Source organism: Pedobacter aquatilis (genome assembly GCF_032678425.1).
Lineage (GTDB): Bacteria > Bacteroidota > Bacteroidia > Sphingobacteriales > Sphingobacteriaceae > Pedobacter > Pedobacter aquatilis_B.
The window spans coordinates 173015-288357 of the sequence record NZ_JAVTSG010000006.1 but is presented as its reverse complement, the minus strand read 5'-3'; the positions used below and the strand labels follow the sequence as shown (position 1 = coordinate 288357).

Sequence of the window (115343 nt, the reverse complement as noted above, 5' to 3'; positions counted from 1 at the left end):
GATTATCTGTAGGCAGACCAAATTTCTTTTTGCGGTGAGGAGAATAAGCTCCGGTATATACGTAAGCATCATTGTAAGCTTTCGCTAAATCTTCCAGGCCATTAAAATCTGAATAATAACCTAAAGGCTGTTGTCCGGTAGCTATGCGAAGGGCATGATGAAATTCATCAACCCACTGCCCCTGCATGCCGTAACCCTTTTTTTCAAGTGAGTCAATGTAGCGTTTATCGTTCAGATCCAATTCTGCGAGCAGATAATGTTTTCTTCCGGAAAGCTGCGACAATTGGTTTACCTGTTCACTAATTGAGGTCAGGATATGCGTTGGACTAAAATCTTTAATGGCGTGAACCGCATCGAGGCGCAGGGCATCAATGTGAAAATCCCGAAACCACATCAAGGCGTTTTCAATGAAAAAATCCCGTACCCCATCACTCCATGCATCGTCAAAATTAACAGCTGGTCCCCAGGGGGTTTTATATTTATCGGTAAAATAAGGTCCAAAATTTGGTGCGACATTTCCTTCGGGTCCAAAATGATTGTACACCACATCGAGGATAACTGCCAATCCCCTGGCATGACAGGCATCCACCAGTTGCTTCAAGCTATCAGCGCCGCCGTAACTGTTTTGCACAGCAAAAGGAAAAACTCCGTCGTAACCCCAATTGCGTTTGCCGGGAAACTGTGCAACCGGCATCAGTTCAATAGCGGTAATGCCTAAATCTACTAAATGGTCGAGTTTTTCTTCGATACCTTTAAAATTACCCGCTTGGCTAAAGGTTCCAACATGAATTTCATAAATGATAAATTCTGCTAAGGCCATGCCTTTCCAACCTGAATCCTGCCATTGATATTTGCTTTGATCATATGACCTTGATGAGCCAAGAATTCCATCAGGCTGAAAAATGGAGGCGGGATCAGGGTATTCTTTGGATTTTTGTTCGCCATTATTTTCAGAAATAAGTTCAAAGTGATAATCTTCCTCTGGTGATATTTCAATATTTGAAAGCATCCAATAACCCATTTCTTTTTGCTCAAGGATAAGACTTAAGCTTCTTGATGGTATAATAAGTTTGACTGCCTTTGCTTCTGGCGCCCAAACCCAGAGCTCAGCTTGGCCGTTTTTAAAATTCAGGCCAATTGTTCTTTGATTAATGTTTATTTGCATGATATATCCATTGGCACAACAAATTTCCATGAATAAAGGTTTCTATAAAATGTTTAAAGAAGAATATGGCGTGCCCCGATTAGTTTTTAGAGCGTGCGCTTAGCCAAGAAACTGAGCTGTGCTTTGCGATGTGTAGCATTAATACCTCAACCTGCGTTTTTTAGATTTATAGTAAGTTGCTGCAGTATTCTTATTGAACAAGTGACAGAGATTTTAAAACTTCCTCTTTATCATTTATAAAGTTTATCCGAGCCAGGGTATCGGGCGCTGCGATTTGGAGAACGTAATTTTCTGTCAGTGCATATACCACATCTAAATCTTCAGGCTTAAAAAGCATCAAATTTAGTTCTATCTGGTTATATCGATAAAGATCTTTTACTTCGTCTCCAAGCAGGAGTTTCAAACCGTTTACAATTTCTTTCATCACTCAGGTTTTTTATAGATAACCTTTGCATAAGCTAATGGTTCACAAAAAACTTACTTCTGTAGAGAATAACAAGAGCCGATAAACAAATCGGGAATACAGCGTTATCACTGAAACCTTCTGGTGATGCTTGTGGTTTGTGTATTGAAAAATATGCAAATACGGTGATTTAGCCGGCATTATTTTTCTTGGTTTCGCTACCTTCCGCCTGCACATATAAAATTTCATCGGTACGAGATTCCACACTATCATCCTTTTCAAACTGGCAGAGGTAAAATTCCTGGTAATATGCTTTTATTATCGCTGCAAGAGGAGTAGCCAGCAAAGCACCCGTTAGACCGAATGCGGTACCCATTGCAAGTAATAAGAACAGGGAGGAAACCGGATGAATATTCATTGTTGAGGAACGCAGTTTTGGCATCAAAAAATCAGAGACCAGCTCATTGAGTAGAAGAAAAAACACAAGACACCAAAAGGCGGTTGCCGGACTAACAGAAAGTGCAACTAAAGTAGGAGGGATGGCCATAATGTAAAAGCCAATTTTTGGGATAAGTTCAGAGAAAAAGGCAAGTGCCGCCCAAACCAGCGCACCAGGAACTTCCATCAAGGTTAAAAAAGTATAAACCACTACGGCTTCTAATGCGCCACCAATCAAATTGGATTTCATCCAGCCAACGAGCATCACTGAAGTATGTTTTAAGGCTTTTTCTGCTTTATCTCGTTGTTGAGGCGGAAAAACCGTTAGGTATAGGCCTATAATTGGACGCGGATTGCCAACAAAAAAAACAACCATACAAAGAAAAACGATGAACACAAAAATGCCTCCCAATACGGTAAATGAAAAGTTTCCAATCCCTAGAACAGTACTGCCAATAGATGGCATCGCAGATGAAACAGAGAGTCCGCCTTCATTAACTTCTCGACTAAGCTCAGGGAATTTTTTGAGTAAAGATTGCAGATAACCCATCACACTTGAATAATATTTTGGAAGATTCCCAATCAAAACATCCAACTGGTCGCTCAAATGCGGAACAACCATCCATCCAAGCAATGCACAAATTCCGAAAATAATGAAAAATACAACTAAGCTTGCCAACCAGCGTTTCATTCCTTTTTTTTCGAGTTTGCTTACCGGTGCATTAATAATCAGCCCCAATACCAAGGCAAACAAACCCAGCAAGACAACACTTAGGATTTTAAAGAGGAACCAGAGTAAAATAATCAGTCCGGCAGTATAAAGTACAATTGAAGTAACGGTGCGATAAATATTTGTATTGGAGTTCAAATTCATACCATAGCTAACCCCATCAAGGAGTAAAAAGTTTCCATCGTTGATAAATACTTTTCTTTAGCAAGATGTTCCATAAAACGAAAAACATACAGAGCGAAAGGAGAATTGATTTAAGACCTTGCTTCTACATGGCCTATATTAAGAACTAAACCAACAAAAAAAAAAAACCGGCCATAAGCCGGGTTTTTTGTTCGAAATCTTGGTAAACTTATTTCATTGATTTTTTAATCATCTCGATTTTATCAAGGTGAGTTTTAACCACTGGTGCAGTTTTAGATGCAAAAGCTTTTAAGTCTGCATCCTCACCATCCTTTGCTTCTTTTTCCATTAAATCAAGCGTCGATTTATGGCCATCAACCATAGCATCTACATAAGCCTTATCGAAGTCTGCGCTTGTTTTTTTGCTCAAATCATCCATTTTTTTCTGGTGATCAGCATCAACGCTTGTTGGTAAGGTAATGTTTTTCATCGATGCGATTGACATCAGTTCCGTATTGGCTTTGCCATGGTCTTCCACCATCATAGTCGCAAAATCTTTAACCTGTGCATTTGTGCTTTTTTCAAGCGCTAGTTTGCCCATTTCAACTTCTGCCATACCACCAGCTGCCGCTGTTGTGGCAAATTTAGAATCTCCCTCAGCAACTGCTATGCCACCAGTTTCTGCTACGTTAGTTGTCGTATCTTTAGACATGTTTAAACTATCTGCAGTATCTTTCGCATCTTTGTTTCCGCTGCAAGCCTGCATACTAAAAGCAATTACAGGAATCGCCATTGCATAAATTAATTTTTTCATTGTATTTAATTTTGTTGTGGTTATATAACCGTTATTTTTCTGAATGGTTTTAAAAATCCCTCTGCTGAATTACTTGACTTATCCGCTTTGATAATAAACACCATGAAATCTATCTGAAAAAAGATAAACCTTTTTTTGCTTTTTGCATGTTATTTGTTAGTTGGCTATTGCCATAAAAACAATCATTTACAGAATATACAAAAGCGAACCTAAAAAATAATAGTTATGAAAATCGTGAAAAATATTATTGCCGGCCTGGCTGGTGCACTATCCTTAAATATATTACATGAAAGCTTGAAGCACTTAAATGCAGATATGCCACGCATTGATTTGGTGGGAGAAGAAGCACTAAATAAAGTACTGGGCAGCTTTGGTGCAGCTATAAGTAACGAAAATAAACTGTATAAAGCCACCCTTGCTTCGGATGTAATTTCCAATGCGATTTATTATAGCTTGATTGGAGCCGGTAGTGCTAAGTTTATTACTTCAAGAGCGATTGTTTCTGGGTTATCGGCAGGGTTGGGTGCAGTTAATCTACCCGATAAAATGGGGCTGAATGATCGCCCGGTTACCAAATCTGCAAAAACAAAAGTGCTTACAGTTGCTTATTACCTCACAGGCGCCCTTGTTACAGCGGCGGTTTTGAAAGCAATGAATAAAAGATAAATACAAATACAGTGCTAAAGGTTGTGAAAAAGTGGAAACTAAAACCGGTATAACGAGTTGTTATAAGTACGGGGTTAAGCGTCCTGAATGCAAAATTTGATTTTAACAGGCAGTTTAATTTATAGTTGCTGCCTGTTTAATTTTTTCAAGTATATACACTACATCTTAATGCTGCCTATCAAATGTAAAATGCGCCTCGTTGAAAATATCTTCTACGCTTGTCATGCATCTCAAGGTGCAGTTTCGAAATCCATTTTGTGAAAATAATTTTTAACAGATTAAAAGCAATCTGCCTTTCAAATGGTTAATGGTCTATGCAAAGTATTCCAGATATTGCTACAGCTATATTATCTACAGCTAAAATTCGCGGAGCAGATAAAAGCACTTGTCCGTCGGAAATCGCCAGGGATTTATTTCCTGATGACTGGCGGACACATATGGCGGCAGTTTTAGCCGTTGCGATAGATTTACAGAAACAGGGTAAAATCGTTATCACGCAAAAAGGAAATCCCGTAGACATTGATAATATAAAAGGCCCCGTACGCATCAAACTAACTTAACAGGCACATTGATTGCTTATCTGTAGAAGTTTGTTTTCAAAATTATCAAACAACTTCCATTGCTTTTCCACATTCACAAAACCTACTGTGGATAGATTAGTTTTAAATTTAGGTAGTCGTTACCTAACACTCATTAGCCATCTAACGGCATGCTAATTCAAGCTAACTAGTGTAAAGTATTGTTTACCTCTTGTCTTGACTAAAATATCGAGGTGTTCCTCAAAATCAACAAGATTTAATACTTCGTCTTTAAAAAAAGTTACAAACACTTCAACATCTGTCTTTTCTTCCAGTAAAATTTCCAAAGTTTCATCTCCACTCCATCTTGCACTTAATATTTCTGGATAGGCCCCTTGAAGGATTGAAGAAAAACCTTTCCGGGTAAAAATTTTATTTATCTGGTCAGCAATTCGTGAGGCCAGGGGAATAAGTGACTTGCTATTGGTATTCCATTGCAATCCCTGCGCATCCTGCCACATTTTACCCGACAATTTATCATTAAGGTATACCTTATAGTACTTTCCTTTCGGGACCACAGATACCTTAATGCTATCCGCATTTTTGATTAGATTGAATACATAACCAGTCGTTGCAACTCCTGTCCATTTACTTGATAATTTGCGACGCCTGCGCTTAAAATTATATATTAAAACCGTAGAGGATACGAATAGTGTTGCAATTATTGTAATTGCTAAAGTTTTCGGGATGTTGAGATTTTTATTAAGCATTGTGTTTATTTCAATTCGAGAACATTCATTCAGGACAATTAGTTTTGAAGCATATTTCGATTTAAACAAAGGAGATACGAGTTTGGATGAATTTTAAAATTATCGAAAACCATTTTTTGCGCATTGTGTTCTTGATGTAACATCCAAAAATTTTATAAATCCCATGAATACGACACCAATCCAGTATAGCAATTTAGAAGAGTTTTCTTCATCCGGTTATGTTTTAACAAATGGTGGCACTGATGTAAGCGACTGGAGCGTACAAAATGAAAGTGATCAAAAAATTGGACGTGTAAGAGATTTACTTTTTGATCCCTTAAATAATACCATTCGTTACCTGATTATCGAATTATTGCCGGGGCTTAACGCAGATGAAAAGGCTATCATTATTCCGATTGGCTTGGTTAATATCGCCAGCGACGAGGATTTAATTGTTTTACCTGATTTACATCAAGAACAGTTATCATTGATGCCGAGGTACATCAGCGGAGAAGTAACACATGAAATGGAGGATAGGATAAGATCTATTATCGGAAGCCCTGCTGCACTACGCTTGGAAGAAGATATTATAGAGCTTGACCGGGAAAACTTTTACAAACATCATCATTTTGACAAGGGGAATATTGGCCGTAACATTCAATCCAGTTCCAATACATCTCCAAGATTACCAATAGATCCATCAGAAGTTCCCTAAAGAGCATATCTACCGAAAGGAGATAAATTTCAAGATAACTTGCAAACTAACTTATTACGTTTGCGATTGTTAATTCCCGAAAAGTTGAAAGGCTATTTTAGATTTTTTAATTTACATTGCGAACCTTGTACGTTTGGAAAGCAATATGAATAGCTCACCACCTTCTATAAATTCTGGAGATACAAAAAAGATGCTTCCCGTGATCTTAGCTACTGCTATTTTTATGCAGATGCTGGACTCCACGATTTTAAATACATCGCTTACCGCTATTGCATCCGATTTAAATGAATCCCCATTAAATATGCAGAATGCCATTATTGGCTATGTATTAACGCTTGCGGTATTTATGCCCATCAGCGGATTTTTGGCAGATAAATTTGGAACCAAAAAAGTTTTTATTTTTTCACTGGTTGTATTTGGACTAGGTTCGTTATTTTGTTCGCTTTCTACAAACCTAACCCAGCTTGTGCTTTCCAGAATGATTCAGGGGCTTGGAGGAAGCTTGATGACACCCGTTGGCAAGCTTGCACTAATCAGAACCTTTGCTAAAAAAGATCTGTTAAATGCCATGAATTTCGCGATTATTCCTGCCTTAATAGGCCCTGTGCTTGGCCCTTTGGTTGGCGGATATATGGTCGACTATTTTACCTGGCACTGGATTTTTCTCATCAATATCCCAATGAGTATAATTGGTGTTGTGCTAAGTTTGAAATACATGCCCGATTATAAATCACCGGTGATTGATTTTGATCTGAGGGGTTTTCTAATATTTGCCGCTGCTTCTTTAACACTTTCTATCGCACTGGAACTGTTTGGAAGCGAAGTATATGTAACCCCGGCATTATTTATATTATCACTGGGCTTCATGTTCCTTTATTTTTACTACAGACATGCGAAAACAGATAATAATCCGATATTCCCTTTGAATTTGTTTAAGGTGCGAACCTTTAGGGTAGGGATTTTAGGAAATTTAGCAACCAGACTAGGTATTAGTTCTATACCACTGCTTTTACCTATGATGGTGCAAATCGCCTACAACCAATCCGCAGTGGTATCCGGCTGGATGGTTGCTCCAATGGCGCTCACCGCAATGCTAGGCAAATCTAAAGTGATAAAAATTCTTGGGAAATTTGGTTATCGTTCAACATTGATGGTCAATACTTTTATTATAGGTATATTAATTTGCTGCATGGGTTTACCTATTATTAACGAGTCCCTTTATTATTATTTACCCATTATTGCCCTACTTGGATTTTTCAATTCGATACAATTTACTGCAATGAATACCATCTCAATTGCCGATTTACGATTATACCATACCAGCAGCGGAAATTCGCTGGTATCAGTTAACCAGCAGCTTGCTATTGGTTTCGGCGTTGCCTTTGGATTGATAGTGCTGAAAATCTTTCAGGGTGATGCCACAATACTAAGCCACGGTGTGCATCAGGCATTTAGCTATACTTTTTTAATGATTGGCAGCCTCACCATCCTTTCCGGCTTTATTTTTAGAAGATTGCACATCAAGGACGGAAAGAATATGAGCTAGACTTAAAATCATCAGTCCACTAACAATGATGTGCTGTCAAATCTGATGCAAAAAGAACCACCAAAAATATGGTGGCTCCGGGTAATAATGATAGAAAAATTGTCTTGCAATGGTTAACTAATCCATGCATGTGAATAAACTGTTCTTGAACCGAAAAAGTTTTTGCTATAATATGCTATTTTATTTTTATTAAAATACTCTTTACTTAATTGTCGTCTTTTCTGCAAGTTATAGCTGACGATGCAAATGATTTCATTAAACGTTTAATTGTTTTTCAACTTAAGAGAATCTTTGGCTCTCTTCTTAAAAAAACCTCGGAGCAGGAAGTTACTCTGCAGTGCCTCTAAATCTTCATCCAGTTTCTTACTGCTTTTCTCCAGATTAACCATAATCGATTTAACCTGTCTGGCTGTTTCGGCATCATTAAGAAGTAATCCGGCTGTGTTATCATTGCTTTTAAGCTTAGATGAGGCGGTTTCCAGATTAGCAGCCATGCCGCTTGCAGATTGTGTGGCCTTTTGAAGTTGAGCAGCCGATTGTTCCAGCTTGCCAAAAATTGCAGTGTCCGTAAGCATTTTATTCATCAGTCCATCTTTAGTATTGATGGTTTTACTGAATTCACGCAGCTCTACAGCAGCTTTGGCAGTTATGGCTGATGTCTGGTTGAGGTTTGAAACCATGGCTTTAAAGTTTCTTGCTAATGTTTCATCACTGAGCAATGCGCCAGCTGCACCTTTTCCGTCAACCAGATTTTTTGAAAGCAATTTGAAATCTGATGTTACATCTACCAGGTTTTTATTGTTTACCTGAAGTGTTTTCATGATGTCGTCAGTCGAAAGTGAAGTATTTACTTTCAGCATGTCCCCATCTTCAACAAATGGAAACTTTGGTGTACCGCCTGTAAGTACGACAATCTTATTTCCAATCAATCCATCTGCACCAATACTGGCCCCGGCATCCTTATGGATATATTTATGTACATCTTCTTCAATGCTCAATAATACCTTTACTTGTGATGAACCATAAAAATCAATTTTTTTGATGGTTCCGATTTTAACACCAGAAAACCAAACGTTGTTGCCTTTCTTCAATCCCTGAATATCGTTGAAAACGACACTCAGATTGAAACTTTTTACGAAGGTTTTCTTTTGACTGCCCAAAGTAAATATTGCCACCACAAATATCAGTATCCCGATGGCAATGAAAATTCCTACTGTAATTTTTTTTCTATTATCATTCATGTCTTAACGGATAAAATTATAATCAAAAAATGGTCTGGCTTGTTGATCATCTGCATTGAATATTTCATCAAAACTTCCCTGTCGGTCAAAACGCCTGTCCACCAGCATTGCAACCCTATTACCCACTTCCTTTGCACAGGTTAAATCGTGCGTAATAATTATGGCGCTGGTATGGTATCGCTCCTGTACGTCATTAATGAGCTTATTGATTTCTTTTGAGGTAATCGGATCCAAGCCTGCAGTTGGCTCATCGTATAGCATGATTTCAGGTTTTAATATTAAAGTCCTGGCAATACCAATCCGTTTACGTTGCCCGCCAGACAATTCAGATGGCATTTGATTAATGGTTTGAAGCAAACCTACTGCATCAAGCATTTCCTCCACCAAGGCATCAACCTCCTGTTTTTTCATGCCCCGTCGGTTTCGTACTAATGGAAATTCTAAATTTTCCCTAACCGTCATACTATCATATAAAGCACTATTCTGGAAAGAGAAACCCACCCTTAACCTCAGTTTAAGCAAATCTTCGTAAGCGATGTCATCAATGCGTTGTCCAAGTACATTTACCATACCACTATCGGGGCTTAGTAGGCCAACAATTATCTTAATCAATACAGATTTGCCCGTGCCACTTTTGCCCAACACGACCAGGTTTTCCCCTTTATATAAATCGAGCGATGCACGTTCCAGTACAGTGTAAGAACCAAATGCCTTGGAGAGTTCTTTAATCTCGATAACCTTTTCAGTGCTCAGGTCGGTTTGTGGTTTTATGTTCATGCCTTAGGAATTAAATAAGCTGAAAATCTGTACACAAATCACCTCTTCAATAAATATCAGAAACATTGCGGTCACAACCGCAGAATTAGCGGCTTTACCGACCCCTTCTGTTCCTTTTGAGGAATTATATCCCTGGTAACAACCAACAATTGCTATGGTGAAGCCGAATAATATCGCTTTGATGGTTGATGCAATAATGTCTAGAAAAGTGATGCTTTCCAGCGCACTCTGAAAAAACGTTGTTGCACTTGTACCTTCATTTACCGAAACGTTCAGCAATGCACCAAGCATGCCAACCATTGCAGTGTAAAAGGTGAGTATTGGCATCGTTATGGTTGCGGCTAATACACGGCTAACGACCAGAAATTTGAATGGATTGGTTGCGCTGACTTCCATCGCATCGATTTGCTCACTCACCTTCATGGAGCCCAATTCGGCTCCAATGCTGGAGCCAACCTTACCTGCGGCAATTAAGCCGGTAAGCAGTGGTGCAAGCGTTCGCAACAATGCAATTCCAACCAAAGATGGCAGCCATGATGTTGCACCAAATTCAGACAGTGAGGGGCGGGATTGCTTTGTGAAAACAAGGCCCGTGATAAAGCCAGTGGTTGAGATTAACAATGCTGAACGATAACCTATTTCATAGCATTGGCGCATAAGTTCTTTGAATTCATATGGAGGTAGAAAAGCCTCCTTAAAAAAGCGGAAAATGAATCGGAAGACGTCAAACAATGCGATAAATGCATTTGCTAGCTTACCTGGCGGTTGTTGCACAGGTTGTATATCATTTGGCTTTATTCCCATTTTTGAGCATTAGTCTTTTTAGTGCGTTTTTGAAATTCTGCCTCACGTTCTAGTTTATATTGATAAATCGTTGACCTGTCGGCCGGTGACAAACCTTGATGAATACTTTCATAATGCAGTAGCAATGCTGAATGTTGTTTTGCGAAAGCTGAATCTGTAATTTTTCCACTTTCCAGCTTTTCCTGAAGCAAAAAAGACTGATCTATTATAGCCTTAGCTGAATCAACAATAGCATGAGTACCCAAGGTGGTATGGTCTTCGACATGATTACCACCTGAACCCCTGTTCGGACTGGTATTGTTACAAGCCACTGTGAATATCAGGGGTATGAGCATCATCTTAACTTTCATGATTAATATACAAGAATCTGGATTTTTTGTTTGACTAGAGAAGAAGATAATTATTCGGAAAATCAGGAAATATCGTCTTAGTCAAATAGAGATATACAGGCTGTTGTGATGGAGCTCAATGGAAGTTTTACAGTTTTTAAAAGGATCTCAATCCAGTGAGCAAACCTTACTCGAAGACATTGATACAAATGCTTAGGTAAATTTAAAAAGCATATCAAGCACTAGTTCATCCTGTGGTTAGACAAAAATGTTTGTCGACGTTTCCCCAATTTTACTAGTGAAGCTAATGGTTTCCGGCTTATGCAAAGATATCAGCGTTTCAAATTATATATCATTTCCTCACAATTGCGCAAAAACCTAACTGAAAATAACTCAATTTTTAAGCGGTTCGATGTTTTTTTAAAATTTTTTTTCCGAGGTCCGAAAATTCTGCCATTTCTTCCTTTAATGTGGCCATACGACGCAACTGAGCAATAAAACGGTTCGAAATTTGTAACATCGTTGACTTGCCTGTAAACGTTTTTTTTGCGATAAAAATAGCTTTTAGCCTAATTCTTTTTTTCTCAATACAGATTCAAAGCTTTGTTTTGATAATCTTAAGTAAGCATTTCGACTTCTTTCGAAATGTATCGATTATCTTTTTATCTGCAGAGAGGTGCAACATTTTCAAACTTTTTGTGTCATTTGGAAAACCTGAAGAATGAAAAATTTGGCTAAAATCTCCACTACCTTTTTTCTAATATTATGTTCTTTGGCTGTGTGGCCACAAAATAGCTATAAATCAGCTGGCCAAATTGCTGATTCCATACAAAAAATCAGAAGCGAAGCAGAAATGTTGTGGGAAAAGAAACTTCCAACTGAAGCTGAACTTAAAGGAAGCATAAATATGTTAGAAGAAACTTTACCATACCTCAATTCACCCCAGTTAAGAGCTTTAGCACAGGGAAATTATTACCTTAGTTATCGGAAGAGCGATGTAACCTTTGATCTAACTAATGCCTATGCACGTAACGGACAATATCAGCAGGCTCTTAACTCTTGGCGTGCAAGCTATGAGTATGGCAATTCTTTCTATGAATTTATAAATAAAGATGCTACACTAATTGGGTTTCGGCAGTTTCCAGGTTATTCAGAACTTTACCAGAAGTTTAAATTAAGGAATTCACTCTGGAAAAATCTGGCATTACAGACGCCATTTCAAAATGAACTTTCAGAAGATGAGAAAATAGCAGGACTCTCCCTGCTCTGGTCCCAGGCAAAATACAATTTTGTATATCTTGATCGGTTGACAGTAGATTGGAACCAGACCTATTTTGATTTCCTTCCCAAGGTAAGGGCTGCCAAAACTACAGTTGATTATTATAAGATTTTACAGAAGTTTTACGCACAGTTGCATGATGGTCATAGTAATGTATATCCGCCTAAAGAATTGGCGAAAGATTTTTACTCAAGACCATCCATTAGGACTGAACTGATTGAGGGCAGGGTTTTTATCACAGTGGTCAATAGTGATAGCCTACGAAGAGCAGGCATTATTCCAGGATTGGAAATCTTGAAAATTAATGGGGAGCCGGTAATAGCTTATGCTGAAAAGTATGTACAGCCTTATCAAAGTAGTTCCACTTCACAAGATCTTGAGTTAAGGACTTTTTCCTATAGCTTGTTGAGCGGTACTGAAAACATAGATATCCGATTAGAACTTATCAATCCCCAACAAAAAAAATGGGAGCAGTCTATAAAACGTAGTGGTTATAAGGACACCAAATCATCAACTTCCCTAGAGTTTAAATTGATAAATGACATCGGTTATCTGAAAATCAATAGTTTTGAAGATATAGATGTTGTCAAGCGTTTTGATTCATTGTATGTCGAGATCAGCAAAACAAAGGCACTAATCATCGACATTAGGAACAATGGTGGCGGAGATGGTTCAATAGGTTTTAATATCCTTGCAACATTGACAGATAAACCATTTAAAATAGCAGCCTCGCGGGTTAAGCGCTACAGTCCTAGGCATAATTTTACAGAGTGGGTCGAAAATGAAGCTGGAGTATGGCAGGCAGACAAAAATAATCGCCATTATACCAATCCGGTAACGGTTCTTATTGGTCCACGTACATTTTCTGCTGCAGAAGATTTCCTCATTGCTTTCGATTCGATGAAAAGGGGCAAGATGATAGGCCAGCCAACAGGTGGAAGTACGGGACAACCTTTCTCTTTTATTTTGCCAGGGGGAGGGACAGCCAGAGTATGTGCAAAAGAGGATTTATATCCCGATGGGAAACGGTTTGTTGGTATAGGTATCCAACCGGATATTTATGTAAGCCGAACTATCAAGGATGAACTTGCAGGGATTGATGCCTCATTAAATAAGTCAATTGACTACTTAAATAAAACACTCAAAGAATAGAAATTTTGCAACAAAGCTTATTCATTAAATGATTTCTTAATGGAGTTTGACTGCAAATTTTAAAAATTATTCCGTCAATCATACAATGCTATAAAGATATGTTATCTTAAATTGCCTGCAGTCTGGTCTTTTAACGTTTTCTCTATCCAAAAAACTGTGTTTTCCGCTAAACCTAAAGTACTGAATTTAATTAACCCATCTTTTCCGATCAAGACGTGAGTTGGATAGCCTTTTACTCCATATTTTGATGTGTAGTATTTGCCATCGTCAACAATATTGTAGTTAAAGGGTGTAGTCTTCAAAAACGCTTTAAGATCAGCACTATTGTCAAGTGCAATTGCAATAAAAACGACATCCTTATTGTCTGCATATTTTGAAACCAATTGATTTAATTCTGGGATTTCTTTTTTACAAGGAGGACAGTTGATAAACCAAAAATTAAGTACATAGATCTTATCCCCAATTTTCTTTAGGTCGAACTTATTGGCGTTAATATCAGTGATCCTTTCACCCTTGAACTTTTCGCCCTCTTTAAAAGCATCGCTTTGTTGTGGTTTGGCCAAAAACGCCACTTTTGATTTTTTTCTTTCATCACTCTTTAATTTCTCTTCGGTACTCATTTTGTAGATAAGATATTCTGTTGATCCCTTTTCAATTGGACGGATTGAATATTCTCCGGTTTGGATAATTTTTTGCCAACTAGCGTAAGGTATAACTGACCCAGATTCGTCTTTAACGATTGTATTTTGATCTAGTTTTGTAGTTGTAGATTTGGATTGAGAAAAAGCACTTAAATGCAGAAATAGGCAAATAATTAAGAAGTATTTTTTCATTTTATTTTGATATATGTGAATTTGACATGGAACGTTGCAATGTTATAAAAATAACTTAAAACGCACATTTAATTTAGAAAAAAATCGGCACGTTATGATTGGGTCACGGCTCACAAAAAAGTTTTTAATTCTTGATTTTTGGTTTTTGAGCTGTATTCCCTGTATAAGGGACCATAAAGAGGTATTGTCAAATTTGAGGATTTTAGATGAAAAAAATGCTGAAATGGTCAGCATTTCAACGGATAAGGATCTGGAAAAATGGCGTAACTATGTGCTGAAAAATAGATATGTTTGGCGTAATTATCAACAGCCAGGTGCGGCTACGCTAACGCGGGATTTGAGTATAAGTACATTTCCAAACTATATTATCCTGAATTCCGATAATGAGGTTTTAAGCATAATAAATTGATTTTCAGATGTAATCAAGTGGCTGGATGATCATCAAGACGATTCACAATAATTGATCATAGAGATATTGCTGGTTTAGGTATAATCGGTCCTTGATGAATTTTCTTTAAATTACCGGCATTGACCGTTACTAAAATTAATCCTTCGTAACGCCTGTTATATCCCACATTACGCCCGTTTAATATAATCTCGGCGTTTCTTCCAGAGGAAGGCTAAAATCACTTCTTAGTTATCAGAATGATGGTAAGTCAAACTGTAATGGCGCTTACATTTTTATTCTTTTTTATGCGGTTCGATGTTTTTTAGAAATCTCTTTCCAAGATCGGCAAATTCTGCCATTTCTTCTTGTAAAGTGGCCATACGGCGTAACTGAGCTATAAAACGGTTCGAAATTTGTAACACACTTGACCCCGAAATTTTGAAAGGTCTTAAATGTAAATTTAAGACCTTTTTTTATGCCTGATTTTTTTGCAGGGCGGTTGGTTGTTTTGAAATTACTCATCATTACCAAATGCTGATTTCTGTATAAGCAAGATTAAAAATCCTTGTTAATAGAATTATTCGACATGCGCTGCGCTAACATATCGAATAGCGGGTTTCATAATTTGATTTTTTAGCAATGATTATACAGCTTTAGATATTTGCCTAATGTTGGCAAGGTTACTATGTTGGAGCTTGGGAATTGCTATAGTAGAGATATATTATAAATTTTATCAATTAATGGCTGTTACCAAATAAATCTGGTTTTGCAGATTTATTTTCATTAGCTTTATCAAATGGTTATGTAAATTGTAATCATTAACGCTCAACCAGATAATGGAATTTAAGTTTATTGATAATGTAGTTCCGGAACTAACAATCAATCTCAATGCACTGAAAAGAACTTCAGAAACCTATTCAATGTTGCTCTATCAACACGAAGGTGTTTTAGCAGCCAATAATCAAAGAATAGGCAACCATGCGGATGTCAGCCAAAAGCTCACTTCCTTTTTTGATCTTTTGAAAGTGACCGATGCGGACCTAGGTTTGATACCAGAATATTGTTGTCCGTTTCAAATCCTTACCGAAATCGTTAATGATCCCGAAAAATGGCCATCATTAGGAAAGGTCTGGGTGATCGGAATGGAATCAATTCAGAAGGATCAGTTAGTAGCTTTCGTTGCCGCCCTAAACCCTGATATCATAAATCATTTCGATGGTCGAGTTATGACTGGTACAAAGAATTTTTTGGATCCGCTTATCTATCTTTTCCGCGGAACAAAAGAGGGACATGAAAAACTTATCCTGCTTATTCAGTTTAAGAATCATCATATGGGCGTATGGAGTGGCGGGGATGTAGAGCGTGACAACATGATCCCAGGTAAGGAGTTATATATCCTTCGCAACAACAATTCCTCCGTACACCTGATGTCGGTTATCTGTTCAGAGGCGATGAACCTACCTGCGGCAATGGATCAAAATGTGCAAAACAGTTTGTTGTGGGGGGATGTCCCATTTTTGATATTAAACCCACAGGTCAATCCTGGGCCAAACCACCAACATTTTCTTGCATTCAGAAATTTTGTACTAGCGGCCCAGAGAACTGAGGTGATAGGACTGAACTGGAACAATATGTCAAAAATTGGTACACATGATTTGTTGAGCTCAAAGTTTTCTAGGAGCGGTATCTATACAAGGACAACGGATATGGGTTTTAAAAATTTGGCTAGGGTCAGGGAAAACCACAAAAGAGGACTATACTATTTTTACTATGGTATGGACAGGCATGCATTTTTATTGAACAGTAAGGCACATGCTTTTCTTTTCAATAATACTTCAGTCAATATAAACGAAGGTGTGGCTGCTCAGCAAATGAGAAATGGACCACACTTGCTCTCGACCTACGTGTTCGATGAAAATGATCTTCTGCAGCCCGTTGTGGAAGTTTCCGATTGCCATATCAGCTACCTAAACTCTGTGGGATGCCATAATGCCTTTTTAAACGACCCTGAAAACTGCATCATAGAAAAAGAACTGCTGGCCTGTATCAGCACAGGAGAAATACCAGAAAAATCTTCAAAAAACTGGAGCGAGCTTAACAATATATGGTCGGTCAAAAGCTTGACGAATACTGAAATCAACAGAAGGATTACCGTAGCAGAGGACATTGATGCTGACAGTACATTGGTTAGGGACAAATATGCAGGGCTGATCGAAGTTCTAGATGCAGAGATACTAAATAATCCAGATTTTATTCCTCAATGTCTTTCAGATCTGAAATCCGAAACTCTGGTGTTGGGCTATTCGAAGCAACGCAACCAAGACAATGAAAGATTGGCTAGGCTACAATATTTTAGGTGTAATCTTACAACTCTGGTGGGTGAAATGGTACGGGCAACAGTCTGCTATCTTGGAACAGCTAGTGATGATAAGATTGGAAAGATTTTTGAAGTCTTGCAAGGATTGTTTGACCATGACAGTAGAGAACGGGATCGTGTCGTGGTATTTTATTACAGGAACGGAACCTATCGATCTAAATCTAGTGAATCAAGCAATGGCATAGGGGATATCATCAGTGGTGAAGAAAATTCATTTTTAAAATAGGCTATGAATACCGTAAAAATAATTGAGGCTGCTAGGACCGTCCTTACTGGCCTTGTCGAGATCAACAAAAATATTTACAGGGGGACGCTCAGCATAGAAGATAAGGTAGCTGGTGTCTGCTTCATCGATTTGGAGAACGATCGGAAAGAGAACTTTAGTGAATATCAGGAAAAATTGCTGTCAAAGGAATTTTACGGTAATCCCGGTGTGATTCAATGGAACTATTATCTGTTCCTCCTAAATGACCAATTGTCCGAGAGGGAAGTTGTAGATATAGAAAGTGATGACAAGTATGCACGAAAGTATGTACTGGGTGAGAAAGAATTTGTAGATTTTTTCAAAATCGAAGAAACAACAAAGACAACTCAGCCGAATATTGTGTCAGATTGGAAGAAAGCACTGCAGGAAGTAGACCTGCAGGAAGTGTATTCAGAAGAGACCTATGTAAGCGTATTTGAAAGGTTTGCCAATGACCAAACCGTTAAGGATAGCAAACCAAGTACTAGAAAGGCCAATGGCGATATTGTAAATATCAGCTTTATCAATAAATTGACCCTTAAGGACAACTACCGGGCTTACCCAAAGACTAATCGGGAGTTTACTTTTGGGAAGGTCAATCTTTTCAAAGGGATTAATGGTGTTGGCAAAACTTCCGTATTTGAGGGAATCGAACTTATGATTTGTGGCAAGTCATTCAGGAATGTTAGCCAGATGAATCCGAACGGCTGTCTTGAGGCAGTTTTCAATGGCTCGAACAAGCCGGAGCAGTATCAGGGCACCAATCAATCGATCTATCAGGCCCGGGATCTGAAATGGTATTCTAATACGCACAACAGGGGTAACAACCTTTTCAATTCCTTCAATAGGTTCAACTATTTCAATGCCGATGCTGCACACAGTTTTGCCAGTAGCAAAACGGAAGCAGATGTCATGGATGCGCTCTATAGCATAGTACTTGGGCCGGAGTTTGGATACATACAGGAAAGATGCTCAAAGATGATCGAAAGAATTAGGCCTGAATATAATCGTTTAAAGGACTCAATAGATAATGCAACTAGGGAGACGGATGCAGACAAAAAACTTATACAGTCCTACGTAGAACCTGAAAGTGTTAGTTACATCCGCGAAAAGATTAATGAGGATGTAAAATGGCTAACATTCAGAAAAACTGATCTTGACATCTCAACTGGATTGACAGAAGTAGAAGACCTTAACGGACAGATCGGATTAGCATTGCAGAACTTGGCGGCTCGTAACTTTATTTATGACTCTCAGAGCGAGTTCAATGCTGAAATCAGCAAGTTCAATAATAAGAAACAAAGATTCGATGCGCTTTTAGGTGATGTTAGGAATCTGGGACAGGAGAGTGTCGTTATCTTAAATGCTCAGAAGGAGTTGGAAAAAAACATTGCTCTGCTCAAAAGATCTTCAGATTACCTGACCGACGCTAGATATCTGGAACTTGATGGAATTTCTGCGAAAATCAAGGAGCAAGGTTTAATCAAAAATAAAATTGATTTCGTAGCCAATGTAGTTGGAAATGTTGATCTTCAAAAATTCAGGTCTTCGATGGATATCGACGAAGTGGAGCTGACCGAAAGACACTCGCTGGAAAGCTTCAAACGTGATTCGTTGCAACTCAAAGAGTCCATTGAAATGGAATTGCAAAAAATGGGGAGGGTGGAAGCTATCATTAAAGAACTGAAATCAAAAGGTGCCGAATATTTGAACCTAGCTCCATCGGCTACCGAATGCCCACTATGCAGCACAAGTTTTGAACGGGAATTGCTTGAACAAAGGATTGGACAGCTTTTGGGAGCTGAACAATTGGAAGTCGACAGGTTTAAGGAAGACAATATTAAGCTATCTAACTGGGCCGAGCACCAGATCGTAATCGAAAAAAAGCTGGTTGAGTTAGGCAAGATAAAAAATGCTTTCCAGAGTTATTTTGGAATGGGCGAGCCATTGGGAGAAACAACCCAAGTAGTAGCACGAATTGAAAATGTACTCATGGAGTCTGAACGTGTCAACGATGAATTGTCTATGCTTAAAGCGATAGAGGATTTCGGTAAGATAGCTGGTATGACCGAAAGCGAATTGGTAGATGTAAAAGTTAGGCTATTGCAGGTTTTAGAAGGAGAAATAGAGCTCAACATGCAAAATTCTGAATTGATCACGAGCCAACTTGAGAATTTCAGGAAAAAATTAGAGGATAAAAAAGGAGAGTCTGAGAAAAATTCCTCGCTGCGCTATAATAAAGGTCTTGAGATCAAGCTGCTACTTGGTATTCCTACTGAAGTTCAAATCGATGGCAAAGAAGCTGAGCGAAAAATAGAAAGCGATAAAAAGGAACTTGAACTCTATGCAGCATATATAGACAGGATCAAAATGCTTATCGAAATAGAACCAGATGCCAAGTTTTCCGAACTTAAGATCAAGTCAGATATTTTGAGACAGAATATACAGTCGCTAAAAGATTCTTTAAATGCAGAGTTCCTGGTAAATCAGGCAAGAGAAAGACTCGACAAAAATGATAAGGTCATTTTACAAAACACTCCGAAGAGAGAACGTTTTGAAAAAGCTTATAAAAGATTACAAGAACTTACATCTGGCGAGGCTACGAAGAGAGTCGAAGAATTTTTCAATTCCAACCTCAATGAAGTAATTGATATTTTCAAATCGATTCATGTACCACGAGAGTTCTCCAATATCAAGTTCGAGAATAAGCGTTTAACATTGATTGGGGATGCTGAGGACGATCAACGTTTTATTACCGAAATCAGTACAGGGCAAAGATCTGCACTTGCATTGTCCATATTCTTGTCGCTGAACAATAAGCTGGAAAATGGTCCCGATTTAATTATGTTTGATGATCCGGTGGCTTTTATAGATGATCTGAACGCCCTTTCATTTTTGGATTATCTTCGCCTGCACGTGCTGCATTCGGGTAAACAGATATTTTTTGCCACAGCTAACACTAGACTGGCCCATCTGTTCGAGAAGAAATTTTCATTCCTCGAAGACGATTTTAAGCAATGGCATCTGGAACGTAACTAAATAAAAAGATTTTTATAAAACGCCAAATATCTTTATTTTATTCTACCCCCTCTAGTTTAAGTCTTCCGCAGGGCGACTTAAATTTTTATATAAGAATAAGACTTAGTAAGTAATTAGCAGAAAAGAAAATATAGCAAGGCCCGGTAATTAAAAAAACCGGGCTTTTGATTTTTGTGTCTGGCCTAAAACGAAAGTGGCTGGTCTGCAGGAAAATGATACTAGCAAAATTTTGTTTGGGACGGATACTGAACTTTGGTTAAAGTTGTTGAATATAAAAGATACAGCACCACATAAAATTCGAGTTGATTTAAATTTTCCTTCCGGCTTTAATAAATTTCGGTTGGAACTTTGATAAACCAGAATGTTCGGCTTTAGATAGCCAATTTTTTGGTCATACCACTTGTTTGGAAATTAATTAAATACAGAAGTTCTTAGATTTTAATTCTGAGACCTTTTTTTATGCCTGATTTTTTTGCAGGGCGGTTGGTTGTTTTGAAATTACTCGTTATTACCAAATGCTGACTTCTGTATTAGAGGGATTAAAAATCCTTATTTATAGAATTATTCGACATGCGCTGCGCTAACATATCGAATAGCGGGATTAATTAAATACAGAAGTTCTTAGATATTAATTCTAAGACCTTTTTTTATGCCTGATTTTTTTGCAGGGCGGTTGGTTGTTTTGAAATTACTCGTTATTACCAAATGCTGACTTCTGTATTAGAAGGATTAAAAATCCTTATTTATAGAATTATTCGACATGCGCTGCGCTAACATATCGAATAGCGGGATTAATTAAATACAGAAGTTCTTAGATATTAATTCTAAGACCTTTTTTTATGCCTAATTTTTTCTGCAGGGCGGTTGGTTGTTTTTGAAATTACTCGCCATTACTAAATGCTGATTTCTGTATTAGAAGGATTAAAAATCCTTGTTTATAGAATTATTCGACATGCGCTGCGCTAACATATCGAATAGCGGGGACCTTTATTATATCTGATTTTTTTGCAGAGATGTTGATTGTTTTGAAATTACCCTCATTACCAAATGCTGATTTCTGTATCAAAAGGATTAAAAATCCTTGTTTATAGAATTATTCGACATGCGCTGTGCTAACATATCGAATAGCGGGTTTTTCTATTTAGAGATCAAGTTTTCTTTCACTAAGCCATTTCACCATTTTTGGATCGCGATGATCAAAGAACAAGCTTTCATTTGTATCTAAGGTTACTATTTCGGCCATGTCGCTTTCTGATAGTTCAAAGTCGAAGATGTTAAAATTTTCAGCCATTCTTTCTTTGCGAACCGACTTAGGTATAGCAATGACACTTCTTTGTATAAGCCAGCGAAGAATAACCTGAGCAACCGACTTGCTGTATTTCTCAGCGATGCCAGAAAGTAAGGGATTTACGAAAATTTCATTTTTTCCTTCTGCAAACGGGCCCCAAGATTGGATCTGAACGTTGTTTTCCTTCAAGAAAGCCTGGTTTTCAATTTGCTGGTGAAACGGATGTGTTTCAATTTGGTTTATTGCCGGGGCAAAACCGCTATTAATGGTGAGATCAGTTATTCTGTCCGGATGAAAATTTGCAACGCCAATGGCTTTGATTTTACCTTGTTCATACAGTTCATGCATGGCTTTCCAGGATCCAAAAATATCACCATAGGGTTGGTGTATGAGGTAGAGATCAAGATAGTCGAGCTGTAATTTGTCCAAAGACTTCTGAAAAGCAATTTTTGTTTTTTCATAACCGGTATCCTGTACCCACAATTTTGTCGTAATGAAAAGGTCTGCTCTATCGATACCACTATTTTTGATAGCGTTTCCAACGGCTTTTTCGTTCTGATAGGAAGCTGCTGTATCAATTAACCTGTAACCGGTTTCTATAGCATCAATAACGCTACGCTCGCATTCAGCAAGGTCTGGAATCTGAAATACCCCGTAGCCAAGAATTGGCATTTTAAGCCCGTTATTTAATTCGATATTTTCCATTTTTTGATTATTTATTTTACTTATACCATAAAAGGAGTGAGGCAAAGTTCAGTATATTAACAATCTTATTTGGATATGGATTACTTTATTTGATACCAAAATCAACGATTTCCGCGAAGCGGTAGCCCAATTGATTGTCGATATTGCTGAAGAATCCAGTGGTAAATTTCTAAAGACCAGTTTGGGTGTCAGCGAGCCGGATACCAATTGGGATAAACCATCATTCCACTAATCTGAACCGGAGTTAATGCTTTTGTCCCTTATTGATTTTAAATAAATGTAATATCTGTGGGAACAAAGCATCCATTGTTTCGAGGGCACCATTGGTTGATCCCGGTAGCGTCAGCACAAGCGTTTCGCCAATAAACCCGGCAACGCCCCGTGAAAGCATTGCGTATGGCATCCTTTCCTGTCCATACCTGCGTGCCGTTTCCATAATGCCTTCGATTGGCCGATCTAATAACGGGAGTATTGCATCAGGGGTTACATCCCTTGGTGAAAGTCCGGTGCCACCTGTAAAAATTAGAAGCTGGTGGGCAGCAGTGGATAATGTTTTTGCTGCCTGAGCGATTGCTTCTACTTCATCAGGAAGCGTTTCGTATTTTATGGTCTCAATACCGATTTGATCAAGTCTGGCTATAATAGCCTTGCCAGAATGATCTTCGCTTTTGCCGCCATGTACGGAGTCTGAGCAGACCACGACAGCCGCTTTAAGCTCAGGGAATTGTTTGTTTTTAAGGTCTGATTTGCCGCCGGTTTTTTCAAGCAGTTTGATATCCCTGATCTCAACACCCTTATCAATGGGCTTTAACATATCGTAAATCGTAAGTGCGGTAACCGAAGCACCGTGCATAGCTTCAACCTCGACGCCAGTTTTATATATGGTGTGTACCTCAACGGAGATTTCAATTTCCATCTCTTTTAATTCGAAGGTGATTGAAGTATATTCAACAGGCAACGGATGACAGTCCGGAATCATATCACTTGTCCGCTTCACGCCAAATAACCCGGCTGCCCTGGCAAATTCAAACACATCACCTTTGGGAACTTTGCGATGTACAATGGCCTGGATAGTTTCAGGTTTAGAAACTCTTACTGTTGCTTGGGCAACAGCCTTTCTTAGTGTGCTGGACTTTTGCGTAATATTGACCATGTTATTTGTTCTCTTTCCATTGATGTGTACCACTCGAAAATAGCTCTTTACCCCAAACCGGAAGCTCTGCTTTTATTCGTTCAACTAATTCATTGCAGGCGTCAATTGCCGGTTTACGATGTTTTGATGAGGTAAACACAAACAAACAAATCTCACCGGCCTTAATTTTGCCCAGACTATGGTGCACATGCATACAGCTTAAAGGGTATTTGGCAAAAATATCCTCCCTGATTTCATGCATTTTACTTAAGGCAAGTTCTTCATGTGCGGTATATTCGATCGACTCGACGATCTCGCCATCTAGATCATCTGCTCTTACCTGTCCAAGAAAAATGCTATGGCCACCTATGTTGGTCTTAGTCCCATGGCCGGCTATACTGGCCGCAATAAAATCTGCAGCTACCGGACCATTTACGAATATATTTTTGATTTTCTTTTCAGTCATGTTAACCCTTTAAAAAATGTTTTTTCCATTTGGCAATTCCCCCCTTTAGGTTATATATTTTTTTCATGCCTCCGTATTTATCAATAAGTTTCTCTGCCGCTGCGATGCTTCGCACGCCATGTTGGCAAAGCAGTATGATATTTTCTTCTTTGACATTTCCTGAGAGGAACTCATCAAACTGCGACATGGGCACCTGCCGGTAAATGGCTGAATTCAATTTTGGAAATTCATGTGCTTCACGTACGTCAATCACTAATGTTTCAGGCTTCTTGCTCAAATTCATCATGGTTTCGATATCAATTTCCTGATAACTTAGGTTTTGCTGACTACCGTAAACTTTTATGAATTCTGCCTCACTGCGAAGCTTTTTATAGTCAGACGATGGTGTGATGTTAATGATATAATGCTGTTGACTCAATAAATTATAGTGTAGCAGTTTATTCGCCAAAGGCTGTCCAATTCCAGCTGCCAATTTTAAAACTTCTCCTGCCGCTATCGTTCCAATAATACCCGGAGAAATGCCAAGTACGCCATTTTCAACACAATTAGGGATTTCTCCTGCTTGAGGTTTGGCTGGGAAAATATCCCGGTAATTTGTAGAAGTACCCGCTTCATCACTCACATTGAATATTGCTATCTGTCCCTCGAATCCTGATACCGCGGCAAAAACTAATGGCTTATTTAATAGAACACAGGCATCATTTATAATGTATCTGGATTCGAAATTATCCGTACCATCAAAAATGATATCATACGGTCTTAAGATTTCGAGGACATTTGTTTCGTTAATAAAATCAGCGTGGAGACTTAATGCTGTTTCAGGATTTAATTGCTTTAGACGCCTTGCAGCAACATCAACTTTTAGAGATCCAATATCCTCTACTGAATACAGGATTTGCCTGTGCAAATTTGATAGTTCTACGCTATCTCCATCGATTATTCCAATCTGACCAATTCCGGTAGCTGCCAGGTATTGCAAAGCGGGACACCCGAGTCCGCCTGCCCCAATAATGAGTACTTTGGTTTTTGCCAGCCTATCCTGCGCAGCCGCCCCAAAACCTTCTAATATAATTTGCCTTTGATAACGTTCACTACTCATCTATCCTCCTGAAAATGGTGGCATAATGGCCAGGCTGTCTCCGTCTTTTAATTGAACAGTACCCTGCAAGAAGCTTTGGTTTAAAGCTAACTTATATTTTATACCTGCTAATTGGGGAAATAATTTCTCTAGTTCTTCTTTTAATGCATCAGTTGTTTGTGCACCTTTAAACTCAATTTGCTGATTAGTAATGAAATCAGAAATTTTCCCGAAACTGATTAACTCGATTTTCATTTTCAATTTTACCTTTAGTTGCCAATGAACAAGACCCTCACATGGTCGCCGACTTTAAAATTTTCCAGCTCCTCATCTAGTTCAATCAGGCAATTTGCCTGCGCAAATGAACTTAATCGGTAGGACTCCTGCGCACCTAGTGGTGTTGCTTTCCCATTTTCGTAGTTGCCTTTTAAAAAGTGTTTTAATCCTTTAGGCTTCGAGTAATCATGGGTAAGTGTAGCACTAAACAAATTAGTTTTGGCAGATTTGCCTGACAACTTTTTTAATGCCGGAATTACATAATTATAATAACAATTTAGCACCGATGAAGGATTTCCAGGGAGTCCAAAGATAACTTTATCTGCCTTCATTCCAAAAAACAAGGGTTTACCTGGTTTTTGCCTGACTTTATGGAAGATCTGTTCAACTCCATTGGCTGTAGAAGCCTGTAAGACAAAATCATAATCACCAACACTAACGCCACCTGTTAACAGAATCACATCATTTTCTTTAAGCGCCGTGTTCAATACTTCAGTAAGTTTGTCCAGCTTATCTTCGGCAGTTAACAGCTCAATTTCATAGATACCTTCCAGGTGCAAAGCAGCGGATAGGGAATAGGAGTTTGCTTCATAAACCTTTCCAAAATCCAGTGGTTGTCCCGGAGCCTGTAACTCATTTCCGGTAAGTATCACGGCAATTCTTGGCATCGGGTAAACCTCTACTTCGTTGATGCCAATACCTGCCAGAAAAGCCATTGCTGCAGGCCCCAATTGATCGCCCTTGTGCATCGCTACCGCACCGGCTCTGATTTCTGAACCTACCTGGCGAACGTTGTCGCCAAATTTTAACCGGTCATCCTGAAGCTGGATTAGCTCACCGATTTTACTAATCTTCTCCTGCATGATAACGGTATCTGCATTTTCGGGTAGAGGGGCCCCAGTAAATATCCTGCTGGTTTCCCCAGGTCCGATGTTTATTTTTTGGTTAGTACCGGCAGCCATTTCACCTACTAAAACAAGTTCTTGATTTGGTTCGCCAAATTTTAAGGCATACCCATCCATTGAAGATTGAGCGAATGCAGGAATATCGACAGGCGCAACAATATCTTTTGCCAGTATATGTCCGGATGAATCCTTTAAATATTTTCTGACAGGCTTGAGTGATTGAATGTTTTCATCAATCAGGTCTTTTGCTTGCTCAACACTGATCATATTTATCCTCCAATAGTAATCATACTTCGGTTTTTGATTGCTTCTGCGTCGAGGCTTTCGAAGTGATTAATGAGTTGTCCGCCTAATTCCTTTTTCTTACTCCAGATGGAAGCTTTTATCAATGGAAGTACATCCTCGCCTTGTCTTAACGCTGAGAGGAGATCAGTTTCATCCGCCGAAAACAAGCAATTTTTAAGCTTGCCATCGGCAGTAAGCCGCATTCTGTTACAGGTACTGCAAAAGGGTGCCGTCATGGTACTGATGATGGAAAAGGAACCTTGGTGACCAGGGATCATGTAGCCTTTAGCAGTATCGTTGGGTGCAGCTTCCACAGGCAATACCACAAAATCCTTTTCTATAACCGAAAGTATTTCCTGAAGGGAGAACATTTTGTTGCTTGTCCATTTATTGCCGGTAAATGGCATAAATTCGATAAATCTGATTTGGATTGGATTATGCATTGTCCAATCTATAAAATCTTTAATTTCATTGTCATTGAGCCCTTTCATCACCACCATATTAATCTTGACGGCTATTTTGTGATGCAACAATAGTTCGATATTACTGCGTACCTGATGAAAAACATCACGCCGGGTAATCATAAAGAACTTTTCTGCCTGTAGGGTATCGAGACTGATATTGATGGTTTTGATTCCTGCTTTAATGAGCGTGGGCAGCATCTCTGCAATGCGGGTACCGTTTGTCGTAATGACCAGTTCTACGGGCAGTTTTCCTAGTCCGGTTATGATTTCTGCGGCATCTTTTCTCACTAAAGGCTCTCCACCGGTCAGGCGGATTTTTTTTACACCCTGCCTGACAAAACTTTCAGCCAGAGAAAGAATTTCATGGGGTTGCATTAACCTGGAAGCCGGTGTGAAATCATAATCTTCTTCAGGCATACAATAAAAGCAGCGGAAATTGCAATTATCGGTTAACGATATTCGCAAATAATCATGTACCCTTCCAAACGAATCTGCTATCATTTATTGTTTATTAATTTATTATAATCTGCCGGTGTATCAATGTCAATCACCCCCTGATCAAAAGAAATGGTTGTTGTATCCCCGGCATTTGCTTCAATTATCTTTTTAGCGCCGGATTGCCCGACTAAATTTAACAATTCCCCAAAATATTTTCGGGAAAAAAGTGAGGGTGTTCCTGAAATTCCTGAATAGCTGGAAGTTACAATCCCTTTACCGCTGGATCTTAGTTTCTCCTCCAATGCACTCAGAATTTCGCAGGATAAATGGACCTGGTCTGCTACGGCTATGATAACATTTTCAATATTTTCATCATTTTCAATTGAGTATTTAAGTCCAGCCTTAATGCTCGAAGACATACCCTGATCCCAGCTTTCATTAATACAATAACAAACCTGTGGATTTTGAGAATGCTTTTTGATTTCCTCCGCATAAGCCCCTAGAACAACCACGACCGGGCAAAAAGTTGTTTTCAGTGATTCTGTTATGGCAATATCTAACAAGGTTTTCCCATTATAAGTCAGTAACTGTTTGGGTTTCCCCATTCTGCTTGAATTGCCTGCTGCCAGTATAATGATTGCCGTACCCATTGTTAACCTTTGAGATCATAGTGGTGAATAGACTGCTTCTTATCTTTAAGCATAGCTGTAGTTGCCCCCGTAAATACGGATTTGATCTCTGCCAGGATTGAAACAGCTATTTCTTCAGCTGTTTCCGCCCCAATGTCCAGCCCAACCGGACCGTGTATGCGTTCTTCCATTTCAGTTTTACCCAACTCATCCAGCATCCTCATCAATTTCTTTTTTGGACCCAGGGTACCGATGTATGGCGCATCTTGCTGCAATAACAAGCTCAGCAGCGCAGTATCATAGTTATAGTTATGGGTCATCAGCACACATGCTGTATGACTATCAATTGAAATCTGACTCAAAAGCTGCTCTGGTTTGGCTATAATGGTGCGTGTTGCCTGTGGAAACCTCTGTAAACTGCAGTGTGTTTGTCTGCCATCTGCGACAATGATTTCCCAACCCAGGATACTGGCCATTTCTGTAAGCGGTTGTGCATCGTTACCTGCCCCGGCAATAATGAGCTGAATAGGCGGGGGGATAAACTGGAGAAAGGCTTCTATTTCATCCGCTCCAACCGAATAATTTTCAAATCGTGATAACTTTAACGTTAAGACATCAAATGCATCATTTTTTACCGAACCTGAAATTTCATCTGGTAGTTTTTCCAGACTATCTGTTTGCCTGAATAAAAGAGCTGTTCCGGGTTGGCTTTTAGTCGTCATGGAAAACAAGGTGGTAATCACACAGTTCTCCCTTCTGGCATTTGCGGCCGATAATATTTCAATCGGGTTGAGTTTATCATTAAAAAAAATCGGTTCAAAAAGAATATGAACAATACCGTTGCAACCAAGCTGAACTCCAAATTTTGCATCATCTTCGTCTGTAGTATCATAAGTGACGAGCTTGTTTTCGCCCTGATGGATGGCAGAAAGGGCTTTTCTAAGCGCATCGCCCTCTAAGCAGCCGCCGCTAATGGCACCTGTAAGCATTCCATCATCAGTCACCAGCATCCTTGCCCCAGGACGTCGGTAGGACGATCCCTCCACTTTCACAACAGTAGCCAGCGCTGCCTTTTGACTGTTTTTTTCAGCCTTACAATAGGCAGCAATGATGTCTGATATTTCTTTCATGCGATGATCAATCTATTCAAAACTACGACAAAATAGACTAAATGCTTGCCAGATCGAATGGCAACTTTCTAATTCTTTTACCTGTTAAATCGAAAATGGCTTCAGTTAGAGCCGGCGCAAATGGCGGTAATCCAGGTTCGCCGATACCACCCGCATCAGCATCATTTTCCATAATATGCACTTCAATTGCCGGAATATCTGTCATTCTTGGCATTTTATAGTCGTAGAAATTATGTTGCTCCACCAAGCCATCTTTAAAGGTAATCTGATGAATGGTAGCCGCACCAAGCCCCATCACAATTGCGCCTTCTATCTGTGCATGGATAATATCGGGATTTACATACCAACCACAATCCACAACCGCCCAGACTTTGTCGATTTTCAAAGCTTCACCTTTCTTTTTAGAGACTTTGACTACCTGAGCTACCGTGGTGCCAAAACATTCAGTGATCGCAATTCCGAATCCACTGTTTTTGCCTCGTTTTTTCCAACCAGAAACGGCTTCAATCTTATCTATCAATTTGGCTGCCCGGTCTTCCTTAAGGTATGCTCTCCTAAATTCGAGCGGATCCTTTTCAGCCTGATGAGCAAGTTCATTTACGAAACTTTCATATGCAAAGCCGTTAGTTGAGGCATATACGGAACGCCAAAACATGGTCGGTATTGGTGTTTGAAACAGGACATCCGAAAAACTGATGTTTTTGATCGTGTCAAAATAGGGCTTAAGCCAGCCTTCAGATGTACTTCGGTTAGCTTTACCATTATCTCCCGAGCGGAAATGATCGTTATTTTGTCCTGCCATCCGAAACTTAATGGCACTCACTGTATTATTTTCGATTACCCCCTGGCACCGGTAAGAAATGCCGGGACGGAAAGGTCCCTGCGTGGCATCGTCTTCGCGTGTCCATATGACCTGAACCGGAAGACCTATGGCTTTGGAAATGACCAATGCTTCATGAGGGTAATCCATTAATGCTTTCCTGCCAAAACCACCACCTAGAAAAGTCATGTTTACGATGACTTTATCAAAGGCTATACCCATTTTCTTGCTGATGTAATCCTGAATCCAGTTGGGTGCCTGAACAGGGCCCCAGATTTCAACCGTATCGCCACGATGGTGACCAATACAATTGAGTGGCTCCATTGCGCAATGGGATTGATACGGCGTTTCGTATATCACATCAAGCACTTTTTTAGCGCCTGCAACAATTCCATTAGGATTACCTTGTGTCTTCAGGATCCGGCCTTCTTCAGAAGTCAATATTTCCCGCTGTTTTTTGTAGATATCAGCAGTATTTACATGTTCGAAACCGCTGTCGTCCCATTCCACCCTGAGGGCTTTTTTTCCTTGTAATGCTGCCCAGGTAGAGGTAGCAATAACAGCAATCCCTTCACGCTCCATATCATAAACGCCCATGGCAATTTTAACCACATTCGTTACGCCTGGTATTTTACGCGCTGCAGTATCATCAAAGCTCTTCACTTTTCCACGTAGGCGGGGATTGCGCTCTACAGCGGCAAAGACCATTCCCGGGATGCGTTTATCAATTCCAAATACGGCGCCGCCATTCGTTTTTAAGGGGGTGTCCTTTCTGTGCAGGGGTTTGCCAATCAGTTTATAAGCTGAACGTGGCTTCAGCATCACCTCTTTAGGAGGTTGTAATTTAGCGGCTTCCGTTACCAGTTCACCATAATGATATTTTCTACCTGTCGGTCTGTGAATGACATGACCATCAAGGGCATAACATTCAGCAACAGGTACCGACCATTTTGCCCCTGCTGCCTGAATTAATACTTCGCGTGCAGAGGCACTGAGTTTTAGTAAATTTTTGTAGGCTCCACGAATGGTTGAACTTCCTCCTGTTAACTGACTGCCATATTTTTTTTCGTTACCCTGTGCAAACTGAATATTTACTTTTTCAAGGTCAACTTCCAGCTCTTCAGCAATGATCTGTGCAATTGAATGGTACACCCCTTGGCCCATTTCGGCCCGGTGGCTAACCAGCGTCACCTGACCTGCCGGATTAATTAATATCCAGGCTGTCAGCTCGGTATATACATCAGCAGCAACTGCTTCTCCCTCGGTCATTACCATAGCCATAGCGGCATCAGGAAGGTACAATCCCAGGAAAAATCCTGCGCTACCCAATCCTGCTGTTTTTAGAAAATTTCTTCTTGAAACTTGTTCCATGCTCATCCTATCTGATTTTAAAGAAGCTATTATTTTTTTGGTGCATAAGCACCGGTGGTAAGCCAGGTTGTCCAGGCTTTCTTAAATTCCGCGTGACTCATCGGTGGGAGTGTTCTACCTTCTCCCGGATTCCATCCAGACAATACCAGACCATCATCTGCATGCTCCAATAGCTTTTTCATATCCTTGTTCCCGTTTTGTTTTGGATCAACGAGCTGTTTAGCAAGTTGGTAAGGCGTTCTACCCTGAAAGATCATTTTCATGTTCGCAGGCGGAAGGTGCCAATTTGGGTTTCCTGGAGGTGTGTTTTTGCCTGGAGTATTAGTAGGTTGATGGCAATTGGCGCATTTCATGGCATAAAGGCCTTTTCCTTCCACACCTCGTTGCGGGTTCATCGTGTGTACATGGCTGTCATCACCCTGCAATGGAATGTTTCCTGATGGATGACAATTCATACATCTTGGGCTCATCAGCACGCTATACACTTTTTTGAATGCCGCAACAGATGCAACACTATCCTTAACAACCATCACTTTTTGAGTATTGTTATTTTTTGGTTCATTATCCAAGGCGAATGCCATTAATGTTACAAGGGAAAGAATAACACCTAAGATGTAGCTCATTCTAAGTAAACCCCGGTTTGCGTTTAACAGTTTCTTCATATTTAAGGTTATTTGGTAATTGCTGTTTTTCTTGATAATTCAGCGGCCATGTGGATGGCTTTGCGAATCCTTGGATAAGTTCCGCATCGGCATATATTTCCTGACATTGCCAAATCTATATCGGCATCAGTTGGATTCGGGTTTTCTTTTAACAAAACTGCTGCCGACATAATCTGCCCGGAGTGACAATAACCGCACTGCGGTACATTTTCTTCATTCCACGCCAACTGAAGAGGATGGTCGTTGTTTTTTGATAAGCCTTCGATTGTTACTATTTTTTGTCCTTGTGCCCTTGATACCTTAGTCACGCAGGAGCGGACCGCTTCTCCGTTCATATGCACCACACAGGCGCCACACTGGGCTACGCCGCAACCGAACTTAGTCCCTGTCAATCCGACAAGATCCCGAATTGCCCACAATAACGGCATATCCGGATCTGCTTCGATTTCGAAGTTGTGATCATTAACGTTTAATGAAATCATAAGATGAGTATATGTTTTGTTAAGCTTTATTACCCTAATATCTAATTTACAAATAAGAATGATAAGTGTTTGCCTATCGGTGAATTTGGTACAGAATCTGTAATAATGGTAGATAAGTTTAGATTGCGATGTATCAATCCGTGGGTTTATTTGCCTTTAAAGAAAAATTCCTTACCGACTAGTTTCGGGAGAAATCGTTTAGTCTATATTCTACCGGGGTCATACCGACCCTTTCTTTAAACAGTCTGGTGAAATGCTGTGGATATTTGAAGCCAAGGCTGTATGCAATTTCGCCAACGGGAAGGGCATGATCCATCAGACGGAGCTTTGCGAACTCGACAATTTTGGCATGTATAAACTCCTGGGCAGATTTTCCGGTATCTTTTTTAATGAGATCGCCGAAATAGTTAGCAGAGAAATGAAGTGATGCCGCGCAGAAGGATACCGTTGGCAATCCCTGGTTTATTGGACTTTCGGAATTGAAATAGTCATTCAGAAGGATTTCGAGGCGCTCGGGAATGCCTTTGTGCATATCTTCCCTGGTGATAAATTGCCTGTCGTAATACCGGGTACAGTAACTCAATAATAATTCAATATTCGCAGTGATGAGCTTTCGGCTATGTTTGTCCAGCGCGTGGCTAAGTTCGTGCAATACTTTGTGAAAACATCCTCTGACAGTTTCCTGCTCAGCTTTTGAGAGGTGTAAAGCTTCAGTGATTTCGTAAGAAAAAAAACTGTACCCACTAACCAGCTCACCCAAAACAGTACCGTTTAATAAATCCGGATGAAAAAGCAATGCCCAACCTCTTGGGGCCTCAACTATTGCCTCATTTGGAATTCCTACAATCTGACCGGGTCCCAATGCAACCACTGTTCCTTCCTGATAATCGTAATGGCTTCTGCCATAAAACAAGTCCCCACATTTCTTTTCCTTTAAATAAATACTGTATAGGTTAAACTGGTACCTTCCGGGGCTTAGTTGTTTTGCTTTTGAAACGTCTATCGCAGTCACCAAGGGATGCAAGGTTTCAATTCCCCGCAAATTATTGTATTGGGTAATATTGTCGATTTTGATGAGCTCCACCATATTCTTTTGTTTGATATTTTTCTGGTATTAGTCCAAACCCTTTTTCTTTAAGAAATCGGACATCAAGTCTGCAATTTCAAGATTATTTAAATCAGAAAACGGGAAGTGTGTATTGCCTTTAATACCAATTTCCGGCAGATGCACCACTGTTACATCGCCTCCATATTTGTTTACCATATCTCGCCAGAGCCTTGCCATCTCCAGTCTTGCCCTCCAACCATCTGCCCCGGGTTCGGCAATTTGCTTCTGCGGTATATTATCACCGTAATAAATGATAATTGGAATTTTAGTTAATTTAAGAAAATCATCTTTGCTGACCTCACTAGGTGTTAACGGTCCCGCCGAACTGGCGACTGATGCCGGAGCTTCACCTTTAGGAAACACAAATCCACTTCCGGGTTCATAAGATACAATTGCTTTGATATTCGGATTTTTGATTGCCGTTGCCCAGCCAAATCCCCCGGAATGTGAGTGTGTAACCAAAATACCCTGACCTATCTTTTTGAATAGATTATCAATAGCGCTGGTAATAACTTCGGTATCAAAATCACCAATATTTGGTGTTATTTGCCTGAAATACTGATTGAGTGTTTCTTCATCTTTAGCGAACTGAACTCCCGGGTAATAATTCGGCCAAACACCAACCCTAAAAACACCAAACCATTGCTGTTCATCAGGGATTGGATTTATCGTTGCCGGCACATTGCTGCGTCCGGCATTTCCACGTCTTGGCTGATCGATCAGGTAAACACCAAACCGACGTTTTAAGAAGATATTCTGAAATCCATCTCTACCATCAGGGGTTGTTTCCCAGGTTTTGGAAAACTGCCCAATGCCATGCCAGAATATTAAGGGAAGTTTTCTGGCTTTATCAGGAATCTGGTAATTAATATATGCGTGGTCTCCGTGATATGTCTGTCCTTCGGGCGTTCTCTTGATCGGGTCAAAAACTCCAGGATTTTTGATTACTGATCCACCAACTGCAAAACTTCCCTGATTTTTAATTGGAATAATTGCCGAATCAGAATTTTTCCTAACAGTGCTACAAGCCATCATCACTGAAAGTACAAGGTATCCCAGCATTTTTATCGGAAAGGTTTTCTTCTTATTGGATTTGATCATAGCTGTTAATTATAAATATTATGCTTTTGGATTTATTACAACAAATATCCAAACATTAATCACCAGGCAAGTATATAAATCACTGAATCATCTACCAATTTCACCTTAGAAAGATTTTTTTATAGGCTTTCAAACAGATAAATCGAGGTTTTTGGTAGAACTTTCAGTAATATGTATCATTACAGGGTTCCAAAATCTTTGATATTTGTATCATCAGATTAGCGGGAGCTGAAATTATCATAATTGTCAATTGTGTAAACGTTATTTCAGATCTCTTAAAATTAGCTTTAAAATTTATAACCAGTTTAAAAAAATGGATTTCCTTTTGAGAAAACATATTATACTTTCCATGCTTGCTATTCTTCCTTTTTGTTATAACCTAAAAGCGCAATCATTAGTAAGTAGGCAAGAATCAAATTTTACTGGAAAAGTCTCTGTAAAAATGCTTACTTCTGCCGAGAATCCTTTGGATTGTACGATGGGAAACGTGAGTTTTCAGCCTGGAGCCAGAACAAATTGGCATAAGCATCCCGGCGGGCAGATATTAATGATTACAGAAGGAACTGCATTTTATCAGGAAAGAGGAAAGCCAAAGCGTTTGATCCGGAAAGGGGAGGTTGTTACTTGCCTTCCAAACGTCGAGCATTGGCATGGCGCTTCTAAGGATAGCGCAATGACACATCTGGCTGTTGGTCCAAATACGGATAAAGGCAAGGTAGTCTGGTTAGAAAAAGTTGGAGACGATGTTTATCAGAAATAGCGAAACAAAAATTTAAGATGACGAAAACTAAAAAAATAATTATAGCAGTATTTACGCTAATCGTGGGTAGCGGTGAAGTTTTTTCTCAAACTTCCGAACTGGAATTGAACGAAAGGCAGAAGCGCATTGTTGGTATTGCCGCATTGGGAGCAAAAGGCAACCAGGTATTATTGGCTAGTGAGCTGGCTTCCGGACTTGATGGTGGGTTAACAATAAATGAAACAAAAGAGATATTTATTCAACTCTCCGCATATGCAGGCTTCCCTCGCAGCTTAAACGCAATAAACACCTTAAAGAAAGTTGCTGATGAGCGTAAGGCAAATGGCAAGACTGACCTGATCGGAAAGGAAGCGATTCCCTTAGATACAACGATGAGCAGGTATCAACTGGGTAAGAACAATCTGGAGAAGTTATCAGGAAGACCAGAGGGGCAAAAAGCAGGTTATGCAGAATATGTTCCTGTCATAGAAATCTTTTTAAAAGAGCACCTATTTGCAGATATTTTCAGCAGGGGCATATTGAGTTACCAGGATCGCGAGCTGGTCACGGTATCTGCACTTGCATCAATGGGCGGCTTAGATGCCCAACTACAGGCTCATTTAGGCTTAAGCTTGACCAATGGTTTGACTGGCAGTCAGCTTCAGCAAATGTTAAAGATTGTCGGTAAACTCATCGGAGCAAATGAGGCCTCGGCCGGAACACTGGTTTTAAACAAGGTTTTGGCTGCAAGCGCAAATAATAAGTAAAGTTTAATCATAATTTTTTTTCATAGGTAAAGCGGTCGAAGCCGGAACGGATGTTTCGGCATTCTTTCCGACAAACGCTAAACAATTACAGATTATACCAATTACTGAATCTTATACCAAAATTACTGATTGGGAACCTCATATTTTGGTAGCCCATTACATATCTTAAGTTTGTAAATCATTTAATCAATCCCACATGGAAGCTATATTAAAATTCGACTCGATATCCAGTTATAATGATTTTAATAATCACCAAACGCTACATCCGTTAGTAAGTATCGTAGATTTATCAAAAGCTTCTCCAAGAGAGTCGAGAAGAATGGCATATGGTTTTTACACCATTTTCCTTAAGCAGATTAAGTGTGGCGATCTCAGATATGGTCTAGATTACTATGATTACGAGGAAGGAACACTGATTTTTTTAGCGCCAGATCAAGTAATTGGTGAAAATAATCCTGAAAATGTTTATCAGCCGCAAGGAATCGCACTTGTATTTCACCCGGACTTATTGCATGGTACGGCGCTCGGTAGGCATATGAATGATTATTCCTTCTTTTCATATCAGGTTCGTGAAGCACTACACCTCTCGGTACAGGAACGTGATATTATTTTAGATTGCTTTTTAAAAATTCAGTACGAACTCGAACAGAATATAGACAAGCACAGTAAAAAACTGGTAACTGCTAATATCGAGCTTTTCCTGGATTATTGCACGCGTTTTTACGACAGGCAGTTCATTACTCGTGATAATGTAAATAAAGGTATTGTTGCCCGTTTTGAAACACTGCTAAATGACTATTTTAAGAGTGATAAACCACAATTGCTTGGCCTGCCGAACGTGAATTATTGCGCAGACCAGCTAAATCTTTCGGCAAACTACTTTGGAGATCTCATAAAAAAGGAAACAGGAAAATCCGCATTGGAAGTGATTCAGTTTAAAACGATTAGCCTGGCTAAGGAGAAAATCTTTGACTCTGAGAAGACTGTAAATGAGATCGCTTATGAACTGGGTTTTAAATATCCACAACATTTCAGCAGGGTGTTTAAGCAGCGCGTAGGCTATTCACCAAATGAGTACCGAAAACTGAATTAAATTCCAAAAATCCAGCAAATAAACCATCAATATCCATACTATGTACAAGATCAAAATTTTGGCATATGCTATCTGCATGTCCTTTATTTCACTAAACTCCTTTTCGCAGGTTGCTGATACCACACAACGTTCCTTCCAGTTAGGCCAGATTAATATAAAAGGAATTCGTGACAGTTTGCGTTCCAGCCGCTTAAATGCGGGACAGCTCAATCTCTATAACAGATATGATGTATCCCATGCATTAAATCTTTTACCGGGAATCACCCTTACTGCGGTCGGCCCAAGAAATGAATCTGCAGTGAATGTAAGGGGCTTTGATCTTAGGCAGGTACCTATTTATCTGGATGGGGTTCCATTGTACGTTCCTTACGATGGCTATGTCGACCTGGCCCGTTACAATACTTTTAATCTCTCGGAAATAATTGTTGCAAAGGGATATTCATCAATTCTTTATGGGCCGAATGCTGAAGGTGGTGCCATTAATCTGATCAGCAGGAAGCCTTCAAAATCCCTGGAACTGAATGCAGCAGCAGGATACCTGAGTGGTGGATACCGGTTAAATACCAATATAGGTGGAACGCTTGGTAAATTTTATTATCAGCTTTCCGCTTCACAACTAAAAAGAGATTTCTTTCCGCTATCAAAGGATTTTAAGCCAGTTGCTACTGAAGACGGAGGGCGACGGGATAATGCCTATAATAATGATATTGATTTGAGTGGAAAGGTCGGCTTTACACCTTCTGCTTCACAGGAGTATGCCATAGGATATAATTATCATCATGGAAAAAAAGGTACACCGGTTTATGCAGGAGCAGATACCCAAAATTCACTATTGAGAAATCCAAGGTATTGGCAGTGGCCTAAATGGGATACTCAAGGCATCTATCTGCTGAGCAATAACAAACTCAATGCGACTAATGTCATTAAAACCCGTTGGTTCTATGATAAATTCATAAACCAGTTAAATAGCTATGATAATGCCACTTATACTACCATGACACGTGGTTATGCTTTTACGAGTAATTATGATGATTATACACTTGGGAATAGTATTGTATTTGAAAATACTGACATCAGCAACAACGTTTTTAGTGTGGTCGGTCAGTTCAAACAAGATGTTCACAAAGAACATAATGCGGGCGAGCCCATTAGAAGGAGTGCTGACAATAATTTCTACGTTGGTTTAGAGGATACTTATCATATTACATCAGCATTAAAGGTAAATGCCGGGTTAGCCTATAATAACCGCCGCAGTACACAGGCCCAGCAATTTACGGGTAATGTGATTTCTGATTTGCCTGCAAATAGTAACGATGCCTGGAATATTCAGGGGCTCATTCAATACGATTTTACGGAGCGTAATACACTGTCATTTTCAGTAGCGAGAAAAACCCGTTTTGCAACGATTAAAGACAGGTATTCCTATCGCTTCGGAACGGCAATCCCCAATCCGGACCTGAAGGCTGAAAATGCACTTAATTATGATTTAAGTTATCATGCACTGTTTTTTGAAAAGCTTTCTGTAGATATCTCAGGATTTTATAGCAAGATAGGCAATAGCATCCAAACCGTTAATAACGTTCGCCGTGACCCTGTTACCAATGTCAACCAGTCGCAAATCCAGAACGTTGGAAGGGCAGAATTTTATGGGGCGGAATTTGCAGCTGGCTATGCCTTGCTTTCTAATCTCCGGGCAGATGTCAATTATAGCTACATCAAAAGAAACAATCTTTCAGCACCGCAGATTTACCTTACGGATGTTCCAAATCACAAGGTTTTCGCGTCTTTGCAATACCATCCTGTTTCAAAATTGTACATCCTAGCCTCCGAAGAATTTAACTCCAAAAGGTACAGTACAAGTTATGGTACGGTATCAGGGGCATTTTACCTGACCAATGTGAAAGCAAATTGGAAATTACCAAAAGGATTCAGCATAGAAGGGGGTGTAAATAACATTTTTGATAGAAATTATACTTTGGTAGAGGGTTTTGCAGAACAAGGCAGAAACTATTTTGCAAATCTGATTTTCAATTATTAGAAGATATAGATAAAGCATTTTATCTTTGATAAGATTGATGATCCATTTAGCCAAGATATTGTCAAAAACAGTTTAATAGAAATACTGGAAAAAAAATGAAGAAAAATAAATTCTTGCTTATTTCAGGTGTACTACTGCTGTTTCTGGCACTTTTTAGTCTGTCATCACTTAAATATGAAGAGGAGGGGCTTAGCAAAGGTAAATATGATTTCGTTTTTCCCGCCAATTTTGGCAACCGGATAAATGTTCCGGAGGATAATTTAACGACTAAAGAAGGCGTATATCTGGGTAGAAGGCTTTTTTACGAAGTCCGCCTGTCTGCAAATAATTCCATTTCTTGCGGCAGCTGCCACATGCAGGATAAGGCCTTTACAGATGGTAAGCGATTCAGTACTGGTGTTGATGGCGTGAATACGGAGCGGAATAGCATGGCGCTGGTCAATTTATTATGGAACCGTAAGTTTTTTTGGGACGCCCGCTCAAACACCCTTGAAGATCAGGCAAGCTTCCCAATGACCAGTCCACATGAGATGGGGCAGTCTTTAGCTGCAACAGTTAAAAAACTCCAGTCTACTGATTTCTATCCACCCCTTTTCAAACAGGTTTATGGCGATGAGCGAATCACAAGTGATCGGATTTTTAAGGCACTATCCCAATTTGAAAGAACATTAATTTCAGCAGATTCTAAGTACGATAAATATTTGAATCAAACCTTGAGGCTCTCACCCGCCGAGATGAGGGGAATGATACTTTTTAATACCGCACCGAATCCAGATAAATCCATTAGAGGTGCAAATTGTACCCATTGCCATGGGGAAGCGAAAACTTATCTCGAGCTTTTTCACAATAATGGTTTAGATAGTATCTATCAGGATACGGGTATTGGCAGGATCACCGGTGCAAAAAGCGATGAAGGAAGATTTAAGGTGCCAACCCTTCGCAACATAGCGCTGACTGCACCATATATGCATGATGGGAGATTTTCTACCCTGGAAGAGGTTATTGAACATTATAGCGAACATGTGCAGTTCTCGAATGCACTTAGCGCTTTTTTACAGAATGAATCTAATGTAAAAGGTGCAATACCTGTAAAACTTTTACCTCAGGAAAAAAAAGACCTTGTGGCCTTTCTTAATACCTTAACCGATTCAACATTTATTAGCAATCCTAAATTTTCAAATCCTTTCAATAAACACTAACATGAAAAAATATATCCTTTCCGCACTTTTTCAACTTTTAACCTTAACCGGTATCCTAACATCTGGTTTTGCTCAGGGAAAGACTGAAGCATCCATCAAGATCTCTGGGGAGGTAAAAACACCAATCACGATTACCTTGGCCGACCTGGCTAAAATGACAAGGATTGAGGTTTCCAGAAAAGACAGGGACAATAAAGATCATATTTACTCTGGTGTTTCCTTGTCAATGCTTTTAACCCAGGCAGGAGCTACCATGGGAAAAGACCTTCGGGGCGAAAACCTGGCTAAATATGTGGTTGTTGAGGCAAGTGACGGTTATCAGGTACTTTTTTCCCTGGCCGAACTCGATTCAGAATTTTCTGATGACAAGATTATACTTGCTGATAGCATTGACAATAAACTCTTGCCGGCAGCTGATGGTCCGTTTCGGGTCATCGTGCAGAATGACAAACGCCCGGCAAGGTGTATCAAGCAGGTGACCGGTATTAAAATCGGTTTCGCAAAATAAATTTACATCACTAAGTTTAATCCCATGAACAGACTAAGATTTGCATTCCCGTTGTTAACACTGGTTATTTTATTAAGTGCAACTGACCAGTTATTGGCCCAGAAACTTCGTATTGCCGTTGCCGCAAATGCTCAGGGGCTAATTAAAAAGCTGCAGGCCGATTTCAAAAAACGCACCGGAATTGAATCTGAAGTTATTATTGGCGCATCCGGCAAATTAACAACCCAAATCATGAATGGGGCACCTTATGAAATCTTTCTTTCCGCAGATACCGAGTTTCCTGAAAAGCTATATAACGATGGCTTTGGAGTCAGTAAAACAAAGATATATGCCTTGGGAAGCTTAATTGTATGTGGGCAGTTTTCTAGAAATATAAAAGATTGGCAAAGTCTGCTTAAGTCTGGAAAGATTAATAAAATAGCCATTGCAAACCCAAAGACTGCACCTTACGGCAGGGCAGCCGAGGAATCCCTAAGTTTTTATCAGTTGGATAAAATTGTGCAAAGTAAGCTCGTTTTCGGTGAAAGTATTTCGCAGGTAAATTCCTATATCCAGACAGGTGTTGTGGGTTTAGGATTTACGACTGAAGCTTTTTTGTACGAAACAGCCAGCCAATCCAAACTTAATTGGGTAAGAGTTGATTCTAAAAGTTACCGTAAGATTGAACAGGGCGTAATTTTGCTTTCCTTTGCAAAAAAGACTGGACTAGAAAGGGCTCAGAAATTTTATGACTACCTTTCCTCAGCAGCAGCAAAGAAAATAATCCGCAGCAGCGGTTATCATTTGCCTGAATAAACCTGAGAATCAATGGATATGGAACCTATATGGCTCAGCATCAGACTGGCTATCATTACAACTTTAATATTGCTGGTCATTGGCATACCTATCGCTTATTGGCTGTCGCGAAAACAAAATATTTTTAAGCTAATTAGCGAGGCGCTAATTACCATGCCTTTGGTACTGCCCCCTTCAGTTTTAGGTTTTTATCTGCTTTTAGCCTTTAGCCCTAATAACAGTCTTGGGAGATGGCTACACAGGAATTTTGATTTGCAATTTGTATTCTCGTTTAAAGGACTCATCCTAGCGTCAGTTATTTATAGTTTACCTTTTATGGTGAGTCCTTTGAAAGCTGCCTTTTCACATTTGCCAAAATCAATGGCAGAGGCCGCTTATGTTATGGGGAAAACTAAAATTCAGACATTTTTCCATGTTCTTCTTCCAAATATCAAACCTTCGGTTTTCACGGCCGCTGTGCTGACATTTGCGCACACGTTAGGGGAATTTGGTGTAGTGCTGATGATTGGAGGCAATATTCCCGGAGAAACCAAGGTAGCTTCTATAGCCATCTATGATGCAGTGGAAACCATGGACTATGCCTCTGCAAACGCCTATGCATTAATTTTATTTGCCATTACTTTTATTATAGTCATTAGCGTCTTTGTCATCAACAGAAATGCGGTAAAAAGTCCTTTCGAATGATCAAGGTTCAGATTAAGAAAAAAATCGGAGGTAAGTATGGAACCTTAAACCTGGATGTGGATACAAAATTTCACCTCAATACCCTCACGCACATCGTTGGGCCATCCGGAATAGGTAAAACCACATTTTTGAAAATAATGGCAGGCCTCATACAACCAGATTCGGGGAATATTAGTTTTGATACAGATCCCTGGTACGATGGGCAAACCGCCTTTTCCAAAAAAGTTCAGCTCCGAAGCGTTGGGTTTGTATTTCAAGACTATGCCCTATTTCCCAATATGACCGTTGAAAAACACCTGCGTTTTGGAACTGATGATACTGATTATATAAATGAATTATTAGAAATGGGGGAGTTGAGTTTACTGGCAAAGCGCTATCCGAAACAGCTGTCCGGAGGACAGCAGCAGCGACTTGCAATCCTTCGGGCCTTGTCGACGAGACCGAAATTACTACTCTTGGACGAACCTTTCTCGGCGCTGGATTCAGAATTGAAATCAAGGTTGATCAGTAAGCTTATACCATTGCTTGAAAGATTACAGATTACTGTCCTTTTGGTCAGCCATCAGGAGAATGAGTTAAAGTATTATCCTTCCGAGTCTTATATTCTAAATGGGATTGAAGAATAGTATTTTCAATTGAAAAGAATTTATTCCCGATCGAAAAGATTTAAATCCGTGTTTTTGGTAGAAGAATCAGGAATCCATATACCTCTAATTATTTTACCGGTTTTATCTTTATAACTGTCAGGAACTGCAAAGCCTGAGTTGACAGATAACATTTAACCAAAACGGAAAGCGTGAAAAAAATAATTTTTGGAATGGCGATGCTCCTGCTCATAACAGGAACACGCTACGGACAAACCCCGGCAGCAGCCAAGCCTGCCCCAAGTAAAGCTGAACAGGAACTTTTAGACCTTTCTAAAGCAAAGTGGACTTGGATGTCAGACAAGAAAGTAGATACATTAAAGACTTTTTTCGATGACAAAGCAATGTTCGTGCATATGGGTGGGAGTTGGGGAAAATCCCGGGAATTGAATGTTATTAAAAGTGGTATGATCTGGTATAAAAAGGCAGAGGTCTACTCAGCATCTGTAAATATTTTTGAGAATGTAGCAATTTTATTAAATGAGATAGACCTTGTCGCGGTAGTAGGCCAGAATGAAGTGGTTAACCCATTTATGGTCACTGAGGTTTATATCAAGGAATCGGGGAAGTGGAAAATGGGCTCTTTGACTTTTTCGAAACTTTCCAGACCTGTTAAGATTCCTGGAGTAACTGAAGCACCAAAAAATTAGAGAAATTCAATTTGAAAATCGCTACTTTTAATATAACCGAAACTAATATCCCAGATTATGATCTGCACAACTGATCTGGCTGGCTAACAAAACATTTCATATGGAAAATTTTAATCAAAACCGAAGGGCTTTCCTGAAAACTTCAGCGCTTCTTGGGGGAGGCCTGATGATTCACTTTTCAAGCTTAGCAAAACTTGCTTTGGAGGATAAGGTAGATGCATCGTTGATTGCCGATCAATGGAGTGAGCTCACCGGATACATTAAGATAACCAAAGACAACGTGATTAAAATTCTAAATCCTAACCCTGAGTTTGGTCAGAATGTGATGACTTCTCTTCCCATGATTGTAGCCGAGGAACTGGATGTGGATTGGAAGAATGTTGTTGTTGAAATGGGACCACATGATAGCGTTAAACTTGGTCCGCAGTTCACTGGTGGCAGTAACTCGATACGGATGTACTGGAAACCATTACGTGAAGCGGGTGCAGCTGCCCGTCAGATGTTAATGGAAGCTGCTGCGAAAAGCTGGAATGTACCTTTGGAAGAAATCACGACAAAAGCCGGATCAATATTTCACGAGAAATCCAAAAAGAGTGGCAAATATGGCGATTTTGCACACCTTGCAGTCGGGGCGCCAATTCCTAAAGGCGTTAAGCTGAAGAATGTCAAGGATTTTAACGTTGTCAGAACTTCACAGAAAAATGTTGAAGGATCAAAAATTGTAAGTGGGAAACCTCTGTTTGGATTAGATTACAAACATGAGGGCATGCTTATCGCGATGATTCATCATCCTCCGGGCTTCGGAATGAAGCTTAAATCTTTCGATGCTACCCAAAGCCTTAAGATGCCTGGAATTAAGGACGTTTTCCAGATAAAATTGTATGATGATGCCTATGCTCAGGCAGGTTTTGATACAAGAACATTCAATGACCTGCTCGTTGTGGTAGGCAGGAATACCTGGGAGGTAATGAACGCCAGAAAAAAATTGGTGGTAGAGTGGATGCCAGCTGGTGATATCAAAGATATGATGGCTGGCAGGGGTGAGGCCAGGGAGGTGATTGTTCCAGGTGAATTGGAAACAACTGAGCGGCAATACCAAAAAATGCTTGAGTACGCTGATAAGCCTGCGCAACAGTTGAGAAAAGACGGAGACCCTGAGGCAGCTTTCAAAAATGCCGCGAAAATTATAGAACGAACCTATACGGGCCCTTTTTTGGCGCATAACTGTATGGAGCCGATGAACTTTTTTGCCCATGTAACCGATGAAAAAGCGTTGCTGGTTGGGCCGTTGCAAGCGCCGGGTTGGACAGAACCCACGCTTTCCAAGATATTAAAGCTCCCTGCAGACAAGATTGAAATACAGATGACCAGGATGGGCGGTGGCTTTGGTAGAAGAGCTTATGGTCATTACCTGGTTGAGGCTGCATTGATATCTAAAAAAGCAAAGGCACCGGTAAAATTGATTTACAGCAGAGAGGATGATACCACCTACGGGATTTATCGTCCCATGTATACCGCAACTTACCGTGCTGCACTGGATGCTAACAAAAACCTGACTGCTTTCCATGTGAAAGGTGGAGGTATACCAGAGCATGCTATACATGCTAACAGATTCCCGGCAGGTGCTGTGGATAATTATTTGGCAGAAGGGTGGCAGATTGCATCAAATATTACCATCGGTGCCTTCCGTGCTCCAAGGTCAAACTTTAATGCCGCTGCTGAACAGTCCTTTCTGGATGAACTGGCTGAAGCGATGGGTAAAGATCCGATAGATTTTCGTCTGGAATTGCTGAAAAAAGCTAAGGAAAATCCGGTAGGAAAAAACAATGAATATGATGCAGACCGTTATGCGGGTGTTCTTAAGCTGGTTAAGGAGAAATCCGGCTGGGGCAGTCCTGCCAACAAGAAATTTAACCGTGGTGTAGCTGCATATTTTTGCCATAATTCCTATGCTGCACACGTTGTTGATATGGTATTAAAAGATGGAGAGCCATATGTTGAGCGGGTTTGTAGTGCCATTGACTGTGGGATTGTAATCAATCCTGATGCATCAACCAATATGGTTCAGGGTGCAGTTGTGGATGGCATTGGTAATGCCCTTTATGGTGGTTTAACCCACAAAGACGGCGTAGTGGAACAGAATAATTTTCACAAATATAGGATTATCAGAATGCATGAGGCTCCGAAGAAAGTTGAAGTGCACTTTGTGAAAAATGATCTGGACCCAACCGGACTGGGTGAGCCTCCATTTCCGCCTGTATTTGGTGCTGTTGCAAATGCACTGTATAAGGCAACTGGCGAACGTTACTACAGACAACCATATGCTGTCGAATTATTAAATAAACCTGCTGTTTAAGACAAAAGTTCCGCTAAAAATATTAATTATGATTACGTTAAATATCAATAAAAAGAATTACACCGTAGATGCCGACCCGGACATGCCATTACTATGGGTTTTGAGGGATGTTATCGGGCTTGTAGGAACAAAATTCGGATGTGGAGTTGCTCAATGTGGCGCCTGTACTGTTCATGTTGATGGCCAGGCCTTTCGCTCCTGCGTAACTAAGGTGAGCCTTGCTCAAGGCAAAAAAATTACCACCATCGAAGGTTTATCTGAAAAAAATGATCATCCGCTGCAAAAAGCTTGGCTCGAACTGGATGTATCTCAATGTGGTTATTGCCAGGCTGGTCAGATCATGTCTGCTGCAGTACTTTTAAAGGAAAAAAAGAATCCGACTGACCAGGATATCAGTGATGCAATGGCAGGGAACATCTGTCGATGCGGAACTTACCTACGCATTCGAGATGCGATTCACCTTGCAGCAAAAAATGTCGCAAAGAAATAATCAATTTACAACCATATAAAATTTTACAGATGATGAAGAGGTCTATTTTCAGCTTATTACTCTTAGTTGTTATTAGCGCATGTGCTTATGCTCAAAACAACGATACCGAAAAAACAATCAAAGAACTTTCAAAAGCCAAATGGCAATGGATGGCTGATAAAAATGTAGATAAACTAGCGCAATTGTTCCATGACAAAGCAAAATTTGTTCATATGAGCGGAACCTGGAAAAAAGATGAAGAACTTGAGATTATTAAAACTGGAAGTATCTGGTATAAAAATGCAGACGTTAAAGATGTCGCTGTTGAAATTGTAGATGGCACAGCGGTTGTATGGAGTCGTTTGAAGCTGACTGCCGTAGTAAGGGGTGCTGACGCGATTACGGAATTTACCGTTACCGAGGTTTACACTAAACAAAAAAAGGACTGGAAATTATTGGCTTTGACCTTCAGTAGCGTTCGCGATACACATGTGATTAAACATTAATGCCCATCCTGTCAGGGAATTAATCTTTCAAAGGGGTTATTAAAAATCCCTTTGAAAGATATATGAATGATAATCTTTACTAACTAGCTAGTTTGCTTCCAGCTAAGAATGTGCAATTTATCACCTATCTGAACCGTTCCGGAAGCTCTATGTAATAAATTCTGACCAAACATAACCTTATTTTTCTGTAGTCTGTAAGTGGATAGCGTTTTAAGTGGTTCACTTCCTTTTTCTCCTGTTTTCTGATTAACCGTGATTAATACACATCTTGCACATGGCTTCACGCCGTTGAAGATAATATTGCCTATTTTGAAATCCTGGAAAGAGTCCTCAATATGTGCCTCCCCGCCGGTAAATACTAAATTCGGTCGGAAGCGATCCATTTCTATTGGGCTTGCAAGTTTCTCGTTCAATAAGTCAAGTGAAGATTGCCCGATAATTAGTGTCGGATAACCATCAGCAAAACTTACAGTTTCGCGATTTACTGCATATTTTGTGTCCACATTTCTTGCTGTGCTCTCTTTCATAAAGACCAGTTTTACCGGCATTTTCAGGTAGTGGGAGAACCAGTCGCTAACTTTATGGCTTACTTCAAAACCTGTTGTTTCGTCGTCCCAGATTTGAACAGGGATGGCCTCTGGCAGATATTTTTTTATGGGAAATTCAATTCTATGTTGCAAATTCAGCTTATCATATACCAAGAGTTGATCACCCTTTAAGTCTACCTGTAACAAAGCAAGGCTTGAATGTTTACGCTGACTAATAAATGTTCCCTGCTGATCGATGAGCATCCAGCGCCTGTCATATTGCAGGCCTTTTTCTTCCACTATTGTCTGATTTAAGGAAATGCCACCGAGAGACTTGATCGGATAAATATAAATTTCAGATAGATATAATTCTTCCACGTTTTAAAGTTAATCAATGTTCTTCGAAACGAGGAATAGATTTTAGTATCAGAAATATTAATTATCTATTTATTCTTTTGTAGCTTTCTGGACTTTCTTTTAGAACTCATTTTTTTTCTTTTTGTCAATCATTTATGGAATCAATTCTTCTATATCTTTCCTCAATTTCAGTAATTTTCCGAGTTCGTTATATTCTGTCATCCTTTTGTCTAGTTCTGCCATTCGCTTTAAATCAGTAATAAATTTATTGGTTATTTGAACCGCTGCCGATACCCGAATTAAAAGGTCTTAGATTTTAATTCCAAGACCTTTTTTTATGCTGATTTTTTTGCAGGCGCTTGGTTCTTTTGAAATTACTCGTCATTACTAAATGCTGATTTCTGTATCAGAAGGATTAAAAATCCTTGTTTATAGAATTATTCGACATGCGCTGCGCTAACATATCGAATAGCGGGTTCAGCATAACCTGGTCTTGGGCTTTAACATAAATCGCAAGCATTATTTTATGTTCAGGTATCGTAAGGTCAGGCGGCTACTCAATCTTAGCCATCTTTTGCAAATAGTCAACACCATGCTTAGAACTTTTCCTACCGCCAAATGTTTAGCTTTTGGCTATCTCCATATTTCAATTACGGTATTATAATGCGGGATTTGCAAGCTGCTAAACTAAAGGAAAATTCAAATGGCAAAAAGGGGACTGGTTTGGTTTAAGAATGACCTCAGGCTACACGATAATGAAACACTCATCATTGCGAACAAAGAATGCAAAGAGCTAATCTTTTGTTATTGCATCGAAAGAATGCGTTTTAAAATGCTTGACCATGGCTTTACGAAGATGGATGCCCTTAGGCTCAAATTTCTGGAACAGTCTCTTATTGATCTTCAAAAGCAACTCAAAAAAGCAGGTGGGCACCTGATCATCGGAGAAAAGTCTGCCCTGGATACACTTCCAGAACTAATAGCAAAATACGAAATCACCGATATCTATGCCGAAGAAGAGTATGCCAGCGAAGAACTGTCCCTCATTGAAGAGGTGAAAGAACTTCTGCCGAAAATCAATTTCCATTTTTCCTGGGGCAAAACGCTTTACCATAAAGACGACCTGCCTTTCAAAATAGCCAAAATTCCGCTGACCAGTAAAGCTTTTAGGATTCCCCTGAGTAAAAAGGCTACACCCCGCGACACTTTCGATCCGCCAAAAAAGCTCAAATCAATAAAAGGCATTAAAAGCACGCCATTCCCCGACTGCAGCATATATGGCTTTGATAAAAAAGCCTACAAAAAGCTAAGGTCGCTAGTTTCCGGAGGCGAAACCGAAGCATTGAAACGCCTGGAGTATTATACCTTCAAATCCGAACTGCTCACCGGATACCGGTGGAGCCGTAACCAATCACAAGGTTTGGATTATAGTTCCAAGTTTTCACCTTACCTGGCCCTGGGCTGCATCTCGCCCAGAACCATATACCACAAGATTAAAGCTTACGAGGATGAGGTCAAGAAAAACCAGAGTACCTGGTGGCTAGTCTTTGAGCTGGTCTGGCGGGATTATTTCACCTTCAAAGCCATGCGCTTTGGCAATAAGATTTTCGCATCGCAAGGTTTCAAAAATAAACCGGTTCAGTGGGCGCATGATAACAAAAGTTTTGAGCGTTGGAAAGAAGGGAAGACTGGTATTCCTTTCGTTGATGCCCATATGAGACAACTCAACCAGACCGGATACATGAGCAACAGGGGCAGGGTAAACTGCGCCAGCTACCTCACCCATGACCTGAAAATCGACTGGCGCTGGGGCGCGGCTTATTTTGAATCCAAGCTCATTGATTATGACGTAAGCTCGAACTGGATGAACTGGCACATGCAGGCTTTTGAAATTTACTATACCAACCCTGTCCACCAGTCCAATAAGTATAAAGCACAGGATTTCATCAGGGAGTGGATTCCAGAGCTGAAAAAAGCAAATAATACCGAGGTCTTGATACCTTGGGAATTTAATGTCAAAGCTTATCCCAAACCCATCGAAATTTATGAAAAATGGGGTAGGGCAATTGGTTTGATCAAGAAACTAAAGCCCTAAATCGAAGCAAGCCTCATCAAAAAACGTTTAATTTTTGCATATTGGTCCTTAGATAAATCAAAATTCGAACAATCAACAGCAAAACACATGAACCAATATCTGATCACTGCGATGGATTACACACACCCTGAAGCGCCGGGCAATAGGGCAAGGGTACGTCCGGCACATCTGGAAAACATGCGGCAATATAAAGATGACGGCAACCTTATCAGTGCCGGTGCAATACTGGATGAGCAAGGCGGAATGATTGGCTCGGCGTTGATTATGCAGTTTGAAACCAGGGAAGCGTTAGATGATTATCTCCATAACGACCCTTATATTTTGGAGAAGGTTTGGGAAAAGGTCGATATTAAACCTTTTAAGGTGGCTATCCTGTAATCGCTACTTCCTGATTGCTGCAAAAAAACACTACTAAATGCCCTTGTATCAACACTACCCGGTCATTTCCCTTAGCGCCTGATATTGGAGTGCCTTTCCAGTTTAGGAACTATAATTAATCAGGCTTTCAAGCTGGCCAGGCAAACGTTGACAATTTCATCAAACATTTTTTTACTTGCATCGAATTTCATCGTTACCCTTAGTCCATTCAAAGAATTAAAAATAAACCTCGATAATGACCGGGCAGAATGTGTTTTGGTGAAAACTCCCTGCTGCTGTCCTTTCTCAATCGCTTTGGTGATCATCGATTCGGTATCTTTCATGATCTCATTTGCAATTAAGGCCACATCACTGTCCACAGATCCCAGTTCAACTGCAGAATTTACCATAAAACACCCTTTTGAACGGTTTTCGTCCAATGCATCTACCTTTACCGCCTCAAAAACAAACCTGATGTAGGCTTCAATATCAACGGCGGTTTCCACGCCTTCAATTACGGGATCAATTCTTTCTTTACGGTACTGTTTCAGCGCCAACACAAAAAGTGTATGTTTATCGCCATACGTATCATACAAACTTGAGCGGCTAATGCCTAGGGTATCTACCAAATCCTGTGCGGATGTCGCATTATAGCCCTTCTCCCAAAACAAATTCATTGCCTTATCTAAAACTTCAGTTTCGTTAAATACTTTTGTTCTTGCCATAAAAAAAAAACTTTGTGAGAAATCGAATCTCACAAAGGTAAATAATTTGGAATAATCGTTCCGTATTTAGTCAAAAAAAATTACAATCGCATCGGCACATTGATAGAAGCGCCACTATCTACGGTAATTTCACTTCCTGAAATAAATGAAGCTTCATCAGAAGCTAAAAAGCTAATCAGGCTAGCCACTTCTTCAACCGTTCCATAGCGTTTAAAGGGCATCAAAGTTTTTATATGTGTATGGATTTCATCATTGGCAAATGCACCTTTATGGATTCCCGGCGTTTCAGTCAAAGCAGGTTCTACCACATTGACCCTTATTTTCCTTGCCGCCAATTCAACTGCCGCATTCTTACTGTAGGCTACCAGTGCCGCTTTACTGGCCGAATAAACCGCATTACCAGCATTAAACGAAAAGGCAGACACCGAGGCTAAATGGATAACCGAAGCACCATCTACCAAAAGGGGTACAAACTTTTCCGTGGTAAAAACAGCGCCCTTGAAATTCACGCCCGATACGGCATCAAATGTTTCTTCGGTAATTTGTCCGATGGGTTCAAACACCTCAACGCCACCTGCATTCACCACAAGGATATCTACTTTATCAAACTGTGATTTTACTTCTGCTGCAAGTTTTTCTGTTTCTTTCACGCTCGAAGCATCTGCCTGAATACCTGTAGCATTAGGTCCTAATGCTTTCACGGACTCATCAAGGGTCAGTTGATTGCGACCGGTAATGACAACTTTAGCACCTTGCGCAATAAATTCCTTAGCGGTAGCAAAGCCGATACCCGAAGTGCCGCCGGTTACAACAGATACTTTATCTTTTAATTTACTCATTTTTCTCTTTTTTTATTTAATGGAATGAATGTTCCGTAAAGGTATGTGTTTTGGAATGAACATTCCAATATTTGTTTACAAAAATATTTAACCGCTTTAGTTTAAGTCTTCAGCAGGCGACTTAAATTTTTATATCAGAATAAGGACTTAGTCAATAATATTAGCAGAAAAGTAAATTCAACAAGGCCCGGTAATTAAAAAAAACGGGCTTTTATTTTTAATGCCTGGCTTACAACAAAAGAGGCTGGTCTGGAGGGAAATGATATTGGCAAAATTTTGTTCGAGCGGATATGATTATCTATAAGAATGTTACAAATACTTTTTTATATTTGATTCGCAATAACATCAATTGATCCCTAAACCTAACGATACTGAACTTTGGTTAAAGTTGTTGAATGGAGAAAATGCAGCATTAGATAAAATTTACAAGCTACATTTTCAGTCCCTTTTTCAATATGGTATGCGTATGCTCCATGATGAAGATGAGGTTAGAGATTGCCTTCACAATTTATTTGTTAAGATTTGGGAAAACCGTAAAAATCTGAATCAGACCGACCACATCAGATATTACCTTATATCTGCATTGCGGAATATTATTAGCAATCACAGAATTAAAGAAAACCGATACGAAAGGGTAGAGGCAACAGACGAAACCGTTTTTGATTTAAAGTTTAGCATAGAATCTGAGTATATAAAAAAGGAAGAGATTAATGAAAAAACGATTCAGCTTGCCAAAGCCATGAATCAGTTAACCTCGAGGCAGAAAGAAATTATCTATTTAAAATATTTCGAAGAGTTGGATTACAACCAAATTGCCGATATTTTAGATTTAACTATCAAAGGCGCCTATAAATTAAGTGCCAGAGCACACGATGCCTTACGCGAAATCATGCAGGTTGATAAGGGTTTACTGCTCCTTTTGTTACTCGAATTAAAAAAGTTTCAATTTTTAATAAAATAATTCATTTCCCGTGGGGTAATTTTAAATGCTTTCCTGTTTGTATTATTGAGTGGTAAAATTAATCACTCATTTATATGGAAAACAAAGATTATTCGGTATTTACAATCACAGACTTTTTAGAAGATGCAGATTTTCTGCGCTTTGTGAAATACAAATATCCTAATGATGTTGCTTTTTGGTTGGACTGGCGAAATGCAAATCCACAGAATTTAAAAAGTTTTACGGCAGCCGAATTACAGCTGAAGCTGATTTTAGGTGCTGAGGAATTTATCCCTTCTCCAAATCTGGAAGTTGATTTACTTGAAGATATTAAGCAATCAATTGGTAAAAACCAGAGGATTGCTAAACTCCGCAGAAGAAATTATTATTGGGCTTCGGGTATTGCAGCTTCGTTATTTATTGGTGTTTTCGCCATTTGGTTTTTCAACTCCATTATTACCTACAAGGCCGATTACGGCGAAACGACAAGCCTAACCTTGCCAGATGGAACCGAGATTAAGTTAAACTCAAACTCCAGCCTATCCTATCCACGTGCTTACGCCTGGAAAAAAACGCGTACTGTAAAACTTACTGGTGAAGCTTATTTTCAGGTTAAACACTTAAATCGTAATCCTCAGCAAATTAAAGATGGTGAAAGGTTTCAGGCAGAAACCGGCAGCCTTGAAGTTGAAGTGCTTGGAACTGAATTCAACTTAAAAGAAAGACATGGAGAAGCGCATGTTGCTTTAATACGAGGTAAGGTTCGTGTAAAATCGATAAAAACTGGCAATAAATACATGATGCAGCCAGGTAATGTAATTAAAATAAATGCAGCTGATGGCGCATTAATCGCAGATAATGAAAGTTCAGCGGTGAAAACTGCCTGGACAGAGGGCAAACTTATCGTTAACCAAACCAGCGTAAAGGAAATTATTACCGCTTTCGAAGATTTATATGGCTACAAAGTTATTCTAGATAACCCGGCTTTGAGCAATAAGAAAATCGACGGAAGTATTTCTATCAAAAGTGAGCAGAGTTTATTGTTTACCCTTAGCAATATTCTTGATGTTAACATTAAAAGGGAGGGCAAAGTTATCAGACTTGAAAGCAGGCGATGACTTGAATAACAAAATCAACTAACAACCAACCAAACAACAATGACCAGAATTTTTACCAAACCAATCTACTATCTTTTGATGGTGTTTTTCTCTGTAGGCATTAGTTTTAATGCTTCAGCCCAGGAGAGAAAAATCAGTGTTGAAGAAGCACTAAATACCATCTCAAAAAAGTATAAAACAAAATTTGCTTACGAGCATACTATTATTCAGGGTAAATCTACCAGCAGCGAAAGCTTGAAAGCTAAATCTTTAGATGAGGCTTTAAAAAATGTACTCTACAATAATAATTTACTATTTCTATATGTGAGTGAAGGTAATTATACCATCGTGAGCAGAGATGAGAAACTATTTGATAACAATAAGAATAATCCAAAGTCGCAAGTAACTGATGCAATTGAAAGAGATATTTTTATTAGCGGCCTGGTGGTTGACGAAACCGGAAATCCTTTACCGGGCGCAACCATTAAATCTGATGCTTCGAACAAGGCTATGACAACCGATGGTAACGGCAGGTTTTCACTTTTTGTGCCAGTAACTGCTACAAACATAGGTTTTTCGTATCTGGGCTATCAAAATTCGAGTGTTGCCATTGCCAAATTTAAAGGTAATACCGTAATTAATATGATACCCTCTTTAGCCAACCAGTTAGAAGAAGTTGATATTGTATCTAACGGTTATCAGGTTTTACCAAAAGAGCGTGCAACGGGGGCTGCGGTAGAAGTTAAAGCTGCCGACCTTAAAAAAATACCTACGCCTAACGTAATCAGTCGTTTAGAATCTTTGGTGCCAGGTATGAAAGTGAATTTATATTCGGATAATATGTTTACTTATGGCAATACTCAAGTTGCCATAAATGGTGGCACACGCACAAAAGGTCAATCCGATTATACCATGGCGATAAGGGGAACCAGTACCTTATTGGGCGAAACTTTTCCCTTGGTTGTAATAGATGGAGCCGTTTCTGAAATGGATTTAGCAACCATTAATCCGAATGATATTGCAAGTATTTCATTTTTGAAAGATGCTGCGGCTGCTTCTATTTGGGGTACAAGGGCGGCAAATGGTGTAATTGTAATTACCACCAAAAGAGGTGCGCCAAATCAGGCACCAAAAATATCTTTCTCGGTAAATGCTGCGATGTCTAACAGACCTGATTTAAGTTACTTAAAACTGATGACCTCTGCACAAACTATTGCCTATGAGCAAGACCTGGTTGCCAAAAACTTAATCACTACACCAAATGCAAATACACCATTCGGTCAGCCGGTTGCGAGCATTACCGACCTCACCTTTCAATTAAGGGCGGGAACCATTACACAAGCACAGTATGATGCAGCAATTGCAAATTATAGTGCGATTGATAACCGCAGTCAGATTTCAGAGTATTTATTAAGACCGTCAAACAACCAACAGTACGATTTTTCAATAAGTGGTGGTGGTAAAAGCAGCGATTATTTCTATTCTGCATCTTACGGTAAGGAAAATCCTTATGCCATTGGTACTTCAGGTCAGCGTTTAACCGTAACCATGAACAATACTTTCAAATTATTCAAGGTAGCTACGTTATCCACTAACTTAAAAGGTTCTTTTTTTAAATATAAAACGAATGGACAGAGCTTAAATACCTTGTTTAGTCCAGCTGCATCAACCTTAATGCCTTATAATCTTTTAGTTGATGGACAAGGAAACAGAATACAATATGCCAGACAATATTATGGTCCCTGGACAGATAAATTACAATCGCAAGGGTTTTTAAATTGGAGATACAATCCATTAGATGAGATGGATAATTCAGATAACAGCCAAAATGATAATAATTATGCCTTTAATTTAAATTTGAATGTACCTATTGTTAAAGGCTTATCTGCTATTGGTTTTTTTAGCAATGAAAGAAGTTTTGGTAACACCAGAAGCTATTACAATGAACAGACCTATTACTACCGTAATTTATTAAATGGCTTTACCCCAATTCCAACTACAGGAACCGCAGTAAATTCATTGGGTTTAAACCCAGGCTCCGGTGTACTCTCTAATATTAATACCACACAAAATAACTATACCGTACGTGGTCAGTTAAATTATGACGGTACTTTTGGCAACAATCATCAGTTAACAGCAATTGCTGGTTCTGAAATCAGGCAAACAAAGGTAGGGCAGGGAAGTTCCAGATTGTATGGTTATAATGATGGCACAGGAATTTCAAGACCTGTAAATTACCTGGCGCCTTATAACTCAATATTTGGCAGCGGACAAAACTTATCTGGAAGTCCGGAGCAGCAAGATAAAACCAGAAGATACCTCTCTTATTACAGTAATGCAGCTTACACTTATCGTGGCAAATATACCGTTTCGGGAAGTGTACGTTACGATGATTACAACAACTTCGGTGTAGATCGTAAATTCAGGGCAACACCACTGTGGTCGGCCGGGGTTAAATGGGATGCCTCAAAAGAATCTTTTCTGAATAAATTTCAATGGTTAAGTAATTTAAGTGTTAGAGGAACTTATGGTGTAAATGGTAATATCTCTACTACGCTGTATCCTTTCACTTATATCGGTTTGGGTAGTGGCGATTTGACTACTGGATTACCGAATGCATCTATAATTTCACCAGCAAACTCAGAGTTAAGATGGGAAAAAACCTATGTTGCTAATCTTGGTGTAGACTTTGGCTTTTTTAATAGCAGAATTAGTGGCGCTGTAGATATCTACAATAAAAGAGGTAAAGATTTATTCTATGAGTTTCCGGTAAATGGAACTTATGGCGTTACTACTTTAATCAGGAACTCTACATCATTATCTGGCAACGGGGTAGATTTAAGTTTAAGAGGTGCGATTATCCGTAAAGGCGATGTTGAATTAACATCTGGAATAAACTTTTCGTACAACAATAATAAAGTTACCGATACCCGTTTTGCACTTAATTCTTCTTTCTTCTCAAACCCGGCTTATGGCGTTAACCTAAATGGTTATGCTACCGATAAGATGATGGTGTATAGAAATGCTGGCTTGGATGCAACAGGATTGACCCAGGTTTACGATGAGCTTGGAAACAAAGTACCATCCAGCCGAAACATTACTTCTTTAGATGCCTTGGTTTACGCCGGTAGAAAAAATGCACCATATTTTGGCAGTTTTAATACCTCCTTTAGGTATAAAAAATTAACCCTTATGGCTATTGCGACTTATCAGTTTGGAAATGTATTCTTAAAACCAACCATTAGCGCTTACCCTACAGCCAGAACAGGTCTTCGGTACGATTTACATGAGGATATAGCCAGAAGATGGACTAAGGCCGGAGATGAAGCTTTTACTAACGTTCCAGGTGCGGTAGGTACTTTTGCAGCATTAAGTCTTTTACGTTATCAGCAATCGGATATAAATGTTTTAAAAGGTGATTACATCCGTTTAAGAGAGCTTTCTCTAAGCTATCAGTTACCAGTTGAGCGATTGACAAATTTTGTTAAAGGGGCTAATTTCGGTTTTTCTGTTAGAAACCTGGGCTTACTGTGGACGGCTAACAAGGAGCATATCGACCCTGATTTTACAGCAGGTTTAACGGCTACTACTTTAGGTTTGCCTTCAACGGTATCATACAACTTTTCATTAAATGTTAACTTTTAATCGAAACGAAAATGAAATTAAGATATAAAATATATAGTTTTCTATTTGCTGCAGCTGCTTTATCAGGATGCAAAAAATTTGTGGATATCAAAACACAAGGGAATCTGGTTCCAAATCAAACCATCAATTACAGATATTTACTAAACAGTACTTCAAATTTAGAGAGTGTTTCGAGTTTATCAGATTTTGCTTCAAATGATATCGACTTAACTGATGTTGCACAACAATCTTCACTTAGTGGTTCACAGTTGTATAGTTATTATACAGGAAGTTATGCCTGGCAGTCGGTTCTTTACCCTCTAGGTTCAGCATATGAACAAGATAGAAACTGGAATTCTCTTTACAACAGAATATTACTTTGCAATACCATTATTAATGAATTGCCTGAAAGCAATGGTACGAAACAAGAAAAGGATAAGTTAACAGCCGAGGCTTTGGTACACAGGGCTGATGCCTACATGAATTTGGTTAACAACTATGCTAAACCTTATGAGGCCTCAACAGCTTCATCCGATTTGGGTGTTCCGCTTGTTTTAGTCCAAACCTTTAGCCAAAAACTTAACCGGGCAACTGTTCAGGTTATTTACAGCCAGATTATTGCCGATTTAACCACAGCTTTGGCAGCACTACCGGCAACTCAGGCCTATAACACTTTACCATCAAAAGTATCGGCCTATGGCGAACTGGCAAGGTGTTATCTTTTAATGAAAGATTATGCCAATGCGGCAAAATATGCTGATGAGGCATTGAAATTAAGAAGTACCTTAAACAATTTGGGTACTTACACCGCTGCTAATATGAGCAGCTACCCAAGAAGAATTGCCGATCCTGAAATTTTACTTTCAAAAGTGCCATCGGATGGTACAGTAAGTTATAGTCCAACTGCGTTTAAGCTAAGTGCCGAATTTTTAAGCTTACTGGGTACTAAAGATCAACGTTACACTTTATTTACGACTGATGGAGCCAGCATTGCCTTTGGTTATACTGGTAAATTTTGGAAAAAGGAAGCCGCAATCGGCGAAACCAGAAATGAGGGTCCATCGGTTCCGGAAATGATGCTGATTCGTGCAGAAGCTTATGCAAGGGCCGGCGATGCCAATAATGCAATGATTTTAATAAATAATTTAAGGGTGAAAAGATTTTTACCTGCTGATTATATCGCTTTAACAGCAAGTGATGCGAACGATGCCTTAGTTAAGGTTATCGAGGAACGCAGAAGAGAGTTTTTTGGAATCGCACTAAGATGGTGGGATATGCGCAGGTTAAAAAATGAAGCGGCATTCCAAAGAACATACACCCGTGTATTTAACGGTGTTACCTATACTTTACCGCCGAATAGTAATCGTTATGTTTTCCCAATTGCCGAATACTTACGCCAGTTAAATCCAGAATTAGAACAAAATCCTTAATACACACAAACCAACGGTGCAGAAAATTATTTCTGTGCCGTTAACCTCCAAAACCATGTTAAAAAAAATAATCCTACTCAGTCTTTTTATTTCGCTCTCTATTGTTGGATTTTCGCAATCTCCAAACTTTACTTTTAATCCTCAAAAGCCATTAAATGGAAAACCTTTAACTATTAGTTATGATGCTACAGAAACCGTTTTAAAAGGACAAAAGAGTGTTAATGCGGTTGTTTATCAATATAATAATTATAAATGGACTGCCGTAGATTTAAAATTCAATGGTAGTAATAACCTGTGGAAGGCAGAATTTAACGTACCGGCAAATTGTGGCTTTTTAGCTTTTAAGTTTACAGCTGATACACTAGTTGATAATAATAAAGACCAGGGTTATTTCATCATGTTAGGTGATAAAGATAGAGCAGGTGCAATGGCGCCGGGTGCTTATGCAGGATGGGGAATGGCCCGTTCGCCTAAATATAATATGGACATTCCTGATTATATGAAATTTGTCGGCGTTAGCGATTCGGCAACTTATCATTGGTTAAACCAGGAAATTAGCTTTAACCAATCTGCTAAATCTACTTTGGTTTATCCTTATGCTGTAGCGTTAAAAGAAACTTTTAAAAATGATGCACCGCCAAGGTTGCAACGTGTTTTGGCTTACCTTAAGCGTAAAGATGCAAGTGAAACAGATTTGCTAAATGCTAAACGAATCTTACTTACTTTATTACAAGATAAAACAACAGCGGATTCGGTAGAACAGGTAATGAGGGCAAAATTTCAAAATGGTAGTCTGGCCAGATTAGATGCCCATAAAGAAATTGCTAAAAGTAGGGATGTTGCGACCATACTTGCTGCATCGCAGAAATTTTTAAACGATTTTCCTGAATACAAAACTAACCCCGATTTTGATGCACAGAATAGAATTAACTATGGCTTGGTGTATCAAAATGTAATGGTTTTTAGTACCATGCAAGATATAAACTCAGGTAATGTTGCTAAATATGTAGACTCCTTATCATTCAACATTCTACCAAGTGTATATTATAAACTGATTCAAATTCCATACGACCAGGCGAATATGGATTTCAATAAACTGGCTCAATTTTCAAATCTCCTGGTTAAAAGATTCGAATATTTTAAAGTTAATCAACCCGAAACTATGAGCCATTTATCGCCAATGGAATGGAGTAAGGAATACAATAGAATTTTTATTACCAGTGTTTCTCGTGTGCACATTGGTTTGCTAAATAAAACGGGGCATTACGCTGAAGCGTTAACCTTTGCTAAACAGGCTGAAACCCATTATAAATACAGCATGGCTGCAATAAATAATGAGTATGCATTCGCTTTAAAAAAATTGGGTAAAACAGGCGAGCTTGAAACGGTTTTGGTAAAAAGCATGTACGAAAACCAAAGCTCTACAGAAATGATGGTCATGTTAAAAGAAATTTACCTGAAGAAGCATAAATCAGAAAATAGCTTTGATTCTTATTTGGAGTCCTTGAAAAATCCTACTCATGCTAAAAAGGATATTGAAGAGCTGAAAGGTAAAATGATTAAAAAGGAAATGCCTGCCTGGAGCATGAAAGATATGAACGGTAAAACGGTAAGCTCTGCTGATTTAAAAGGTAAAACCGTTGTTATGGACTTTTGGGCAACCTGGTGTGTACCTTGTAAGGCCTCATTTCCAGGTATGAAACTCGCCGTAGAAAAATATAAAAATGATAAAGATGTTGTTTTCCTTTTTATAGATACTGAAGAATCCAAAGTTGGTTTTAAACAAGAAGTAGCGAAATATATTAAAGATAATAACTATCCATTTCAGGTATTGTTTGATAATCAGGTAGCTGGTGAGAAAGTAAATGCTGAGGTATTTAACCGAATTGCTAAAACGTTCAGTATTTCGGGCATTCCACAAAAGTTAATTATTGATAAAAACGGTTTCTTGAGGTTCATTTCAATCGGATTTAATGGAAGTGCTACAGGTTTGGCTGATGAGATTTCATCGCTTATTGAATTAACTAAAACTGCAGAGTAAGTATGAAAAAGATTATCATGATGTTTTCGGCATTACTTTGTTTAATTCAATTATCGAAAGCACAAAATTTTACCTCAAAAGAAGTTAGTTTTAAATCTCCCGATGGGAAAATAACTTATGGAGGTACTTTATCCGTTCCAAATGGTCAAAAACGATTTCCGGCGATAGTAATTCTATCTGGTACTGGTATGCAAGATCGGGACGGGCTAATGGCCGGACATAAAATCTTTCTTGATATTGCAAATGAATTATCTGCTAATGGTTATGCGGTTTTAAGGTTAGATGATAGAGGCGTAGGTAAAACAACAGGTGTTTATGAAACATCAACCACCGAAGATTTTGCTGATGATGCTTTATTGGCCATTCAATACTTAAAAAAGTTACCCGAAATAGAACCAAAAAAAGTTGGCTTAATGGGGCATAGTGAAGGTGGAGCAGCCATGTCTATCGCGGCAGCTAAAAGTAAAGATGTAGCATTTTTAATCAGTCTGGCTGGCCTGGCAATGGGTGGTTACGATTCTCAAATTGTACAAAACGAGGGGCTTGTTAATGCTTCAAAATTACCAGATTACGATAAGGCACGCTCAAATGAGATTAACGGTTTAATGTTTAAAACAGCCTTAAAATATGCCGATTCGGCAAATATGGAGGCTAAATTAAACGAAACCTATTCTACATGGAAAGTAAAAGATGATGCTTATTTCAAAACGTTAAATATTGAATTTGACCATTTCCGCTTCCCGATTTACAGTTACGTCAGAAACGCAATTGGCCCATGGTACCGCTATTTTATTAAGTATGATGCAAAGAAAACCATGGCACAAATTAAGGTGCCCGTTTTAGCCATAAATGGAGATAAGGATATTTTAGTGGCTGGTGAGGCGAATCTTAAAAACTGGAAAAACTACATTGCAGCAGGTGGAAACACAAAGGTAGAAACACATTTGATTCCAAATCTGAACCATTTGCTATTGCCTTGTGTAACCTGCGATAATGCCGAAATGCCAAATATAAAAAGTTCAGTTTCGCCTGTGGCGTTAAGCATAATGGTGGGCTGGCTAAAAAAGACCTTAAAATAGAAGTTTAAGTAATTTAGTTAATGATTCAGACTAGTTTGCAGGATTGCGCTGGTCTGTATTTTTCATATTTAATATCCCCCGCCAATTTTTTCTGCGATGAAATATAAATCAATATTGTTGATGCCATTTTTGATAATGGTTTTTTCCATCAAACTAGCTGCTCAAACTGAGCGTAGCAAACAACTAACAGCAAACCTTGTTGATGCAATTAACGCTTTAGATACTCAAAAAATTATTTCCTTATTGGATGATAGCTGTATGATTTCTTCGCTGCCAAGAGGGATGAATGAACGAGTTATTCCGTTAATTTTTAACGAAAAGTTTGTAAAAATCGCCAATTATAAAATTACCAAGGAAGTTAAGGATAGCTTAGGTTTAAGGGTTTTTCTTGAGGTAAACTATGCAAATGGCAAACCTGGAAAACCAGATTTTGTTTTCAACAAAGCAGGAAAAGTAGTTCAGTTCAATATTATTAATATTAAAAAACCTGAGCACAAATCTGCCGAACTTAAGCCTGCGCTGAAAGGTATTCTGCCCGATAAGGTGCTTCTACCTTTTGAGCTTTCTGGTGGATTGATCTTTGTGCCGACTAAAATCGACGGAAAAGATGGTTGGTTGCAATTTGACTCAGGTTCTGCATTTACCATTTTAAACCAGGCTGATTTTCCATCAAAAGATTCAAATTCGGTAAGAACCACAGTTACTGGTATAAATGGCGTAAGTAATTTAAGGCAGTATAACGCAGATAGTATTCTGTTGGGTAATCTGAAGCTAGAAAATTTTGCTACAAACACAATGGCTAATGTCGGGCAAGATGGATCTTTTGGTTTATTGGGGTTTGATATTTTTAGAGATTACGAGCTAATTCTGGATTACCAAAACCAAACAATTGAATTAAATAAAACTGACAGCATTGGAAATTATTTAAATAATAACACTGAACTCGGAAAACCCATTTATATAGCAAAAATTGTAATGCAAAGGCACATTCCGATTATAAAACTTACCGTTGGTAAAAAACAATACGCGATGGGTTTGGATTGCGGTGCAAATTCAAATTTATTCTTCAATGAAAATTACCAATTACTTAAGAATAAGCTTAAAGAAGAAACAGCTGTTGATATGGGTGGCTTGGGCGATAAAACAATAAAAGTAAAAAGTGCTATTTTATCAAGCGCTTCTGTTGGGAAACTGACTTTTACAAATATGGAAACTGTATTTACACATAATAACATGGGTAATGCGAATACATCAGAAAAGTTAAATATCGATGGCATTCTGGGTTATCCCTTTTTAAAGCAATATAAGATAGCTGTTAATTTCAAAAAACAAAGTGTTTCCTTTTTTAAAAACAGCCGGTAGTGAGGAGGATTTCTTTCTTTAAAGTGGTATTCGTTAAGCCGAAATTATGTTCTTCAACTTCAAAATAAGTTTCACTTGTATCAATAGCGAGGAAGTAGCAGGGGTTTAAATTACATCAGCAACTTGTTGTAAAATTACTTTGCGCAAATGCTCTTGATGTTCATCTCCCCATTGTCCTAATGCTGCAATAACAGGGATTAAAGTTTTCCCAAGTTCTGTAAGGCTATATTCCACTTTTGGGGGTACAACCGGATAAATTTTCCTTTTGATAAGCTCATGTTTTTCCAATTCGTTCAACTGAATATTTAAAACCCTGCGCGAGGCATCCGGAATTTTACGTTGCAGTTCGCTCGGGCGCTTATGTCCCTCATTGATAAACCAAAGGAGTCGGATTTTCCATTTACCATAAATTACTTCACCGATCAAATCAAGTCCGCAATTTAGACTCGGCTGAATCTTTCTTTCATACATTTTATAAAGTTACATCTATGTTCCAAATTGCACAATAGGGGAAAAATTTATCCCTATATGAATCGTAATTCCGTACTTGTACAAACTGTTTTTACATGCCAATTTTGTCCTATAAAAATTATTAGATAATGGATAAATTTGATTTCAATAATGAGTTGTCAGGGAAGATTGCCCTGGTAACTGGCGGAACAAAAGGAACCGGAAAAGCTATTGCTGAACGGCTTTTAGATGCGGGTGCTACTGTTATTATTACGGCTAGGAGCCTGCCTGAAAAAGAGCATAAACTACTTCATTTCATCCCGTCAGACCTGAGTAAAGCGGGTGGTGCAACAAAAGTAGTAGATGAGGTAATATCAACTTATGGAAGGCTCGATATTCTTGTCAACAACCTTGGTTCTTCTACAACTCCTGCTGGTGGTTTTAGTGTACTAAGTGACGAAGATTGGGAATCAACACTACAGGCAAATTTATTGGCTCCGGTTCGTTTGGATAGAGGATTCCTACCACAAATGATCGATCGAAAAACCGGCGTCATCATTCACATTGCTTCAATTCAGGGAATATTACCACTGTATGATTCGACCTTGCCATACGCAGCTTCAAAAGCAGCATTGCTTAATTACAGCAAGAGCTTATCAAACGAGGTAGCACCAAAAGGCGTTCGTGTGCTAGCTGTTTCACCAGGATGGATAAATACCACGGCATCTGTAGCCTGGCTAGGTGAAATAGCCAAAAGCTCAAATGTTTCAGTTGAGGAGGCTCAAAAAGGTGTGATGGATGCTTTAGGCGGAATTCCTTATGGAAGACCTGCAGAGCCTTCAGAAGTTGCAGAATTGGTTGGCTTTTTGGTTTCGCCAAGGGCAAGCTATCTTACGGGAACAAATTATATAATTGACGGTGGGACTGTTCCTACTATTTAATAACCATAAAATAAATAAAAATGAACTTACCGAAAGTAATATTAGATTTAATAGATACACAAAACAGCTTCGATAGCGCTGCTTATGCAAATTGTTTTTCTGAAACAGCAGTAGTTTTTGATGAGGGGAAAACGCACAGGGGTAGAAGAGAGATTGAAGATTGGATTAAGGATGCCAACGATCGATATCATGCTACAATGCAGCCTGTAAATTTTGATGAAACAGAAAGCATCTTGAAAACTGAAGTCTCAGGGAATTTTGATGGTAGTCCGATTTTATTGAACTACCATTTGGAAATAAAGGATCATTTAATACAATCACTTAGAGTTACGGGATAAGGGCTACCTGAGCAGTAAGGCCAGATTGTTGAAAGCAGTTTTTTTCAAAGCTGCTTTTTTTTTAACCCCTCTAGTTTAATCTTTCCGCAGGGCGACTTAAACTTTTTATATAAAAATAGGGACTTTGTCCGTGATAATAGCAATAAAGCAGATACAATAGGCCTCGGTTTATATATTATGAAGAAGGAGAGGGGCTTTTGCCAATATTGTTTATGAGCTACTGTATTTCGGTCTGAAGAACTCAATTTAAGTGATCCGTTGGAACAATAAACCAGATGGGGTCTTCGACTCCGCTCAGACTGACATGCGACTCGACTCAGACTGGTAGTTATGTTCAGGAAGATTATGCTTTTAGTTTGCTTTGAGTGGTTTAAAGAAGTATATCTATTGGTCTTCGACTCCGCTCAGACTGACACTCGATTTTGCTCGGATTGACATTCGATTTTGCTTAAATTGATAATGCTAATAATTACAGAAACTCATCGATATCGCCTTTACCTTCTCGGATAATTTCGAATTCGCCTGTGGTACAATCAATTACTGTTGAGGCCTCGTTATCGCCATAGCCACCATCTATTACTAAATCAACCAAGTCCTGATATTTTTCATAAATCAATTCAGGGTCGGTAGAATATTCAATTAATTCATCATCATCCTTGATTGAGGTTGATAGAATTGGATTACCAAGCTCTTTAACAATGCAACGGGCTATATTATTATCGGGAACACGAATACCAACCGTTTTTTTGTTAGAACTTAGAAGTTTAGGTACGTTATTATTGGCATTAAAAATAAAAGTAAATGGGCCAGGTAATGCCTTTTTAAGCACTCTGAAAGTGGTATTGTCGATTGGTTTTATGTAGTCGGCAATGTGACTTAAATCATGGCATATAAAAGAAAAGTTAGCTTTTTCAGGTTTTATCCCGCGGATGCGGCAAATTTTTTCAATTGCTTTTGGGTTGGTGATATCGCAGCCCAAACCATAAATAGTATCAGTAGGGTAGATAATTAATCCACCTTTTTTAAGCACTTCTACAACTTGCTCAATGGCTCTTTCGTTGGGGTTTTCTGGATAAATCTTAATAAGCATAGCGTAAAAATAACAATTTAATGGTGTCAGTTGTTTAATAATCCTAATCTTTGTACTAACAAAACATACGCTAACCCATTTATTATGAGAAAAGCTTTCGTAGCCATTGCTGCATTTTTAGTTGCCCTTACCATCATGCTAGGTTTGTATCAACCCTTTTTATGGTGGACATTCCTCTTCACAGGTCCTTTTGTTGTTTTAGGTATTTACGATTTATATCAGCCAAAACACAGTATCGTTAGAAATTACCCGGTGTTTGGTCGTTTACGGTATTTCATGGAAGAGTTAAGACCAAAAGTGTACCAATATTTTGTAGAGAGTGATACCAATGGAACGCCCTATAACCGTTTAAACCGTTCGTTAATTTATCAACGTGCTAAAACCGATAATGATACCATTCCATTTGGAACCCAATTAAACGTTTATGAGAATGGTTACGAGTGGTTAAGTCACAGTATTTCTGCCATTTCACATCATGAGTTGAATTTAGATCCCCGTGTTTTAGTTGGCGGTCCGGATTGTAAAAAACCATATTCTTCCAGTATTTATAATATTTCTGCAATGAGCTTTGGTTCATTAAGTCAGAATGCGATTTTAGCGCTAAATGGAGGGGCTAAGTTGGGTAAATTTGCCCACAATACAGGTGAGGGTGGTATAAGTGATTATCACCGTGAACCAGGTGGCGATTTAATCTGGCAAATTGGTACCGGATATTTTGGTTGCAGAAATGAGGACGGAACTTTCAACTTTGATGCTTATGCCGAGCGGGCAGTCGTAGATCAGGTTAAAATGATTGAAATCAAACTATCGCAAGGTGCTAAACCGGGGCATGGTGGTATGTTACCGGCCAAGAAAGTTACGCCAGAAGTTGCCCGTATCCGTTTGGTTCCACAAGGAAAAGATATTTTATCGCCGCCAGCGCATTCGGCATTCAATACGCCAATTGGCTTATTGGAGTTTATTAAGCAGTTGAGGGATTTGTCGGGTGGTAAACCTGTAGGTTTTAAACTTTGTATTGGTAGAAGAAGTGAGTTTTACGCCATCTGCAAAGCGATGATTGAGACTAAAATTTATCCTGACTTTATTACCGTTGATGGTGGTGAAGGTGGTACGGGTGCTGCTCCTCAAGAATTTTCAAACTCGGTAGGAATGCCTTTACGCGAAGGCGTTGCTTTTGTTTATGATGTTTTAAACGGTTTCGATTTGAAAAAGCATATTAAAATTATTGCTTCAGGAAAAGTTGCTACCGGATTTGATTTGGTTAAAAATATTGCCCTTGGTGCAGATATGTGCAATACTGCCCGTGGAATGATGTTCGCTTTGGGTTGCATTCAGGCTTTAGAGTGTAATAGCAATACCTGCCCTACAGGTGTGGCTACGCAAGACCAAAGTTTAATGAAGGGACTTGTAGTGGATGATAAAAAAGTGAGGGTTAAAAATTTCCACAACTTAACGGTTGCGAGTGCTGTTGAACTTTTAGGTGCTGCGGGTTTGAGAGAACCTCATCAATTGAGCAGGGCTTATATTAACAGACGTGTGAGTGCAAATTCGATTCAAAGTTATTTAGAAAGTTTCCCTTACATCCCGGCAGGTAGCCTATTGCAAACCCCTTATCCAACCCGTTTTGAATTGGGAATGGCTTTAAGTAGTTCTGCAAGTTTTGCGCCAACTGATTACAGAGTTTCGGCAGTTGATTATGCGCATGCCAATCCGTTTAATGATACGGTACAGGATGATGGAAGGTTGTAGGGTTAGTGGTGAATGAATGAGTGAATGAATGATTGAATGAATGAATGATTGACAGTCGACTCTTAAAATAAAAATCCCGCAGATTTAAATGATTCACGCAAATTCAATCTGCGAAATCACCGTTATCTGCGGGATTTTTTGTTTTTATACTTTAGTCATGCTGAATCAACAGACTACCGACAACTATTAACTGACGACTATCCACTGACCACTAATCTCTAATCTCTTTCTACAAATTCTTCCTTAACCAAGCTCCAGAGTAATTTTCTTACTTCTTTAAAATCGTTTAGGTAATATTTTGCTTCTGATAAATTATTGCCAACTTTAACGGTTATCGCATCATCTGGCAAAGCCCTGAAAATATCCTCATCTGTATGGTCATCGCCAAGTGCCATAATAAAATCGGGGTTTTTATCGTACAGCCAGTTTAATGCGGCTTTGCCTTTGTTCACTTCAATGTTTTTAAATTCGATAACTTTATTGCCGGGCATCAATTGTAAGCCTTTATCTGCGGCTAAAATTTTCATATGGCTCACAATTTCATTTGCTCTTAGATCTCCTAACCCTTCTTCCGCTTTGCGATAATGCCAAACTAATGAATAGCTTTTTTCTTCTATGAATGAGCCTGGTGTTCTATCAGTGTAAGTTTCCAGTTGGGTCTTAATTTCACTTTTCCATTGGTCGGTTAGCAAAGGCAGGCAATTCCATTTATCGCCATGCGTTTTTTGCCAGGCACCATGTTCGGCTATTAAATCTACTTTCATATGCCCAAACCATTGCTCAAGTGTTTCGTGTCTTCTACCACTGATGATAACTACCGTATTCGAGTTATCTAGTGTTAGGTTCTCAATTAAATCGTACAATTCATCATCTGGAGAGGCGTCATCAATATTTCCGGTAAAATCTACCAGTGTTCCATCATAATCAAGAAAAAGTACGCGATTGCTGGTTTTAGCATATTGAGCAGCAATAATTTCGTTTACAGAATTTACTGCGTGTTTTGTTTGTAATGATTTTTGTGAGTCTTTCACTTCGTTTAGTCTTAAAATAAAATTATTAACCCAATGCTTTACATTGAATTTTTCTACAATTGCTCGCATGGCTTTCATACGGGTTTGTTGCTCTTCCAAGGGCATTTTTAGGGCGGTAACAATGGCTTCCATGATGTCGCCCAAGTTGTTCGGATTTACAACCAATGCATCTGTTAACTCTTTTGATGCACCAGCCATTTCACTCAAAATTAGTACACCATCTTCGTTATTTCTACTGGCGACATATTCTTTACTTACCAAATTCATACCATCCCGCATCGGCGTAACCAGACAAACATCAGCTGATGAATAAAGTGCAGAAAGGACCTCAATTGGAAAGGAACGATAAAAATAATTCACCGGAATCCAGTCCATAGAGCGATATCGGGCATTTAAGTTTCCGACAAACTGATCAATTTGGTCTCTCAGTTCACTGTATTGTGGTACGGTATCTCTTGATGGAACCACAATCATAAATAACTCTATTTTTCCGATGTATTCCGGATGCATTTGCAACAACAATTCAAGCGCTTTTAAGCGTTCTAAAATTCCCTTGCTGTAGTCCAATCTATCAATAGAAAGAATAATTTTTACATCTTCTTTTCCATTTCTGAAATAATCTATTTCCTTTTTTACCTCAGCTGTTGTGGTTAGTGATGCGAATTTTTCATAATCAATTCCCATAGGGAAAGCTTCAATTACAATTTGCCTTTCGTTACTGTTTAGCACATTAGATGATGAGTTTACGGTGAGTAATCTTGTAGCCGTACTAATGAAATGGCGAACATCATCGTAAGTATGGAAACCGATTAAATCTGCGCCAATTAAGCCATTAAGCAATTCTTCACGCCAGGGAATGAGTCTGAAAATTTCGTATGATGGAAAGGGAATATGTTGGAAGAAACCGATGGTTGAGTTTGGAAATTTCTCTCTCAAAATACCGGGCAGTAAAAGTAGCTGGTAATCCTGAATCCAGATTTTATCTCTTCTGTTAAGGACCTGCATGGCACTTTTTGCAAATTTTTCGTTTACCGATTTATAACAGTCCCAATAACTTTGTTCGTAATGTGCATAGGTAACGAGGTAATGAAACACAGGCCATAAAACCTCGTTTGAAAAACCCTCATAATATAAATTGATTTCTTCTTGCGTAAGGAAAACGGGGTAGAGGTTAAGTTCGCCTAATTTCTGAATGACTTCTTCCTGTCGTTCTTCCGGAACTTCTATTCCGGGCCAACCAACCCAAATGGAGTTGCCTGTTTTGTACACGTCGCCAAGCCCGGTAGCCAAGCCACCCTCGCTGGGAATAAACGTGTAATCGTTATTTTCTTCAATGATTTTAACGGGTAGTCTGTTCGATATTATAACTGTCTTCATGCTTGTATTTGATGTATCCACATAAATAAAAGCGCATTAAACGTTTTTTGTTTGAATTTTGTTTTAAAACAAACATTCAGATGATGTAAAAGGAGTTAGATTTAACAGGTATTGCTAAAGATTCATTAATCTTTTTTGTAAATCAAGTTTCTGTGGTATTCGGTTATAACAGTCCTGCTTTCCGCTTTATTTCGCTGCGCTCCATGCTCGCTGCAATCAGGTTTATTTCACAAAGATTTGTGGTTCTTGGGAATGGTTTAAACCACCCCTTACCCCTCCTAAATTTAGGAGGGGAGCAGGCAGAAAGTTATTTTTTTTTGCGGATGGGATTTAAGTTTAAAACATTTAACCCAAAATTTAGTAGTGAATTCTTCCAAAGTAATGTCCAACTCCCCTCCTTATTTTCAAGGAGGGGCAAGGGGGTGGTTAATTATTTTCCTAACTTAACGACGGATGATATGCTTAACGAAACAGCCCGCCCTCTGGGCATCCTTCTGGAAATGGTTAAACATAATTGAACAACAGCGAGAAAGTTGTTTGCTCATTAGGTTCTGATACAACTTCAATACTACCGCGGTGCATTTTCATAATGTTGCGACTAATAGTTAAACCAATACCTGAACCATTTTTACGGGTTGTGTAGAAAGGAACGAAAATTTTCTCTAAATCATCCGCTTCAATGCCTTTTCCATTATCGGTAACATCAATGTAGAGTTTGGTATTTTCGAGTCGATAGTTTACTGAAATATGCGGATTCGGATTTTCTTCAACCGAATAAATGCTATTGGTAATGAGGTTAATTAGTACTTGCTCAATTAACTTCAAATCGAGCTGAACGGTAATTTTTGAAGAAGTTTGTTCTACATCCAAAACCACATTTTTAACCTTAGCAAAAGGTTGCATCAACACTTTAATGTGTTTCAGGATTTCGCCAATAGTATGCGATTCAAGATTTGGTGTTGGCAATTCGGCAATTAAACGGTAGTCCTTTACAAAATCTAAAAGTCCGGCAGAGCGGCGTTTAATGGTTTGTAGTGCCGTTTTTAAATCTTCCATCTCATCCATTTCCAGATTTTCTTTATTGGTAACCATGCTATTTATGGTGTCAGACAAAGAACTGATTGGTGTAATGGAATTCAGAATTTCATGCGAAATAACTCCAATTAGTCTATTCCAGGCTTCGGTTTCCTTTTGCTCAATTTCATCTTTTATATTCTGGAAACTGATAATCGTGTAGTTTTTTGCGTAAAGATTAAGCGGAATCACTTCGGTAGAGAGCTGGATTAGTTTATCCTGAATTTTAAGTTCTAGAAATCGTTTTCCACCACCAGCTATTTGTTCAATTTCTTTTGAAAAGGCGGGTAAATGCTGTTTTAAGCGATGCCAGTATTTATAAGCCGGAACACCTAAGAGATTTGATGCAGCCTGATTGAAAAACGCAATTTCCTCGTTTTCACTATCCGTTTCTGTATTGTTAACCACAATTACACCAACTGGTACTTGTTCCAGTATGGTTTTTATCAATTGAAACATGGCTTCTTGTTCCAGGCGAATTTGTTTATGCACCTGAAGGATTTCTCCAAAGGATTCATATAATTCGGGAAAACTTCCTTTTGTAGCCTTATTCTTAAAATTTAGAGTATGGTCGCGGGTTTTAACGGCTAAAATAAATCGCTTAATATCTGAACGAATATCATTTATATAGTAGTAGAGCGAAATAATGGTGCCGAATAAAATTAAGCTAACACCAATAATGGTAAACCAAAGTTGTGTATTTTGGATTAAGTAAAACAGGAGTGCAGCCAGTAAATTTATAACCAGCAATCTGAATATTAAACGAAAGGTAAAGCGTTTGTAAAACATTGTTTTTAGCTAAAAGCTTAAAGCCAAAAGACCAAAGCTTTCTGCTTTAGCCTTTGCGCTTTCTGCTTATATTCCAAATTTCTCAATTCTTCTGTATAAAGCTGCACGGGTTAAACCTAATTCTGCTGCGGCTTTTGAAATATTTCCTTTGTGCTTATCAATGGCTTTTTGCACCATCATTTTTTCCATATCACCAAGTGCCATTTCATCCGGTAGAGCGTTGTTTTGCGCAAAACGCTGCGGACTTAACTGCAAATCCTGCTCCGTAATTTCTTGCCCATCGCTCATAATCACAGCACGTTCTAAAACATGCTGCAACTCCCTAACATTACCCGGCCAGTTGTAATTTAATAAAAGGTCTTCTGCCTTGTTGCCTAAACTTCGGGATTCTTTATGGTATTTTGAGCTAAAAATTTGCATAAAATGATTGGCGAGGAGCAAAATATCCGTTCCGCGTTTGCGTAAAGGAGGCAGGAGCAGCTCAACGGTATTGATCCTAAACAATAAATCCTGGCGAAAGGTATTTTTAGCGACCATTTCGTTTAACGGCATATTTGTAGCCGTAATTAAACGCACATTTACCTTACGCTCCTTGCTTTCGCCCAATCGGGTAACCGTTCTGTTTTGGAGCACGCTTAACAATTTGGCTTGCAAGGGTAAAGTGAGGTTACCAATTTCATCTAGGAATATGGTTCCGCCATCTGCCAGTTCAAATCGCCCGGGCTTATCTTCCTTTGCATCTGTAAAAGCGCCTTTAGCATATCCAAAAAGCTCACTCTCAAATAGGTTTTCGTTTAATGAACCTAAATCTACATGCATAAAAACCTGATTTTTGCGTTGAGAGTTTCCATGAATCTCATAAGCAAAAACCTGTTTACCAGTACCATTTTCGCCTAATATTAAAACGTTGGCATCTGTTGGCGCAACTTTTAATAATGTATTTTGAAGGTCTTTAATTACATCAGCTTCACCAACAATGTGCTCAAAACCGCGAGCCATATCTTTTTGCAAGGAGGTGTGGATTTTCTCCAGCTTCTTCACTTTTCTGTTCGATTCCCGAAGTTTTGAGGCTGCTGATATTGTTGCGAACAATTTCTCATTTTCCCAAGGTTTTAGAATAAAATCAGTTGCACCTTTTTTAATCGCTTTCACTGCTAATTCTACATTTCCAAAGGCAGTCATAAGTATTACAACATAATCTTTATCAATCGATAAAATGTGTTCGAGCCAATATAAACCCTCACGACCATCGCTTGCACCTTTTTGGTAGTTCATATCTAAAAGGATAATATCAACTTCGTTTTTACTCAGCAGTACATTTATCTCCTTTGGCGATTTGCAGGTAATGACTTGTTTAACCTGTTGTTTCAGGAATAAACGGGCACTTAGTAAGATGTCATCATCATCATCAATTATTAAAACTGTGGCGTTTAGCATAGTCTTTATTGTTTATCTTATCCTATGTAAGGGAAGTTGGTGTTGTTATCAATAATTATTTATTCCTCGTCATTGCGAGGTACGAAGCAATCTTTTGGAGAAGAGAGATTGCTTCGTGCCTCGCAATGACGGAGTATTTAATTGATTTCTTCTGAAGGCTAAATTACTCAAACTGTCCGCTCCCGCACATAAACTGTTCGATAATGAACATCATATTTTTATTAAAACTATTAAGTGTTTGATTTTGTGTGTTTTAAAATGGTTTTTGCCTTTTGGCACAAGCTTGGTTATTAAGCAAGCCGAACAGTATTACCGAACAATGGACAAGAAAATAGAGAAGAAAAAGTTTAGCACTAAAACCTTAATCATATTAGGTGGAGTAATTGCATTTGTTGCGGTTGTCATCTACGGTTATACCTTATCGTTAAAAAAAACTTATAGTGCCGATGCTGATAAGTTAACGCTAAGTAAAGTGGAATATGGAGATTTTGAAGATGTCGTTTTACTAAATGCTAGTGTTGTTCCCTTAACTTCGGTAATTGTAAGTTCTTCTGAAGGTGGTACGGTTGCTCAAATTTTTACTGAAAATGGTGCATCTGTTGTAAAAGGTACTCCTTTGTTGAGAATTGAAAATTCAAATGCAATGATGGGATACACTTCGCAACAAACTGCAGCCACTGAGCAGATTAACCAGTTGCGTAAATCGAGGTTAGATTTGGAGCAGAATCAAAGAATTTTAAATCAGGATGTGCTCGATGTGGAAAATAACTTGCGAACGGCAACGAGACAATATAGATTGGATAGTTCCTTGTTCGCAAAAAAGGTAATTACGCTACAAGAATTTAATAAATCCAGTCAGGATTATGAATATTATCAGGGTAAACTAAAGATTGTTCGTCAGGCGATAAAACAAGAAAATCAAAGCCGTAAAATGCAGCTTTCACAAATCGACCAATCCATGGGGCAGATGAACGAGAGTTTGGAAATGATTCGCAAAAACATTGAGAATATGACCATTAAAGCTCCGGTTTCAGGTAAGCTTTCTTCTTATGATCCCGTTATTGGAAAATCTTACAATTCTAATGAGATGATTGGCAAAATCGATGTGATGCAAGGTTATAAATTGCAGGCCGGCGTTGACGAATATTACATCAACAGAGTTAAAGAAGGACAGACTGCAACTTGCGAATTCAATGGTAAAACTTATAATTTAACGGTAAGTAAGGTTATTCCAGAGGTTACAGCTGGTCAGTTTCAAGTTGAAATGGTTTTTAAAAGAAGTGCACCAGATGGTTTACGTAGAGGTTTATCGCTTCAAACTAAATTGACATTATCTGATAACAGTAAATCATTGCTACTTGCACAGGGTCAGTTTTTCCAAAGTACAGGTGGTTCGTGGGTATTTGTGGTAAACAATGGTAAAGCCACCAAGAAAAACGTTAAAATCGGCAGAAAAAATTACTTGTACTATGAAATATTGGAAGGTTTGCAAAAAGGAGATGAGGTGATCACTTCTTCATACGACCAATTTGATAAGTACGACCAGGTGGAGATTAATAGGTAATTAAGGTGAAAGGTGAAAGGTGAAAGGTGAAAGGTGAAAGGTGAAAGGTGAAAGGTGAAAGGTGAAAGGTGAAAGGTGAAAGGTGAAAGGTGAAAGGTTTTTAAAAAAATAGGAATACAAATTAGCAAAAATAAATTCAAGTCTTAATACTAATTACTTGATACTAAATACTAACACTCGATACAAAAAGCTATGATTAAAATAGAAAATCTGGAAAAAGTTTACAAAACTGAAGAGGTAGAAACTACGGCACTTAACGGGATTAATCTTCAAATAAAAGAAGGAGAATTTGTATCTATTATGGGCCCATCGGGTTGTGGAAAATCAACTTTGTTAAATGTAATGGGTTTGTTGGATAAGCCTGAAAGTGGAAGTTACAAGTTTATTGATACAGAGCTTTTAACCTTGAATGATAAGGAGCGTTCCAATTTCCGTAAAAGAAATATGGGCTTCGTTTTCCAAAACTTTAACTTAATTGATGAGTTAACGGTTTTCGAAAACATCGAGTTGCCACTAATTTACAATAAAATTGCAGCTGGTGAGCGTAAAAAATTGGTTAACGAAATTATCGAAAGGATGAATATCGTTAACCGTAGCGGTCACTTTCCACAACAACTTTCTGGTGGACAGCAGCAACGTGTTGCAGTAGCAAGGGCTTTAGTTACCAAGCCAAAATTGGTTTTAGCCGATGAGCCTACGGGTAATCTGGATAGCTCTCATGGTAATGAAGTTATGGAATTGCTTTGCGAGCTTAACGAAACCGGAACTACCATTGTAATGGTAACCCACTCTAGCCATGATGCAAGTTTCTCAAACCGGATTATAAACCTAAAAGATGGTCATGTGATATCTGAAAAGGTAAATAAGAGCAGGAGTGAGGAGTTGATATAGGTAAGTAACCTGAAGTTAGTGATCAGTATTCAGCAGATAGTGGTCAGTTTGACGGGAAATGCTCTTAAAAGAAAAATTAGTTTTAGTAATGATAGGCCGGCCGAAATCTTCCCGGATGGGGAGATTCGGGTAAGGCGTTGGAGAAAAAAGAATAAAGCTGAAAGACCAAAGACTAAAGCGATTTGCCAAGTCTTAATACTTGATACAAAATACTTGATACTAATATGTTCAAAATAAATTTAAAAATCGCATTGCGGAACCTTTGGAAAAATAAAGGGTTTTCTCTGATTAATATTGGCGGATTGGCCATAGGCTTAGCAAGTTGTATGCTTTTGCTATTGTACGTTGCATATGAGTGGAGTTTTGATAAGGGATTTACCAATAGCGATAAAACCTATGTTGTTTACCAAAATTCGCCTGCAAACGGTAAAATTTTTAGCTGGGCGTGGACGCCAAATGCGATGGCAGAAGAGATAGCCGCTAAAATACCAGGCGTTAAATATGCTTCACACAATACCTATTCATCTACAAAATTAGTTTCTGTAGGAGAGAAGCGAATTAATTTAAGGGCAAATTTTGCTGACCAATATTTTCTGAAAATATTCGATTATAAGTTTATTAAAGGTAATCCAGAGCAGGTTTTAAAGAATGTAAACAGTATTGTGCTTACAAAATCTTTGGCCGAAAAATTATTCGGTAATGAAGATCCGATGAATAAAACGGTAAAGCTTGATAATCAGGATGTATTAAAAGTTGAAGCTGTAATTGAAGATGTACCTGCCAACAATACTTTAACCTTCGAATGCCTAATGCCGTGGTCGCTTTTTGAGAAAAAAGAACCTTGGGCCAAGGATAAAAACTGGGGCAACAATATGTGTTTAACTGTGGTGCAGCTTAAAGATAACAGCTATTTTGATAAGGCAAATTCCTTAATGAAAGATATTTACAAGCGAAATCAACAAGGACAAGTTTCAGAAGCTTTATTGCACCCATACACAAAGTGGCATTTATTCGATGACTTTCAAAACGGTAAATCTGTTGGTGGTAAAATCGAGCAATTAAAAATATTTCTACTGCTTGCCTTTTGTATTTTACTTATTGCTTGTGTAAATTTTATGAATTTGTCTACTGCCCGTTCAGAGCGTAGAGCAAAAGAAGTTGGTATTCGCAAAGCGATTGGTTCGACCCGTAAATCGCTTATTGGGCAGTTTCTGTTGGAATCGATTTTTATCACCCTGGTTTCAGGAGTTTTAGCTTTTATTTTGGTTGAAGTTAGCTTGCCATATTTTAATAATCTGTTGGCAATTAAACTGCAAATCGATTATAAAAACATCACATTTTGGTCTACATTTTTAGGTTTAATGGTTTTTACCGGTTTCATCGCCGGAAGTTATCCAGCCCTTTATTTATCTTCATTTGAACCAATAAAAGTTTTAAAAGGCTTAAAAATTAAAACAGATTCTTCAGTTTCTATACGCAAGGTTTTGGTTGTTGTTCAATTCGTTTTTGCAGCCTGCTTAATTGTTTGCACAACCGTAATATATCTTCAGATTAGATATGTTAAAAACAAGCCGATTGGATATGATAAGTCTAATCTCGTTCAAATTGCGATTCAAGGCAGAATGAGCGAAGAAAGTAAAATGGACTTACTGAAGGCTCAGCTTTTAAAATCGGGAGCAGTTACTGCGGTATCCTATTTTAGTAAGGATTTAACCGAAGGTGGCAACAATACCACCAGTGTGCATTGGGCTGGTAAAGATGAAAATGAATCTATTTTGTTTAATCACAGAGGTGTTTCTGATGATTTTATCAAAACCATTGGAACGGAGATGGTTTCTGGGAGGGAGATTTCTACAATTACCAAAAAGGACAGTAATAGTGTAATGCTAAACGAATCGGCTGTTAAGATGATGAAGCTAAAAAATCCGATAGGTGCCAAAATTAAATTTTGGGACGGCGATAAAATAAACGTTGGTGTAGTTAAAGATTTTGTAGTAGAAGATGCTTACCAAAAAGTGGCACCAATGATTTTTATGCCAACTTATTTAAGTGGTGCTCAAGTTGTTATTGTAAGGTTAAATCCTGCACAGAACATCAGTAAGTCTATATCCGAAATTGATGCACTTGTAAAGGGAATTGAGCCTGACTATCCGGTAAACAGAAAATTTGTAGATGAATCTTTTGAGTTAAAATTTGCCAATGAAAAGCTTTTAGGAACACTTTCTAATTGGTTTGGTGGTTTTGCAATCTTTATTTCTTGTTTGGGATTATTGGGCTTAGCCTTATTTATGGCTGAGCAACGTAAAAAGGAAATCAGCATCCGAAAAGTATTAGGTGCAAGTACGGGTAATATTCTAACCTTGTTAAACAAAGATTTTATAAAGCTAGTGGCCATCGCAAATGTTATTGCCTTTCCATTAGCTTACATCATCATTAATAAATGGTTATCGGCTTTCGAATATCGGATATCGATATCAGCGTTACCATTCTTAGTTGCCATTTCTTTATCGGTTTTAATTGCTGTTTTAACGGTAAGTATACAATCGGTAAAAGTGGCGAAAGCAAATCCTGTTGATGCACTTAAGTATGAATGATAATGGTAATAAGTAATACGTTTTAAGTTGTACGTTTTGGTACTTACAACTTAAAACTTACCACGTAAAACTTCAAATATGTTCAAATTAAATTTAAAAATCGCTTTGCGAAACCTTTGGAAAAACAGAGGCATTACAGCAATTAATGTTGGTGGTTTGGCAATTGCTTTAGCTGCTTTTATATTAGTGATGTTGTATTTTACGTATGAAACCAGTTTTGATAAGTCGAACCCTAATTACAAAAACATTTATGTAGTTGGGCGTATTTATCCAGAATTTAAAACAAATTATACTGCACCACCGCTCGTTAAAGCTATTAAACAGAACTTCCCTGAAGTAGAAAATGCAGGAATTACCAAGGGCGGTTTTTTTGAGCTGACTTTGAAGAATGGTAAAAACACGGTATTTGCCAAGAATTTTATACAAGCGGATTATAATGCGGCTAAAATTCTTGATTTAAAGCCAGTTGGTGGCTTGCAAAAACCATCTGGCGAAGCCGAAAGACTTTCTTATTTGAGTGTAGAAAGTATGAAAACCTTGTTTCCGGATAAGAAAGATAATAAACCAGAAATGGTTGGGATGGGCGCAAGTAATTCTGGCATTACAAGCAGATTTGACGGCTCGATTGTAAGCGATCCGCATTCCAACACCACTTTTGATGGCATTTCGATTGGTAACGAAATAGGGCAGGGTGAAGATTATGGAATGAACAATTACAGAACCTACATTCAGGTGAAGCAGGGTACTGATGTTAAAAATCTAGAAGAAAAAATAACCAATTTATATCGGGCTGAATTACTAAAAGGTGAAACCGATTCGAAATCCATTGAAGAAATTAAATCTGTTTACACATTTTTAGATCCATTATCAAATCTACATTTAAAGCCTAAAGCAGGTAATGATGCGCCTTATAAAATATTGGTAGCACTTTCAATTTTAGGGGTTTTGATTTTAGTAATTGCTTGTATCAATTTTACCAACTTAAGCATTGCACAAGCCAGTAAACGGGCAAAAGAAGTTGGGGTTAAAAAAGTTATGGGTGCTTTTCGCGTTCAGCTTATTACACAATTCCTGACCGAAATTTTTATTCAATGCCTTGTAGCAACAGTTTTAGCCTTGGTTTTTGCTGAATTACTATTGCCGGCCTTCAATAATCTTTTTCAAATACCACTATCAATCTGGTACATTGGTAATGATTTATTTTGGCAGCTTCCATTAATCTTGCTTTTGATAACCATAATTGCGGGAATTTATCCTGCGATGGTTCTATCGGGTTTTAAATCGGCTTTGGTACTTAAGGGAAACTTTTCGACGAGCAAACAAAGTTCCTGGTTAAGAAATGGGTTATTAGTTTTTCAATTTAGTATAGCTGTTGTATTTATTATTGGATTATTGATTATCAACTCCCAGTTGAAATACATGCGTACTCAGGATTTGGGCTTTACTGCAAATCAGGTAGTTACCATTAAAAATGCGACATTGTTTAACAACCCTTCAAAATTTGGTTCTTTAAACTTTGAATCACTTAGAGAAAGGATGTTAAAAATTCCTGGAATTAAATCGGCCACTGTAGCAACGAATGTTCCGAATGGCTCTCGAGGTGGCATAAATGGATACGTTGCAAATGGTGTACAGGCCAGTATTGATTTTGTAGATGTCGAATTCGATTATTTCGAAACGCTGAATATTAAATTAAAAGAAGGGCGTTTTTTCTCTAATGTTTTTAAAACCGATACCGCAAATTCGGTGGTTATTAATGAAAGTGCAGTTGCAAAATATGGATTAAAAAATCCGATAGGGCAAACCATCAGAGGTTGTAATATCGATTATAAAATTGTTGGCGTGGCCAAAGATTTTAAAGCTCAGGGTTTCGAAAATGCCGTTCAGCCAACCATATATGCCATTAAAAATCCTTGCGGAAATTACAAAACCGAAATCATGCTCAAGATTGAGGAAAACAAAATGGCTGACGCACTCGCTGCGTTAAAAGCGCAGTGGCCTCAAATTAATCCGAAAGATGGAGAAGATTTCAGATACGATTTTCTGGATGAATTGTATAGTCGCTTATTCAAAAAACAGGAGCAATTGCAATCTGTATTTTTTGCAGCCGCTTTGCTTACCATCTTCATTGCTGTTTTAGGCCTGTTTGCTTTTGCAAAATACATCACCAATGGTAGAATAAAGGAAATTGCCGTTCGTAAAATATTAGGTGCAAGCGATATTCAGATTTTCAAATTGATTAATTCATCGTTTTTTGTAATGGTGCTTATCGCCAATATAATTTCTTGGCCCATAGCCTACATCTTAACTAAAAAATGGCTCGAAACCTTTGCTTACCGAATTGATTTGCCGATGCTTCCGTTTTTATTGAGCGGAATGGCTACCATTTTATTAACGGTAGTTACGGTTAGTTTACAAGCCCGGAAAGCCGTAAAAGCAAATCCGGTTGATGCACTTAAATATGAATAAGGCAGAAAGACTAAAGCAAAAAGCCTAAAGCCATTTGCTATATCTTGATACTTGATAATAAATACCTGATACTACAATGTTCAAATTAAACTTAAAAATCGCTTTGCGAAACCTTTGGAAGAACAAAACTTCTTCTTTTATTAATGTAATCGGTTTAGCAATTGGTCTTGCAGCATGCTTAATGCTGTTGCTCTATGTTTCTTACCAATGGAATTTTGATAAGCAAGCTAAAGACTGGCGCAATGTATATGTTGCCATGACGAACGTACCTGGAGAGGGGAACAAGATTTCTGCGACGTTTAATGGCTCAACAACCGCTTTAGGACCGCTTTTAAAACAGCATTTACCTGAAGCAAAATACGTTGCAAGAATGGATTATGGTAAAAAAAGCCTAATTGCCAATGGAGAAAATAGTTATAAGAAGGACTCCAAATTCGCTGAACCAGATATTCTTAAAATGTACGATTATCAGTTTATTTCTGGCGATGCTAAAACGGCACTTAAAAATCCTCTTTCAGTAATTTTAACGGAAAGTACGGCTAAAACTTTGTTCGGTACAACTGACGTTTTGAATAAGTCTGTCCGTTATCAGGATAAAGAAAATTTAACCATTACTGGTATTATTAGAGATTTACCTGAAAACAGTTCCAATCGTTTCGATTTTTTAATGCCCTGGTCGTTTTATGAAATTGTAGATGGAAGCGCAAAAGATTTAAACTGGACCAACTACAGTTTTGTAACTATGGTTACGCTTAATCCTGATGCAAATATTGATTTGGTTAACCGAAAAGTTGAAGATTTGGTTAAGGCGAATTCACCTCAAGATGCACATTCGCAGCCACATTTTTTATATCAGGCAAGCCAAATGCATTTGTACGACAAGTTTGAAAACGGTAAAAACGTTGGCGGTGATATTGAACAAATTTGGCTATTTACTGGTCTTGCTTTCGGAATTTTGCTAATTGCCTGCATTAATTTTATGAACATGGCTACAGCCAAATCAGAAAAACGTGCAAAGGAAGTGGGCATCAAAAAAACGATTGGTGCGAATCGCAGTTCGTTAATTTTACAGTTTTTAACTGAATCGATGGTATTAACTGTTGTAGCAGTTGTAATTGCTATTGCGCTGTTAGAAATCTGTCTGCCAACTTTTAGCAAACTTTTGGAGATTAATTTGGGTATCTCATATTTTAATGCGGGTAGTTGGATTGGCATTTTAGGAATTGTTATCGCCACAGGATTAATTGCCGGAAGCTATCCTGCATTTTATCTTTCCGCATTTAATCCAATTCAAACGTTAAAAAGAAAAGTTACATCTAAAGGATTTTTTGCGGTTAATTTAAGACAGGTTCTTGTTGTAGGTCAGTTTTGTTTTGCAATAATCCTGATAATTTCCACATTGGTTATCTATCGCCAAATACAATATATCAAAAATAGACCAGTAGGTTTTGATGTAAATGCGTTGGTCGAAATTCCCCAGGATGGGGAACTAAAAACCAAATTTGACTTGTTTAAGGCAGAGATACTAAAATCGGGCGCTGTAACTTCGATGTACCAATCTTCTGTTGGTCTTTCTCACCGTGGGCGCAATTTTATGGATATTAAATGGGAAGGCATGACAAAGCCTGAAAATACTGTTACTTTTAATCAGGTAGCCACCACATATGATTTTATAAAAACCAATGGCATTAAGTTATTGCAAGGAAGAGATTTTTCAAAGCAATTCGCATCTGATACCAGCGCATTAATTGTAAGTGCATCGGCTGTAAAGGTATTTGGTTATAAAAATCCGATTGGTAAAAAAGTAAATCTTTACGGCACGAATGCTTATATAATTGGGGTATTTGATGATTATGTGTGGGATTCGCCTTACAAATCAAATAATCCACAAGTTATTTTTCTAAATCCGGCACAAACGGGCACAATCACCATGCGCCTTAATCGTGCAAATACGCTACAAAGTAATGTAGAAACCATCAGTAGTTTAATTAAAGCAATGAACCCTGCATATCCTGTAGAGGTTAATTTTATAGATGCCATATATCAGGCTAAATATAAATCGGAGAAAACTTTGGGTATTCTTTCTAATCTGTTTGGCGGACTGGCAATTTTTGTTTCGTGCCTCGGTTTGTTTGGTTTGGTAACTTATAGTGCAGAGCAACGTACAAAAGAATTTGGAGTAAGAAAAGTGCTTGGTGCCTCCGTTGCTAATTTAATGCGATTGCTATCTGCGTCATTTATCAAGATGATTATTACGGCAATTGCGATTGCTGCACCGATAAGTTATTTACTTATGGGCAAATGGTTAAGCAAATTTGAATTTCATACCGAAATCAGCTGGTGGATTATTCCAGTTGCTGCTTTAGCTACTTTAACTATTGCACTGTTAACAGTAAGTTTTCAGGCTTACAAAACCGCAAAAGCTAATCCGGTTGATGCGCTTAAATACGAATAAGGCAGAAAAGCTAAAAGACTAAAGCTTAAAGCTCATGTCTTGATACTTGATACTAAATACCTGATACTACAATGTTCAAATTAAACTTAAAAATCGCGTGGCGAAACCTTTGGAAAAACAAGGGCTATACGTTCATCAATGTACTTGGCTTATCAGTTGGTATGGCGAGTTGCATTTTGATATTCATCTTTATCCGTTATCAAATGAGTTTTGATGAGGGCTTTAAAAATGAGGATAAAATCTATCGGGTAGTTTCTACTTTCGATTATGCGGATGGAAATAAATTCTATTCGCAAGGTGTTCCCTTGCCACTTACGCCTGCTATTCGCAACGATTTTTCTCCATATATTGAAAAAGTTGCCGCCATTGAAAACAGTGCCGGGATGATAAAAATTCTGGATGCTGCCGGAAAGGAAAAGTTGAAAACCATTGAAAATGTATTTTACATCGAGCCTGATTTTTTCGAAGTATTTAACTACAACTGGCTATCCGGAAACTATAATTCACTTGCAGACCCAAATCATGTTGTACTTTCAAAGGAAATGGCGAATAAGTTTTTTGGAGATTGGAAGACAGCTTTAGGCAAAAGTTTAAGTTTTGATGATAAGGTTAATTATACCGTTAGCGGTGTAATTGATGATGTTGCCGAAAATAATTCGGTACCATTAAAAATTATGCTTGCTTACAAATCTTTCAAAAACAGGAATCTAACCAACTGGGGTTCGGTAAGTTCAAGTTCTGAAACATATTTTAAGTTAAAGCCGAATGTGGCTATTGAAACCTTGGATGGTCCACTCAAATCGTTTGTGAAAAAGTATTACGTAGAAAATGCGCCGGGTAAAGAAAGCCATCTTTTTCAGTCTTTAGCAGACATTCATTATAATGAAAAATTTGGTAACTTTTCAGGGCGGATTATGCCTAAAAAGCAGCTTTACGGTCTGGTAATTATCGGCTTTTTTCTGATGGTTACTGCATCCATCAACTTTATAAACCTGGCAACAGCTCAGGCGGTAAGCCGCTCGAAAGAGGTTGGCGTTAGAAAAGTTATGGGCAGTCAGCGTGGTCAGTTAGTTGTACAGTTTTTAACAGAAACCTTAACCATTGTATTTATATCGCTGTTAATCGGAAGCGTGTTAACAGAAATTGCTTTGCCGGGTATGCAAAATCTGTTCGATTCAAAAATATCTTTCAGTATTTTTCAGCACCCGATTATTCTATTATTTATGGTCGTGCTGGTGGTTTTTGTAAGCTTGCTTGCAGGTTTTTACCCGTCGATGGTGATGTCTGGTTTTAATCCGGCTTTAGCCATTAAAAATAAGATTTCAGCTAATACGGGCGGATTGGGATTGAGGAAAATCTTGGTTGTAGTGCAGTTCACCTTGACGGTGAGTTTAATTATCGGCACACTGGTCATTTTGCAACAAATGAAATACATCAGGGAGCAACCACTCGGTTTTAATCCAACGGCAGTTGCAATTGTTGATTTGCCAAATGATAGTGCTACGGTATCTCGCTTTGCGACATTTAAAGCTCAATTGCAACAGATTGCGGGTGTTGAAGCGGTTAGTTTTTGCCGTACTGCGCCATCTTCACAAAATAATAATGGTAATACTTTTTCGTACAATGGAAATAAGGATGCCGATTTTCAGGTGAATACCAAAAATGCCGATGAAGATTATCTGAAAACCTTCGATTTAAAGTTGGTTGCGGGAAGGAATCTGGTTAAGTCGGATACCATAAATGAATATCTGGTTAATGAAACCTTGCTCAAGAAACTTAACGTCAGAAATCCGAATGAAGCCATTGGTAAGATGATTTCGATGGGTGGCATGAAAGCGCCAATTGTAGGTGTCATCAAGGATTTTAAAAACAAAAGCTTACACGAAAACATCGACCCGATTTTGGTCGCCTCGCTTCGGGCAAGGCATTATTATGCGGCAATAAAATTAAATGCTCAGCAAATTTTGCCAACTATGAAATCGGTTTCTAAAATCTGGCAGCAAACTTTTCCAGAGTCTGTTTATAACGAGTCGTTTTTAGATGATCAAATCAGGAATTATTATGAGGGGGAGCGTATAATGGGTACATTATTTAAAGTTTTTGCTGGCGTAATTATCTTTATCTCATTTATTGGTTTATTCGGTTTGATATCATTTGTAGCCGCACAAAGAATTAAAGAAGTTGCCATTCGCAAAGTGCTGGGCGCATCCACAATAGAATTGGTTAAAATGTTAAATGGTTCGTTTCTGATTATGGTTTTTATTGCCAATTTAGTTGCCTGGCCGCTTGCTTATCTATTCGTTTCGAAATGGCTTTCGGGTTTTGCCTACCGGATAGACATCAGTTTTTGGCCATTCCTTTTAGCAATGGTTATTTCGATGGCCATCACTTTAATTACGGTTTCCATACGTTCTTATAAAGCCGCGGTTGCGAATACTATTGATGCACTTAAATATGAATAAGGCAGAAAAGCTAAAGGACTAAAGACTAAAGCTCATGTCTTGATACTTGATACTAAATACTTGATACTACCATGTTCAAACTTAACCTAAAAATCGCCTGGCGAAACCTTTGGAAAAATAAGACTTATACGTTAATCAATGTTCTTGGTTTATCAATTGGGATGGCAAGTTGTATCTTGATTTTTATCTTCATTCGTTACCAAATGAGTTTCGATGAGGGTTTTAAAAACCAAGATAGGATTTACAGGGTTGTTACCGATTGGAAATACAACGCTTACGATGATTTTTCGGCTGGCGTTCCAGTTCCTTTCACTGCTGCTGCAAAGAATGAAATAGTAGGTTTTGAAAAAGTAGGCTCGATAATTAAGCGGGGCGCTACTATTAGAATAAATGGAACAGATGGAAGCAATAAATTAAAAAGCCAGGAAGCAGTATATTATGCTCAGTCTGAGTTTTTTGACGTTTTTAGCGATATTGAATGGATTTACAGTGCGCCAGATTTAGCACTTTCAGAACCTAATACAGTCGTATTATCGAAGCAAAAAGCCATTAAGTTTTTTGGGAGTATTAAAAATGCAATCGGAAAAACAATCACCTTAGGAACGAAAACTGATTTAAAGGTTTCGGGCATTATTCAAGATATGCCGCAGAATAGTAGCATCCCTTTGGGTATTGTGATCAGTTATGACACTTATGCAGGCCGATTTAATACCAATTGGGATTCTGTAAATTCAAGTACCTCAAGCTATGTGCTTTTAAAAGAGGGTTTAAAACTTGCAGATTTGGACGGGCAAATGCACAAATTCAACCAAAAATATTATCCTATTGATAAAATTGCGGGCAATCAAACCAATAGACTTCAACCTTTACGCGACATTCATTTTAGTGATAAGTATGATAATTTTGCAAACTCGACCATAAATCGCAGCGAAATTTATGGATTGGCAATTATTGGCTTATTCTTAATGATTACTGCCTGCATCAATTTTATTAATTTGAGTACGGCACAATCTGTAACCCGTTCTAAAGAAATTGGTGTTCGTAAAGTAATGGGTGGAAAACGCAACCAACTTATTGTACAATTTCTTACCGAAACTTTAGTGGTGAGTTTAATTGCACTATTGATTGCCTGTGTAATTGCCGAGCTAGCAATACCATTTATGCAAAATCTATTTAGAGGAGAAATTGAATTTAGCTTATTTAATCACTCCGAGATTTTTGTATTTATACCGTTCCTCGTAATTTTTGTAGCTTTTCTTGCAGGATTTTATCCGGCATTAATTTTATCGGGGTTTAAACCAGCATTAGCGATAAAAAATAAGGTGGCCATTAATTCTAACGGATTGAGTTTTAGAAAAATATTAGTTGTGGTTCAGTTTTCGATAACTGGAATTCTAATCATCGGAACCTTGATAATTATCAGACAAATGCAATATGTTCAGGATAAATCCTTAGGGTTTAACCCAGCCGAAATTGCAATGGTGGGTATTCCTACCGATAGTGTTTCTAAGTCTAAATATGAAGTTTTTAAAACGCAGATATTGCAAATTTCTGGTGTTAAAGACGTGAGTTTCTGTCAGACGGAGCCGTTATCTAGTGATATTAATTCAAGCGATTTTTCTTACAATGGTGTGAAAAATAAAGATTTTGAGTTAAGGAATATGCGGGCTGATGAGCATTATTTCGAGCTTTTTGATTTAAAACTTATCGCCGGAAAAGTTTTTAAGAAAAGTGATACTGCAAATGCTTGCGTAGTAAACGAAACTTTTTTAAAGAAAATTGGTGTTTCAAATCCAGAACAAGCCATTGGTAAGGTCATCGCCGCAAGTGGAAACACAATTCCAATAGCTGGAGTTGTGCAAGATTTTAATGATCTATCGCTTAGAGAAAATATTTCCGGCCTGGCAATCTTCCCTGGAAAGAGTGATTATTGGAGCATGGCCATTAAAATGAATGGCGCTCAGATTTCATCAACCACAAAAGATATCGAGAGGATTTGGAATTCGAGTTTTCCAGCTAGTGTATTTAATATAGAATTTGTTAATGATTCCATTAAAAATCACTACGAAACCGAACGGATTATGGGAACGCTATTTAAAGTCTTCGCAGGTGTAATTATCTTTATTTCATTTATTGGTTTATTCGGTTTGATATCATTTGTCGCTGCACAAAGAACTAAAGAGGTTGCCATTCGCAAAGTGTTGGGCGCATCTACAATAGAATTGGTTAAAATGTTAAATGGCTCGTTCCTGATTATGGTTTTTATTGCCAATTTGGTTGCATGGCCACTTGCTTATCTCTTTGTTTCGAAATGGCTTTCGGGTTTTGCCTACCGGATAGATATTAGCTTTTGGCCGTTTCTTTTGGCAATGCTAATTTCGATGGCTATAACTTTAATAACGGTTTCCATTCGCTCTTACAAAGCTGCAGTTGCGAATACGATTGATGCACTTAAATATGAATAAAGCTGTAAGCTAAAAGACTAAAGCTTAAAGCTAACGTCTTGATACTTGATACTAAATACTTGATACTACAAAAATGATAGAACTAAAAAATATAGAAAAATACTACTCGAGCAAAGGCATTAAGCATTATGTATTGCGCCATGTAACAACAACTATTAAGCAAGGCGAATTTGTTTCGATAATGGGGCCATCCGGTGCTGGTAAATCTACACTTTTAAATATTTTAGGGATGTTAGAAGAGCCCACCTACGGCAGTTACGAGTTTTTGGGAGAAGATGTAACGAGTTTAAGTGAGCGTAAACGCATCGAGTTATATCGCAATCATATTGGTTTTGTTTTTCAGGCTTACCATTTAATTGATGAAATGACGGTTTACGAAAACATTGAAGCGCCTTTGCTTTACAAGAAAATTGGTAGCTCAGAGAGGGCAAGCCGCATAGCCAACTTGCTCGATAAATTTAACATCGTTGCAAAAAAGGATTTGTTTCCAAATCAACTTTCTGGCGGTCAGCAGCAGTTGGTAGGTATTGCAAGAGCTTTAGCTGCCCAACCATCCATTATTCTTGCTGATGAACCGACAGGAAATCTCCAATCTGCACAGGCTGAAGAAATTATGCAGCTTTTTCAAAAGCTAAATAGGGAGGAAGGCATAACGATTATTCAGGTAACACACTCTGAAAAAAATGCTGATTACGGCAGCAGAATCTTACATATTGCCGACGGGGTGATAAAGGAAGATTTGAAGATTTAGTTTTATGGTTGTTTTGATGTTTAGTTTTTTGGAAAAAAATATAACTCTGGCTAAACTATTAATCCGATAGGTTTTCAAATCTAACCAACTAACCAACTATATTTGCTTCATGCAAAAATCTTTTACAGATGGAATGGGGCGGGAGGTCGTTATTAATTTTCCGCCTAAGCGGATTGTTTCTATTGTACCTTCTCAAACCGAGCTTTTATTTGATTTAGGTTTGGATAGTGAGCTTATCGGATTAACGAAATTTTGTATTCATCCGATAGAAAAATTTGCCGAACGGACTAAAGTTGGCGGTACTAAAAAACTAAATATCGACTTAATAAAGGATTTAAAGCCTGATTTAATTATTGGCAATAAAGAAGAGAATACACAAAGCGATATAGAGGAGCTTGAATCGCATTTTCCAGTTTGGATGAGTGATATTTTCACGCTCGATGATGCAGTGAAAACCATCACAGATATTGGAGAATTGGTTGATAGAGCTCCGGAAGCATCCTATCTAAATCATTTAATTGCTGCAGGGTTTAAAGATTTAAAAGCACTTGCACTTCAAAATAATATAGATAAAAAGGTGGCTTATTTAATCTGGCGTAAACCCTTTATGGCCGCAGGCAAAAATACCTTTATTAATGATATACTGATTTCGAATGGAATGGTAAATGTTATCAAGCAGGAGCGTTATCCAGAAATTAAAATTGCTGAATTAGCAAAGCTAGGCCCTGAACTCATACTGCTTTCGTCAGAACCTTATCCATTTGGTGAAAAACATATTGAAGAAATTGAAAAGGAATTGCCTGATGCTAAGATTATCCTTGTTGATGGTGAAATGTTTAGCTGGTATGGAAGTCGTTTAGTAAAAGCGGTACAATACTTTTTTGAATTTCAGAAACAACTTTATTAATCATTTGCTGTTATTTCTCCTAAATTTGTTCATTACGAATTAATCAAACCTATACATTATCATGAAAAAAGTAATATTAATTTTATCGCTGGTTGCAACTGTATTATTCGGTTGTACATCCTTTAAAGATTCAAATACTAAAACGCATGTTACCGCAACCGGAACTATACAGAAATTGGGCATGTCTACCTTTCAGTATGGCACGCATGTATTAAAAACTGCTGATAAAACTTACGCTCTAAAAAGCACATTCAGCTTAGATCCGTATCTTGATAAAACGGTTACGATTAAAGGTAAAAAGGTTAAGGGCTATCCATTAGAAGGCGGACCAGAACTTGTTGATGTAACTTTGGTAAAATTGTAAGAAATTATTCTTGCTTATCCTTAGCTACTTAGCGTTTATCAAAGGAAATAATTAAGAAATTATTTGAATTACTTTTTGAAAATTGATTCTAATTTCTATCTTTGCAGTCCTTAATAAATCCTAACTGCGGAAGTGGCGTAATTGGTAGCCGCACCAGACTTAGGATCTGGCGCTTCACGGCGTGGGGGTTCGAGTCCCTTCTTCCGCACAATAAGATAAAGGCCGTTTCGATTTAAACATCGGAACGGTTTTGTTTTTTAAAACATTGATTAAATAAAAATTGATGTGGCATTAAGGCGCTGAAAAGGTCTTGTATCTCACATCACAATACTCATATCTCACAAAAAATGAATATTACACAGGAAAAAACCGGCAACTTAAATGCTGTTGTAAAAATCAAAATTGCACCTGCAGATTACACCGGTAAAGTAGATAAAGCAATTAAGGAGCAAGCTAAGAAAGCGCAATTACCAGGTTTCCGTAAAGGAATGGTTCCTGCTGCACACATTAAAAGAATGTATGGTAAAAGCATCTTGGTTGAAGAAATTAACAACTTGTTAAACGATACACTTTCAAACTACATTGCTGAGCAAAAGTTAGAAATTTTAGGTCAGCCTTTACCTGCTGTTAATGATGAGAAAGAATTCAAATGGGATAACACGGACGAGTTCGAATTTGATTACGAGTTAGGTTTAGCTCCTGCTTTTGATGTAGCAATTTCATCTAAAGATAAATACACCCTTTATAATGTTAAAGCTGATGATGAAACATTAGAAAGCCGTGTTAAAAACATTCGTCGTAGCTACGGAAAAATGACTAACCCTGAGGTTTCTGAAGAAGGTGATGTTTTATATGCAGAATTAGTACAGTTAGGTGCTGATGGTTCTGTTTTTGAAGGTGGAATTACAAATACTGCCACACTTCGTTTAGATCAAATCAGTGATAAAAAAATCCTTAAATCGTTAGTAGGTTTAAAAAAGGATGATGTTGTAACCATCGATATTCAAAAAGCATTAGGTGATGCTGCTGCGATTGCAAAAGCATTAAATATTTCTGAAGAAGACGCTGCTGAATTAAAATCCAACTTCCAATTAACTGTTAAAAATGTTAACCGTTTAGAAGAATCAGATTTAAACCAGGAGTTTTTTGATAAATTATTTGGTGAAGGTACTGTAACTGACGAAGCTAGTTTCAGAACAAAAATTACTGAAGAAGTAGAAGGCATGTTCAAACAAGATGCTGAACGTCAATTATCAAATGATATTTACGAAGATTTATTAAAGAAACATACTTTAGAATTACCTGATGAATTTTTACGTCGTTGGTTAAAAGCAACAAACGAAAAATTAACTGATGAAGAATTGGCAGAAGGTTATGATGATTTCGCTAAAAACCTTAAATGGACTTTAATCGAAAATAAAATCATTAAAGATAACAGCATTGAGATTAAATATGAAGATGTTGTTGCAGCTGCTAAAGCGAAATTAGATGCTCAATTCAAAATGTATAGTCCTAGTCCGCTTCCAGAAGATCAATTGGCACAATATGCTGTTCAATTTTTACAGGATAAAGAAAATGCTAACCGTACTTTCGAAGAAGTAAAAGCTTTAAAAACATTCGAGCAAATTAAATCGATTGTAACTTTAGAGGAAAAAGACATCGAGTATAACAAGTTCACTGAGCTTAGTAGGTAGTAAGCATGGGGCATGGAGCAGGGTGCTTCCATGTTTAGTGTAGAATCAATTTAAAATCTTATTTTGCTTAATGGCAAAATTTAGATTTCAGGACTTACTAATTTGGCAAAGAGCCATTGTTGTAGGTAATAAATTGATAGATATTTCTGAAAAGTTAGAAGAACTAAAAAAGTTTAGATTTGCAGAGCAGCTTCGAGGAGCTGCTCTTAGCGTATCCAATAATATCGCCGAAGGTTCGGGCTCTAATTCAACTCCTGATTTTCGTCGATTCCTTAATTTTGCGCATCGGTCGATTTTTGAGAATGCAAATATTCTACTGGTATTAAATTTAAGGTCACTGGTATCTGACAAAGATTTGGCAGATTTATTAGAAGATTTGGATATTTTAGCAAGGATGATTTCTAGTTTCTCCAAAAGTTTGAAATAGCTAATGCTAAATTGTCAGTTTTTCTTTCATGGTATACTCTTTGAACTAATCGATATTAATTAAAATATTATTTATATTTTGGTTAATATTATCGAAATAATTATGAGGGAAAAGAACTTCAAGCTCTAGGCCCTCTGCTAAAAAACTCCGGAACCATGAACATAGATTCACAAGAATTCAGAAAATTTGCCGTTAAACATCAGGGAATTGGCGGTTTACACGTAGATAAATTTATTGCACAGGCTAATCTGAACCCTCAGAACATGACGCCTTATATTATAGAAGAACGCCAGTTGAACGTTGCTCAAATGGATGTTTTTTCTAGGTTGATGATGGATCGTATTATCTTTTTAGGTGATGCGATTTACGATCAGAATGCAAATATTATTCAGGCTCAGTTGTTGTTTTTACAATCAACAGATGCAGATAGAGATATTCAAATTTACATAAACTCTCCAGGTGGTTCAGTTTATGCAGGTTTAGGTATTTATGATACCATGCAATATATTCAACCTGATGTAGCTACAATTTGTACTGGTATGGCGGCATCAATGGGTGCAGTTTTATTAGTTGCAGGTGCAGAAGGTAAGCGTTCGGCTTTACCGCACTCAAGAGTAATGATTCACCAACCATCAGGAGGCGCACAAGGTGTTGCATCTGATATGGAAATCAACTTGAGAGAAATGTTAAAATTGAAAAAAGAATTATACGATATTATTGCAGAGCACTCTGGTCAAACTTATGATTGGGTAGAGAAAGCATCAGATCGTGATTACTGGATGAGTGCTGAAGAAGCAAAAGGATTTGGTATGATTGATGAAGTATTATCGAGAAACGCAAGAAAAAATGGCGAAACAAAATAAAGAGTCCCGTTGCTCATTCTGCCACTCTGGCAAGCATGAAACTTTAATGTTAATTGAGGGCATGGATGCATTTATCTGCGATAAATGTGTTACTCAAGCCAATCAGTTACTTGCGCAAGAGTTAGGTACAAAGAGCAGTAAAGGCATTCAATCGGCGCTTACTTTGTTAAAGCCGTTAGAGATTAAGCAACATTTGGATCAATATGTTATCGGTCAGGATGATGCAAAAAAAGTTTTATCTGTTGCGGTTTACAATCACTACAAACGTTTAAATCAAAAAATTGATAAAGACGAAATAGAGATTGAAAAATCGAACATTATGTTGGTTGGTGAAACTGGAACGGGTAAAACCTTACTGGCTAAAACAATCGCAAAGATTTTGCACGTACCTTTCTGTATCTGCGATGCAACTGTATTAACCGAAGCAGGTTATGTTGGTGAAGATGTTGAAAGTATTTTAACTCGTTTACTTCAGGCTGCTGATTACGATGTTGCTGCTGCAGAACGTGGTATTGTTTATATTGATGAAGTAGATAAAGTTGCCCGTAAAAGCGACAATCCGTCGATTACCCGTGACGTATCGGGTGAGGGTGTACAACAAGCGTTACTGAAAATTTTAGAGGGTACAATTGTAAATGTTCCACCACAAGGCGGACGTAAACATCCAGATCAGAAAATGATCCCGGTTAACACCAATAATATTTTATTTATTTGTGGTGGCGCTTTTGATGGTATTGAACGTAAAATAGCAAATCGTTTGCGTACGCAAGCTGTAGGTTTTAAAACCAAGAAGGATGACACCATTTTAGATTTGAAAAATCTTTACAAGTACATCACGCCTCAAGATTTGAAATCATTTGGATTGATTCCAGAATTAATCGGGCGTATTCCGGTTCTTTCACATTTAAATCCGTTGGATAAAGAAACGCTTAGAAATATTCTTACCGCACCTAAAAATGCGTTAACCAAGCAATATGAAAAGCTTTTTGATTACGAAGATGTTAAATTGATTTTTGATGATGAAGTTTTAGACTTTATTGTTGACAAGGCGATGGAATACAAGCTTGGCGCCCGTGGTTTAAGGTCGATTTGTGAAGCCATTATGCTCGATGCGATGTTTGACACGCCAACGCAAAAAGATGTAAAGGAGCTGCACATCAATCTCGATTATGCGATAGAGAAATTTGAAAAGGCCGACTTTAAAAAGTTGCAAGCCGCATAAAATTCAAATCCTTCCCGAGCAAACGGGAAGGATTTTTTTTAACAATAAGATTTTCCTAATGAATTCATTTTATGCCTAGTTAACGCAGCGCTTAAATTGATTTGTTATTTTGAAGGAGATTTCTTATATTATTTAAAGAATAAAAATATATGAACGAAGAAAAAGACGTAAAAAAAGATGAAAAGATTGTAGAAAAATCTAAAAAAGTTAAAGAAGTAGAAACACCAGTTAAAGCTGGTTTAAAATCTAAAGATGAAATCGTAAAGAATTGGTTGCCGCGTTATACGGGCAGACCTTTAGACCAATTTGGCGATTATATTCTATTAACCAATTTCAGTAAATATGTAACCATGTTTTCTGAATGGAATGATAATGCACCGATTATGGGCTTAGATAAGCCAATGCAAAGTGTAACTGCTAATGGTATTACCATTATCAATTTTGGTATGGGTAGTCCTTTAGCTGCTACGATGATGGATTTGTTAACTGCGATTAAACCAAAATCGGTATTGTTTTTAGGTAAATGTGGTGGTTTAAAAAAGAAAAATCAATTAGGTGATTTAATTTTACCAATCGCTGCAATTAGGGGTGAAGGTACATCGAACGATTATCTGCCTGCTGAAGTTCCGGCGTTACCAGCCTTCGCACTGCAAAAAGCTATTTCTACTACCATTCGCGATCACGGTCGTGATTATTGGACTGGAACCTGCTACACTACAAACAGACGTGTGTGGGAACATGACAAGGATTTTAAGAAGTATTTGAAAACTTTAAGAGCAATGGCTGTTGATATGGAAACTGCGACGATTTTCACAACTGGTTTTGCAAATAAAATTCCAACAGGTGCATTATTATTGGTTTCAGACCAACCGATGATACCAGAAGGTGTTAAAACGGCAGAAAGCGACAGCAGTGTAACGGAAAAATACGTAGAAACACATTTGAGAATTGGAATCGATTCTCTTAAACAATTAATTAATAATGGTTTAACTGTTAAACACCTGTTATTTTAGTCGCAGTTGATTAGTAAAAACCAAATATTTGCAGCAAGAATCTCAGTATTAAACTGAAACTCTTGTTGCTCAAAACCCATCAATTGAATTTTTATAGATGAATGCAGATGTTGATGCTTTTATAAGTGAGCAGAAAAAATGGCTTCCTGAAATTATTAAACTTAGGGAAATTGCCCTTTCTTGTGATTTAGATGAAAGTTTGAAGTGGGGAAATCCATGTTATTCCATCAATAACGCTAATGTTGTACTAATTCATGTGTTTAAAGAATATGCTGCACTTTTATTTTTTAAAGGTGCGTTAATAGACGATACAGATGGGATTTTAATTCAGCAGTCTAAAAATGTTCAAGCGGCCAGGCAAATTCGTTTTACGGATGTCAGACAGATTTATGACTTAGAAACTGTACTAAAAAACTATATCAAAGCTGCTATTGAAATTGAAAAGTCAGGCTTAAAAGTTACTCTAAAAGAAACTTCAGAATTTGAACTTGTAGAAGAATTTCAGCAGCGATTAAATAGTTTTCCTCAACTTAATGAGGCTTTTTATAATTTAACCCCTGGAAGACAAAGAGCTTACATGTTGTTTTTCTCAGGTGCAAAGCAATCTAAAACCAGGACCGAACGAGTGGAGAAGTGTATTCCACAAATTTTAAGTGGCAAAGGCTTAAAAGATTAAATTCGTATCAGATCGGTTTTGCCGATCTTTTTTATGTTTTTTGAGTTGGTAGATAGCCGTGTAAAATTAAATCGTCAACGGTGTTAATATTGTAATTGCAGCCGTTGTGAAGCAGAATAGTTCTGTCAGCAATATCAATTATTGATTGATAATCATGATCGGTTATTATAAATCCTTTTTGCCTTTTCATTTGATTAATGCGTTGCTTTAATTCATCAACAAATAGGGGTGCTAATTGAGAAAAAGGCTCATCTAATAAAATAAAATCATGGTCGCTGTAAATCATGAGCAAACATTCCAAAAACCGATATGCTCCTCCAGATAAATCTCTGAATTTTGTTTGCAGATTATCGTTTACAAATTCAATTTTAAGCAATTCTGGAGCGTGTTTTTTGCAGAAGATATCGATTGCCCCAGCGATAGTAATTTTACCTGGAATGAAATTATCTTGTGGAAGATAGGAGAGATTTTGGGAAAGATATCCTCTGTCAATTAGCGTTTCATGGATTTTCAGGAATTTAAAATCAGCTTTCACACTCCCGAATATAATTTTTAGTAAAGTTGATTTGCCACTTCCGTTTCTGCCTAATAAGCCAACAACTTCTCCAATTTTGCAATTTATATAAACGCTGCTTAATATTTTGCGTTTACCAAACCAATGATTTACACTGTCTATATAAAGTTCAGGCATAAAAAGGTCACAAATAATATTATTGAAAGTAGAACTATGTCAAAGTTTATTATGGTTGTCATGCTCCTTTTAAGACTTATGCCTTGATTCATGAAAAAGTAATTCGCTTTAGAAAAAAATAGGTGCTGAAAGGCAATTGATGATGACCAGCCGATTATTTTTAAGAAAACTGAGGCTATGTAGACGAATGATTCGTTAAAACCAATCTTAATGAATAATGCTGCAATAAATACACTAATCAAAATGTTGTAAAGCATGATTGGCTTATAAACCAGTATAAATCTTTTGAGAAGCTTTAGAGACATTCTTAAATATACAATAAAAAATTGCACATAAAAAAAAGGACCGACTAGCGGTCCTTTCCTGTAATATCTTAAAGATTTTATTAACCTAAATAAGATTTTAAAATCTTGCTTCTTGATGTATGACGCAAACGTTGTAATGCCTTATCTTTAATCTGACGAACACGTTCACGAGTTAAGTTAAATTTTTCTCCAATTTCTTCTAAAGATAAAGGATGATTAGAACCTAAGCCGAAGAATAAAACGATGATTTCTCTTTCTCTTTCTGTTAAAGTAGATAAAGAACGTTTAATTTCTTCTGATAATGATTCGTTAATTAATGAGCTATCCGTGTTTGGTTCGTGGTTTTCCAATACATCTAATAATGTATTTTCTTCACCTTGAACAAACGGAGCGTCCATTGATACGTGACGGCCAGAGTTACTTAAGGTATCAGAGATTTTATCAACTGTGGTTTCTAAAATGTCTGCTAATTCTTCTGGAGATGGTTCACGCTCATATTCTTGCTCTAACTTAGAAAAGGCTTTGCTGATTTTGCTTAATGAACCTACCTGATTTAAAGGTAAACGTACAATACGGCTTTGCTCAGCAATCGCTTGCAAAATTGATTGACGAATCCACCATACAGCATAAGAAATGAATTTAAAACCTTTAGTTTCATCAAAGCGTTTTGCTGCTTTAATTAAACCTAAGTTTCCTTCATTAATTAAATCTCCTAAAGTTAAACCTTGATTTTGGTATTGTTTTGCAACAGATACAACGAAACGTAAGTTGGTTTTAGTTAATCGCTCTAATGCAGCTTGATCGCCTTCACGAATCTTTCTTGCTAAAATTACCTCTTCCTCTGCTGTTATTAAATCTACTTTACCAATTTCGTGTAAGTATTTATCTAACGACTGACTTTCACGGTTGGTAATGGATTGCGTTATCTTGAGTTGTCTCATTTATACGTTTTGTGTGCTCTTTAATTATTGAAGTGTGCAAAGTTACGAAATTGTATGCCAATCCGAAAGGATAAAATGCTGAAAATGTAGGAGTTTGCACAAGTATTTTACAGTTTTACTTACAACAAAAATCATTCCAATTTAGTTTTAATGAATATTTGTCGGTATTTCGCCCTTATAGTTGATTTACAAATAGTATTTATTGTAAAACAATAAATATATTTTGATTTGTAGTAATTAATTTTTTATGTTTGTTATGCTAATTATTTAAAATGCATAAACTTATTACATATTAACTACGAGAATAGATTATGAAAACATACAATCAATTAATGCTGATTAAGGTGGGGTACATTTTAATGCTAGCTGTAATAATTTTATTGGGTTTGGAAGATGGGATAAGAGGATTTAACGATGGTTTGAAGGATGTTCCGTCGTTATCGATTCATTCTGAAGATGCTACACCGCGTGTTTGGTATTTTGAATTTCTGTTTGGCAGTATAGTATTTGTAACAGCTTATCTTGGCTTTATGATCATTGTACATTTATATGCGTTTATTAACTCTGCAAATTCTAAAGATGTCTTTATTGAAAGGAATTACGTTCGGTTACACAAAATTGGTATTTACGCAGTACTTACGTCTTTTTTGTTCTATTTCTTCAACGTGTTGAAAATAACAAAATCTATAAATGTTAATGTTGGGATTTTAAAAAATGCAGAATTTAATGTCTGGTTGCTGATTTTTGGAATTACGATGCTAGCCGTTGCATTCGTTTTTAAGAAAGGAATTGTGCTGCAAGAACAAAACGATTTAACTATTTAAACGTTACATTAAAATCACATCCTATGCCAATCATAATAAATTTAGATGTAATGCTTGCCCGTCGCAAAATGTCGCTCACCGAATTAAGCGAAAGGGTAGGGATTACCATGTCTAATTTATCTATTTTGAAAACTGGCAAGGCTAAGGCAATTCGGTTAGAAACCTTAGAATCTATTTGTAATGTTTTAGATTGTCAGCCTGGCGATATTCTGGAGTTTCGCCCGGAAATTTGACCGAAGAACAATTTAATTAACTAAAATAAACCTGATAGAACGAATGCCGATTTTTTCTATCGGCAGAAGGGATAGCAGGACTTTCGGAACCGAAGCAGGTAGGAACCTGATTTTCTACATATTTTATAGTTTAAGGTAACCATCACGTCATTGCGAGGCACGAAGCAATCTTTCTGTATTAAAGTTATTTTTAAATAGATTGCTTCGTGCCTCGCAATGACGGTGTTGTGCATAAAAAAAAACCTTTCAGCTTACACTGAAAGGTTTTTATATATTATAGTACTTCCGCTTTAAGCTTTAGTCTTTCTGTTTTAAGCTAACTATGCTTGCTCAGCTAAAACTTTAGTTACTAAATCAGCAGCTTCTTTTAAAGCGATTGCTGAGTAAACTTTAAGTCCAGACTCATCGATTAATTTCTTAGCCTCTTCTGCATTTGTACCTTGTAAACGGCAGATAATTGGCACAGGAATATTTCCAATTTCCTGGTAAGCATCGATAACACCTTGAGCAACACGGTCGCAACGAACAATACCACCAAAAATGTTAATTAAAATTGCTTTCACGTTAGGGTCTTTCAAAATAATGTTGAAAGCCGCTTTAACCGTTTGCGCATTTGCAGTTCCACCAACGTCTAAGAAGTTAGCAGGCTCACCACCAGCTAATTTAATAATATCCATAGTTGCCATTGCTAAACCAGCACCGTTAACCATACAACCTACGTTTCCATCAAGGTTTACGAAGTTTAAGTTACTTGCACTTGCTTCAACCTCCATTGGATCTTCTTCAGCAGTATCACGCATTGCTGCATAATCTGCATGACGGAATAATGCGTTTTCATCGATATCAACTTTCGCATCAACCGCGATAACTTTATCGTCAGAAGTTTTTAATACCGGGTTAATTTCGAACATTGAAGAATCGGTAACATCATAAGCTTTGTACAAAGCAGTAACAAATTTTACCATTTCTTTAAAAGCTCCACCGCTAACACCTAAGTTGAAAGCAATTTTACGAGCCTGGAAACCTTGTAAACCAACTTTCGGGTCGATTTCTTCTTTGAAGATTAAGTGTGGCGTGTGCTCAGCAACTTCTTCGATATCCATACCACCTTCGGTACTATACATAATAATGTTACGACCTTTTGCACGATCTAACAATACTGAGATGTAATATTCTTTAGTTTCAGATGCACCTGGATAATAAACATCCTGAGCAACTAAAATTTTGTTCACTTTTTTACCTTCCGGACCGGTTTGAGGTGTAACTAATTGCATACCAATAATATCGGTAGCACGTTGCTTCACTTCATCAAGGTTTTTGGCTAATTTAACACCACCACCTTTACCGCGACCACCAGCGTGAATTTGCGCTTTAATTACAACCCAATCAGAATTGTAATCGATTTTTAATTGCTTAGCAGCCTCAACAGCTTGCTCAGGCGTATCGGCAACGATTCCTTCTTGAACGTTAACACCGAAACTTTTTAATATTTGTTTACCCTGGTATTCGTGAATATTCATCTGTTTATATTTTTGTGTTTACTTGTCAGATGGAGCCTTCACTATTAAAATAAATATTTTAATAGTATTCGGGTTCATTTGCTACAAAATTTGCCCAAAGCTACAATTCTAAAGCCTTTAAACAAATAGTAATTGCCGATTTTTTCTAGAAAATGAACGTTTTATGTTAATCGGGAATTTCAGTCCCGCTTTCGTTACAATCCCCGAAGAAAAATCGGGGTATTTCCACTCTAATCGGGTTTATTTAACTACGATTGTAGCTCTTGGTAAATCAGCCAATGCAATTTTCAAATTTCTAGGTTCATAATTTCTAACTTCCGGCAATTGGAGACCCAAAAATACCAACTGCTAATTCTGCCCAAATTAAAAATAGCGCTAAAAGAATAATGAAAAATAAAATTGCCCTTGCTCTAGGCGTTTTTACATTTCTAATTACAAGCTCTATGGCTAGGCCGGTGGTCAAAAGCAAAGTGCCAGCTACCACAAAATCCAATAAGCCCCATTTTACTTCATTATTAAATTGCATAGCAATTAATGGAATGCTTAAAATTGTAGCGATAACAACTAAGATAATTGTAACTCTTTGTTTTGTTGGGTTTAATGTTTCTTGATTTTTCATGATGTTTTAAAATTAGTGTTTTGTTGTTAAGTGTTTTATTGATTTTTTTTAACTTTTCTTACATAAGAAGTACGAAGCAATGTCATATTGAATTCATCATTTAAATTGCTCCTAACTCGTGATGAACACAGCTGGCAATCACTATTACTGGTTTACTTTATTCCAAAATATTCTGCCGTTTTCCAATCTTGAAAATTCCATGATAACCAGCTTACTTCTTCGTAACGTTCTTTAAAAAATCCAATGCGTTGGTCTAGTTGTTTTTGATAAAATTCTGCTGTTTCAGGGCTAGGATAAGTGCGGTAGGATAAATCAGTTCCTGGCGTAAAGTGTAATTTGGCTCGGTTCTTATCTAAAACGGGTAAAGTTTTATCCGATAAGGAAAGCAAGTATTGAGCATCAATAGAGATTACATCGCTTTTAGCTAAATTGTATTTTGCAATAAAAACATCCCAATTTATTAAGCTGAAAGTTAGTAATAATACGAACCAAATATTTCCATTCGTTTTTAACAGATAAAATAGCGTTTTCTGATTGGCTATTTTTATGTATACTGTAATTAAACCAATTGAACAGAGTAAAGCGAACACTAAAACCCCAATACGTTTATGCGTTAGGCCGTAAAACTCTATATAGTGCGCATCTCTTACGATTACTGAAATGATGAGTACGAAATTTTGAATCATCCAGGCAAAAGCCAATATTCTAATCAGTTTACCTTTGCTATAAAAATTTAGGTTTCCTCTAAAAAAGTACACGATAATAGCCATGGCCAGGATGATGCTAAAGATTAAAACGTTCGTTCCATCGTGCAACTCTGCTGAATAATTAGTTTCGGCTAAGTTTTTTCCATTGCCTAACCAAAGCCACCAAATGTCAATTCCATTTAAAAATAGCAAGAGTAAGTTTAATGCTCCGAAAGATATTATTGCAGTTATGTATTCCGTTTTTAGTGCTAGTTTTTTTGTTAATAAACTGCCAGTAAAAGCACTGGCAAGTTCATTTAAAACAGAAGTTTGCTTTAAGTTTCTTCTAATTCTAATTAGTTTTTCTTTGCATTCAAGCTCAATTTTGATAAAGCTTTTATCAAAAAAGGTAAATATTAAACTTGCAGTAATGACTAATCCAAAGCAGAAATGTATAAATCGTTCGATACTTAAATCCTCAAATAAGAAGCCGAATATGTTTTTGAAAAAGTCGGCGATATTGGTTAAAATAAGTTCGGTATAATGGTCGAAAACGCTGCTTGCAGCCGAATATAATGTGGTAAATATTATAACAATTATAAGCGGTATAAAAACGTATTTTATGATTTTGAATACTGGCTTTAAATTAAAGTTTCCTATCGATACTTCACTAAGGGCCTTAATTGCGTTAAAAGGAACGGTTATCATTTGCAGCGCTGTGGCAAAAAAGGCCATAAAAACAGTTCTAAGTTGCTGGTGGTGACCAAAACCAATGAACATAATCATACTGATGTAGTAACTCACCAAAGTTAAATCTGAGTTGTTTACCACTACCAGAATTGCAGTAAAAAGATGCACAGACCCATAAATGTGAAGTTTTGTGCTTTTGATTACTTCAGGGTTTAAGTAGGTTATCGTTAAAAGATATACGCTGTATATCAATAGATTCAGCGCTAGTCTTTCTTCCCAAAACAGGAAACTAAACAACAAGCCGCCCAAAAGAGCAGATAGTAATAAGAGGTTGGATTTATTTTTCATTTTTATAGTTATTAAAAGTGCTTTGTATTTCAAAGTGATTAGTCAAAAAAAATATTTTAAAGCTTCTTAATCATTTTTTCAAGCGCATCTAAATGTGCCTTGAATGATTGTTTTCCTAATTCGGTAATAGAGTAGGTGGTACTGGTTTTACGTCCGATAAAACCTTTATGTACCTTAATAAATTCGGCTTGTTCTAAGGTATTTAAATGCGAAGCTAAATTTCCATCGGTTAACTCGAGCATTTGTTTTAAATCGTTAAAACCAATTTCATCGTTAACGACCAGAACAGACATTACACCCAATCTAATCCGGCTATCGAAAATCTTATTTAAATCTGCTATGGGGTTTTTCATCCTATTTGCCTTTCTCGTATTTGAAATACATTAAAAGCCCATAAACAATGTGTAATACACCGAAGCCAAATGCCCAAAAAAATAAGCCGTAACCAACATAAAACATAGAAATTAAACCTAAAATGATTTCGCAGAAGCCTAAATACCTAATATCACTATAGGTAAACTTACTGGCGTTAACGAGCGCTAATCCGTAGAAAATTAAACAAGTTGGTGCAATAATAATGTAGCTATTTGGATGATTTAATAAAAGTGCAATTATAAATAAGCCACCGGCTGCTAAGGGCACAAAAAGATTAACAAGTAATGATTTTGAGGTTTTGTCCCAGATTGGCAAGTTATTACGTTGACTTTTTCTATAAGTAAATAACACGCCACCTGCCAAGGCCACTATTAAAATAATAATCGCAAGTTTTATTAGGTTATTTTTTAAATCGATTTCACCTTGAATTCCTGCACTGTAACCTCTGTAATTAAAGAATTTCTCAATCTCATTATAGGCAAAATACGAACCAATTAAAGCAATAAAACCAGCAAAAACACCAGATAATCCACTTAATGAAATAAATCTAGACGACCTATCCATCATTTGTCTGATGTCTTTTAACGCGTTCAGTTGTTCTTCTGGTGTACTCATTTTAAAAGTGCTTTGTTTTTCAAAGTTAAATAAGAAATTGATAATTGCAAATTTTATTTTGGAAAAGTGATGGGTTTAAAGTGAAAATAGAAAGGTTAAATAAACCTACAACCTAAAACGTAAAACTTTTAACTATTTTTACGCCATGCTGAAAGCCACAGGGATAAGAAAATCGTATGGAAATTTACAAATATTAAAAGGTGTAAATTTTGAAGTGCAAAAGGGGGAAATCGTTAGTATTATTGGTCCGTCGGGAGCGGGAAAAAGTACGCTATTACATATTTTAGGTACTTTAGATAAACCCGATGATGGAACAGTTGAACTTAAAGGAACTGAAATAAGTAAACTGAGCGGAGAATTGCTTAGTGCTTTTCGTAATCAAAATATTGGTTTCGTTTTCCAATTTCATCATCTCTTACCAGAATTTAGTGCAATAGAAAATATTTGCATTCCTGCATTCATCGCCAAAAAGAATAAAAAGCAAGCAGAAGCCAGGGCGCTGGAGTTGTTAGATATGTTCGGGTTAAAGGATAGGGCACATCATAAGCCAAATCAGTTATCAGGCGGAGAACAACAGCGTGTTGCTATTGCAAGGGCTTTAATTAATGAGCCGTCAATTATTCTTGCAGATGAACCTTCTGGGAATCTCGACTCAGAAAATGCTACAGCTTTACATCAGCTTTTCGTGAGTTTGAGAGATAATTTTCAGCAAACTTTTGTAATTGTAACGCATAACGAAGATTTAGCAAAAACCAGTGATAGGGTAGTGACTATGAAGGACGGGTTAATTGTATAGAACATGATTTTGAGGATTTTAAGGTAAAGCATTTTAGCAGCAATCATTCATCCTAAATTCTCTAATTCACTCATTCAAAATTCAAAGCTAACTCATTAAAAATTATTTAACTTGAAAATATTAATTACGGGCGGCAATAATGCAAAGGCATTAAAGTTATTGAAGGCTTTCCCAAATCATTTTGTTTTATTAGCCGATTACGGCGATGTTCCGGGCTTGACCACAGAAAATTATGCGTTTAAATCTTTAGGTGCGCCTAACAAAGATAGCATTGCCCATATTTTACTCAATTTTTGCATCACCGAATCTATTGATGCTGTAATTCCTTTAAATGAATATGAGGTTGAGCCCTTAGCTAAATCTGCTGTATTATTTAACGAATATGGTATCGAAGTTTTAACGCCTCACGCAGATTCTTTGTTAGAATATTTGATAAATGATGCTAGGCAATTTCAAAGTTTTGCTGTATTTATAAAAGGCGAATGCATTTTTGCGAGCGGACAGGAAATTTTCATCAAAAGAGAAGAAAATTTAAGCGGCATATTTGGTTATAATACGCCAGATGATGATTTAAAACTTTTTACATTATAAAAATGGATATCAATCAATTTGTTAAAGATAAGCAACTGGTAATTTTTGAGCTTGATAATGTGCTTTTTCCATCCAAAGATTACTTATTACAGGTTTATTATTTGTTTGCCCAATTTATTGAATATTCAGAGCAGAAAAATGCGCAACAAATTTTAGATTTTATGCGCAGTGAATATGAATCGGCCGGGGCTGAAAATTTATTTGAAAAAACAGCTGCTAAATTTGAAATATCAGAAACCTTTAAACATAATTTTGATTTATTGCATGAAAATGCCCGTTTGCCGCTAAAATTATTGCTTTATAAAAATATGCTCGATTTTATGCAAGACCTGGTTGTGGATAGAAAAACCATATACATCGTTACTTCAGGAAATCCGTTACAACAGCTTAATAAAATAAAGCAAACGGAATGGAATGGGTTGGAAAAATACCTTACAGTTTTCTTTACGGAAGAGCTGAATCTGCCGAAATCAGAAATTTTTAATAACATACTTACCACCAACAATTTATCTGCAAAAGAAGCGTTAGTTGTTGGTGCAAATAATTTTGATGAGGAGCAATCTAAATTAATTAATTTGCCGTATATTGTGTCACTAGAAATTTACAATAAACTATGATTAAAAACTTTACTGCACAAAAAATCTTGATGTGCGCTTTAATGTCAGTTGTGGTATTTGCAACTTCATGCAAGAAAAGTTCTAATGCTCCTGCAACAGAAACAGCCTCAAATGAAACCAATGTACTACAAACCAGTACAACCAATCGCGATTTTTTAACAAAAGATTCTATTTTCCTTTACGCAAAACAAACCTATTTGTGGAATGTAGGCATGCCAAGTTATGATAATTTCAATCCGCGTCAGTATTCATCAAACGATGCTGTACTTGCAGCACTTAGAGCCTTACCAAGCAGTGGCGGAAAAGATAAATATTCATTTATTGATGATGGTACTGTTGCAGGCCAGTTGGGTGGAGTAAGTGGTGATTTTGGTTTCTCTGTATTTTTTAATCCAGGTTCAAATACAGATTTAAGAATTAAGTATGTTTACGCTACTTCGCCAGCAGCTACACAGGGCTTAAAGCGAGGTTACCAAATCACAAAAATTAACGGCAATTCAAATATTAGTACGAGCGCTACAAATATCACTTTCATTCAGGAAGCTATCTTTGGCTCAAATCCAACTGTTGCTTTAACCGTTTTAAAACCAGATGGGAGTACTCAGGATGTAGTCGTTACGCGTGCAACTTATAACATTAATCCAATTTTAGCAACCAATACTTTTACAGTAGGTACTAAAAAAGTTGGTTACATAAATTTCAATAGTTTCACCACAAACTCTGTTAGCTTATTAGATGCTGCATTTGCCAAATTTGCAACTGATGGTATTACGGAGTTGGTTGTAGATTTACGTTATAACGGCGGTGGTTCTGTCGCAACATCAGAAGCTTTTACCAATTTAATTGCACCTTCTTCTCAAAATGGTAAAGTGATGTACACTACATATTGGACTCAAACTATGCAGGATGGAAAAGCGACAATTCTTCAAAATCAAAAGTTTTATGCAAAAGGAACAGATGGTGTAACCCGCTTGTATTCGATGTTTGACTACTCTTGGTTGCCTACAGCCGCTGCCGGAAATCAGGAAGTGTTTGTTAAAAGAGGTTCTGTAAATAATCTAACCAGGGTATATTTTCTGGTAACAGTTTCTACCGCATCAGCAAGTGAATTACTGATTAACAATTTAAAACCAGTGATGGATGTTAAACTAATCGGTTCTAAAACTTATGGTAAACCTGTGGGCTTTTTTGCAATAAAAATTAATAAGAGTGATTTGTATATCCCTCAATTTCAAACAAAAAATCAATTAAATCAAGGAGATTATTTTGACGGTATGGCTGTTGATAAATCTTTGGTTGATGATGTATCAAAAGATTTTGGTGATACTTCGGAAAAACTGCTTGCCCAGGCTTTAAATTATTCTGCAACCGGTTCATTTACTTCTATATCAAAAGATAATACAATAAGTAGCACATCTGCTATGGGTAACGCTGAATTGATAGATGTAAACGCAAAGTTAGATCATGGATTTAAAGGTATGATTGAAACCCGAAAATTGAAATTCTAGATATTAAAACAAACAACTATTTGAAGCCGGTATTTTTAAAATATCGGCTTTTTTTATTCTAATTATTATACTAAAAGCATTTTAAACCTTGTTTTTGTTCTAAAATTTTAATATGCTTGTTTAAGATTAATCGTTAAAAAGATATTATGCCAATAGAGACCGTTGAGAAAGAACAAATAGGATACTTAAATATTATAAATGCCACAGAAGATAATTCAGGAAGCTTGCAAAAGAAACTGGATGAAGCACAGCGTCTTGGAAATGAATTTAAAGCCAAGGCCGTAATTACATTTAATACAACCATTGGTCCGAAAAGGGTAGATACAACCGTTTGGTCTGTTACCGAAAAATATATTCAATTAAAAAATAACATACACATCCCTCTTAAAAGCCTTATCGATATTGATTTCTAATCATTTAAGTATTAAGGAAATAAATCATCCCGCATTTATTCACCTTAACGTTTAATGATGAGTACGCTTCACAAAATTGCCTTAACTTTTATTAAATCTATTGGCCCTGTAAACGCCAAAAATTTGCTTGCTTATTGTGGGAGCGCAGAAGCCGTATTTTTAGCGAGTAGAAAACAACTGCTCCAAATTCCGGGGATTGGTGAGAAAACAGTTGAGGCAATTTTAAAAACAGATGCGTTGGAACGGGCGCAAGAAGAATTAAATTTCATAGAAAAACATGGCATTGAAGTTTTGTTTTTCTCTGATGAAAACTACCCTAAACGCTTAAAAAACTGTGCTGATGGTCCAATACTGCTTTATTTTAAAGGCAAAGCTGATTTAAATCACCCCCGGATTATAAGTATTGTAGGCACAAGGAATGCTACAGACTATGGCAAGGCACTTTGTAAGCAATTGTGTGAAGTACTCTCCGCTTACGATGTTTTAATTGTAAGTGGTTTGGCCTACGGAATTGACGTTGCAGCACATAAAGAATGTATCGCTAACAATATTTCCACAGTTGGGGTTTTAGGTCATGGTTTAGATAGATTGTACCCTCAAGTACATAAACCTGTTACGCAGAAAATGGTGTTAAATGGAGGCTTACTGTCAGAGTTTCCAACCAAAACCGATCCAGACAGGCAGAATTTTCCACAACGCAATAGAATTATTGCCGGCATAGCCGATGCAACAATCGTTATCGAAGCCTCAATTAAAGGTGGGGCTTTAATCACTGCTGAAATTGCAAATTCGTACAATAAGGATGTTTATGCTTTCCCGGGTAGAACTACTGATGTTTACTCTGAAGGTTGCAATTTTTTAATTAAAACCAATCGGGCAGGGCTTATCAATAATGCTAACGACTTGATTTATTATTTGGGTTGGGACGATGAAGTGAGGAAAAAGAAAATTGAAACACAGACCACTCTGCAACTTAATTTAACAGCAAACGAGCAAAAAATTGTAGATGTTCTTAAAGACAATCAGCTAACCATTGATGAATTATCAATTACCGCAGGCATACAACAAAGTAAACTTGCCATCATTCTGCTTACTTTAGAAATGCAGGGTGCTATTATTTCCCTACCGGGAAAGATATATAAGTTGGCTTAGTAAATCAAAACCGTTACCAATAATTTATGGATTTGTAGTTTCTTTTTTTAGTTCTGAAAGTAGGCCATTCATGATAAACCCGGTAGAGCCAAATAGCCCACAATGAAGCGCAGCGAAATGAGGATTATAGGCGATAACGGGACTAAAGTATCTATGAAAAAACCGAACCATTGATTTTCAAATGAAATTAGCGGTACATAAAATTACATTACTAGAACCAAACTTACTCAAATCAATAAAACCATAATTGCGATGCGCCCAATAATCAATCTATAATACCTATAATATTTATAGATTATGCAATTAAATTCTATTAAAATTTAATATTCGAAATTATGTTTCAAATAAAATATTGTTTATAAAATACTTAATGCCTTTGTTTAATTTTGCTAAATGTGGTATAACAATATTTTAGAAACCATTGGTAACACGCCTTTGGTAAAATTAAATACGATAACGAAAAACGTTCCTGGAACAATCCTGGCGAAAATAGAAACAACCAATCCTGGCAACTCGATTAAAGATCGTATGGCGGTTAAAATGATTGAAGATGCTGAAAAAAGTGGTAAGTTGAAACCCGGTGGAACCATTATTGAAGGTACTTCTGGAAATACCGGAATGGGTTTGGCGATGGCTGCAATTATTAAAGGATACAAATGTATTTTTACCACAACCGATAAACAGTCTAAAGAAAAAGTTGATGCTTTACGTGCTTTTGGTGCCGAAGTTATTGTTTGCCCTACCAACGTAGAACCTGAAGACCCACGTTCTTATTATTCGGTTTCATCGCGTTTAGAGCGTGAAGTGCCAAATTCATGGAAGCCAAACCAGTACGATAATTTAGCAAATTCTGCTGCGCATTACGAGCAAACCGGACCTGAAATTTGGGAACAGACAGAAGGTAAAATAACGCACTTAGTGGTTGGCGTTGGTACTGGTGGTACCATTTCGGGCACTGGTAAATATTTGAAAGAGAAAAACCCTAATATTAAAATCTGGGGAATTGATACTTACGGTTCTGTTTTTAAGAAATATAAGGAAACTGGTATTTTTGATAAGGATGAAATTTATCCATACATCACAGAAGGTATTGGTGAAGACTTTTTACCGCAAAACGTAAATTTTGATGTTATCGATTTATTTGAGAAAGTAACTGATAAAGATGCCGCCTTAATGACTCGTGATATTGCCCGTAAGGAAGGTATTTTCGTTGGTAATTCGGCTGGTGCGGCGATTGGCGGACTAATTCAATTAAAAGATAAATTAAAACCAGAAGATGTTGTTGTCGTTATTTTCCACGACCACGGAAGCCGTTACATGGGTAAAATGTATAATGAAGATTGGTTACGAGAACGTGGATTTTTACAAGATGAAAAGTTAACAGCAAAATCAATCTTGGCTAAAAAAGAAGCCACAGAAATTGTAACGCTTGATGCGGATAAATCTGTTTTAGAAGCCATCAATACGATAAAATCGATGAATATTTCTCAAATTCCGGTTACGCAACAGGGTATGATTGTTGGTAAAATTGCCGAGAGTGATATTTTATCGGCATTGTTAGAAAATCCGGGATTAAAGTCTGCACCAATTTCTGAAATCATGACTTCAACCTTCCCGTTTGTTGATTTGAATACTTCAATTGATAAAATTTCATCGTTAATTAATAAAGAAAACTCTGCAGTTTTAGTTGAAGATGAGGCCGGAAAAATAGAAATTATTACCCAATACGATATTATAAACGCGATATCGGGGTAAGGATTTATTCACAAAGTCGTCATTGCGAGGCACGAAGCAATCTTAAAGCTTTGTGCTTCCAAAATGTAACTGTTATAAAAGATTGCTTCGTGCCTCGCAATGACGAGATTCCATAAAAAACGCCCGAGTAAGAAATTACTCGGGCGTTTTGCGTTATGCTATTTAAGCTTTCGGCTTTCACCTTTTCGCTTTCATCTATAATCTTTCAGCTCAAAGCCTAATGGCTCGGTGCATCGGCATTTACACGCTTAATCTGTGCACCTAAAGCACGTAAACGCGTATCAATATCCTGGTAACCACGTTCAATCTGTTCGATGTTATAAATGGTCGATTTACCTTCGGCAGATAAAGCAGCAATTAACAACGAAACTCCAGCCCTGATATCAGGAGAAGTCATGCTGATGCCACGAAGTTTGTATTTTTTATCAATACCATTAACTGTAGCACGATGTGGGTCGCAAAGGATAATTTGAGCACCCATATCAATCAGTTTATCTACGAAGAATAAACGGCTTTCGAACATTTTTTGATGGATTAAGACATTGCCTTTAGCTTGTGTGGCTACAACTAAAACGATGCTCAATAAATCTGGCGTAAAGCCAGGCCAAGGTGAATCGGCAATGGTTAAAATCGAACCATCTATAAAGGTATCAATTTCATAATGCTTTTGCGATGGTACGTAAATATCGTCGCCCCTGCGCTCTAGTTTAATACCTAATTTTTTAAAAACTTCAGGAATTACGCCAAGCTCGTCATAAGAAACATTTTTAATCGTAATTTCCGATTCTGTCATAGCGGCCATACCAATGAAAGAACCAATTTCAATCATATCTGGCAACATTCTGTGTTTAGTACCGCCTAAAACCTTAACACCTTCAATGGTTAATAGGTTAGAGCCAATTCCAGAAATTTTAGCGCCCATGCGATTAAGCATTTTACAAAGTTGTTGTAAATATGGTTCGCAAGCCGCGTTATAGATAGTTGTAGTGCCTTTTGCTAAAACAGCAGCCATCACAATATTTGCTGTTCCGGTTACCGAAGCTTCATCCAATAAAATATAAGCACCTTTTAAATCGGTTGCATCAACATTAAAGAAAGCTTTTTTGCTATCGTAAACAAACTTTGCACCTAACTTTTCAAAACCGATAAAGTGCGTATCTAACCTTCTTCTGCCGATTTTATCGCCACCTGGTTTAGGTATTGCAGCTCTACCGAAACGAGCCAATAATGGGCCAACAATCATAATCGAACCGCGTAAACCACCGCCTTTAGCTTTAAAAGTTTCTGACTCAAAGAAATTCAAATCGATGTTTTTAGCCTCAAAAGTGTAAGTGTCTTTGTCAATACGCTCAACAATTACACCTAAATCGCCCAATAATTCAATCAGCTTATTCACATCCTTAATATCTGGAATGTTGCTAATCGTAACTTTCTTTTCGGTAAGCAAAACAGCCGATAAAATCTGTAAAGCCTCGTTTTTGGCGCCTTGTGGAGTGATTTCGCCCTTTAATTTAATTCCGCCTGTTATTTCAAATGCGTTCATATTTCTTTAAGTATTTAGTAATGAGTAAGTGGTATTAAGTATTTAGTATCAAGTATCAAGATTGGGTGCATAGTTAAATTCTGACGCAAACTTGTACTTTTTAGTCTTTTACCTTTCGCCTTTTACCTTTCCTTTTAATATTTAGGTTTATTATTGTTGTTTCGTCCGCGATTATTATTGTTGTTATTATTCTGACGGTTTTTACCGTTGTTATTGTTATTATTATTGTTGCGTCCGCGGTTGTTATTGTTATTCTGACGAGGATTTTGAGCCCTAAACTCAACCTTAGCCAAATTCACACCTTCATCAAGAGAAAGTAATCCGCCAGATAGATATTTCAAATCCTTAATAATGGTATCGTCGCTCACATTATCCTTATTCCAGGTAACATATGCCATTTTCATAAAGTTTGCAATGCCTTGCACCATTACCTTTTTATGTTCCGGATTTTCCTCACGCATTGCCTTTTCAATCAAATTCTCAACTGTTTTACCATAATGTTTATAGGTAATTCTTTGCTGAGGATAAGGTAACGGCTCCGGCTTTTTAAAAGCATTTTCTGGTAAAGGCTTCGGGTACGGACTTTCTACATCAATCTGGTAGCCCGAAATAATGTGTAAATGATCCCAAAGTTTATGCTTAAAATCGGCAACATCACGCAAATGCGGTTGTAAAAAACCCATCAGGTCAATAACCGCCTGGGCATATTTATTACGTTCTTCTATGGTTGGTAATTCGCAAATATATTTTACCATGTTTTGAACGTTGCGGCCATATTCCGATAAAATCAAATGGCTACGCGTAGTATTATAGTCAAAACTCATGTTCAGATAATTTAGTGGATAAATCTTCCGGCGATACGAATTATGAAATAACCAAAAGAAGTTAGGTTAAGAATTCACCGAAATGTCTATTGCCGGACTTTTCGTTATTATATGCTCAAAGATAATTAAAATTACGATTTAAGGGTTACGATTTTAGATTTTTTTTGGAAATGTACGTTCAGTAATTCTTTTGATTTTGCAGCCCCGCTATCACTTCAAGTCCTCGCTCGTTCCTCGCTTGCGGGCTTTCCGTTTTATCGGGTTTATTTAACAGAGAACTGAGCTTTTTGGAACTGACAGTACCAGGTTCGCGTTAAATTATATTTTAAATATTTCGATAGTTGCAAGGAAAAAATGTAGTTTAAATTACTCAGATTTCTCCACTTCGGTCGAAATGATGATGTTAAACGTGTTCCGTGTTTCCGTGGCAAAAACTATACCTCATCACTATTCTTCGGATAATCAAAAAACACCAAATCGCCAGTTCCCTTACTTATCATTTTCCATGATACAAAAGGAAAAGAAATCAGTACCATACCCGCAGTAGGGATATTGTAAATATCAGCGTCACTTAAATCATTGGCTAAATCAGTAAAACCGGGGTTATGCCCAAACATAATCACAGTTTCAGCATCATCATTAAAGCCATTAATAACTTTCAAAAGCGTAGCTGAAGAAGCCTCATAGATAGATTCTTCGTAATTAATATTATCTGTTTTATAAGCTTCTGCGAAAAATTTGGCGGTAGATTTTGCCCTTTTTGCCGGGCTACTTACAATTGCATCGAACTTGAAACCACGATTAATTAATCGGTCTGCCATTTCTGGCGCATTCTCTTTACCACGTTTATTTAACGGTCTGTCAAAATCTTTCAACTCGGGGTTTCCCCAGTCTGATTTGCCATGACGAACTAATAGTAATTGCTTAGCCATTTAGTTTTTCTTTAATTTTGTTTAAAACTGTATCCGGATGAATTAAATCCATACAGCTTTCAACACCGCAAATACACGGTTTGTTTCCGTAAATTGAATTTGGTCTGGCAGGATTTTCGATTTGAATACAATCACTTTCATCTTGTCCATAACCTAAAAAACCTGCATATGGATGTGTTGGCCCCCATATAGAAACCACTGGAACGCCAACTAAAGAAGCCATATGCATTCCTGATGAATCCATGCTCAGCATCAAATCTAAATTAGAGATAATCGCTAATTCCTCACTTAAATTAAAATTACCAATTAAATTGTGGGTGTTTGAATAACTCATACTCCACTTTTCTGCAATGGCTTGTTCCGTTTTTCCGCCACCGAAAATAAAAAGCTCATAGCCAATTAAACTTAAAGCCGAAACAACCTTCTCCATTTTCTCCAATGGATAAATTTTATAAATATGCTGGGCAAAAGGGGAGATGCCTACTTTCTTTTGCTCGCTATCCTTAAATAAGCTTTTGGCTTTTGAAGGGATTTCTTGCGGAGCTGAAACTAATTTATGGCTTAATGAAATACGATATCCCAAAGCTCTGAAAACATCGGCGTAGCGTTCTACAGTAAGTTTAAGTTTTTTAAATATTTTATTAGTCGAACGGGTTAAAGCTTTTTTCTCCGCTCGCCCTT

101 protein-coding genes and 1 tRNA gene (2 of these 102 running past the window's edge) are annotated in these 115343 nt (G+C 37.7%); 59 read left to right on the top strand and 43 right to left on the bottom strand.

Annotated elements, in window-relative coordinates; all coding sequences use genetic code 11:
• The 4 genes from treZ to R2Q16_RS17965 all read right to left on the bottom strand — a co-directional run.
• Positions 1 to 1165, bottom strand: partial view of a malto-oligosyltrehalose trehalohydrolase gene (treZ, locus tag R2Q16_RS17980; RefSeq protein WP_316739115.1) — the 5' portion only. Its footprint begins 677 nt before the window's first position; the window shows 1165 of its 1842 coding nt (coding positions 1–1165); the start codon lies at positions 1163 to 1165; its stop codon lies beyond the left edge, outside the window.
• A gap of 190 nt (positions 1166 to 1355) precedes the next feature.
• Complete coding sequence (locus tag R2Q16_RS17975) at positions 1356 to 1589, bottom strand: hypothetical protein (RefSeq protein WP_316739113.1); 234 nt, start codon at positions 1587 to 1589, stop codon at positions 1356 to 1358.
• Positions 1590 to 1758: 169 nt separating this feature from the next.
• Positions 1759 to 2880 (bottom strand): AI-2E family transporter, encoded by a 1122-nt coding sequence (locus tag R2Q16_RS17970; protein ID WP_316739111.1) that lies wholly within the window; start codon positions 2878 to 2880, stop codon positions 1759 to 1761.
• Between the two features lie 208 nt (positions 2881 to 3088).
• Entirely contained in the window at positions 3089 to 3673 is a 585-nt protein-coding gene (locus R2Q16_RS17965) for a DUF4142 domain-containing protein (RefSeq protein WP_316739109.1), read from the bottom strand.
• Between the two features lie 225 nt (positions 3674 to 3898).
• Here R2Q16_RS17965 and R2Q16_RS17960 point away from each other — a divergent pair, with 225 nt between their 5' ends.
• Both R2Q16_RS17960 and R2Q16_RS17955 read left to right on the top strand, forming a co-directional pair.
• Complete coding sequence (locus tag R2Q16_RS17960) at positions 3899 to 4339, top strand: hypothetical protein (RefSeq protein ID WP_316739108.1); 441 nt, start codon at positions 3899 to 3901, stop codon at positions 4337 to 4339.
• A gap of 314 nt (positions 4340 to 4653) precedes the next feature.
• Positions 4654 to 4899: a DUF3253 domain-containing protein gene (locus tag R2Q16_RS17955; RefSeq protein ID WP_316739105.1), complete on the top strand. Its 246-nt coding sequence runs from the start codon at positions 4654 to 4656 to the stop codon at positions 4897 to 4899.
• A 152-nt stretch (positions 4900 to 5051) separates the two neighbouring features.
• Here R2Q16_RS17955 and R2Q16_RS17950 read toward each other — a convergent pair whose 3' ends face one another.
• Positions 5052 to 5627, bottom strand: coding sequence for a hypothetical protein (locus R2Q16_RS17950; protein ID WP_316739103.1), 576 nt, complete (start codon positions 5625 to 5627; stop codon positions 5052 to 5054).
• Positions 5628 to 5790: 163 nt separating this feature from the next.
• Between R2Q16_RS17950 and R2Q16_RS17945 the strand changes: the two genes are divergently transcribed.
• Together R2Q16_RS17945 and R2Q16_RS17940 are read left to right on the top strand one after the other, a co-directional pair.
• Complete coding sequence (locus R2Q16_RS17945) at positions 5791 to 6321, top strand: PRC-barrel domain-containing protein (RefSeq protein WP_316739101.1); 531 nt, start codon at positions 5791 to 5793, stop codon at positions 6319 to 6321.
• Positions 6322 to 6454: 133 nt separating this feature from the next.
• Complete coding sequence (locus tag R2Q16_RS17940; protein WP_316739099.1) at positions 6455 to 7867, top strand: MFS transporter; 1413 nt, start codon at positions 6455 to 6457, stop codon at positions 7865 to 7867.
• A 263-nt stretch (positions 7868 to 8130) separates the two neighbouring features.
• On the opposite strand, the gene R2Q16_RS17935 is transcribed toward R2Q16_RS17940, so the two are convergent.
• The 4 genes from R2Q16_RS17935 to R2Q16_RS17920 are packed head-to-tail and all read right to left on the bottom strand — an operon-like array spanning position 8131 to position 11039.
• Entirely contained in the window at positions 8131 to 9108 is a 978-nt protein-coding gene (locus R2Q16_RS17935) for an MlaD family protein (protein WP_316739097.1), read from the bottom strand.
• 3 nt (positions 9109 to 9111) lie between these two features.
• Positions 9112 to 9885, bottom strand: a complete 774-nt coding sequence (locus R2Q16_RS17930; RefSeq protein ID WP_316739095.1) for an ABC transporter ATP-binding protein — start codon at positions 9883 to 9885, stop codon at positions 9112 to 9114.
• Positions 9886 to 9888: 3 nt separating this feature from the next.
• Positions 9889 to 10689, bottom strand: coding sequence for an ABC transporter permease (locus tag R2Q16_RS17925; RefSeq protein WP_316739093.1), 801 nt, complete (start codon positions 10687 to 10689; stop codon positions 9889 to 9891).
• Positions 10680 to 11039, bottom strand: coding sequence for a hypothetical protein (locus R2Q16_RS17920; RefSeq protein ID WP_316739091.1), 360 nt, complete (start codon positions 11037 to 11039; stop codon positions 10680 to 10682). The genes R2Q16_RS17925 and R2Q16_RS17920 overlap by 10 nt, the downstream gene beginning before the upstream one ends.
• A gap of 700 nt (positions 11040 to 11739) precedes the next feature.
• Here R2Q16_RS17920 and R2Q16_RS17915 point away from each other — a divergent pair.
• Positions 11740 to 13449 carry a S41 family peptidase gene (locus R2Q16_RS17915; RefSeq protein WP_316739089.1) on the top strand — a complete coding sequence of 570 codons (1710 nt, stop codon included), beginning with the start codon at positions 11740 to 11742 and terminating at the stop codon, positions 13447 to 13449.
• 101 nt (positions 13450 to 13550) lie between these two features.
• Here the strand turns inward: R2Q16_RS17915 and R2Q16_RS17910 are convergent, their stop codons facing one another.
• The gene (locus R2Q16_RS17910; protein WP_316739086.1) at positions 13551 to 14282 is read right to left on the bottom strand and encodes a TlpA disulfide reductase family protein; all 732 of its coding nucleotides are present in this window, start codon (positions 14280 to 14282) and stop codon (positions 13551 to 13553) included.
• A 94-nt stretch (positions 14283 to 14376) separates the two neighbouring features.
• Between R2Q16_RS17910 and R2Q16_RS20400 the strand changes: the two genes are divergently transcribed.
• The 3 genes from R2Q16_RS20400 (at position 14377) to R2Q16_RS17900 (ending at position 20330) form a co-directional block, all read left to right on the top strand.
• Complete coding sequence (locus R2Q16_RS20400; protein WP_410478169.1) at positions 14377 to 14691, top strand: TlpA family protein disulfide reductase; 315 nt, start codon at positions 14377 to 14379, stop codon at positions 14689 to 14691.
• Positions 14692 to 15506: 815 nt separating this feature from the next.
• A complete protein-coding gene (locus tag R2Q16_RS17905; RefSeq protein ID WP_316739083.1) occupies positions 15507 to 17273 on the top strand; it encodes a hypothetical protein in 1767 nt (588 codons plus the stop codon).
• A 3-nt stretch (positions 17274 to 17276) separates the two neighbouring features.
• The gene (locus R2Q16_RS17900; protein WP_316739080.1) at positions 17277 to 20330 is read left to right on the top strand and encodes a hypothetical protein; all 3054 of its coding nucleotides are present in this window, start codon (positions 17277 to 17279) and stop codon (positions 20328 to 20330) included.
• A gap of 1141 nt (positions 20331 to 21471) precedes the next feature.
• On the opposite strand, the gene R2Q16_RS17895 is transcribed toward R2Q16_RS17900, so the two are convergent.
• The 14 genes from R2Q16_RS17895 to R2Q16_RS17830 form a co-directional block, all read right to left on the bottom strand.
• A complete protein-coding gene (locus R2Q16_RS17895; protein ID WP_316739078.1) occupies positions 21472 to 22323 on the bottom strand; it encodes an aldo/keto reductase in 852 nt (283 codons plus the stop codon).
• 244 nt (positions 22324 to 22567) lie between these two features.
• Positions 22568 to 23476 carry a bifunctional molybdenum cofactor biosynthesis protein MoaC/MoaB gene (gene moaCB / locus R2Q16_RS17890; protein ID WP_316739076.1) on the bottom strand — a complete coding sequence of 303 codons (909 nt, stop codon included), beginning with the start codon at positions 23474 to 23476 and terminating at the stop codon, positions 22568 to 22570.
• Position 23477: 1 nt separating this feature from the next.
• Positions 23478 to 23921: a molybdenum cofactor biosynthesis protein MoaE gene (locus R2Q16_RS17885; protein WP_316739073.1), complete on the bottom strand. Its 444-nt coding sequence runs from the start codon at positions 23919 to 23921 to the stop codon at positions 23478 to 23480.
• Between the two features lies 1 nt (position 23922).
• Entirely contained in the window at positions 23923 to 25020 is a 1098-nt protein-coding gene (locus R2Q16_RS17880; RefSeq protein ID WP_316739070.1) for a HesA/MoeB/ThiF family protein, read from the bottom strand.
• Positions 25021 to 25254, bottom strand: a complete 234-nt coding sequence (locus R2Q16_RS17875; RefSeq protein ID WP_316739066.1) for a MoaD/ThiS family protein — start codon at positions 25252 to 25254, stop codon at positions 25021 to 25023.
• Between the two features lie 14 nt (positions 25255 to 25268).
• Complete coding sequence (glp, locus tag R2Q16_RS17870) at positions 25269 to 26447, bottom strand: gephyrin-like molybdotransferase Glp (RefSeq protein ID WP_316739063.1); 1179 nt, start codon at positions 26445 to 26447, stop codon at positions 25269 to 25271.
• 2 nt (positions 26448 to 26449) lie between these two features.
• Complete coding sequence (gene moaA / locus R2Q16_RS17865) at positions 26450 to 27430, bottom strand: GTP 3',8-cyclase MoaA (protein ID WP_316739061.1); 981 nt, start codon at positions 27428 to 27430, stop codon at positions 26450 to 26452.
• Entirely contained in the window at positions 27427 to 28017 is a 591-nt protein-coding gene (locus tag R2Q16_RS17860) for a nucleotidyltransferase family protein (protein WP_316739058.1), read from the bottom strand. The genes moaA and R2Q16_RS17860 overlap by 4 nt, the downstream gene beginning before the upstream one ends.
• A 2-nt stretch (positions 28018 to 28019) precedes the next feature.
• Entirely contained in the window at positions 28020 to 29126 is a 1107-nt protein-coding gene (locus R2Q16_RS17855; RefSeq protein WP_316739057.1) for an XdhC/CoxI family protein, read from the bottom strand.
• 37 nt (positions 29127 to 29163) lie between these two features.
• The gene (locus tag R2Q16_RS17850) at positions 29164 to 31323 is read right to left on the bottom strand and encodes a molybdopterin cofactor-binding domain-containing protein (RefSeq protein ID WP_316739055.1); all 2160 of its coding nucleotides are present in this window, start codon (positions 31321 to 31323) and stop codon (positions 29164 to 29166) included.
• 23 nt (positions 31324 to 31346) lie between these two features.
• On the bottom strand, positions 31347 to 31979 hold the full coding sequence (locus tag R2Q16_RS17845) for a hypothetical protein (RefSeq protein ID WP_316739052.1): 633 nt from the start codon (positions 31977 to 31979) through the stop codon (positions 31347 to 31349).
• An 8-nt stretch (positions 31980 to 31987) separates the two neighbouring features.
• On the bottom strand, positions 31988 to 32461 hold the full coding sequence (locus tag R2Q16_RS17840; protein WP_316739049.1) for a (2Fe-2S)-binding protein: 474 nt from the start codon (positions 32459 to 32461) through the stop codon (positions 31988 to 31990).
• Between the two features lie 178 nt (positions 32462 to 32639).
• Positions 32640 to 33548 (bottom strand): helix-turn-helix transcriptional regulator, encoded by a 909-nt coding sequence (locus R2Q16_RS17835; RefSeq protein WP_316739047.1) that lies wholly within the window; start codon positions 33546 to 33548, stop codon positions 32640 to 32642.
• A 27-nt stretch (positions 33549 to 33575) separates the two neighbouring features.
• Positions 33576 to 34670 carry an alpha/beta fold hydrolase gene (locus R2Q16_RS17830; protein ID WP_316739042.1) on the bottom strand — a complete coding sequence of 365 codons (1095 nt, stop codon included), beginning with the start codon at positions 34668 to 34670 and terminating at the stop codon, positions 33576 to 33578.
• 313 nt (positions 34671 to 34983) lie between these two features.
• On the opposite strand from R2Q16_RS17830, the gene R2Q16_RS17825 reads away from it, so the two are divergent.
• The 13 genes from R2Q16_RS17825 to R2Q16_RS17765 all read left to right on the top strand — a co-directional run bounded on the left by R2Q16_RS17825 (position 34984) and on the right by R2Q16_RS17765 (position 47118).
• Positions 34984 to 35430, top strand: a complete 447-nt coding sequence (locus R2Q16_RS17825) for a cupin domain-containing protein (protein ID WP_316739040.1) — start codon at positions 34984 to 34986, stop codon at positions 35428 to 35430.
• A 17-nt stretch (positions 35431 to 35447) separates the two neighbouring features.
• Positions 35448 to 36176 carry a carboxymuconolactone decarboxylase family protein gene (locus R2Q16_RS17820; protein ID WP_316739034.1) on the top strand — a complete coding sequence of 243 codons (729 nt, stop codon included), beginning with the start codon at positions 35448 to 35450 and terminating at the stop codon, positions 36174 to 36176.
• Between the two features lie 196 nt (positions 36177 to 36372).
• Positions 36373 to 37269 (top strand): helix-turn-helix transcriptional regulator, encoded by an 897-nt coding sequence (locus tag R2Q16_RS17815; RefSeq protein ID WP_316739027.1) that lies wholly within the window; start codon positions 36373 to 36375, stop codon positions 37267 to 37269.
• Between the two features lie 40 nt (positions 37270 to 37309).
• Positions 37310 to 39307 (top strand): TonB-dependent receptor, encoded by a 1998-nt coding sequence (locus R2Q16_RS17810; RefSeq protein WP_316739026.1) that lies wholly within the window; start codon positions 37310 to 37312, stop codon positions 39305 to 39307.
• Positions 39308 to 39402: 95 nt separating this feature from the next.
• Positions 39403 to 40506: a cytochrome-c peroxidase gene (locus R2Q16_RS17805; protein WP_316739025.1), complete on the top strand. Its 1104-nt coding sequence runs from the start codon at positions 39403 to 39405 to the stop codon at positions 40504 to 40506.
• Position 40507: 1 nt separating this feature from the next.
• Complete coding sequence (locus R2Q16_RS17800; RefSeq protein ID WP_316739024.1) at positions 40508 to 41014, top strand: molybdopterin-dependent oxidoreductase; 507 nt, start codon at positions 40508 to 40510, stop codon at positions 41012 to 41014.
• Positions 41015 to 41038: 24 nt separating this feature from the next.
• Positions 41039 to 41809: a molybdate ABC transporter substrate-binding protein gene (gene modA, locus R2Q16_RS17795; RefSeq protein ID WP_316739023.1), complete on the top strand. Its 771-nt coding sequence runs from the start codon at positions 41039 to 41041 to the stop codon at positions 41807 to 41809.
• A gap of 12 nt (positions 41810 to 41821) precedes the next feature.
• On the top strand, positions 41822 to 42493 hold the full coding sequence (gene modB, locus R2Q16_RS17790; protein ID WP_316739022.1) for a molybdate ABC transporter permease subunit: 672 nt from the start codon (positions 41822 to 41824) through the stop codon (positions 42491 to 42493).
• Positions 42490 to 43119: a sulfate/molybdate ABC transporter ATP-binding protein gene (locus tag R2Q16_RS17785; protein WP_316739021.1), complete on the top strand. Its 630-nt coding sequence runs from the start codon at positions 42490 to 42492 to the stop codon at positions 43117 to 43119. Before modB ends, R2Q16_RS17785 begins: the two co-directional genes overlap by 4 nt.
• A 170-nt stretch (positions 43120 to 43289) precedes the next feature.
• Complete coding sequence (locus R2Q16_RS17780; protein WP_316739020.1) at positions 43290 to 43787, top strand: nuclear transport factor 2 family protein; 498 nt, start codon at positions 43290 to 43292, stop codon at positions 43785 to 43787.
• A gap of 166 nt (positions 43788 to 43953) precedes the next feature.
• The gene (locus R2Q16_RS17775; protein WP_316739019.1) at positions 43954 to 46143 is read left to right on the top strand and encodes a xanthine dehydrogenase family protein molybdopterin-binding subunit; all 2190 of its coding nucleotides are present in this window, start codon (positions 43954 to 43956) and stop codon (positions 46141 to 46143) included.
• A gap of 28 nt (positions 46144 to 46171) precedes the next feature.
• On the top strand, positions 46172 to 46633 hold the full coding sequence (locus R2Q16_RS17770) for a (2Fe-2S)-binding protein (protein WP_316739018.1): 462 nt from the start codon (positions 46172 to 46174) through the stop codon (positions 46631 to 46633).
• 29 nt (positions 46634 to 46662) lie between these two features.
• Positions 46663 to 47118: a nuclear transport factor 2 family protein gene (locus tag R2Q16_RS17765; protein ID WP_316739017.1), complete on the top strand. Its 456-nt coding sequence runs from the start codon at positions 46663 to 46665 to the stop codon at positions 47116 to 47118.
• Between the two features lie 83 nt (positions 47119 to 47201).
• Here R2Q16_RS17765 and R2Q16_RS17760 read toward each other — a convergent pair whose 3' ends face one another.
• The gene (locus tag R2Q16_RS17760) at positions 47202 to 48023 is read right to left on the bottom strand and encodes an MOSC domain-containing protein (RefSeq protein WP_316739016.1); all 822 of its coding nucleotides are present in this window, start codon (positions 48021 to 48023) and stop codon (positions 47202 to 47204) included.
• A gap of 682 nt (positions 48024 to 48705) precedes the next feature.
• Here R2Q16_RS17760 and R2Q16_RS17755 point away from each other — a divergent pair.
• Together R2Q16_RS17755 and R2Q16_RS17750 are read left to right on the top strand one after the other, a co-directional pair.
• Positions 48706 to 50097 carry a DASH family cryptochrome gene (locus R2Q16_RS17755; RefSeq protein WP_316739015.1) on the top strand — a complete coding sequence of 464 codons (1392 nt, stop codon included), beginning with the start codon at positions 48706 to 48708 and terminating at the stop codon, positions 50095 to 50097.
• An 87-nt stretch (positions 50098 to 50184) separates the two neighbouring features.
• Positions 50185 to 50475, top strand: coding sequence for a YciI family protein (locus R2Q16_RS17750; RefSeq protein WP_316739014.1), 291 nt, complete (start codon positions 50185 to 50187; stop codon positions 50473 to 50475).
• A 119-nt stretch (positions 50476 to 50594) separates the two neighbouring features.
• Here R2Q16_RS17750 and R2Q16_RS17745 read toward each other — a convergent pair whose 3' ends face one another.
• The gene (locus tag R2Q16_RS17745) at positions 50595 to 51179 is read right to left on the bottom strand and encodes a TetR/AcrR family transcriptional regulator (RefSeq protein ID WP_316739013.1); all 585 of its coding nucleotides are present in this window, start codon (positions 51177 to 51179) and stop codon (positions 50595 to 50597) included.
• Positions 51180 to 51259: 80 nt separating this feature from the next.
• The gene (locus R2Q16_RS17740; RefSeq protein ID WP_316739012.1) at positions 51260 to 52018 is read right to left on the bottom strand and encodes an SDR family NAD(P)-dependent oxidoreductase; all 759 of its coding nucleotides are present in this window, start codon (positions 52016 to 52018) and stop codon (positions 51260 to 51262) included.
• Between the two features lie 349 nt (positions 52019 to 52367).
• Here R2Q16_RS17740 and R2Q16_RS17735 point away from each other — a divergent pair, with 349 nt between their 5' ends.
• The 7 genes from R2Q16_RS17735 (at position 52368) to R2Q16_RS17705 (ending at position 63591) form a co-directional block, all read left to right on the top strand.
• A complete protein-coding gene (locus tag R2Q16_RS17735) occupies positions 52368 to 52979 on the top strand; it encodes a sigma-70 family RNA polymerase sigma factor (protein WP_316739011.1) in 612 nt (203 codons plus the stop codon).
• A gap of 74 nt (positions 52980 to 53053) precedes the next feature.
• Positions 53054 to 54076 (top strand): FecR family protein, encoded by a 1023-nt coding sequence (locus tag R2Q16_RS17730; protein WP_316739010.1) that lies wholly within the window; start codon positions 53054 to 53056, stop codon positions 54074 to 54076.
• A 39-nt stretch (positions 54077 to 54115) separates the two neighbouring features.
• A complete protein-coding gene (locus tag R2Q16_RS17725) occupies positions 54116 to 57700 on the top strand; it encodes a SusC/RagA family TonB-linked outer membrane protein (protein ID WP_316739009.1) in 3585 nt (1194 codons plus the stop codon).
• Between the two features lie 11 nt (positions 57701 to 57711).
• Positions 57712 to 59109, top strand: coding sequence for a RagB/SusD family nutrient uptake outer membrane protein (locus R2Q16_RS17720; RefSeq protein ID WP_316739008.1), 1398 nt, complete (start codon positions 57712 to 57714; stop codon positions 59107 to 59109).
• Positions 59110 to 59164: 55 nt separating this feature from the next.
• The gene (locus R2Q16_RS17715) at positions 59165 to 61150 is read left to right on the top strand and encodes a TlpA disulfide reductase family protein (RefSeq protein ID WP_316739007.1); all 1986 of its coding nucleotides are present in this window, start codon (positions 59165 to 59167) and stop codon (positions 61148 to 61150) included.
• 2 nt (positions 61151 to 61152) lie between these two features.
• Positions 61153 to 62229 (top strand): alpha/beta hydrolase family protein, encoded by a 1077-nt coding sequence (locus R2Q16_RS17710; RefSeq protein WP_316739006.1) that lies wholly within the window; start codon positions 61153 to 61155, stop codon positions 62227 to 62229.
• 96 nt (positions 62230 to 62325) lie between these two features.
• Positions 62326 to 63591 carry a pepsin/retropepsin-like aspartic protease family protein gene (locus tag R2Q16_RS17705; protein WP_316739005.1) on the top strand — a complete coding sequence of 422 codons (1266 nt, stop codon included), beginning with the start codon at positions 62326 to 62328 and terminating at the stop codon, positions 63589 to 63591.
• A gap of 105 nt (positions 63592 to 63696) precedes the next feature.
• On the opposite strand, the gene R2Q16_RS17700 is transcribed toward R2Q16_RS17705, so the two are convergent.
• Positions 63697 to 64062 (bottom strand): helix-turn-helix domain-containing protein, encoded by a 366-nt coding sequence (locus R2Q16_RS17700; RefSeq protein ID WP_316739004.1) that lies wholly within the window; start codon positions 64060 to 64062, stop codon positions 63697 to 63699.
• Between the two features lie 128 nt (positions 64063 to 64190).
• Between R2Q16_RS17700 and R2Q16_RS17695 the strand changes: the two genes are divergently transcribed.
• The gene (locus R2Q16_RS17695) at positions 64191 to 64982 is read left to right on the top strand and encodes an SDR family oxidoreductase (protein ID WP_316739003.1); all 792 of its coding nucleotides are present in this window, start codon (positions 64191 to 64193) and stop codon (positions 64980 to 64982) included.
• Positions 64983 to 65002: 20 nt separating this feature from the next.
• Positions 65003 to 65320: a nuclear transport factor 2 family protein gene (locus tag R2Q16_RS17690; RefSeq protein WP_316739002.1), complete on the top strand. Its 318-nt coding sequence runs from the start codon at positions 65003 to 65005 to the stop codon at positions 65318 to 65320.
• 469 nt (positions 65321 to 65789) lie between these two features.
• Here R2Q16_RS17690 and R2Q16_RS17685 read toward each other — a convergent pair whose 3' ends face one another.
• Positions 65790 to 66410, bottom strand: coding sequence for an L-threonylcarbamoyladenylate synthase (locus R2Q16_RS17685; RefSeq protein ID WP_316739001.1), 621 nt, complete (start codon positions 66408 to 66410; stop codon positions 65790 to 65792).
• Positions 66411 to 66494: 84 nt separating this feature from the next.
• Here R2Q16_RS17685 and R2Q16_RS17680 point away from each other — a divergent pair, with 84 nt between their 5' ends.
• Positions 66495 to 68159 carry an FMN-binding glutamate synthase family protein gene (locus R2Q16_RS17680; protein WP_316739000.1) on the top strand — a complete coding sequence of 555 codons (1665 nt, stop codon included), beginning with the start codon at positions 66495 to 66497 and terminating at the stop codon, positions 68157 to 68159.
• Positions 68160 to 68377: 218 nt separating this feature from the next.
• On the opposite strand, the gene R2Q16_RS17675 is transcribed toward R2Q16_RS17680, so the two are convergent.
• The 3 genes from R2Q16_RS17675 to R2Q16_RS17665 form a co-directional block, all read right to left on the bottom strand.
• Complete coding sequence (locus R2Q16_RS17675) at positions 68378 to 70567, bottom strand: bifunctional alpha,alpha-trehalose-phosphate synthase (UDP-forming)/trehalose-phosphatase (RefSeq protein ID WP_316738999.1); 2190 nt, start codon at positions 70565 to 70567, stop codon at positions 68378 to 68380.
• A 504-nt stretch (positions 70568 to 71071) separates the two neighbouring features.
• Positions 71072 to 72430: a sensor histidine kinase gene (locus R2Q16_RS17670; RefSeq protein WP_316738998.1), complete on the bottom strand. Its 1359-nt coding sequence runs from the start codon at positions 72428 to 72430 to the stop codon at positions 71072 to 71074.
• Positions 72431 to 72496: 66 nt separating this feature from the next.
• Positions 72497 to 73867 carry a sigma-54 dependent transcriptional regulator gene (locus R2Q16_RS17665; protein WP_316738997.1) on the bottom strand — a complete coding sequence of 457 codons (1371 nt, stop codon included), beginning with the start codon at positions 73865 to 73867 and terminating at the stop codon, positions 72497 to 72499.
• 319 nt (positions 73868 to 74186) lie between these two features.
• Between R2Q16_RS17665 and R2Q16_RS17660 the strand changes: the two genes are divergently transcribed.
• The 17 genes from R2Q16_RS17660 (at position 74187) to R2Q16_RS17580 (ending at position 96684) form a co-directional block, all read left to right on the top strand.
• On the top strand, positions 74187 to 75431 hold the full coding sequence (locus tag R2Q16_RS17660; protein WP_316738996.1) for an efflux RND transporter periplasmic adaptor subunit: 1245 nt from the start codon (positions 74187 to 74189) through the stop codon (positions 75429 to 75431).
• Between the two features lie 192 nt (positions 75432 to 75623).
• On the top strand, positions 75624 to 76322 hold the full coding sequence (locus R2Q16_RS17655; protein WP_316738995.1) for an ABC transporter ATP-binding protein: 699 nt from the start codon (positions 75624 to 75626) through the stop codon (positions 76320 to 76322).
• 224 nt (positions 76323 to 76546) lie between these two features.
• Positions 76547 to 78916 (top strand): ABC transporter permease, encoded by a 2370-nt coding sequence (locus R2Q16_RS17650; protein ID WP_316738994.1) that lies wholly within the window; start codon positions 76547 to 76549, stop codon positions 78914 to 78916.
• A 78-nt stretch (positions 78917 to 78994) separates the two neighbouring features.
• Positions 78995 to 81385 (top strand): ABC transporter permease, encoded by a 2391-nt coding sequence (locus tag R2Q16_RS17645; RefSeq protein ID WP_316738993.1) that lies wholly within the window; start codon positions 78995 to 78997, stop codon positions 81383 to 81385.
• Between the two features lie 76 nt (positions 81386 to 81461).
• Complete coding sequence (locus R2Q16_RS17640; protein WP_316738992.1) at positions 81462 to 83840, top strand: ABC transporter permease; 2379 nt, start codon at positions 81462 to 81464, stop codon at positions 83838 to 83840.
• A gap of 71 nt (positions 83841 to 83911) precedes the next feature.
• Positions 83912 to 86302, top strand: coding sequence for an ABC transporter permease (locus tag R2Q16_RS17635; protein ID WP_316738991.1), 2391 nt, complete (start codon positions 83912 to 83914; stop codon positions 86300 to 86302).
• Between the two features lie 71 nt (positions 86303 to 86373).
• Positions 86374 to 88767, top strand: a complete 2394-nt coding sequence (locus R2Q16_RS17630; protein ID WP_316738990.1) for an ABC transporter permease — start codon at positions 86374 to 86376, stop codon at positions 88765 to 88767.
• A gap of 73 nt (positions 88768 to 88840) precedes the next feature.
• Positions 88841 to 89518, top strand: a complete 678-nt coding sequence (locus R2Q16_RS17625) for an ABC transporter ATP-binding protein (RefSeq protein ID WP_316738989.1) — start codon at positions 88841 to 88843, stop codon at positions 89516 to 89518.
• A 109-nt stretch (positions 89519 to 89627) separates the two neighbouring features.
• A complete protein-coding gene (locus tag R2Q16_RS17620; protein ID WP_316738988.1) occupies positions 89628 to 90425 on the top strand; it encodes a helical backbone metal receptor in 798 nt (265 codons plus the stop codon).
• 61 nt (positions 90426 to 90486) lie between these two features.
• Entirely contained in the window at positions 90487 to 90789 is a 303-nt protein-coding gene (locus R2Q16_RS17615; protein ID WP_316738987.1) for a hypothetical protein, read from the top strand.
• A gap of 126 nt (positions 90790 to 90915) precedes the next feature.
• Positions 90916 to 90997 (top strand) — tRNA-Leu (locus R2Q16_RS17610).
• Between the two features lie 139 nt (positions 90998 to 91136).
• Positions 91137 to 92483 (top strand): trigger factor, encoded by a 1347-nt coding sequence (gene tig, locus R2Q16_RS17605; protein ID WP_316738986.1) that lies wholly within the window; start codon positions 91137 to 91139, stop codon positions 92481 to 92483.
• A 70-nt stretch (positions 92484 to 92553) separates the two neighbouring features.
• Entirely contained in the window at positions 92554 to 92910 is a 357-nt protein-coding gene (locus tag R2Q16_RS17600; protein ID WP_316738985.1) for a four helix bundle protein, read from the top strand.
• 155 nt (positions 92911 to 93065) lie between these two features.
• Positions 93066 to 93773 carry an ATP-dependent Clp endopeptidase proteolytic subunit ClpP gene (gene clpP, locus R2Q16_RS17595; RefSeq protein ID WP_316738984.1) on the top strand — a complete coding sequence of 236 codons (708 nt, stop codon included), beginning with the start codon at positions 93066 to 93068 and terminating at the stop codon, positions 93771 to 93773.
• Positions 93727 to 94995, top strand: coding sequence for an ATP-dependent Clp protease ATP-binding subunit ClpX (gene clpX / locus R2Q16_RS17590; RefSeq protein ID WP_410478168.1), 1269 nt, complete (start codon positions 93727 to 93729; stop codon positions 94993 to 94995). Before clpP ends, clpX begins: the two co-directional genes overlap by 47 nt.
• Positions 94996 to 95144: 149 nt before the next feature.
• Positions 95145 to 96008, top strand: a complete 864-nt coding sequence (locus tag R2Q16_RS17585) for an AMP nucleosidase (protein ID WP_316738982.1) — start codon at positions 95145 to 95147, stop codon at positions 96006 to 96008.
• Between the two features lie 97 nt (positions 96009 to 96105).
• Positions 96106 to 96684 carry a YdeI/OmpD-associated family protein gene (locus tag R2Q16_RS17580; protein WP_316738981.1) on the top strand — a complete coding sequence of 193 codons (579 nt, stop codon included), beginning with the start codon at positions 96106 to 96108 and terminating at the stop codon, positions 96682 to 96684.
• Positions 96685 to 96715: 31 nt separating this feature from the next.
• On the opposite strand, the gene R2Q16_RS17575 is transcribed toward R2Q16_RS17580, so the two are convergent.
• Both R2Q16_RS17575 and R2Q16_RS17570 read right to left on the bottom strand, forming a co-directional pair.
• Positions 96716 to 97375, bottom strand: a complete 660-nt coding sequence (locus tag R2Q16_RS17575; RefSeq protein WP_316738980.1) for an ATP-binding cassette domain-containing protein — start codon at positions 97373 to 97375, stop codon at positions 96716 to 96718.
• Between the two features lie 385 nt (positions 97376 to 97760).
• The gene (locus tag R2Q16_RS17570; RefSeq protein WP_010601359.1) at positions 97761 to 98621 is read right to left on the bottom strand and encodes an RNA polymerase sigma factor RpoD/SigA; all 861 of its coding nucleotides are present in this window, start codon (positions 98619 to 98621) and stop codon (positions 97761 to 97763) included.
• A gap of 311 nt (positions 98622 to 98932) precedes the next feature.
• On the opposite strand from R2Q16_RS17570, the gene R2Q16_RS17565 reads away from it, so the two are divergent.
• A complete protein-coding gene (locus R2Q16_RS17565) occupies positions 98933 to 99445 on the top strand; it encodes a DUF2975 domain-containing protein (protein WP_316738979.1) in 513 nt (170 codons plus the stop codon).
• A gap of 23 nt (positions 99446 to 99468) precedes the next feature.
• On the top strand, positions 99469 to 99678 hold the full coding sequence (locus tag R2Q16_RS17560; protein WP_316738978.1) for a helix-turn-helix transcriptional regulator: 210 nt from the start codon (positions 99469 to 99471) through the stop codon (positions 99676 to 99678).
• A gap of 320 nt (positions 99679 to 99998) precedes the next feature.
• Here the strand turns inward: R2Q16_RS17560 and sucC are convergent, their stop codons facing one another.
• The 5 genes from sucC to R2Q16_RS17535 all read right to left on the bottom strand — a co-directional run bounded on the left by sucC (position 99999) and on the right by R2Q16_RS17535 (position 104531).
• Entirely contained in the window at positions 99999 to 101198 is a 1200-nt protein-coding gene (gene sucC, locus R2Q16_RS17555) for an ADP-forming succinate--CoA ligase subunit beta (RefSeq protein WP_316738977.1), read from the bottom strand.
• Positions 101199 to 101508: 310 nt separating this feature from the next.
• The gene (locus R2Q16_RS17550) at positions 101509 to 101817 is read right to left on the bottom strand and encodes a hypothetical protein (protein WP_316738976.1); all 309 of its coding nucleotides are present in this window, start codon (positions 101815 to 101817) and stop codon (positions 101509 to 101511) included.
• A 152-nt stretch (positions 101818 to 101969) separates the two neighbouring features.
• Positions 101970 to 103541, bottom strand: a complete 1572-nt coding sequence (locus R2Q16_RS17545; RefSeq protein ID WP_316738975.1) for a DUF4173 domain-containing protein — start codon at positions 103539 to 103541, stop codon at positions 101970 to 101972.
• 56 nt (positions 103542 to 103597) lie between these two features.
• Positions 103598 to 103894: a winged helix-turn-helix domain-containing protein gene (locus R2Q16_RS17540; RefSeq protein ID WP_290244639.1), complete on the bottom strand. Its 297-nt coding sequence runs from the start codon at positions 103892 to 103894 to the stop codon at positions 103598 to 103600.
• A gap of 1 nt (position 103895) precedes the next feature.
• Positions 103896 to 104531 (bottom strand): hypothetical protein, encoded by a 636-nt coding sequence (locus R2Q16_RS17535; RefSeq protein ID WP_316738974.1) that lies wholly within the window; start codon positions 104529 to 104531, stop codon positions 103896 to 103898.
• A gap of 145 nt (positions 104532 to 104676) precedes the next feature.
• Between R2Q16_RS17535 and R2Q16_RS17530 the strand changes: the two genes are divergently transcribed.
• The 7 genes from R2Q16_RS17530 (at position 104677) to R2Q16_RS17500 (ending at position 111363) form a co-directional block, all read left to right on the top strand.
• A complete protein-coding gene (locus R2Q16_RS17530) occupies positions 104677 to 105327 on the top strand; it encodes an ABC transporter ATP-binding protein (protein WP_316738973.1) in 651 nt (216 codons plus the stop codon).
• Between the two features lie 111 nt (positions 105328 to 105438).
• Positions 105439 to 105918: a hypothetical protein gene (locus R2Q16_RS17525; RefSeq protein WP_316738972.1), complete on the top strand. Its 480-nt coding sequence runs from the start codon at positions 105439 to 105441 to the stop codon at positions 105916 to 105918.
• Positions 105919 to 105920: 2 nt separating this feature from the next.
• Positions 105921 to 106535 (top strand): HAD family hydrolase, encoded by a 615-nt coding sequence (locus R2Q16_RS17520; RefSeq protein WP_316738971.1) that lies wholly within the window; start codon positions 105921 to 105923, stop codon positions 106533 to 106535.
• Entirely contained in the window at positions 106532 to 108043 is a 1512-nt protein-coding gene (locus R2Q16_RS17515; protein WP_316738970.1) for a S41 family peptidase, read from the top strand. Before R2Q16_RS17520 ends, R2Q16_RS17515 begins: the two co-directional genes overlap by 4 nt.
• Before the next feature lie 146 nt (positions 108044 to 108189).
• The gene (locus tag R2Q16_RS17510; RefSeq protein ID WP_316738969.1) at positions 108190 to 108456 is read left to right on the top strand and encodes a hypothetical protein; all 267 of its coding nucleotides are present in this window, start codon (positions 108190 to 108192) and stop codon (positions 108454 to 108456) included.
• Between the two features lie 57 nt (positions 108457 to 108513).
• Positions 108514 to 109608, top strand: coding sequence for a DNA-processing protein DprA (dprA, locus tag R2Q16_RS17505; protein WP_316739249.1), 1095 nt, complete (start codon positions 108514 to 108516; stop codon positions 109606 to 109608).
• 393 nt (positions 109609 to 110001) lie between these two features.
• Entirely contained in the window at positions 110002 to 111363 is a 1362-nt protein-coding gene (locus R2Q16_RS17500; RefSeq protein ID WP_316738968.1) for a pyridoxal-phosphate dependent enzyme, read from the top strand.
• A gap of 217 nt (positions 111364 to 111580) precedes the next feature.
• Here R2Q16_RS17500 and murA read toward each other — a convergent pair whose 3' ends face one another.
• The 4 genes from murA to R2Q16_RS17480 all read right to left on the bottom strand — a co-directional run.
• Positions 111581 to 112906 carry a UDP-N-acetylglucosamine 1-carboxyvinyltransferase gene (gene murA, locus R2Q16_RS17495; protein ID WP_316738967.1) on the bottom strand — a complete coding sequence of 442 codons (1326 nt, stop codon included), beginning with the start codon at positions 112904 to 112906 and terminating at the stop codon, positions 111581 to 111583.
• A 134-nt stretch (positions 112907 to 113040) separates the two neighbouring features.
• The gene (locus R2Q16_RS17490) at positions 113041 to 113730 is read right to left on the bottom strand and encodes a DUF4290 domain-containing protein (RefSeq protein ID WP_316738966.1); all 690 of its coding nucleotides are present in this window, start codon (positions 113728 to 113730) and stop codon (positions 113041 to 113043) included.
• 434 nt (positions 113731 to 114164) lie between these two features.
• Positions 114165 to 114662 (bottom strand): SixA phosphatase family protein, encoded by a 498-nt coding sequence (locus R2Q16_RS17485; RefSeq protein WP_316738965.1) that lies wholly within the window; start codon positions 114660 to 114662, stop codon positions 114165 to 114167.
• Positions 114655 to 115343, bottom strand: the 3' portion of a protein-coding gene (locus R2Q16_RS17480) for a glycosyltransferase family 9 protein (protein ID WP_316738964.1). 343 nt of this gene lie beyond the right edge of the window; 689 of the gene's 1032 nt are visible here — the last part of the coding sequence; its start codon lies beyond the right edge, outside the window — the gene reads right to left on this strand; the stop codon is at positions 114655 to 114657. Before R2Q16_RS17480 ends, R2Q16_RS17485 begins: the two co-directional genes overlap by 8 nt.

What these genes read in the sequence shown, in the direction of transcription:
- R2Q16_RS17975 (WP_316739113.1), bottom strand. Translation starts at nt 1,589, where the DNA reads ATGAAAGAAATTGTAAACGGTTTGAAACTCCTGCTTGGAGACGAAGTA.
- R2Q16_RS17970 (WP_316739111.1), bottom strand. Translation starts at nt 2,880, where the DNA reads ATGAATTTGAACTCCAATACAAATATTTATCGCACCGTTACTTCAATT.
- R2Q16_RS17965 (WP_316739109.1), bottom strand. Translation starts at nt 3,673, where the DNA reads ATGAAAAAATTAATTTATGCAATGGCGATTCCTGTAATTGCTTTTAGT.
- R2Q16_RS17960 (WP_316739108.1), top strand. Translation starts at nt 3,899, where the DNA reads ATGAAAATCGTGAAAAATATTATTGCCGGCCTGGCTGGTGCACTATCC.
- R2Q16_RS17955 (WP_316739105.1), top strand. Translation starts at nt 4,654, where the DNA reads ATGCAAAGTATTCCAGATATTGCTACAGCTATATTATCTACAGCTAAA.
- R2Q16_RS17950 (WP_316739103.1), bottom strand. Translation starts at nt 5,627, where the DNA reads ATGCTTAATAAAAATCTCAACATCCCGAAAACTTTAGCAATTACAATA.
- R2Q16_RS17945 (WP_316739101.1), top strand. Translation starts at nt 5,791, where the DNA reads ATGAATACGACACCAATCCAGTATAGCAATTTAGAAGAGTTTTCTTCA.
- R2Q16_RS17935 (WP_316739097.1), bottom strand. Translation starts at nt 9,108, where the DNA reads ATGAATGATAATAGAAAAAAAATTACAGTAGGAATTTTCATTGCCATC.
- R2Q16_RS17930 (WP_316739095.1), bottom strand. Translation starts at nt 9,885, where the DNA reads ATGAACATAAAACCACAAACCGACCTGAGCACTGAAAAGGTTATCGAG.
- R2Q16_RS17925 (WP_316739093.1), bottom strand. Translation starts at nt 10,689, where the DNA reads ATGGGAATAAAGCCAAATGATATACAACCTGTGCAACAACCGCCAGGT.
- R2Q16_RS17920 (WP_316739091.1), bottom strand. Translation starts at nt 11,039, where the DNA reads ATGAAAGTTAAGATGATGCTCATACCCCTGATATTCACAGTGGCTTGT.
- R2Q16_RS17915 (WP_316739089.1), top strand. Translation starts at nt 11,740, where the DNA reads ATGAAAAATTTGGCTAAAATCTCCACTACCTTTTTTCTAATATTATGT.
- R2Q16_RS17910 (WP_316739086.1), bottom strand. Translation starts at nt 14,282, where the DNA reads ATGAAAAAATACTTCTTAATTATTTGCCTATTTCTGCATTTAAGTGCT.
- R2Q16_RS20400 (WP_410478169.1), top strand. Translation starts at nt 14,377, where the DNA reads ATGATTGGGTCACGGCTCACAAAAAAGTTTTTAATTCTTGATTTTTGG.
- R2Q16_RS17905 (WP_316739083.1), top strand. Translation starts at nt 15,507, where the DNA reads ATGGAATTTAAGTTTATTGATAATGTAGTTCCGGAACTAACAATCAAT.
- R2Q16_RS17900 (WP_316739080.1), top strand. Translation starts at nt 17,277, where the DNA reads ATGAATACCGTAAAAATAATTGAGGCTGCTAGGACCGTCCTTACTGGC.
- R2Q16_RS17895 (WP_316739078.1), bottom strand. Translation starts at nt 22,323, where the DNA reads ATGGAAAATATCGAATTAAATAACGGGCTTAAAATGCCAATTCTTGGC.
- moaCB (WP_316739076.1), bottom strand. Translation starts at nt 23,476, where the DNA reads ATGGTCAATATTACGCAAAAGTCCAGCACACTAAGAAAGGCTGTTGCC.
- R2Q16_RS17885 (WP_316739073.1), bottom strand. Translation starts at nt 23,921, where the DNA reads ATGACTGAAAAGAAAATCAAAAATATATTCGTAAATGGTCCGGTAGCT.
- R2Q16_RS17880 (WP_316739070.1), bottom strand. Translation starts at nt 25,020, where the DNA reads ATGAGTAGTGAACGTTATCAAAGGCAAATTATATTAGAAGGTTTTGGG.
- R2Q16_RS17875 (WP_316739066.1), bottom strand. Translation starts at nt 25,254, where the DNA reads ATGAAAATCGAGTTAATCAGTTTCGGGAAAATTTCTGATTTCATTACT.
- glp (WP_316739063.1), bottom strand. Translation starts at nt 26,447, where the DNA reads ATGATCAGTGTTGAGCAAGCAAAAGACCTGATTGATGAAAACATTCAA.
- moaA (WP_316739061.1), bottom strand. Translation starts at nt 27,430, where the DNA reads ATGATAGCAGATTCGTTTGGAAGGGTACATGATTATTTGCGAATATCG.
- R2Q16_RS17860 (WP_316739058.1), bottom strand. Translation starts at nt 28,017, where the DNA reads ATGGGTACGGCAATCATTATACTGGCAGCAGGCAATTCAAGCAGAATG.
- R2Q16_RS17855 (WP_316739057.1), bottom strand. Translation starts at nt 29,126, where the DNA reads ATGAAAGAAATATCAGACATCATTGCTGCCTATTGTAAGGCTGAAAAA.
- R2Q16_RS17850 (WP_316739055.1), bottom strand. Translation starts at nt 31,323, where the DNA reads ATGAGCATGGAACAAGTTTCAAGAAGAAATTTTCTAAAAACAGCAGGA.
- R2Q16_RS17845 (WP_316739052.1), bottom strand. Translation starts at nt 31,979, where the DNA reads ATGAAGAAACTGTTAAACGCAAACCGGGGTTTACTTAGAATGAGCTAC.
- R2Q16_RS17840 (WP_316739049.1), bottom strand. Translation starts at nt 32,461, where the DNA reads ATGATTTCATTAAACGTTAATGATCACAACTTCGAAATCGAAGCAGAT.
- R2Q16_RS17835 (WP_316739047.1), bottom strand. Translation starts at nt 33,548, where the DNA reads ATGGTGGAGCTCATCAAAATCGACAATATTACCCAATACAATAATTTG.
- R2Q16_RS17830 (WP_316739042.1), bottom strand. Translation starts at nt 34,670, where the DNA reads ATGATCAAATCCAATAAGAAGAAAACCTTTCCGATAAAAATGCTGGGA.
- R2Q16_RS17825 (WP_316739040.1), top strand. Translation starts at nt 34,984, where the DNA reads ATGGATTTCCTTTTGAGAAAACATATTATACTTTCCATGCTTGCTATT.
- R2Q16_RS17820 (WP_316739034.1), top strand. Translation starts at nt 35,448, where the DNA reads ATGACGAAAACTAAAAAAATAATTATAGCAGTATTTACGCTAATCGTG.
- R2Q16_RS17815 (WP_316739027.1), top strand. Translation starts at nt 36,373, where the DNA reads ATGGAAGCTATATTAAAATTCGACTCGATATCCAGTTATAATGATTTT.
- R2Q16_RS17810 (WP_316739026.1), top strand. Translation starts at nt 37,310, where the DNA reads ATGTACAAGATCAAAATTTTGGCATATGCTATCTGCATGTCCTTTATT.
- R2Q16_RS17805 (WP_316739025.1), top strand. Translation starts at nt 39,403, where the DNA reads ATGAAGAAAAATAAATTCTTGCTTATTTCAGGTGTACTACTGCTGTTT.
- R2Q16_RS17800 (WP_316739024.1), top strand. Translation starts at nt 40,508, where the DNA reads ATGAAAAAATATATCCTTTCCGCACTTTTTCAACTTTTAACCTTAACC.
- modA (WP_316739023.1), top strand. Translation starts at nt 41,039, where the DNA reads ATGAACAGACTAAGATTTGCATTCCCGTTGTTAACACTGGTTATTTTA.
- modB (WP_316739022.1), top strand. Translation starts at nt 41,822, where the DNA reads ATGGATATGGAACCTATATGGCTCAGCATCAGACTGGCTATCATTACA.
- R2Q16_RS17785 (WP_316739021.1), top strand. Translation starts at nt 42,490, where the DNA reads ATGATCAAGGTTCAGATTAAGAAAAAAATCGGAGGTAAGTATGGAACC.
- R2Q16_RS17775 (WP_316739019.1), top strand. Translation starts at nt 43,954, where the DNA reads ATGATTCACTTTTCAAGCTTAGCAAAACTTGCTTTGGAGGATAAGGTA.
- R2Q16_RS17770 (WP_316739018.1), top strand. Translation starts at nt 46,172, where the DNA reads ATGATTACGTTAAATATCAATAAAAAGAATTACACCGTAGATGCCGAC.
- R2Q16_RS17765 (WP_316739017.1), top strand. Translation starts at nt 46,663, where the DNA reads ATGATGAAGAGGTCTATTTTCAGCTTATTACTCTTAGTTGTTATTAGC.
- R2Q16_RS17755 (WP_316739015.1), top strand. Translation starts at nt 48,706, where the DNA reads ATGGCAAAAAGGGGACTGGTTTGGTTTAAGAATGACCTCAGGCTACAC.
- R2Q16_RS17750 (WP_316739014.1), top strand. Translation starts at nt 50,185, where the DNA reads ATGAACCAATATCTGATCACTGCGATGGATTACACACACCCTGAAGCG.
- R2Q16_RS17745 (WP_316739013.1), bottom strand. Translation starts at nt 51,179, where the DNA reads ATGGCAAGAACAAAAGTATTTAACGAAACTGAAGTTTTAGATAAGGCA.
- R2Q16_RS17740 (WP_316739012.1), bottom strand. Translation starts at nt 52,018, where the DNA reads ATGAGTAAATTAAAAGATAAAGTATCTGTTGTAACCGGCGGCACTTCG.
- R2Q16_RS17730 (WP_316739010.1), top strand. Translation starts at nt 53,054, where the DNA reads ATGGAAAACAAAGATTATTCGGTATTTACAATCACAGACTTTTTAGAA.
- R2Q16_RS17725 (WP_316739009.1), top strand. Translation starts at nt 54,116, where the DNA reads ATGACCAGAATTTTTACCAAACCAATCTACTATCTTTTGATGGTGTTT.
- R2Q16_RS17720 (WP_316739008.1), top strand. Translation starts at nt 57,712, where the DNA reads ATGAAATTAAGATATAAAATATATAGTTTTCTATTTGCTGCAGCTGCT.
- R2Q16_RS17715 (WP_316739007.1), top strand. Translation starts at nt 59,165, where the DNA reads ATGTTAAAAAAAATAATCCTACTCAGTCTTTTTATTTCGCTCTCTATT.
- R2Q16_RS17710 (WP_316739006.1), top strand. Translation starts at nt 61,153, where the DNA reads ATGAAAAAGATTATCATGATGTTTTCGGCATTACTTTGTTTAATTCAA.
- R2Q16_RS17705 (WP_316739005.1), top strand. Translation starts at nt 62,326, where the DNA reads ATGAAATATAAATCAATATTGTTGATGCCATTTTTGATAATGGTTTTT.
- R2Q16_RS17700 (WP_316739004.1), bottom strand. Translation starts at nt 64,062, where the DNA reads ATGTATGAAAGAAAGATTCAGCCGAGTCTAAATTGCGGACTTGATTTG.
- R2Q16_RS17695 (WP_316739003.1), top strand. Translation starts at nt 64,191, where the DNA reads ATGGATAAATTTGATTTCAATAATGAGTTGTCAGGGAAGATTGCCCTG.
- R2Q16_RS17690 (WP_316739002.1), top strand. Translation starts at nt 65,003, where the DNA reads ATGAACTTACCGAAAGTAATATTAGATTTAATAGATACACAAAACAGC.
- R2Q16_RS17685 (WP_316739001.1), bottom strand. Translation starts at nt 66,410, where the DNA reads ATGCTTATTAAGATTTATCCAGAAAACCCCAACGAAAGAGCCATTGAG.
- R2Q16_RS17680 (WP_316739000.1), top strand. Translation starts at nt 66,495, where the DNA reads ATGAGAAAAGCTTTCGTAGCCATTGCTGCATTTTTAGTTGCCCTTACC.
- R2Q16_RS17675 (WP_316738999.1), bottom strand. Translation starts at nt 70,567, where the DNA reads ATGAAGACAGTTATAATATCGAACAGACTACCCGTTAAAATCATTGAA.
- R2Q16_RS17670 (WP_316738998.1), bottom strand. Translation starts at nt 72,430, where the DNA reads ATGTTTTACAAACGCTTTACCTTTCGTTTAATATTCAGATTGCTGGTT.
- R2Q16_RS17665 (WP_316738997.1), bottom strand. Translation starts at nt 73,867, where the DNA reads ATGCTAAACGCCACAGTTTTAATAATTGATGATGATGATGACATCTTA.
- R2Q16_RS17660 (WP_316738996.1), top strand. Translation starts at nt 74,187, where the DNA reads ATGGACAAGAAAATAGAGAAGAAAAAGTTTAGCACTAAAACCTTAATC.
- R2Q16_RS17655 (WP_316738995.1), top strand. Translation starts at nt 75,624, where the DNA reads ATGATTAAAATAGAAAATCTGGAAAAAGTTTACAAAACTGAAGAGGTA.
- R2Q16_RS17650 (WP_316738994.1), top strand. Translation starts at nt 76,547, where the DNA reads ATGTTCAAAATAAATTTAAAAATCGCATTGCGGAACCTTTGGAAAAAT.
- R2Q16_RS17645 (WP_316738993.1), top strand. Translation starts at nt 78,995, where the DNA reads ATGTTCAAATTAAATTTAAAAATCGCTTTGCGAAACCTTTGGAAAAAC.
- R2Q16_RS17640 (WP_316738992.1), top strand. Translation starts at nt 81,462, where the DNA reads ATGTTCAAATTAAACTTAAAAATCGCTTTGCGAAACCTTTGGAAGAAC.
- R2Q16_RS17635 (WP_316738991.1), top strand. Translation starts at nt 83,912, where the DNA reads ATGTTCAAATTAAACTTAAAAATCGCGTGGCGAAACCTTTGGAAAAAC.
- R2Q16_RS17630 (WP_316738990.1), top strand. Translation starts at nt 86,374, where the DNA reads ATGTTCAAACTTAACCTAAAAATCGCCTGGCGAAACCTTTGGAAAAAT.
- R2Q16_RS17625 (WP_316738989.1), top strand. Translation starts at nt 88,841, where the DNA reads ATGATAGAACTAAAAAATATAGAAAAATACTACTCGAGCAAAGGCATT.
- R2Q16_RS17620 (WP_316738988.1), top strand. Translation starts at nt 89,628, where the DNA reads ATGCAAAAATCTTTTACAGATGGAATGGGGCGGGAGGTCGTTATTAAT.
- R2Q16_RS17615 (WP_316738987.1), top strand. Translation starts at nt 90,487, where the DNA reads ATGAAAAAAGTAATATTAATTTTATCGCTGGTTGCAACTGTATTATTC.
- tig (WP_316738986.1), top strand. Translation starts at nt 91,137, where the DNA reads ATGAATATTACACAGGAAAAAACCGGCAACTTAAATGCTGTTGTAAAA.
- R2Q16_RS17600 (WP_316738985.1), top strand. Translation starts at nt 92,554, where the DNA reads ATGGCAAAATTTAGATTTCAGGACTTACTAATTTGGCAAAGAGCCATT.
- clpP (WP_316738984.1), top strand. Translation starts at nt 93,066, where the DNA reads ATGAACATAGATTCACAAGAATTCAGAAAATTTGCCGTTAAACATCAG.
- clpX (WP_410478168.1), top strand. Translation starts at nt 93,727, where the DNA reads ATGAAGTATTATCGAGAAACGCAAGAAAAAATGGCGAAACAAAATAAA.
- R2Q16_RS17585 (WP_316738982.1), top strand. Translation starts at nt 95,145, where the DNA reads ATGAACGAAGAAAAAGACGTAAAAAAAGATGAAAAGATTGTAGAAAAA.
- R2Q16_RS17580 (WP_316738981.1), top strand. Translation starts at nt 96,106, where the DNA reads ATGAATGCAGATGTTGATGCTTTTATAAGTGAGCAGAAAAAATGGCTT.
- R2Q16_RS17575 (WP_316738980.1), bottom strand. Translation starts at nt 97,375, where the DNA reads ATGCCTGAACTTTATATAGACAGTGTAAATCATTGGTTTGGTAAACGC.
- R2Q16_RS17570 (WP_010601359.1), bottom strand. Translation starts at nt 98,621, where the DNA reads ATGAGACAACTCAAGATAACGCAATCCATTACCAACCGTGAAAGTCAG.
- R2Q16_RS17565 (WP_316738979.1), top strand. Translation starts at nt 98,933, where the DNA reads ATGAAAACATACAATCAATTAATGCTGATTAAGGTGGGGTACATTTTA.
- R2Q16_RS17560 (WP_316738978.1), top strand. Translation starts at nt 99,469, where the DNA reads ATGCCAATCATAATAAATTTAGATGTAATGCTTGCCCGTCGCAAAATG.
- sucC (WP_316738977.1), bottom strand. Translation starts at nt 101,198, where the DNA reads ATGAATATTCACGAATACCAGGGTAAACAAATATTAAAAAGTTTCGGT.
- R2Q16_RS17550 (WP_316738976.1), bottom strand. Translation starts at nt 101,817, where the DNA reads ATGAAAAATCAAGAAACATTAAACCCAACAAAACAAAGAGTTACAATT.
- R2Q16_RS17545 (WP_316738975.1), bottom strand. Translation starts at nt 103,541, where the DNA reads ATGAAAAATAAATCCAACCTCTTATTACTATCTGCTCTTTTGGGCGGC.
- R2Q16_RS17540 (WP_290244639.1), bottom strand. Translation starts at nt 103,894, where the DNA reads ATGAAAAACCCCATAGCAGATTTAAATAAGATTTTCGATAGCCGGATT.
- R2Q16_RS17535 (WP_316738974.1), bottom strand. Translation starts at nt 104,531, where the DNA reads ATGAGTACACCAGAAGAACAACTGAACGCGTTAAAAGACATCAGACAA.
- R2Q16_RS17530 (WP_316738973.1), top strand. Translation starts at nt 104,677, where the DNA reads ATGCTGAAAGCCACAGGGATAAGAAAATCGTATGGAAATTTACAAATA.
- R2Q16_RS17520 (WP_316738971.1), top strand. Translation starts at nt 105,921, where the DNA reads ATGGATATCAATCAATTTGTTAAAGATAAGCAACTGGTAATTTTTGAG.
- R2Q16_RS17515 (WP_316738970.1), top strand. Translation starts at nt 106,532, where the DNA reads ATGATTAAAAACTTTACTGCACAAAAAATCTTGATGTGCGCTTTAATG.
- R2Q16_RS17510 (WP_316738969.1), top strand. Translation starts at nt 108,190, where the DNA reads ATGCCAATAGAGACCGTTGAGAAAGAACAAATAGGATACTTAAATATT.
- dprA (WP_316739249.1), top strand. Translation starts at nt 108,514, where the DNA reads ATGAGTACGCTTCACAAAATTGCCTTAACTTTTATTAAATCTATTGGC.
- R2Q16_RS17500 (WP_316738968.1), top strand. Translation starts at nt 110,002, where the DNA reads ATGTGGTATAACAATATTTTAGAAACCATTGGTAACACGCCTTTGGTA.
- murA (WP_316738967.1), bottom strand. Translation starts at nt 112,906, where the DNA reads ATGAACGCATTTGAAATAACAGGCGGAATTAAATTAAAGGGCGAAATC.
- R2Q16_RS17490 (WP_316738966.1), bottom strand. Translation starts at nt 113,730, where the DNA reads ATGAGTTTTGACTATAATACTACGCGTAGCCATTTGATTTTATCGGAA.
- R2Q16_RS17485 (WP_316738965.1), bottom strand. Translation starts at nt 114,662, where the DNA reads ATGGCTAAGCAATTACTATTAGTTCGTCATGGCAAATCAGACTGGGGA.